At 65.5% G+C, this 115343-nt stretch carries 104 protein-coding genes (2 of these 104 cut by a window edge); 46 read left to right on the plus strand and 58 right to left on the minus strand.

All coding sequences use genetic code 11. From position 1 onward, the window contains the following. The 7 genes from QX051_RS02430 to QX051_RS02460 form a co-directional block, all read left to right on the plus strand. A protein-coding gene (locus QX051_RS02430) for a DUF4173 domain-containing protein (RefSeq protein WP_315774908.1) crosses the window boundary here: on the plus strand, nt 1-84 show its 3' portion. 1389 nt of this gene lie to the left of the window's left edge; only the last 84 of its 1473 coding nucleotides appear in the window; the start codon falls outside the window, past its left edge; the stop codon is at nt 82-84. Nucleotides 85-107: 23 nt separating this feature from the next. Continuing rightward, nucleotides 108-809 (plus strand): response regulator transcription factor, encoded by a 702-nt coding sequence (locus QX051_RS02435; protein ID WP_315738076.1) that lies wholly within the window; start codon nt 108-110, stop codon nt 807-809. After that, complete coding sequence (locus tag QX051_RS02440; RefSeq protein WP_315774909.1) at nt 806-2416, plus strand: sensor histidine kinase; 1611 nt, start codon at nt 806-808, stop codon at nt 2414-2416. Before QX051_RS02435 ends, QX051_RS02440 begins: the two co-directional genes overlap by 4 nt. A 276-nt stretch (nt 2417-2692) precedes the next feature. After that, on the plus strand, nt 2693-4309 hold the full coding sequence (locus tag QX051_RS02445; protein WP_315774910.1) for an ABC transporter substrate-binding protein: 1617 nt from the start codon (nt 2693-2695) through the stop codon (nt 4307-4309). A gap of 24 nt (nt 4310-4333) precedes the next feature. Then, a complete protein-coding gene (locus tag QX051_RS02450) occupies nt 4334-5311 on the plus strand; it encodes an ABC transporter permease (RefSeq protein WP_315774911.1) in 978 nt (325 codons plus the stop codon). Nucleotides 5312-5313: 2 nt separating this feature from the next. Continuing rightward, complete coding sequence (locus QX051_RS02455) at nt 5314-6144, plus strand: ABC transporter permease (RefSeq protein WP_315738080.1); 831 nt, start codon at nt 5314-5316, stop codon at nt 6142-6144. Further along, nucleotides 6141-7769 carry an ABC transporter ATP-binding protein gene (locus QX051_RS02460; protein ID WP_315774912.1) on the plus strand — a complete coding sequence of 543 codons (1629 nt, stop codon included), beginning with the start codon at nt 6141-6143 and terminating at the stop codon, nt 7767-7769. Before QX051_RS02455 ends, QX051_RS02460 begins: the two co-directional genes overlap by 4 nt. On the opposite strand, the gene QX051_RS02465 is transcribed toward QX051_RS02460, so the two are convergent. Continuing rightward, entirely contained in the window at nt 7766-9076 is a 1311-nt protein-coding gene (locus tag QX051_RS02465) for an NAD(P)/FAD-dependent oxidoreductase (RefSeq protein WP_315774913.1), read from the minus strand. The genes QX051_RS02460 and QX051_RS02465 overlap by 4 nt on opposite strands. 150 nt (nt 9077-9226) lie before the next feature. Here QX051_RS02465 and QX051_RS02470 point away from each other — a divergent pair, with 150 nt between their 5' ends. Beyond that, nucleotides 9227-10084: a VOC family protein gene (locus QX051_RS02470; RefSeq protein WP_315775302.1), complete on the plus strand. Its 858-nt coding sequence runs from the start codon at nt 9227-9229 to the stop codon at nt 10082-10084. 40 nt (nt 10085-10124) lie between these two features. On the opposite strand, the gene QX051_RS02475 is transcribed toward QX051_RS02470, so the two are convergent. Genes QX051_RS02475 through QX051_RS02485 form a run of 3 tightly spaced genes read right to left on the minus strand, consistent with a single transcriptional unit; the run spans nt 10125 to nt 13269 of the window. Further along, nucleotides 10125-11159 carry a 2Fe-2S iron-sulfur cluster-binding protein gene (locus tag QX051_RS02475; protein WP_315738084.1) on the minus strand — a complete coding sequence of 345 codons (1035 nt, stop codon included), beginning with the start codon at nt 11157-11159 and terminating at the stop codon, nt 10125-10127. Beyond that, nucleotides 11159-13090, minus strand: coding sequence for an ethylbenzene dehydrogenase-related protein (locus QX051_RS02480; RefSeq protein ID WP_315738085.1), 1932 nt, complete (start codon nt 13088-13090; stop codon nt 11159-11161). The genes QX051_RS02475 and QX051_RS02480 overlap by 1 nt, the downstream gene beginning before the upstream one ends. Further along, nucleotides 13087-13269 (minus strand): hypothetical protein, encoded by a 183-nt coding sequence (locus QX051_RS02485; protein WP_315738086.1) that lies wholly within the window; start codon nt 13267-13269, stop codon nt 13087-13089. The genes QX051_RS02480 and QX051_RS02485 overlap by 4 nt, the downstream gene beginning before the upstream one ends. A 777-nt stretch (nt 13270-14046) precedes the next feature. Between QX051_RS02485 and QX051_RS02490 the strand changes: the two genes are divergently transcribed. From QX051_RS02490 to QX051_RS02530, 9 genes are all read left to right on the plus strand, one after another. Continuing rightward, complete coding sequence (locus tag QX051_RS02490) at nt 14047-15909, plus strand: type I secretion system permease/ATPase (protein ID WP_315738087.1); 1863 nt, start codon at nt 14047-14049, stop codon at nt 15907-15909. A 3-nt stretch (nt 15910-15912) separates the two neighbouring features. Beyond that, nucleotides 15913-17868, plus strand: coding sequence for an HlyD family type I secretion periplasmic adaptor subunit (locus tag QX051_RS02495; protein ID WP_315774914.1), 1956 nt, complete (start codon nt 15913-15915; stop codon nt 17866-17868). Nucleotides 17869-17936: 68 nt separating this feature from the next. After that, nucleotides 17937-20069: an autotransporter strand-loop-strand O-heptosyltransferase gene (locus QX051_RS02500; protein WP_315774916.1), complete on the plus strand. Its 2133-nt coding sequence runs from the start codon at nt 17937-17939 to the stop codon at nt 20067-20069. 567 nt (nt 20070-20636) lie between these two features. Continuing rightward, nucleotides 20637-23903, plus strand: coding sequence for a hypothetical protein (locus tag QX051_RS02505; RefSeq protein WP_315774917.1), 3267 nt, complete (start codon nt 20637-20639; stop codon nt 23901-23903). 570 nt (nt 23904-24473) lie between these two features. Continuing rightward, entirely contained in the window at nt 24474-26288 is a 1815-nt protein-coding gene (locus QX051_RS02510; protein WP_315738091.1) for a hypothetical protein, read from the plus strand. A 252-nt stretch (nt 26289-26540) separates the two neighbouring features. Beyond that, nucleotides 26541-30767 (plus strand): sulfotransferase, encoded by a 4227-nt coding sequence (locus tag QX051_RS02515; protein ID WP_315774918.1) that lies wholly within the window; start codon nt 26541-26543, stop codon nt 30765-30767. Between the two features lie 708 nt (nt 30768-31475). Further along, entirely contained in the window at nt 31476-32069 is a 594-nt protein-coding gene (locus QX051_RS02520) for a formyltransferase family protein (RefSeq protein WP_315738093.1), read from the plus strand. A gap of 290 nt (nt 32070-32359) precedes the next feature. Beyond that, on the plus strand, nt 32360-32710 hold the full coding sequence (locus QX051_RS02525) for a hypothetical protein (protein ID WP_315774919.1): 351 nt from the start codon (nt 32360-32362) through the stop codon (nt 32708-32710). A gap of 25 nt (nt 32711-32735) precedes the next feature. After that, nucleotides 32736-33203, plus strand: coding sequence for a hypothetical protein (locus tag QX051_RS02530; RefSeq protein ID WP_315738095.1), 468 nt, complete (start codon nt 32736-32738; stop codon nt 33201-33203). A gap of 6 nt (nt 33204-33209) precedes the next feature. On the opposite strand, the gene QX051_RS02535 is transcribed toward QX051_RS02530, so the two are convergent. Then, on the minus strand, nt 33210-33440 hold the full coding sequence (locus QX051_RS02535) for a hypothetical protein (protein WP_315738096.1): 231 nt from the start codon (nt 33438-33440) through the stop codon (nt 33210-33212). A gap of 223 nt (nt 33441-33663) precedes the next feature. On the opposite strand from QX051_RS02535, the gene QX051_RS02540 reads away from it, so the two are divergent. Together QX051_RS02540 and QX051_RS02545 are read left to right on the plus strand one after the other, a co-directional pair. Continuing rightward, nucleotides 33664-34554, plus strand: a complete 891-nt coding sequence (locus QX051_RS02540) for a DMT family transporter (protein ID WP_315774921.1) — start codon at nt 33664-33666, stop codon at nt 34552-34554. 208 nt (nt 34555-34762) lie between these two features. Continuing rightward, nucleotides 34763-36223 (plus strand): caspase family protein, encoded by a 1461-nt coding sequence (locus tag QX051_RS02545; protein WP_315738098.1) that lies wholly within the window; start codon nt 34763-34765, stop codon nt 36221-36223. A gap of 75 nt (nt 36224-36298) precedes the next feature. Here the strand turns inward: QX051_RS02545 and QX051_RS02550 are convergent, their stop codons facing one another. Continuing rightward, nucleotides 36299-36538: a BrnA antitoxin family protein gene (locus QX051_RS02550; RefSeq protein WP_315711784.1), complete on the minus strand. Its 240-nt coding sequence runs from the start codon at nt 36536-36538 to the stop codon at nt 36299-36301. A 2-nt stretch (nt 36539-36540) separates the two neighbouring features. Continuing rightward, complete coding sequence (gene cysK, locus QX051_RS02555) at nt 36541-37503, minus strand: cysteine synthase A (RefSeq protein WP_315738099.1); 963 nt, start codon at nt 37501-37503, stop codon at nt 36541-36543. A gap of 488 nt (nt 37504-37991) precedes the next feature. On the opposite strand from cysK, the gene QX051_RS02560 reads away from it, so the two are divergent. Next, entirely contained in the window at nt 37992-38210 is a 219-nt protein-coding gene (locus tag QX051_RS02560) for a hypothetical protein (protein WP_315775303.1), read from the plus strand. Nucleotides 38211-38384: 174 nt separating this feature from the next. Here QX051_RS02560 and tgt read toward each other — a convergent pair whose 3' ends face one another. Further along, nucleotides 38385-39539, minus strand: a complete 1155-nt coding sequence (gene tgt / locus QX051_RS02565; RefSeq protein WP_315774922.1) for a tRNA guanosine(34) transglycosylase Tgt — start codon at nt 39537-39539, stop codon at nt 38385-38387. A gap of 272 nt (nt 39540-39811) precedes the next feature. Between tgt and QX051_RS02570 the strand changes: the two genes are divergently transcribed. Next, nucleotides 39812-40837, plus strand: a complete 1026-nt coding sequence (locus QX051_RS02570) for an aspartate-semialdehyde dehydrogenase (protein WP_315774923.1) — start codon at nt 39812-39814, stop codon at nt 40835-40837. Nucleotides 40838-40876: 39 nt separating this feature from the next. Here the strand turns inward: QX051_RS02570 and queA are convergent, their stop codons facing one another. The 4 genes from queA to coaD all read right to left on the minus strand — a co-directional run bounded on the left by queA (nt 40877) and on the right by coaD (nt 43993). Beyond that, a complete protein-coding gene (queA, locus tag QX051_RS02575; RefSeq protein WP_315774924.1) occupies nt 40877-41971 on the minus strand; it encodes a tRNA preQ1(34) S-adenosylmethionine ribosyltransferase-isomerase QueA in 1095 nt (364 codons plus the stop codon). A 139-nt stretch (nt 41972-42110) separates the two neighbouring features. Further along, complete coding sequence (locus QX051_RS02580) at nt 42111-42575, minus strand: peptidylprolyl isomerase (RefSeq protein WP_315770783.1); 465 nt, start codon at nt 42573-42575, stop codon at nt 42111-42113. Between the two features lie 291 nt (nt 42576-42866). Further along, a complete protein-coding gene (locus tag QX051_RS02585; protein WP_315711771.1) occupies nt 42867-43430 on the minus strand; it encodes a peptidylprolyl isomerase in 564 nt (187 codons plus the stop codon). A 68-nt stretch (nt 43431-43498) separates the two neighbouring features. Beyond that, nucleotides 43499-43993, minus strand: a complete 495-nt coding sequence (gene coaD / locus QX051_RS02590) for a pantetheine-phosphate adenylyltransferase (protein WP_315738104.1) — start codon at nt 43991-43993, stop codon at nt 43499-43501. Between the two features lie 290 nt (nt 43994-44283). Between coaD and QX051_RS02595 the strand changes: the two genes are divergently transcribed. After that, nucleotides 44284-44541 (plus strand): hypothetical protein, encoded by a 258-nt coding sequence (locus QX051_RS02595; protein WP_315738105.1) that lies wholly within the window; start codon nt 44284-44286, stop codon nt 44539-44541. Between the two features lie 91 nt (nt 44542-44632). Here the strand turns inward: QX051_RS02595 and gyrA are convergent, their stop codons facing one another. From gyrA to QX051_RS02610, 3 genes are all read right to left on the minus strand, one after another. Beyond that, nucleotides 44633-47383, minus strand: a complete 2751-nt coding sequence (gene gyrA / locus QX051_RS02600) for a DNA gyrase subunit A (protein ID WP_315774926.1) — start codon at nt 47381-47383, stop codon at nt 44633-44635. A 170-nt stretch (nt 47384-47553) separates the two neighbouring features. Then, on the minus strand, nt 47554-47952 hold the full coding sequence (locus QX051_RS02605) for a DUF2306 domain-containing protein (protein WP_315774927.1): 399 nt from the start codon (nt 47950-47952) through the stop codon (nt 47554-47556). A gap of 58 nt (nt 47953-48010) precedes the next feature. Next, on the minus strand, nt 48011-48511 hold the full coding sequence (locus tag QX051_RS02610) for a single-stranded DNA-binding protein (RefSeq protein WP_315738108.1): 501 nt from the start codon (nt 48509-48511) through the stop codon (nt 48011-48013). A 462-nt stretch (nt 48512-48973) separates the two neighbouring features. On the opposite strand from QX051_RS02610, the gene QX051_RS02615 reads away from it, so the two are divergent. The 6 genes from QX051_RS02615 to uvrA all read left to right on the plus strand — a co-directional run bounded on the left by QX051_RS02615 (nt 48974) and on the right by uvrA (nt 56876). After that, a complete protein-coding gene (locus QX051_RS02615) occupies nt 48974-49729 on the plus strand; it encodes an outer membrane protein (RefSeq protein WP_315774928.1) in 756 nt (251 codons plus the stop codon). Nucleotides 49730-49921: 192 nt separating this feature from the next. Then, complete coding sequence (locus tag QX051_RS02620) at nt 49922-50677, plus strand: outer membrane protein (protein WP_315774929.1); 756 nt, start codon at nt 49922-49924, stop codon at nt 50675-50677. A gap of 266 nt (nt 50678-50943) precedes the next feature. Then, entirely contained in the window at nt 50944-51729 is a 786-nt protein-coding gene (locus QX051_RS02625; protein WP_315774930.1) for an outer membrane protein, read from the plus strand. Nucleotides 51730-51941: 212 nt separating this feature from the next. Further along, nucleotides 51942-52670, plus strand: coding sequence for an outer membrane protein (locus QX051_RS02630; RefSeq protein WP_315774931.1), 729 nt, complete (start codon nt 51942-51944; stop codon nt 52668-52670). A 288-nt stretch (nt 52671-52958) separates the two neighbouring features. Continuing rightward, nucleotides 52959-53597 (plus strand): porin family protein, encoded by a 639-nt coding sequence (locus QX051_RS02635; RefSeq protein WP_315774932.1) that lies wholly within the window; start codon nt 52959-52961, stop codon nt 53595-53597. Between the two features lie 291 nt (nt 53598-53888). Beyond that, nucleotides 53889-56876, plus strand: a complete 2988-nt coding sequence (gene uvrA, locus QX051_RS02640; protein ID WP_315774933.1) for an excinuclease ABC subunit UvrA — start codon at nt 53889-53891, stop codon at nt 56874-56876. A 192-nt stretch (nt 56877-57068) separates the two neighbouring features. On the opposite strand, the gene QX051_RS02645 is transcribed toward uvrA, so the two are convergent. The 3 genes from QX051_RS02645 to QX051_RS02655 all read right to left on the minus strand — a co-directional run bounded on the left by QX051_RS02645 (nt 57069) and on the right by QX051_RS02655 (nt 59137). Beyond that, complete coding sequence (locus tag QX051_RS02645; RefSeq protein ID WP_315774934.1) at nt 57069-57398, minus strand: hypothetical protein; 330 nt, start codon at nt 57396-57398, stop codon at nt 57069-57071. A 236-nt stretch (nt 57399-57634) separates the two neighbouring features. Then, a complete protein-coding gene (locus tag QX051_RS02650) occupies nt 57635-57952 on the minus strand; it encodes a hypothetical protein (RefSeq protein ID WP_315774935.1) in 318 nt (105 codons plus the stop codon). A gap of 192 nt (nt 57953-58144) precedes the next feature. Further along, nucleotides 58145-59137: a lipase family protein gene (locus tag QX051_RS02655; protein ID WP_315756630.1), complete on the minus strand. Its 993-nt coding sequence runs from the start codon at nt 59135-59137 to the stop codon at nt 58145-58147. A 273-nt stretch (nt 59138-59410) separates the two neighbouring features. On the opposite strand from QX051_RS02655, the gene QX051_RS02660 reads away from it, so the two are divergent. Then, nucleotides 59411-60055, plus strand: coding sequence for an HAD hydrolase-like protein (locus QX051_RS02660; protein ID WP_315738118.1), 645 nt, complete (start codon nt 59411-59413; stop codon nt 60053-60055). Nucleotides 60056-60183: 128 nt separating this feature from the next. Here QX051_RS02660 and QX051_RS02665 read toward each other — a convergent pair whose 3' ends face one another. From QX051_RS02665 to QX051_RS02690, 6 genes are all read right to left on the minus strand, one after another. Then, nucleotides 60184-61116: a cytochrome D1 domain-containing protein gene (locus tag QX051_RS02665; protein ID WP_315738316.1), complete on the minus strand. Its 933-nt coding sequence runs from the start codon at nt 61114-61116 to the stop codon at nt 60184-60186. Between the two features lie 275 nt (nt 61117-61391). Continuing rightward, nucleotides 61392-61946 carry an SRPBCC family protein gene (locus QX051_RS02670; RefSeq protein ID WP_315774936.1) on the minus strand — a complete coding sequence of 185 codons (555 nt, stop codon included), beginning with the start codon at nt 61944-61946 and terminating at the stop codon, nt 61392-61394. A gap of 116 nt (nt 61947-62062) precedes the next feature. Beyond that, nucleotides 62063-62854 carry a UPF0149 family protein gene (locus tag QX051_RS02675; protein ID WP_315774937.1) on the minus strand — a complete coding sequence of 264 codons (792 nt, stop codon included), beginning with the start codon at nt 62852-62854 and terminating at the stop codon, nt 62063-62065. A gap of 693 nt (nt 62855-63547) precedes the next feature. Next, nucleotides 63548-64318, minus strand: coding sequence for an AAA family ATPase (locus QX051_RS02680; RefSeq protein WP_315738121.1), 771 nt, complete (start codon nt 64316-64318; stop codon nt 63548-63550). A 75-nt stretch (nt 64319-64393) separates the two neighbouring features. Further along, nucleotides 64394-65251 carry a PCC domain-containing protein gene (locus QX051_RS02685; protein ID WP_315774938.1) on the minus strand — a complete coding sequence of 286 codons (858 nt, stop codon included), beginning with the start codon at nt 65249-65251 and terminating at the stop codon, nt 64394-64396. Nucleotides 65252-65257: 6 nt separating this feature from the next. After that, nucleotides 65258-66859, minus strand: coding sequence for an acyl-CoA synthetase (locus QX051_RS02690; protein ID WP_315774939.1), 1602 nt, complete (start codon nt 66857-66859; stop codon nt 65258-65260). A gap of 255 nt (nt 66860-67114) precedes the next feature. Between QX051_RS02690 and QX051_RS02695 the strand changes: the two genes are divergently transcribed. The 3 genes from QX051_RS02695 (at nt 67115) to QX051_RS02705 (ending at nt 68216) form a co-directional block, all read left to right on the plus strand. Next, nucleotides 67115-67657, plus strand: coding sequence for a DUF3828 domain-containing protein (locus QX051_RS02695; RefSeq protein WP_315774941.1), 543 nt, complete (start codon nt 67115-67117; stop codon nt 67655-67657). Between the two features lie 6 nt (nt 67658-67663). Then, nucleotides 67664-67936: a GNAT family N-acetyltransferase gene (locus QX051_RS02700; protein ID WP_315774943.1), complete on the plus strand. Its 273-nt coding sequence runs from the start codon at nt 67664-67666 to the stop codon at nt 67934-67936. A gap of 115 nt (nt 67937-68051) precedes the next feature. Then, nucleotides 68052-68216: a DUF1127 domain-containing protein gene (locus tag QX051_RS02705; protein WP_315774944.1), complete on the plus strand. Its 165-nt coding sequence runs from the start codon at nt 68052-68054 to the stop codon at nt 68214-68216. Nucleotides 68217-68307: 91 nt separating this feature from the next. Here QX051_RS02705 and QX051_RS02710 read toward each other — a convergent pair whose 3' ends face one another. Continuing rightward, nucleotides 68308-68712: a DUF3597 domain-containing protein gene (locus tag QX051_RS02710; RefSeq protein ID WP_315738127.1), complete on the minus strand. Its 405-nt coding sequence runs from the start codon at nt 68710-68712 to the stop codon at nt 68308-68310. A 403-nt stretch (nt 68713-69115) separates the two neighbouring features. On the opposite strand from QX051_RS02710, the gene QX051_RS02715 reads away from it, so the two are divergent. Both QX051_RS02715 and QX051_RS02720 read left to right on the plus strand, forming a co-directional pair. Next, nucleotides 69116-70027 carry a DUF2189 domain-containing protein gene (locus tag QX051_RS02715; protein WP_315774945.1) on the plus strand — a complete coding sequence of 304 codons (912 nt, stop codon included), beginning with the start codon at nt 69116-69118 and terminating at the stop codon, nt 70025-70027. A gap of 193 nt (nt 70028-70220) precedes the next feature. Beyond that, nucleotides 70221-71042 carry a lytic murein transglycosylase gene (locus tag QX051_RS02720; RefSeq protein WP_315774948.1) on the plus strand — a complete coding sequence of 274 codons (822 nt, stop codon included), beginning with the start codon at nt 70221-70223 and terminating at the stop codon, nt 71040-71042. Nucleotides 71043-71114: 72 nt separating this feature from the next. Here the strand turns inward: QX051_RS02720 and QX051_RS02725 are convergent, their stop codons facing one another. Next, nucleotides 71115-71378 (minus strand): hypothetical protein, encoded by a 264-nt coding sequence (locus tag QX051_RS02725; RefSeq protein WP_315738130.1) that lies wholly within the window; start codon nt 71376-71378, stop codon nt 71115-71117. A 474-nt stretch (nt 71379-71852) separates the two neighbouring features. Between QX051_RS02725 and QX051_RS02730 the strand changes: the two genes are divergently transcribed. The 5 genes from QX051_RS02730 to QX051_RS02750 all read left to right on the plus strand — a co-directional run bounded on the left by QX051_RS02730 (nt 71853) and on the right by QX051_RS02750 (nt 76598). Continuing rightward, nucleotides 71853-72005, plus strand: a complete 153-nt coding sequence (locus QX051_RS02730) for a DUF1127 domain-containing protein (RefSeq protein WP_006614327.1) — start codon at nt 71853-71855, stop codon at nt 72003-72005. Nucleotides 72006-72161: 156 nt separating this feature from the next. Beyond that, entirely contained in the window at nt 72162-73595 is a 1434-nt protein-coding gene (gene trmFO, locus QX051_RS02735; RefSeq protein ID WP_315774949.1) for a methylenetetrahydrofolate--tRNA-(uracil(54)-C(5))-methyltransferase (FADH(2)-oxidizing) TrmFO, read from the plus strand. Nucleotides 73596-73602: 7 nt separating this feature from the next. Next, the gene (locus tag QX051_RS02740; protein WP_315756645.1) at nt 73603-74703 is read left to right on the plus strand and encodes a serine/threonine protein kinase; all 1101 of its coding nucleotides are present in this window, start codon (nt 73603-73605) and stop codon (nt 74701-74703) included. A 67-nt stretch (nt 74704-74770) separates the two neighbouring features. Beyond that, nucleotides 74771-75661: a TauD/TfdA family dioxygenase gene (locus QX051_RS02745; RefSeq protein ID WP_315774950.1), complete on the plus strand. Its 891-nt coding sequence runs from the start codon at nt 74771-74773 to the stop codon at nt 75659-75661. Nucleotides 75662-75905: 244 nt separating this feature from the next. Further along, complete coding sequence (locus QX051_RS02750) at nt 75906-76598, plus strand: TauD/TfdA family dioxygenase (RefSeq protein WP_315774952.1); 693 nt, start codon at nt 75906-75908, stop codon at nt 76596-76598. Nucleotides 76599-76611: 13 nt separating this feature from the next. On the opposite strand, the gene QX051_RS02755 is transcribed toward QX051_RS02750, so the two are convergent. The 5 genes from QX051_RS02755 to yajC all read right to left on the minus strand — a co-directional run bounded on the left by QX051_RS02755 (nt 76612) and on the right by yajC (nt 80975). Next, complete coding sequence (locus QX051_RS02755; RefSeq protein WP_315774953.1) at nt 76612-77475, minus strand: phytoene/squalene synthase family protein; 864 nt, start codon at nt 77473-77475, stop codon at nt 76612-76614. Further along, entirely contained in the window at nt 77472-77849 is a 378-nt protein-coding gene (locus tag QX051_RS02760; RefSeq protein ID WP_315738136.1) for an Mth938-like domain-containing protein, read from the minus strand. The genes QX051_RS02755 and QX051_RS02760 overlap by 4 nt, the downstream gene beginning before the upstream one ends. Before the next feature lie 50 nt (nt 77850-77899). Further along, a complete protein-coding gene (secF, locus tag QX051_RS02765; protein WP_315738137.1) occupies nt 77900-78907 on the minus strand; it encodes a protein translocase subunit SecF in 1008 nt (335 codons plus the stop codon). Between the two features lie 8 nt (nt 78908-78915). Further along, complete coding sequence (secD, locus tag QX051_RS02770; RefSeq protein ID WP_315738138.1) at nt 78916-80517, minus strand: protein translocase subunit SecD; 1602 nt, start codon at nt 80515-80517, stop codon at nt 78916-78918. 89 nt (nt 80518-80606) lie between these two features. Then, a complete protein-coding gene (gene yajC / locus QX051_RS02775; RefSeq protein WP_172108587.1) occupies nt 80607-80975 on the minus strand; it encodes a preprotein translocase subunit YajC in 369 nt (122 codons plus the stop codon). Between the two features lie 203 nt (nt 80976-81178). On the opposite strand from yajC, the gene QX051_RS02780 reads away from it, so the two are divergent. Beyond that, the gene (locus QX051_RS02780) at nt 81179-82195 is read left to right on the plus strand and encodes an ATP-binding protein (protein WP_315774955.1); all 1017 of its coding nucleotides are present in this window, start codon (nt 81179-81181) and stop codon (nt 82193-82195) included. A gap of 51 nt (nt 82196-82246) precedes the next feature. On the opposite strand, the gene QX051_RS02785 is transcribed toward QX051_RS02780, so the two are convergent. Beyond that, on the minus strand, nt 82247-83692 hold the full coding sequence (locus QX051_RS02785) for a LysM peptidoglycan-binding domain-containing M23 family metallopeptidase (protein WP_315774956.1): 1446 nt from the start codon (nt 83690-83692) through the stop codon (nt 82247-82249). A gap of 107 nt (nt 83693-83799) precedes the next feature. After that, a complete protein-coding gene (locus QX051_RS02790) occupies nt 83800-84447 on the minus strand; it encodes a protein-L-isoaspartate(D-aspartate) O-methyltransferase (RefSeq protein WP_315738317.1) in 648 nt (215 codons plus the stop codon). A 264-nt stretch (nt 84448-84711) separates the two neighbouring features. Between QX051_RS02790 and QX051_RS02795 the strand changes: the two genes are divergently transcribed. Continuing rightward, the gene (locus tag QX051_RS02795) at nt 84712-85095 is read left to right on the plus strand and encodes a response regulator (RefSeq protein ID WP_315738142.1); all 384 of its coding nucleotides are present in this window, start codon (nt 84712-84714) and stop codon (nt 85093-85095) included. Nucleotides 85096-85103: 8 nt separating this feature from the next. Here QX051_RS02795 and surE read toward each other — a convergent pair whose 3' ends face one another. The 12 genes from surE to QX051_RS02855 form a co-directional block, all read right to left on the minus strand. Then, nucleotides 85104-85871 carry a 5'/3'-nucleotidase SurE gene (gene surE, locus QX051_RS02800; RefSeq protein WP_315774957.1) on the minus strand — a complete coding sequence of 256 codons (768 nt, stop codon included), beginning with the start codon at nt 85869-85871 and terminating at the stop codon, nt 85104-85106. Between the two features lie 99 nt (nt 85872-85970). Beyond that, nucleotides 85971-86327, minus strand: coding sequence for a hypothetical protein (locus QX051_RS02805; RefSeq protein WP_315738144.1), 357 nt, complete (start codon nt 86325-86327; stop codon nt 85971-85973). Nucleotides 86328-86429: 102 nt separating this feature from the next. Further along, entirely contained in the window at nt 86430-87761 is a 1332-nt protein-coding gene (gene serS / locus QX051_RS02810; RefSeq protein ID WP_315774958.1) for a serine--tRNA ligase, read from the minus strand. Between the two features lie 118 nt (nt 87762-87879). Beyond that, nucleotides 87880-88698: a twin-arginine translocase subunit TatC gene (gene tatC / locus QX051_RS02815; protein ID WP_315738146.1), complete on the minus strand. Its 819-nt coding sequence runs from the start codon at nt 88696-88698 to the stop codon at nt 87880-87882. Beyond that, complete coding sequence (tatB, locus tag QX051_RS02820; RefSeq protein WP_315774959.1) at nt 88695-89222, minus strand: Sec-independent protein translocase protein TatB; 528 nt, start codon at nt 89220-89222, stop codon at nt 88695-88697. Before tatB ends, tatC begins: the two co-directional genes overlap by 4 nt. A gap of 112 nt (nt 89223-89334) precedes the next feature. Then, nucleotides 89335-89568, minus strand: coding sequence for a twin-arginine translocase TatA/TatE family subunit (locus QX051_RS02825; protein ID WP_006614346.1), 234 nt, complete (start codon nt 89566-89568; stop codon nt 89335-89337). A 284-nt stretch (nt 89569-89852) separates the two neighbouring features. After that, nucleotides 89853-90947 (minus strand): SMC-Scp complex subunit ScpB, encoded by a 1095-nt coding sequence (gene scpB, locus QX051_RS02830; protein WP_315774961.1) that lies wholly within the window; start codon nt 90945-90947, stop codon nt 89853-89855. Between the two features lie 19 nt (nt 90948-90966). After that, nucleotides 90967-91806, minus strand: a complete 840-nt coding sequence (locus QX051_RS02835) for a ScpA family protein (RefSeq protein ID WP_315738149.1) — start codon at nt 91804-91806, stop codon at nt 90967-90969. Continuing rightward, nucleotides 91803-92831, minus strand: a complete 1029-nt coding sequence (nagZ, locus tag QX051_RS02840; RefSeq protein ID WP_315774963.1) for a beta-N-acetylhexosaminidase — start codon at nt 92829-92831, stop codon at nt 91803-91805. The genes QX051_RS02835 and nagZ overlap by 4 nt, the downstream gene beginning before the upstream one ends. 42 nt (nt 92832-92873) lie before the next feature. After that, nucleotides 92874-94418, minus strand: a complete 1545-nt coding sequence (locus tag QX051_RS02845; RefSeq protein ID WP_315774964.1) for an SPOR domain-containing protein — start codon at nt 94416-94418, stop codon at nt 92874-92876. Between the two features lie 95 nt (nt 94419-94513). Continuing rightward, entirely contained in the window at nt 94514-96310 is a 1797-nt protein-coding gene (gene argS / locus QX051_RS02850; protein ID WP_315774965.1) for an arginine--tRNA ligase, read from the minus strand. Between the two features lie 8 nt (nt 96311-96318). Then, nucleotides 96319-97485 (minus strand): deoxyguanosinetriphosphate triphosphohydrolase, encoded by a 1167-nt coding sequence (locus QX051_RS02855; protein WP_315774966.1) that lies wholly within the window; start codon nt 97483-97485, stop codon nt 96319-96321. A 110-nt stretch (nt 97486-97595) separates the two neighbouring features. On the opposite strand from QX051_RS02855, the gene erpA reads away from it, so the two are divergent. Further along, complete coding sequence (erpA, locus tag QX051_RS02860; RefSeq protein ID WP_315711699.1) at nt 97596-97937, plus strand: iron-sulfur cluster insertion protein ErpA; 342 nt, start codon at nt 97596-97598, stop codon at nt 97935-97937. A gap of 15 nt (nt 97938-97952) precedes the next feature. On the opposite strand, the gene QX051_RS02865 is transcribed toward erpA, so the two are convergent. The 3 genes from QX051_RS02865 to QX051_RS02875 all read right to left on the minus strand — a co-directional run bounded on the left by QX051_RS02865 (nt 97953) and on the right by QX051_RS02875 (nt 102942). Then, entirely contained in the window at nt 97953-100268 is a 2316-nt protein-coding gene (locus tag QX051_RS02865; protein WP_315774967.1) for an ATP-binding protein, read from the minus strand. Nucleotides 100269-101029: 761 nt separating this feature from the next. Continuing rightward, nucleotides 101030-101770: a metallophosphoesterase family protein gene (locus tag QX051_RS02870; RefSeq protein ID WP_315774968.1), complete on the minus strand. Its 741-nt coding sequence runs from the start codon at nt 101768-101770 to the stop codon at nt 101030-101032. Between the two features lie 266 nt (nt 101771-102036). Continuing rightward, nucleotides 102037-102942, minus strand: a complete 906-nt coding sequence (locus QX051_RS02875; protein ID WP_315774969.1) for a LysR family transcriptional regulator — start codon at nt 102940-102942, stop codon at nt 102037-102039. 95 nt (nt 102943-103037) lie between these two features. Here QX051_RS02875 and styA point away from each other — a divergent pair, with 95 nt between their 5' ends. The 4 genes from styA to bla all read left to right on the plus strand — a co-directional run bounded on the left by styA (nt 103038) and on the right by bla (nt 107171). Further along, nucleotides 103038-104285 (plus strand): styrene monooxygenase subunit StyA, encoded by a 1248-nt coding sequence (gene styA / locus QX051_RS02880; RefSeq protein WP_315774970.1) that lies wholly within the window; start codon nt 103038-103040, stop codon nt 104283-104285. 16 nt (nt 104286-104301) lie between these two features. Then, nucleotides 104302-104829, plus strand: coding sequence for a flavin reductase family protein (locus QX051_RS02885; RefSeq protein WP_315774971.1), 528 nt, complete (start codon nt 104302-104304; stop codon nt 104827-104829). 666 nt (nt 104830-105495) lie between these two features. Continuing rightward, nucleotides 105496-106287 (plus strand): exodeoxyribonuclease III, encoded by a 792-nt coding sequence (gene xth, locus QX051_RS02890; RefSeq protein ID WP_315738159.1) that lies wholly within the window; start codon nt 105496-105498, stop codon nt 106285-106287. A gap of 20 nt (nt 106288-106307) precedes the next feature. Beyond that, on the plus strand, nt 106308-107171 hold the full coding sequence (gene bla, locus QX051_RS02895) for a class A beta-lactamase (protein ID WP_409998055.1): 864 nt from the start codon (nt 106308-106310) through the stop codon (nt 107169-107171). Here the strand turns inward: bla and QX051_RS02900 are convergent. The 10 genes from QX051_RS02900 to QX051_RS02945 all read right to left on the minus strand — a co-directional run. Next, nucleotides 107126-107971, minus strand: a complete 846-nt coding sequence (locus QX051_RS02900; protein ID WP_315774973.1) for an urease accessory protein UreD — start codon at nt 107969-107971, stop codon at nt 107126-107128. The two genes, bla and QX051_RS02900, sit on opposite strands and share 46 nt — an antisense overlap. Beyond that, a complete protein-coding gene (gene ureG / locus QX051_RS02905) occupies nt 107968-108612 on the minus strand; it encodes an urease accessory protein UreG (RefSeq protein ID WP_315738162.1) in 645 nt (214 codons plus the stop codon). The genes QX051_RS02900 and ureG overlap by 4 nt, the downstream gene beginning before the upstream one ends. Then, complete coding sequence (gene ureC / locus QX051_RS02910; protein WP_315774974.1) at nt 108609-110315, minus strand: urease subunit alpha; 1707 nt, start codon at nt 110313-110315, stop codon at nt 108609-108611. Before ureC ends, ureG begins: the two co-directional genes overlap by 4 nt. A 4-nt stretch (nt 110316-110319) precedes the next feature. Next, nucleotides 110320-111018 (minus strand): urease subunit beta, encoded by a 699-nt coding sequence (gene ureB / locus QX051_RS02915; protein ID WP_315774976.1) that lies wholly within the window; start codon nt 111016-111018, stop codon nt 110320-110322. 11 nt (nt 111019-111029) lie between these two features. Further along, entirely contained in the window at nt 111030-111698 is a 669-nt protein-coding gene (locus QX051_RS02920) for an urease accessory protein UreF (protein ID WP_315770815.1), read from the minus strand. Beyond that, entirely contained in the window at nt 111691-112140 is a 450-nt protein-coding gene (gene ureE, locus QX051_RS02925) for an urease accessory protein UreE (RefSeq protein ID WP_315770816.1), read from the minus strand. The genes QX051_RS02920 and ureE overlap by 8 nt, the downstream gene beginning before the upstream one ends. A 220-nt stretch (nt 112141-112360) precedes the next feature. Beyond that, nucleotides 112361-112663 (minus strand): putative quinol monooxygenase, encoded by a 303-nt coding sequence (locus QX051_RS02930; protein WP_315770817.1) that lies wholly within the window; start codon nt 112661-112663, stop codon nt 112361-112363. Further along, nucleotides 112663-114177, minus strand: coding sequence for an amidase (locus tag QX051_RS02935; RefSeq protein WP_315774977.1), 1515 nt, complete (start codon nt 114175-114177; stop codon nt 112663-112665). Before QX051_RS02935 ends, QX051_RS02930 begins: the two co-directional genes overlap by 1 nt. 83 nt (nt 114178-114260) lie before the next feature. Then, on the minus strand, nt 114261-114962 hold the full coding sequence (locus tag QX051_RS02940; protein WP_315774978.1) for an ABC transporter ATP-binding protein: 702 nt from the start codon (nt 114960-114962) through the stop codon (nt 114261-114263). Continuing rightward, nucleotides 114959-115343: the 3' portion of an ATP-binding cassette domain-containing protein gene (locus QX051_RS02945; RefSeq protein WP_315774979.1), read on the minus strand. The gene runs 344 nt beyond the window's last position; the window shows 385 of its 729 coding nt (coding positions 345-729); the start codon falls outside the window, past its right edge; the stop codon is at nt 114959-114961. The genes QX051_RS02940 and QX051_RS02945 overlap by 4 nt, the downstream gene beginning before the upstream one ends.

Consider the following 115343-nt stretch of genomic DNA (forward strand, 5'->3'; position numbering starts at 1 on the left):
GCGTCGTGGCGATCCTGGAGTTTTCGCGGCTGGCGCTTGCAGCGCTATCTCGATAGACATCCTCTAACGCAGAATCCCAGTTGATGCCTCGCCGCGGAGCCCTGGCCGTGTCCCCCCGAATCCTCATTGTCGACGATGACGCGCATATCCGCGAGGTCCTGCGTGTCGCCGTGAGCAAGGCCGGCATGGCGGTGACGGAGGCGGCCGACGGTCGGGCCGCGCTGGTCAGGTTCGCCGAGGACCGGCCCGACCTCATCGTGCTCGACGTCGGCATGCCGGAGTTCGACGGGCTCGAAGTCTGCCGGCGCATCCGCCGGACCTCGCAGGTGCCGATCCTGTTCCTGTCGGCGCGCGACGAGGAGATCGACCGCATTCTCGGGCTCGAGATCGGCGGCGACGACTACGTGACCAAGCCGTTCAGCCCGCGCGAGCTGGTTGCCCGCGTCAACGTCATTCTCCGTCGGGTCAACTCCGGTGCTGCGGATCGTACGCTCGAACCGGAGGAGCTGGCGCACGGCAGGCTTCGTCTCGACTCGCAGCAGCATCTGGCGCGCTTCGGCGATACGCCGCTGACGCTCACAGCGCTGGAGTTCAGCATCCTGCGCACGCTGATGACGCGTCCTGCAGTCGTTTTCAGTCGCGAGCAGATCATGACCGCCGCCTATCAGCTCAACATCCAGGTCTCCGACCGAACGATCGACAGCCACATCCGCAACATCAGAGCGAAGCTCGCAGCCGCGCATTGCGACGACGCGATCGAGACCGTCCATGGCGTGGGCTTCCGGCTCGGCCGCTGCGGCGCCTCATGATCGCGCCCAAGCCCAGGGCGAAATGGCGGCCGTCGCTGGGACAGATCGTCTTCGGCGTGCTGGCGCTGGTCGCCACCCTGCCCCTGGTCGGGCTGTTCTTCTTTCGCATCTACGACAACCAGCTGATCCGTCAGACACAGGCAGAGCTGATCGCGCAGAGCCGTGTGCTCGCGGCGGTCTTTGCCGAGGAGGTGTCCGCGCGCCTTGCCGCTGGCCTTCCGCTCGGCGCCGAAATCCCGCCCGAGGCACGCCCCGATTCCGCAGACGAGGTGACACCCATCCGTCCCCTGCTCGATCTGCTGGCCAACGATCTGTTCGTCCGCCGCCCGGACGCCCGCGACGCGATCCATCCTGCGGATCCCGCCTATGTCGCGATTGGCGCGCGGCTGCTTCCGATCGTCAGGGAGACGCAGAAGGTCACCTTGGCCGGATTCCGTGTGCTCGATCCGCAAGGCGTCGTGATCGCCGGCCGCGATGAAATGGGCAAGTCACTCGCCCATATCGACGAGGTGGCTGCCGCCCTGAAGGGACGCTACAGCGCCGCGCTCCGCATTCGCATTCCGGACAAGACGCCGCCACCGATCTATTCGATCAGCCGCGGCGTCGGTGTCCATGTGTTCTCGGCCATGCCGGTGGTCGTCAACGATCGCGTCGCCGGCGTCATCTACACCTCGCGGACGCCCCGCAACATCTTCGAGCATCTTTATCAAGAGCGCGGCAAGTTCGTTGCCGCAGGCTCCGCCATTGTCCTCACGACGCTGCTGGTCGGCCTCATCGTGGCACGGACGATCACACGGCCGATGCGCGAGCTGGTCGATCGCGCCGGCAGGATCGGACGCAACGATCCCGCCGGCTTCCGCCCGCTCGCCCGTTACGGCACCCGCGACTTCGCCGAGCTCGCCGAGCACTTCTTCGCCATGGCCGAGCAACTGGCCCAACGCTCCAACTACATCCGGAGCTTTTCCGCGCATCTGACGCACGAGCTCAAATCGCCGTTGACCTCGATCAAGGGCGCAGCCGAGCTGCTGCTCGACTCTCTGGCCAGTCCTTCCGAGACCTTGACACGCGCCGAGCAGGAGAAATTCCTCACCAACATCCTTGGCGACGCCGACCGCCTCGCGGCGCTGGCCCAACGCTTGCGCGAGCTGGCACGGGCGGAGACGGTGTCGACGGTCGAGGCCGGTAGCATAGCCGAGGCCGTCAGCACGCTGCGAGCGCGTTTCCCGTCGACCGTCATCGAGACGTCCGGCCCTGTCGAGCGCAGCACCATGCTCCCGAACGAGACCGCGCTGATCGTGCTCACGCATCTCGTCGACAACGCCGTCCGGCACGGCGCCCGGCGCATCCGCCTCGAGGCCGAGGAGAGCAAGGAGATGCTGATCGTCATCGCCAGCAATGACGGCGATCCGATCTCGCCGGAGAACCGCGACCGCATCTTCGATGCCTTCTTCACGACCCGGCGCGACAGCGGCGGTACCGGCATGGGGCTGGCGATCGTGCGCGCCATCATGGCAAGCCATGGCGGCGAGATCTCGCTGCGGCCGGGCGACAACGGTGTTGCGTTCGAACTGCGGCTGCCGATCGAAGGCCCCATGACGTCGACCTGAGATAGCGCAGTCTATTGGCGCCGCGTCAGAGTTGCCTCCGGTCGGTTCGTGGCAGCCGGCAATCCCCACCTCATTCAAGTCCCCGTCGGCGAAGATCTTCTCCCATTCGTTTGTATACGAGCAATGTATGCCACGGTGCCGCCGGCTGCATGGACCGGCCGAGAATGCCGCAGATCTGCATCGCAATTCGCAAATGACTTGGACCCGCGATCCGCGTAATCTTCGCCGCAATTGCACCATCGGCCAGCGTCCCCGCTTGGCCTTCGGGAGACCTTGATGAATTCGAGCCGTTTCGAGATCAGCCGCCGGACCGCCCTCCTGACCTCCGCCGCCATCGCCGCGAACGTGGTCAATCCATTCCGGGCCTTCGCCCAGGAGATCCCGCGCAAAGGCGGCGTATTCAACGTGCACTACGGCGCCGAGCAGCGCCAGCTCAACCCGAGCCTCCAGGCATCGACCGGCGTCTACATCATCGGAGGCAAGATCCAGGAGAACCTCGTCGACCTCGATGCCAACGGCCAGCCGGTCGGCGTGCTTGCCGAGAGCTGGGAGGCGACGCCGGATGGCAAGACCGTCACTTTCAAGCTGCGCAAGGGCATCACCTGGCATGACGGCAAGCCGTTCACGTCGGAGGACGTCGCCTTCACCGCGATGAACATGTGGAAGAAGATCCTCAACTACGGATCGACCTTGCAGCTGTTCCTGACAGCGGTCGACACCCCGGATCCGCAGACCGCGATCTTCCGCTACGAGCGGCCGATGCCGCTCAACCTGCTCCTGCGCGCGCTACCCGATCTCGGCTACGTCTCGGCCAAGCACATCTATGAGAGCGGCGACATCCGGCAGAACCCCGCCAACCTCGCCCCCGTCGGCACCGGTCCGTTCAAGTTCGTGAAGTACGAGCGCGGGCAATACATCATGGCCGAGCGCAACACCGATTATTGGCGGCCGAACGCGCCCTACCTCGATCGCATCGTGTGGAAAGTGATCACTGACCGCGCCGCCGCAGCCGCGCAGATGGAGGCCGGCGAGTTGCACTACAGCCCGTTCTCTGGCCTGACCATCTCCGACATGGCGCGGCTCGGCAAGGACAAGCGCTTCATCGTCTCGACGAAGGGCAACGAGGGCAACGCGCGCACCAACACGCTCGAGTTCAACGTCCGCCGCAAGGAGCTGGCGGATGTCAGGGTCCGCCGCGCTATCGCGCATGCGATCAACGTTCCCTTCTTCATCGAGAACTTCCTCGGCGATTTCGCCAAGCTGGGCACCGGCCCGATCCCGTCGACCTCGACCGACTTCTACCCCGGCGCCAATACGCCGCAATATCCCTACGACAAGGCCAAGGCGGCAGCGCTCTTGGACGAAGCCGGCTACAAGCCCGGCGCCGGCGGCACCCGCTTCTCGCTGCGGCTGCTGCCCGCGCCATGGGGCGAGGACATCTCGCTGTGGTCGACCTTCCTCCAGCAATCGCTGGGCGAGGTCGGCATCGCGATCGAGATCGTGCGCAACGATGGCGGCGGTTTCCTCAAGCAGGTCTATGACGAGCACGCCTTCGATCTCGCGACCGGCTGGCACCAGTATCGCAACGATCCGGCCGTCTCGACCACGGTCTGGTACCGCTCCGGGCAGCCCAAGGGTGCGCCGTGGACCAACCAGTGGGGGTGGGACGACGCCAAGATCGACAAGATCATCGATGACGCGGCGACCGAGGTCGATCCGGCCAAGCGCAAGGCGCTCTATGCCGATTTCGTGCGCGAGGCCAATACCGAGCTGCCGGTGTGGATGCCGATCGAGCAGATCTTCGTCACCGTGATCACGGCCAAGGCGCGCAACCACTCGAACACGCCGCGCTGGGGATCGTCGAGCTGGCACGATCTGTGGCTTTCCGCCTGAGCCGGAATCCGTCAGGATAAGGCCATGCGCATCTTGAGCCTTGCGGGGCGGCGGCTCGCCGCCTCGATCCCCACCCTGTTCCTGATCCTGATCGGCGTCTTCTTGCTGCTGCAACTCGCGCCGGGCGACACGGTCGACGCGATGATGGCCCAGATGGGCGGCGGCGATGCTGCGACTGCCCGCGAGTTGCGCCGCTTCTATGGGCTGGATCTGTCGGTCCCGATGCAGTTGGCCAATTACCTGTGGCGGCTGGTGCGCCTCGATCTCGGATTCTCCGCGATCTACGGCAAGCCCGTCGCCGCCGTGATCCTGGAGCGGCTGCCGCCGACCCTGCTGTTGATGACTTCGTCCCTGTCCTTTGCCTTTTTCTTCGGTCTTGTCTTCGGGGTGATCGCTGCGCGCGACGTCAACCGGTGGCCCGACACGCTGATCTCCACCGTGGGGTTGATCTTCTACGCGACCCCGTCGTTCTGGTTTGGTCTGATGGCCATCGTCGTGTTCTCGATCTACCTGCAGTGGCTGCCAGCCGGCGGCTTCGAGGATATCGGCGCGGTCACGAGCGGCCTCTGGCGCGTGCTCGACATCGCCCGCCACCTGGTGTTGCCGTCCTTGACGCTCGGCCTGATCTTCCTGGCCATCTATCTGCGCATCATGCGCGCATCCATGCTCGAGGTCCAGAACCTCGATTTCGTCCGCACCGCACGTGCCAAGGGCCTCGACGAGACCCGCATCATCACCCGCCACGTTCTGCGCAACGCGCTGCTGCCGATGGTCACGCTGATCGGGCTGCAGGCGGGGACGATGCTCGGCGGCTCCGTCGTCGTCGAGACCGTGTTCTCGCTGCCTGGCCTCGGACGCCTTGCCTATGAATCCGTGGTCCAGCGCGATCTCAACACCCTGCTCGGCATCGTGTTCGTCTCCGCGCTCCTGGTGATCGTGGTCAACTTCATCACCGATCTGCTCTATGCGCGGCTCGACCCGCGCATCACGGCGGAGAACTGAGCATGGACGCCGTGAAACGCTATTTCCGCAGTCCCTCCGCGGTGTTCGGCCTAATCCTGCTTCTTGTGGTGGTGGGCATGGCGATCAGCGCCGGCTATCTCTATCCGCGCGATCCGCTCGCGCTCGCCGGGCGTCCGCTGATCTGGCCGTTCGCCAATCCGCGCTTCCTGCTCGGCACCGACAATTCCGGCCGCGACATTGCCGCCCAGATCTTTCATGGCGCCCGCATCTCGCTCCTGATCGGCGGCGTCGCGACGCTGATTGCCGTGGCGATCGGCGTCATGGTCGGCGCGCTCGCGGGCTACTACGGCGGATGGGTCGACAACATCCTGATGCGCATCACCGAGGCCTTCCAGACGCTGCCGAACTTCGTGCTGCTGCTGGTACTGGTGGCGGTGTTCGGCTCGACCTTGACGACTGTCACGATCGCGGTTGGCATCGTGTCGTGGCCCGCGCCGGCGCGGCTGACCCGGGCGGAGTTCCTGTCGCTGCGCGGCCGCGAATTCGTCCAGGCCGGCCGCACGCTCGGCATGCGCGACACCCAGCTGATCTTGGGCGAGATCCTGCCCAACGCGCTGCCCCCGGTGATCGTCTATGCCGGCGTCGTGATGGCGGTCGCGATCCTCCTGGAGAGTGCACTCGCCTTCCTGCGGCTGTCCGACGCCAACGTCGCCTCCTGGGGCAACCTGATCGGTCTCGGGCGCGATGTGCTGCGCGTGCAGTGGTACGTGTCGGCGATCCCCGGCGTTGCCATCCTCATCACCGTGCTTGCGGTGTCGCTGGTCGGCCAGGGCCTCAACGATGCACTGAACCCGCGGCTGAAGCAGCGATGAGTCCAGCACAGCCCGTTCTGACCGTCGATCGCCTCAGCGTTCGTCTGCCGAAAGGCGCCGACCGCACGCATGCCATCTCCGAGGTCTCGCTTGCGATCGCCGAAAACGAGATCGTCTGCATCGTCGGCGAATCCGGCTCCGGCAAGTCGATGATGGCCAATGCCATCATGCGGCTGCTGCCGGAGGGAGTGGCTACGGACGGCGGACAGATCCTGTTTGCCGGACGCGATCTCTGCACCGCCCCAGCGGCCGAGATGCGCAGGATTCGTGGCGCCGAGATCGCGATGGTGTTCCAGGAGCCGATGACCGCGCTCAATCCGTTGCGCACGATCGGCGACCAGATCGGCGAGGTCTTCGACATCCATACCGATCTCTCCAAGGCCGAGATCAGGTCGCGCGTGCTGTCCCTGTTGTCCGACGTCCATATTCCCGATCCGCCGCGCGCGGCGAAGGCATATCCGCACGAGTTGTCCGGCGGCCAACGCCAGCGCGCGATGATCGCCATGGCCTTGGCGCTCGATCCGAAGCTGCTGATCGCCGACGAGCCGACCACGGCGCTCGATGTCACGACGCAGGCCCAGATCCTCAAGCTGATCCGCGAGTTGCAGCAGCGGCGCAAGACCGCGGTGCTGTTCATCACCCATGACTTCGGTGTCGTCGCCGAGATCGCCGACCGCGTCGTCGTGATGCAGCATGGGATCGTCGTCGAACAGGGCGCGGCGGCGGATATCCTGCAACGGCCGCAGCATGACTACACCAGGCAGTTGATCGCCGCGGTGCCGCCCGTGGCGGCGCCCCCGGCACGCGAGCTGTCGGACCGGATGATCCTCACCATCTCCGGCGTCTCGAAGACCTATCGCACCGGTGGCTTCCTCGGCCGCGGCGAGCGCGTCACCCATGCGGTCAGGGACGTCTCGCTCGCACTGCCAAAGGGCGCAACTCTCGGCATCGTCGGCGAGTCGGGCTCCGGCAAATCCACCCTCGCCCGCTGCATCATCCGCCTCATCGATCCCGACGCAGGAACGATCCTGCTCGACGGTCAGGACTGGGCTCGCCTCTCGCGCAGCGAGATCAGAAGCCGGACCCGGCAGATGCAGATGGTGTTTCAGGACCCGTTCGCCTCGCTGAATCCCCGGCGCAAGGCGGTCGAACTGGTGGCGCAGGGACCGATCGTGCATGGCGCCGCGCGAGACCAGGCGCTGACCGAGGCGCGCGAGCTGTTCAGCCTGGTGGGGCTCGACCCGTCCGCCGCCGATCGCTTCCCGCATGAGTTCTCCGGAGGTCAGCGTCAGCGCATCGGGCTGGCGCGCGCGCTGGCACTGAGGCCCAAGGTGCTGGTCGCGGACGAACCGGTGTCCGCGCTCGACGTCTCCGTCCAGGCGCAGGTGTTGAAGCTGCTGACCAGCCTGCGCGAGCGGCTCGACCTGTCGATCATCTTCATCACGCATGACTTGCGCGTTGCAGCCCAGATCTGCGATCTGGTCGCGGTGATGAAGGACGGCGTCGTCGTCGAGCATGGACCCACGCACGACGTGTTCGGCAACCCGCAGCATCCGTATACGCAGGCTCTGCTCGAGGCCATTCCGGGCGGCGACTTCGCCCGGACCGAACATCCCACCTCTTAGCTGATCTCGCGCGCGTCACGGTATCGGTACAAGAGCAGCATCAGCGGCGCAAACGGACGCAGCAGGGCGTGCGCCGGAATGGTGACCGGCTCCGTGAATGGCAGCGCCAGCTCGTTCGCCGACACGCCGCGCACCGCTTTCGCAAGCTCCGCACCGAGGGGGATCGTGAGCGCGACCGCCCGGCCGTTGCAGCCGGTCCAGCCATAGGCATCAGGACCGAGGCGATGAATCCGCGGCATGTAGTCCGTGGTCATGCCGACATAGCCGTTCCAGACGTAGTCGAACCTGACCTCGCCGATCTGCGGCCACAGGCGCTGCAGGCGTTCGGCGATCCGCGCCTTCAGCCGCTCGGCCTTATTGCCGGGGCCGATCACGGCGCCGCCGGTGACCAGTCGGTTGCGGGCGTCGTAACGCGCAAAATAGAGTTCGCCATGGGTATCGGACATCGCCTGCCGCGCCGGGATGACGGTCTTCCGCACATTGTCCGACAGCGGCTGCGTCGCCATCTGCCACGACAGCACCGGCATCACCTCGTGCGCGATATCCGGTGCGAGCGCCTTGGAGAACTCGCCGCTATAGGCATTGCTCGCCAGCACCAGCGCGCGCGCCGACAGCTCCCCTCGTGCGGTGCGCACGATCCAGCGATCCCCCCGCCGGGCGAAATCGATCACCGGCGAGCGCGCATAGATCCGGCCTCCCAGGTTCAGCACCGTCCGCGCCAAGCCACGCGCCAGCGCGAGCGGATTGATGTGGCCGCCGGTCTTGTTCCAGAAGCCGCCATGCCAGGCGTCCGAGCCGAGCATGTCTCGCGCCTGATCGCGCGACAGCAGCTCGACCGGCGCGCCGAACTTCGACCACTGCTTGAACCTGCGCTCGGCGATCTTGATGCGGCCGGGCGTATGCACCGGCTGGACCCAGCCGGCCTGCTCATGCTCGGCGTCGATGTTGTACCGTCTCACGGTGTCGAACAGACTGGACGCGCTGTCGCGTAACATCGCCACGAAGCGCTCGCCCGCGGCGCCATGACGCGCGACGAGATCGTCAGGATCGGGACGTGACAGCGTCGGAATGACCTGACCGTTGTTCCGGCCGGATGCGCCCCAGCCCGGCTCCATCGCCTCGACGATCGCGACATCGACGCCGGCCTCGCGCAGATGCAGCGCCGTCGACAAGCCGGTGAAGCCGCCGCCGATGATCACGACATCGGCCTGCAAGCTGCCCTGTAGCACGGGCAGATCAGGGCCAGGCGGGGTCTGTGCGGCCCACAAGGACGGCGGCCATTGAACGTTTTCTGCGGTCATGCTCATGGAGGACAGCTCATCCTTGCTGATCGACCAACATCCCGGAGGTCGATCTTGCCTTGCGCCCGGCGCCCGGCTGCGCCGGTTGCGGTGCATGGGTCGATTGGGCATAGTTCGGCCGCCAATATGCCAAGTTCGCTGCAAGGAGACAAACGCGTGGCCCTCAAGAATGTCATCGGTATCGATCACGCGGTCGTCGTGGTGAAGGATCTCGACGCGGCGGCGGATACCTGGAAGCGGTTGGGTTTTACGCTGTCTCCGCGCGGCACGCACAGCGCCAAGATGGGATCCGGCAATTACACCATCATGCTCGATCCGGACTACATCGAGCTGCTCGGCATCCTCGCCGAGACCGACCATAACGTTCCGACCCGCAACTTCCTCGCCCAGCGCGGCGAAGGCATCGAGCGCATCGCCTTCACGGCGATTGATTCCGCGGCCGGCGCAGAGGAAATTCGCGCGAAGGGCTTCGAGCCGATTGGTCCCATCGACTTCGAGCGTCCGGTGCCCCTGCCCGACGGCAGCATCTCGGCCGCGAAATTCCGCGTGTTTCAATGGCCGGTCGCGGAGGCTCCGGGCGGCCTGCGCATTTTCGCCTGCCAGCACAAGACGCGCGAGACGGTCTGGATCCCGGAACTGATGCGCCATGCCAACGCCGCCAAGCAACTGAAGCAGGCGCTGATCGTGACGCCGGACCCGGCCAAGGACGCGGCTCACCTGTCGCGCCTGATCGATCGCGACGGCCGAGACGAAGCCGACGGCGCCGTGACCGTCACCTCGGGCGGTGACCGCGCCGATTTCGTATTCCTGACCAGGGACCAGCTCGCAGCGCGCTATCCGGGTGTGTCGCTTGCCGGCCTGCCGGAGCGGGGCGGCGCAGGCCTGGTGCTGGCCTCACACGATCTGACCGCCACCGAAAAGGTTCTGGACGCGGCAGCCGTGCGCAGTGGCGCGAGCCTGATCGTTCCGCCCGCGTCGGCCACCGGCACTCTGCTCGCTTTCGTGGCCGGCTGAGCGCCGGACTGCGGCCGCGCGCGTCGCGGCCGCCACGATCTCATTCCGCCGGCTGGAACATGGCCGGCCGGCCGCGCTGGCTGTCGAGCCACCCGACCAGCCGATTCATGAGTCCGCCGCTCGACTCGGAGGGCTGCGCCGATGATACGAACGGATCGCAGTGACACTTCGCTCCGGCCCCGCGCGCCATCTTCGCAACCGCCTCCGTCATGGCCGGCGCGCCACAGGTGTAGACGACGTCGTTCGGTGTGAGCTCCGGCATGTGTTCGGTCGGCCGGCCGCTGCGAATCGCCGGCGAGACGTTCTGCGGCTCCGACACGATCGGGATGATCTTCACGTTCGGGAAGCGCGCGAGCCGGCACAGCGCCTGATGCATGTAGAACGACTGCAAGGTGCGCGACACAACGATGAAGACGATCTCGCGCTTCGGATTTTCGGTGATGGCGGCGACCGCGATCGCCCACATCGGGGCAAAGCCCGTGCCGCTCGCGACCAGGATGATTCGACCGCGATGCTTCTGCCGGAAGAACGCAGTGCCCAGCGGCGCCGTCAGCTTGACGCGATGGCCGACCTGGATGTCGCGGCCAAGCGCCGACGACACCAAGCCATCCTTCAGGATGCGGATGTGCAGATACAGCAGATGGCTGTCAGGCGCGCCGACCATCGGATAGGTCGGGCTGTAGCAACGCGTCGGAAAGCCGCGGTACTGGACCTTGGCGTATTGCCCGGGGAAGAATCGCAGCGGCTTCGGCATCTCGATGGTGACACCGACGACATCGGGCGCGAGCCGGACGAGATCACCCACCTCGCAATTCATCGTCACCGTGTCCGGCACGGGCTCCGTGATGATCTTCAGGTCGGACACCACACGCGCCTGGCAAGCATGCGCCATGTCGCCTTCCATGCCGCCGAACAGCTTGCCGTCGACGACCGTCACTTTGCAGGATCCGCAGATTCCGCTGCGGCAGTCATGGGGCAGATCCACGCCGCTGTTGATGGCGCCGTCGAGCAGGATATCGCCCACATTCGCGTAGAACGTTTCCCTGTTGTACTGGATTTTGCAAATCTTACCCATCACTGCACCTCAAGTCGCATAGGCCGGATCTGCCTCGTATGTCTGATCTGGGTATGGTCGAACGCTGCGACACGCATGAACACGCCATTCTTGATCGGAACGTCGTACTTGCTTTTCGTGTCCATTTTGCGGGCAATTTCGAGCGTCCAATGGCCCGCGGCCCAACGCGCTGCGCAACGGATGTCCGCGCGATCACCGGTGAACTCGCCGCTGACGAGAACACCGGGCACGACGGTCCCGATCGGCGTCTGCGCATCCGCCTCGGCCGAATACGGCACGGATTCGGCCTCCGTCATGAACCAGCGTGCGCCTTCACTCTCGCCGATGTTCGGATCGAGATTGATCTCGCCCATCGCCGCGGTCATCGCGGCGACGTCCTTCGGAAGACGCTTCGGTCTCACACCCCGATTCCCTAGTCTTGCGGCCTCCCTGTCGATCACGAAATTGTCCGAATAGTTCGCGGTGCCCGGATCCGACGCGAACCCGCCCTTGTAGGGCGTGAGTCCCTTGACCTGATCCGGTGTCGGCTCCGCAGGCGGACCGAAATGATCATCGTCCATCCATCCGGTCGGGCCGCCGCTCGTCGCCTTCCACAGCCAGGCGTCGGCATAGAGATTCGGCGCCGGCGTGTAGTGGATGCCGCGACCGGACAGGGTCGGCGGCTTGTCTGGCATCGGCTGCGAGCTCATGTGAAACGTTCGGTCCGCGGCCAAGGTGATCGGCAGCGTCGTGAACAACAGCGAGAACTTGTCCTCGTTGAAGTCGTTCTCGTCGCCCTTGTCGAATCCGTTCTGCAGGAGATGCCAGCCATCCGCCTTCTTGATCAGCGGCAGCTGCTTCAACGACCGCGTCGGATCCTCCCAGATGACGAGGAAGTAGACCCACGTGCCGTCATGCGCTGCCTTGATCCACACTCGCGATTCGCCGGTACCGTCGAAATTGTCGCCCTGGTTGGTCGTGACCATGTGCGGCTGGATGTTGCGCCAGACGCGATCCGACGAATCGCCGTCGAGGGTCGGCGCATCGGATGTGGCAATCCGGTACACCGTGACGGTGTCCTCGGCGTAGTAGTCGGCGGCGAACATCGCGGAACCGATCACGATGGCTGCGGCGATCGCGACCATGAACGGGTTGGATTGGAAGCTCGGATTGCGGCGGCGGGAATTGCCCTTGGCAGGTGCCGGCGGCGGACGCATGCGGCCTGGCGGCACACGCGGCTCGGAACGCGCCCGCATCGGCTCCTCCATGCGCCGCGGCGCCGGCATCGGCTCACGCGCTGCAGGCCGCGCAGCGGGCGCCGGCCTCTTCGGAGGCGCCTCCGCCTCCTCCAGCTTTTCCGACTGCTCAACCAACATCGTGAGGAGCTCGACGGGATCGAGCTTCGGCGGCGGGGGCGGCAACGGCGCCGGCCGGAACACGCGATAGAGCTGCATCTTTCCGCCGATGCTGAAGTGAACCAGGACGTGCAGCACCACGAAGGCCGGGATCACCCAGGTCGCGTACCAGTGGATCATCATGGTGACGTAGCCGGAGGCCACGCCGAAGAAGAGCATGCCTCCGGTGACAATCAGGATCGCCATGGAGATGAAAAGCACCCAGTGCAGCATCACACTGATCGATCCCAGCCGCGCCGGCCGGCGGCCGAGCAAGCCCTTGAAGCGCATCTTGTCGATGGTGACGCGGCGACCGAGCCCTGACTTCGAGATATAGATCATGTAGGCGAGGGCCACGCTCGCGAGCACGACCCCAGCCGGCATGTGCCAGGTCCAGGTCCGGTGCCGGGGCAGCAGCCAGTCGAGATTGTTGGCGATCCACGCGTGTCCAGGCGCTTCGGTCGCCATGCGAAGCCCTGTCATGAAGGCGATCACAGTGGCCCCAACCAGGGTCCAGTGCAGGATGATCGTTCCATAGTCGGTCTTGCGGATCTTCATGCGTGCGCCTCCAGAGCTGCGCGCACGCGATCGGCGCGATTCACCGCCGACCCGGCGACCGTATTTCGTCTCAGCGGATCGATCCGGCGCGGGATGATTAGGTATTCAACCCTGCAGGCCGCCCCTCGACCCGAATCCATTCCCGCATCACGCGTCTCGATGGTGATGTCGTCCAGCAACTTTGTCGTCCCCCGGATACGCTTTACTAAGTGAGCAACTTCGTCCGACTTCGGCGTCACAGCGCCGTTCTGCACCCAATCGTTGCCCCGCTACGCTTGAACGTGATCGGTTGGATCACGCCTATGGTCGATCAGCTGCCGCGGCCCGAGCCGGTGACGAGTTGCTCGGATCACCCGCGGACTGATCTGCTTCGTCCTCCCTCGAGTTGATGTTGATCTCGTGCGCCCGATGCTGGACGGGTCACTGGTTCCACAGCGGCCGCACGTTCGATGATAGAACACATCGTCGGCCACCATGGCCGGCTGAGCTGATTGCACGTCTTGGATTGGTGCGCGGAGCCGCACGCCCTCGTGTTGCCGCCGCCATCATGATCGTTCTCAGCACCATCATCGAATACCGCATGATCGAGATGACAACGCCTGTGCGTTGCACCGCAGGAAGATTTATTCGCCTTCGTGGCGTCATTCGGCCCGGACCGCGACCAATGAGTACGGAACCAAGGTGATAGACGGACGAATGTGTGACGCGCGTCGCATGCCGATGGCTGTTATCACGCTGCAACTATCGACGATCGCGGACAGATTTCGCGCAGACCCGATCGCGCTGAGCGACGCCACAACTTTTCAGAGCCGGCCCGGCGCATTGTACCTCGCACCGGTCGTGTACCCCCGTCGCTGCGACAGAATTGCCCACGTGTCCAATTGTTGCCGGAAAATCGTCGGTATCGACTGTCAATAGCGCGGAGTGAAGCACTGTGTTTTGGGAGACGCGCCTGGATGAGTCTGGCTCAAGACCGCCCGAGAACGAAAGCCGCGGCTGCCCTCAACGACCTTCTCTCGGGAAGCGACGATCCGGTGACGCGCGGGTTGCGCCAGGCTGTCAAACGCATGGCCGGCATCGGCGTGTTCAGCGGCGTCATCAACATCCTGATGCTCTCGGGCTCGGTTTATATGATGCAGGTCAATGATCGCGTCGTTCCGAGCAAAAATCTCGCCACGCTCGTCGGCCTGTCGGTGATGATTCTGGTCGTCTATCTGATTCAAGGCTATTTCGACGCATTGCGCACCCGCATGCTGTGCCGGGTGGCGACCGTGTTCGACGCGAGCTTGCAGGACGCGATTCATCACGCTCTGGCCACCCTGCCCCTGCGCGGCACCAAGCCGATGCTGATGCAGCAGCCACTGCGCGATCTCGACCAGCTCCGCGCCTTCATGTCGAGCATGGGACCGACCGCCTTTCTCGACATGCCATGGATACCGATCTTCCTGATCGGCATGTTTCTGTTTCATCCGCTGATCGGCATCACGGCCGTCATCGGCACGGTCGGAATCATCTCGATGACGCTGGTGACCGACCGGTTGTCGCGTCAGGCGAGCAAATCCGCCAGCGATACGAGCGCCGCACGGCAGGTTCTCGCCGATGCTACCCAGCGCAATGCAGAGGTGATTCGCGCGCTCGGAATGCTGGATCGCTTCTCGGCACGCTGGAACGCCGTCAACGAGCGCTATCTGAAGGACAACATTCGCGCGAGCGATGTCTACGCCAATCTCGGGGCCGCCGCGAAAGTGCTGCGCTTCATCCTGCAGTCGGGCATGCTCGGCATCGGCGCGGCGCTCGTCGTCTCCGAGCAGGCCTCCGGCGGCGTGATGATGGCCTCGTCGATCCTGATGGGCCGCGCGCTCGCCCCGATCGAGATCGCACTTGGCAGCTGGAAACAGCTGGTCGCCGCGCGCCAGGGCATCGCGCGTCTGCGCGATATCTGCAAGGCCACCGCCAGGCCGGAAGCGCCGCCGGTCGCGTTGCCCCGCCCGTTCCGCGAGCTGACCGTACAGGAGCTGACGGTCACCGCGCCGGGCACCGACCGGCCGATTGTTCAAAACGTGTCGTTCTCGATCAAGGCAGGCACGGGTCTGGCACTGCTCGGCGCGAGTGCCTCCGGCAAGACCTCACTCTCGAAGGCGCTGGTCGGCATCTGGCCTGCACAGCATGGTTCCGTCCGCCTCGACGGCGCAGCGCTCGACCAATGGAGCAACGAGGATCTCGGCCGCCACATCGGCTACCTGCCGCAGGACGTTGCCCTGTTCGATGGCAGCATCGCCGACAACATCTGCCGCTTCGACGAGAATGCGAGCTCGGATGCGATTCTGAAGGCGGCGCAGATCGCCGGCGTGCACGACATCATCCTGCGGCTGCCGGAAGGCTATTCGACGCGAATCGGCCAAGGCGGCATGTCGCTGTCGGCCGGTCAGCGGCAGCGCGTGGGTCTGGCCCGCGCGGTGTATGGCGATCCGTTTCTCATCGTCCTCGACGAGCCAAATGCCAATCTGGACACCGACGGCGAGAACGCGCTCAGCCGCGCCATTCAGATCATGCGGCAACAGAATCAGAGCATCGTGATCGTGATCTCACACCGTCCCAGCGCGCTGAATGCGCTCAACGTGGCGCTGGTGCTGTACGAGGGCAAGGCGATCGCATTCGGGCCCTGCCAGGAGATCTTTGCCCGCGTCGCCGGGGCCAACAAGGCCGCGGGACCTGCCGTCGCGCATGCTCCTGCTCCGCCCAGGGTTGCAGCTCCGGCAGCGGCGCCAAATCCGAACGCCCGCTCGCTTCGTCGCGCCGCCCCAGCAGAAAGCGCTTGATCAATGAAACACATCAACGACTTCAGGCCCTTCGACGACGACGACTATGTGCGACCGAAGACCCGCGCCGTCGGTCCGCAGGGCGATGCATTGATTCTCGAACTGCAGCGGCTGCAGGGCGCATTCGACGACGGCTCGGACGAGGACCCGCGGCAGCGCCGCGGCGCACGTGACGGCGGCAAGAAGCGCCGGCGTCCGCCGCCGTCGCAAGTCAGGCCAAAGCCGCGCTCGAAGAAGAAGGGCAGCACCATGGGCCGCGCCCTCGGTGCGTCGCTGTCGCTGTTCGGTCTCGGCGCCCAGGCGCCCCGGGCACGCCGGGGTGAAGGCATCCGCGAGATGGACTGGCAGCAGCCCGCACCGATGCGTGGCTACGAGCCGGAGCTGTCGCCACCCCAGCGCAATCCGCCTGCACGCATGGCGGGCGGCAATTCGGCATCCCTGCTCGACCTGCAGGATGCGCGACGCGACGGCAATTTCGGCGTCGGTGCGCCGCGGCCGATGGGACAGCAGAACCTCCCTGCCCGCCTGGCGCATGCGCCTGTCGTTCCGCAAACCCGAGTCGGCCGCCTGGTCGGCACCGCCGGCACGGCCTTGACCACCGGCATGACCTTCATTGCGACGCAAGGAACGGCGGCCGATCTCGACGACGGCTCGGACGAATCGCTGGTGCCGCGCGTCAGCCGCATGTTCGAGAACGAGCTGCGTCTCGGCATGCGGGTGCTGCTTGTCGCCGGCGTTCTCGGCGGCGGTTGGCTGACCCTCGTGCCGCTCGCCGGCGCGATCGTGGTCCCCGGCAATCTCGTGGTGCAATCCAACGTGAAGGCGATTCAGCATCCGACCGGCGGCATTGTCGCGGAAATCAAGGTCGACAACGGCAAGCGCGTCGCAGCGGGCGATCTGCTCGTGCGGCTCGACGCCACGCAGAGCCAGGCCCAGCTCCAGGCGATCACCAAGCAATTGAACGAACAGCGCGCCAAGATTGCGCGGCTCTCGGCCGAGCGTGACGGTCTCGATCAGCCGGACTATCCGTCCACGCTGACCTCACGTCAGGACGATCCAAATGTCCGCACCGTCATCGCGTCGGAGAACGCGCTGTTCAAGGCCCGTGCCACGACCCGCAAGAGCCAGAAGGAGCTGCTGCAAGGCCGCATCGTCCAGCTGAACAACGAGATCAGCGGTATGGAGTCTCAGCTCGAATCCAAGAACAAGCAGATCGAGTTGATCAAGGGCGAGTTGGCCGGCGTGCAGGAGCTCTATGACAAACGGCTCGTTCCGCTAACGCGACTGACGACGCTGCAGCGGGAAGCCGCTCGAATCGACGGCGAACGCGGCCAGTTGGTCTCCAGCGTGGCCGAGACGAGGTCCAAGATCAGCGAAGCCGAGCTCCAGACCGTCAAGATCGATCAGGATTTCCGCAGCGAGGTGGTCAAGGACCTCAGCGAGTCCCAGGCCAAGGAAGGCGATCTGGTCGAGAAGGGCGTCGCCGCGCGCGACCAACTCGATCGCATCGAGATGCGCGCGCCGAACTCCGGCACCATTCACCAGCTGGCGATCCACACCATCGGCGGCGTCATCAAGCCGGGTGAGACCGTCATGGAGCTGGTCCCCGATTCGGACGAACTGCAGGTCGAAGGGCACGTCCAGCCCAAGGATATCGATCACGTTCACACCGGGCAGGATGCGATGGTCCACTTCAACGCCTTCAACCAGCGCACCACGCCGAAATTGAGCGGCCAGGTCTCGTTCGTGTCGCCTGATATCACCAATGACCCGCGAACCGGCTCCACCTTCTACACGGTCAGGATCACGCTGTCCGACGAGGAGCGCAAGCGGCTTGGCAACGTCAACCTGATGCCCGGCATGCAGGCCGAAGTCTATGTTCAAACCGGCAGCCGGACGATGCTCAGCTATCTGATGAAGCCGGTTCTCGATCAGTGGCGCCGCGCCTTCGTGGAGTAACAAGGCCCGAACAGCCGCGGTCGGCGTCATCGCACACGAATGAACGCAGACCGCGTCAGCACCTCAACATGAACGTTGCAAATTTTCCCCGCACCTCGGACCCGGCGATGGTGCCGACACGTGCGTTACCCGCCGACGCCCAGCCCGGCGCCCGCACTGAGGCGTCTGATCACGCACGCAAGCCGCGGCTGCCGCCGCCAGCGGCCGTGCCGACCCAGGAGGGTCCCCAGGGGCTGCGCTTCGATTTCAACGACGGCTGCCGTGTGATGCTCCCCGACACCGGACACCCCTGGCGCGTCCGGCTGAGCGATCTCGAGACCACCAACGTCCTGTTCGACATCGACCTGCGTTCAGGGCACGTCAACAGTAGCAAGCGCTATTTCGTCCCGTTCAGGCTCGAAGTCTGGTCAGAGCCCGAGCTGCTGTTGTGCCACGACTATGATGCCACCGACCGAGACGTCCTGATCCAGTTCCCGGTCGGCACGATCGGCGACATCATCGGCTGGATGGGCTATGCGGTGAGGTTCAAGGACCTGCATCGGTGCCGCCTGAGCTGTGCTATGGGCGAGCCGCTGATCCCGCTGTTCCGCGCCGCCTACCCTGACATCACGTTCCTCAGCCACGAGATGGTCCAGGCGGAGCGATACTACGCCACCTACTCGGTCGCGCTGTTCTTCGACGATGCCGAGCTGGTCCATCAGCCCTGTGATTTCCGGCAGGTCGGCCTGCATCGGACGGCCGCTCATATCCTCGGCGTCGATCCGGCCGAGCAGCCGCCGCGCGTCGCACTGAGCGAAGACAGCCGTCCCATCGAGGAGCCCTATGTCTGCATCGCGGTGCAGGCGACGACCGCGTGCAAGCACTGGAACAATCCTGAGGGCTGGCAGAGCCTCGTCGATTTCCTGCGCGCGACCGGCTATCGCGTGATCTGCATCGATCAGACCGCGGCGCGCAGCCACGGCACTTTCCGAACGCAAATTCCCGCCGCAGCCGAGGATCAGACCGGTGACCGGCCGTTGCCCGAGCGCGCCCGCTGGCTCAAGCACGCCGCATTCTTCATCGGCCTTTCCTCGGGGCTGTCATGGCTGGCCTGGGCTGTCGGCACTCCGGTCGTGCTGATCAGCGGCTTCACTCATCCGACCAACGAGTTTGCGACCCCCTATCGGGTCATCAACCGTCACGCCTGCAACAGTTGCTGGAATGATGTCCGTCATCGCTTCGACCATGAGGACTTTCTGTGGTGCCCGCGATGGCAGGGCACGCCTCGACAGTTCGAATGCACGCGCCTGATCACGGCCGCGCAGGTCGAGGGCATGTTGCTTCGAATTCCCGGCTTCGGACAGGGATTGCCTCCGAAACCGCGCACCTCTCAGCAGCAGGCGCCGCCTGCGCCCTTTGATCGGCATCGAACCTCCAGGGCAGAGTCTGTGCAGGACTCCGTAGAGAGCGACGAGCCGGTCGCGCTCGCCGCATTGCTGGCGCAGCCGCGCGGCGACGTTCCCCACGGGGGCCTTGCGGTCGGCGTCACGGTCGCCGCCGGCAGACTGCTGGATCAGGCTGCCGCCGGGATCGCGGAAGGCGATCGCGCGGCCACCGCCAGCGATCTGATGGAGGCCTTGCAGAACTACAAGCAGAGCATCGCCATCGTCAGACACCTGACCGGAGCCAATCCGGACGACGCCGGGTTTCAACGCAACCTCTCGGTCGCCTTGAACCGCATCGGCGCCGTGCTGTTCGTTCAGCGAAACCTCGAGGCCGCGCATGCCGCCTATTCCGCCAGCCTCGCCATCGTTCAGAAGCTGACCGCAGCACACCGCGGCAATCTCAGCTTCCAGCGCGATCTCGCCTGGTGTCACGCTCTGCTGGCGGACGTGCTCGCCGCCCAGGGCCGGCATGCCGAAGCCTTCGATCAGCGTCGCGCCAACACCGCGCTGATTACCCACCTCGCCAACAGCGCCTCCAACGATCCGTTGCTGCAGCAGACGCTTGCAAACTCCTACCAGAATCTGGGCGATGCCTTCGTTCCGCTCGGCAACATCGACGGCGCCCTCGCCGTCTACCGGATCAGCCTCGGCCTCACCAAGCAAGGGCTGGACGCGAACGGGCAGAATGATCCGGCCTGGAATCAGCTCTATACGACGCTGCTGCAGAAGATCAGGACTGCGCTCCTGGCGCAGCGCCAGGCTGCGCCGCCGTCCTGAACAGCGTTCGGCGCGGTTGGCCGGCCGCCACGCCTTCACCTTAAAGCTCACCCGGACGGATGATCCATCGTGGCATTTTTCCAGCGATGGCCCTGCGGCAAGGCCGCGCGCAAGTGTCGCCAGGCAGCCTTGACAACGTCTGACAGACCCTACGGCTGACTTCTGGAGACCGGCCACTCACCGGCGAGATGCAGGCAGCATCTTGACGACAACATGCAGCTCGCGCCTGATCGCGCCCCCTCGCATTTGCCGCTTGCCACCAAGAATCAATCACTTGGCACGCGATCGCGGCGCATCCGTCACAGATCCGCGATGTCTCGAGAACAACATAATTGCGGACTCCCCCACGCCTTTTTTGGCCCGATTGCTCCGAGCATATAGCGAGGTGCGACAAAGTAACGCGCGTCAGAAAAGCGCGCGGCACAGAAGCGCACGGCACAGAAGCGCACGGGCGTGAGGCGCGGCGCGCAGCACGTCCGACGCAGGGCCGATGCGCTTCCGCATCGTCTGGCCAGTTTCGGTACGGGGCCCTGCCGGGCGTCGGATGAACTTGGGGAGAGATGATCTATGGCGAACAACACCTTCAACCCGACGGCGCTGGCCAACGGAACGTCGAACCTGCTGGTGCGCGCCTCAGCGCTCAACATGTCGACCGACCTCGTCCAGGCCGGCGTGGTGTTCAACGATGCAGTGCGCGCCTCGCTCGGCCTGTTCTCACAGGCCGGCAGCGGCAACTCGAACCCGTTCCTCGGCAGCTACACGACCGACCTCCACGCCGTACAGAACGACATCGCCGCGATGCTCGCCAATCCCGGCCAGGTGACCCTGGGCGGCCAGGCCTTCACGCTGAACGCGACCGACACCGCCGTTCTTACCAACGTGCAGGCGCAGATCTCGACGCTGCTCACGGCCGCACCGCAGATCACGAATGCTGGCACGATCACGGCCGCGGATCAGACGCTGCACGCGGTCCAGCAGGAGATCCTGCAGGAGATCAACGGCGACGCGCATCTGTCCGGCGCGCTCAACAAGGTCAACTTCCTCGCCAACACCGGCGGCCAGGACGTCGGCTTCCAGAATACGCCGGCCGGTGCCGATGATGCGGCGACCTTGGCCGCTGCGACCGCAGGCAACACGCTGAAGGACGTCGGCCTCGTCTTCAACAAGGTCGTCGACCTCGCCTCCGGCGGCATCCACACCGGCAACCTTCAGGAGGTTACCACCGACCTCACCGCGATCTCGCAAGGTCTCACCAACATTCTCAACAACAAGACCCAGCTCGCCCAAATCGAGAAAGGCGAGACGGCGAATGCAGCCGCGCTGACGACCATCCATCTGCAGACGGTGCTCGGACAGGTCAACCTCGAGCTCAACCAGTATGCCAAGGCGGAGACGACCGGCAATCAGGCCGCGTTGCGCGGCACCGCGGACAATCTGCTCGACAGCATCGACATCATCCAGAACGACGCCAATCTGAACATGGCGGCCGGCGGCAACGGAATGCCCGGCCATGCCGGCGGCTTCGCGGAGGATCCCGGCGGATTGACCGGCACGGTCACCAAGTTCCAGGACAACCAGGCGCAGACCAATTTCTGGGCCGCATTCCTGGCCGAAGCCAACACCATCAACGCAACCCTGCAGAAGATTTCGACCGGTGGCGCGCAAGCCAGCGCGGCATTGATCACGCAGATCCAGAACTACCAGCAGTTCGGCGCCAATTTCGACGCCGCCCAAGGCAACGTCTTCCGTGGCCGCTTCGACAACGAGCTGCTCAGCGGCACGCTGGAAGCCGACTCGGCGGCCGCCGTGAAAGGCTTGCAGGGCATTCTGAACGGCGACACCGGCGCGGCGCTGGCGGCCGACAAGGCGGCGCTCGCCGCTGCCGGCCAGGGCTTCGCGGCCGACGCCATGGACGTCTCCGGCAACAACATCGCCATCGGCGGCGCGACCTATGTCGGCTCGGCGACCACGGTCTCGACGGCCACGTCGGTGCACGGCCTGGCACAGGGCACGATCCCGGTGACGGCAACCCCGAACATTGCCAACGGCACCGGCGGCTCATCGTCGACGCCGCCGGCTGGCGGCGCCACGCCGGTGAATTTCAGCCCGACCGCGCTTGCCAACGGCACGTCGAACCTCTTGACCCGTGCCACGGCGATCCAGCATTCGACCGACCTGGTGCAGGCTGGCGTCGTCTTCAACGACGCGGTGCGCGCCTCGCTCGGTCTCTTCAGTCTCGCCAACAGCGGCAACTCGCCGGCCTTCCTCAGCAGCTACCAGGCCGACATCACCGCGGTGCAGACCGACATCGCGGCGATGCTCGCCAATCCGGGCCAGGTCACGCTCGGCGGGCATACCTTCGCGTTGAACGCCACCGATACGGCGGTTCTCACCAATGTCGAGGGCCAATTGGGCACGCTGCTGCAGGCCGCGGGACAATTTGCGAACGCCACCACACAGGCCGCGGCCAGCCAGACCATTCATGCGCTCCAGCAGGAGATCCTGGGCGAGATCCACAACGACGCGCATCTGGCGAACGCCCTGAACAACGTGCCCTTCCTCGCCAATACTGGCGGTCAGGACGTTGCCTTCCAGACGTCGCCCGCCGGCGCGGACGATCCGGCGAGTCTTGCCGCCGCTACCGCCGGCAACAGCCTGAAGGACGTTGGTCTGGTCTTCAACAAGGCCGTCGAGGTCGCCTCGGGCGGCATCAACACCGGTAACCTTGCCGAGGTGACCGCGGACTTCACCGCCGTCCAGCACGGACTGACGGCCATCCTCAACAACAAGACCCAGCTCGCGCAGATCGAGGCTGGCGAGACTGCCAACGCCGCGGCGCTGACGACGATCCATCTGCAGACAGCGCTCGGCCAGATCAACCTGCAGCTGGGCAAGTATGATCAGGCTGCGACCACCGGCAATCAGGCCGCTCTCCGCGGCACTGCCGACAACCTGCTCGACATCATCGACATCATCCAGGGCGACACCAACCTCAACATGGCGGCAGGTGGCAACGGCAACGCCGGCCATGCGGGCGGCTTTGCCGAGGATCCGGGCGGGCTCAAGGGGACGGTCACCAAGTTCCAGGACAACCAGGCACAGACGAATTTCTGGGCCGCATTCCTGGCCGAGGCCAACACCATCAACGCCACGCTGCAGAAAATCTCGACCGGCGGTGCGCAGGCGAGCGCGGCCCTGATCACGCAGATCCAGAACTACCAGCAGTTCGGCGCCAATTTCGACGCCGCCCAGGGGGCCGTGTTCCAGGGTCGGTTCGACAACGAACTGCTCAGCGGCACGCTCGAAGCCGACACCGCCGGTGCCGTGAAGGGCCTGCAGGGCATCCTCAACGGCGACACCGGCGCAGCACTCGCGGCCGACAAGGCGATGATCGCCGCTGCCGGCCAGGGCTTTGCGGCGGACGCGATGGACGTCTCCGGCAACAACATTCCCGTCAATGGCGGTACCTATGTCGGGACGGCCACGACGGTCTCGGCGGCGACCTCCATCAAGGGCACCGCGCACGGCACCATTCCGGTCACCGCGACACCGAACCTGGCCAACGGCACCGGCGGCACTGCTGCGGCAGGAACCACCGCCGCCGGCGGCGCTGCAGCCGGTGGCACCGCGGCGAACGGAGGCACGTCGACCGGCGGAACAACGACGGCCGGCGGCACGTCGGCGGGCACCACGGCCAACAACGGCAGCAACGCCACGCATCACAGCGATCATCACCATCATCACGATCACAGCCAGGGCGCGCATACGAGCCAGGCCGCGGCTGCCGGGCCCGACATGTCGCATCTCCACGCCATGCATCACATGTGGGGTTGACACGGCAGGACGAAGCAGCCCGCACCAACTGCGGCGGTATCAGATACCCGGGAGCAACCAGATCAGGTCAACGCTCCCGGGCGAACGAGAACGACGATTAGTTCAACGAGGAGAAGAGATGACGCGGCCTGAATGAAGGAGCTTCTCGAGATTCGCGAAGATGCATGTTCTGTTCCGCGCGGAGCGCGTCCGTCACGCTGGAACTTTTCTAAGGAGAGATCGATGATAGGCCCCAAGATCGGGGCAACTTCTTGTCTGCACCGTGCGTCGACGGGTCGCTGAGCGACGGTGTTACAGGGCTGCCACGACGGAAATCAAGGAGTTAGTTCGCTTTCTGGCGCGGCCGTAACCCGGCTGCGACAGTAGTCATTTGCCCGAACAACATCATATTTGAGGACTCGGCGGCGCTTCTTTTGGCCCCATTGGAGCAAATAATTCCCAGGTGCTCTGAGGCTGCGACATTTCGCCCGTTCCGCGAGGGGTGAACGAGACGTCGCAGCCCGATCAACGCCCGCGTGCTGCCGATACGCCAAGCAGCAGACGCCGGGTTGAAACTTGGGGAGATGATCAATGGCAGCCAATACCTTCAACCCGACGGCGCTGGCGAATGGCACGTCCAATCTGCTGGTTCGCGCCTCTGCGCTCAACCTGTCGACCGACCTCGTGCAGGCCGGCGTCGTGTTCAACGACGCTACTCGCATCTCGATCGGGCTGTTCTCGACGCCGCAGAACAGCGGCAACTCCAACCCGTTCCTCGGCAGCTACACCACCGATCTGCATGCCGTGCAGAACGACATCAACGCGATGCTGGCCAATCCCGGCCAGGTCACGGTCGGCGGTCAGGCCTTCACGCTCAACGCGACCGACACCGCGGTGCTCACCCAGGTTTCGAACGAGCTCACGACGCTGATCAACGCCGCCCCGCTGACGGCCAATCCGGCGACGCTCGCAGAAGCCGACCAGACCATCCACAACGTGCAGATGCAGATCCTGGCGCAGATCCAGGGTGACGCGCATCTTTCGGCCGCGCTCAACAACGTTCCCTTCCTGGCCAACACGGGTGCCATGGACGTGGCGTTCCAGAGCCTTCCCGCCGGTAACGACAGCGCCACCAATCTTGCTGCAGCGGCAGCGGGCGACCTGACCGCCATCGGAACGGTGTTCAATGCCGTCGCTGACCTTTCGCTGGGCGGCATGAGCGCCAACAACATCAACCAGATCCAGACTGATTTCACGGCCGTGACGCAGGGCCTTCAAGCGATCCTGAATGACCCGGCGAAGCTCGCCGCGATTGAAGCAGGTCAGACCTCCGTTGCTGCCCAAACGACGACACTTCATCTGATGACGCTGCTCAGCCAAGCAAACCTTCAGCTGAACAAATACGATGTCGCCGAGACGATGGCCAGTCCGACGGCGCTGCGCGGTTCCGCCGACAACATCGTCGACATGATCGACGTGTTTCAGAACGACGCGGCGCTCAACGCGGCGGCGGGCGGCACCGGGGCGCCCGGTCACATTGGCGGGTTCTCCGAAATGGCCGGCGGCCTGACCGGGACCGTCACGAAGTTCCAGGACAACCAGGCGCAGACCAATTTCTGGGCCTCGTTCCTCGCCGAGGGCAATACGCTGGGTGCGAAATTGGTTGCGGTCGCCAATGGAACAGGTGCGGCGTCGCAAGCCCTGATCGACCAGATCACGAACTACCAGAACTTTGGCGCGGCGTTCGATGCGGCGCAGGGGGCGGTGTTCAAGGGACGGTTCGACGACGAGCTCGCCGCCGGAGCTCTACAGTCTGACACCATCATGGCCACCAAGGCGCTGATGGGCATCATGAACGGCGACACGGGTGCCGCCCTGGCGACGGATCAGGCGATGTTGAAGGCTGCGGCCGCGAACTACATCGGCAATGCCGGAGACATTGCTGGCAACAACATCGCGATCGGCGGATCGGCCTACGTGACATCCGCGACGAGCTTCGTGACGGCGACCGCGGTCAATGGCATTGCCCAGGGCACCGGCATGCCGGCGGGCGCCAATCCGAACATCGCCAACGGCACGGGCGGCGCCCCGGCGAGCCCGACCACGCCCGGCGGCGGCATGGGCGGAGGTGGCACGACGGGAGGCGGCACCACCGGCGGAGGCACTACGGGCGGCGGCACCACGGGAGGCGGGACGACCGGTGGCGGCACGACGGGCGGTGGAACGGCCGGCGGAGGAACAACCGGCGGCAACAACAACACCACCACGACGCACCACTGCGGCGGCCACCACAGCCATCATGGCAGCCACCACACGGCGGCAGCGGCCACAGCCGCAACGGCGGCAGCAGCTTCGAGCGGTCCGGACATGTCGCACCACCACGCGATGCATCACATGTGGGGCTGACGCCTCCAACGACACGACCGATCAAAGCCGGTGCAGACCCCGCGGTCTGCGCCGGCTTCGTTGCATTCCGGCGAGAGCCGGCGATCGCGCGAAAGACATTGGCGAGACCGGGCAGCGAGATCGCGGAGCGCGCCGACCGCACCGGCTCGAAGGGTTCTAGACGATCAATCGGGATCGGCACCCGCCAAGCCTCCGTTTCGCTTCATTCCGCCACGACAACTGCTTCCGTCGAACAATCAGTCAGTTGTGATCATGAACGAGCCAGCACTCGCCTTCCGCCCCCGACTCGTGTCCGCATCGACCAACTCCAGCGCGCCACTCCCGTCCACGCTCGACGGTCGCGCTCTGCAGGTTGCCGAGGAGGCCTACCGGAAAGTGCTTGCTCTTCAGCCAAGGCATTTCCGGACCCTGTGCAGCCTTGCGACTGTCCGCCTGCAACTCGGCGACGCGCAGGAGGCACGAACTCTGCTCGACCGGGCCGCGGACGCGGCGGGCGACTCGGCAGACCTGCACTTGACAGTCGGAAAGGCGATCGCAAGCTTGGGCGACCTCGCCAAGGCGACATCGCATTTCGCGCGCGCCGCCGCACTCGACGAATCCTCGATCGAGCCCCGCCTGCTGCTCGGCGGCGCGCTGTACGGCCTGGGGGATCCCGCAGCGGCCGTCCGGCACCTCGAACTGGCGCTTGCCATCGATGGCACGAACCCGGACCTCCACCAGGCGCTCGGACTCGCCCTGCAGCGGCTCGGCCAGTCCGAGCGAGCGATGTCGCATCATGAGGCAGCGCTTGCGGCGAGGCCGCAATTTGCGGCAGCAGCCAGCAGTCTCGGTGATGCCTGCCGGCAGCTCGGCCGGCATCCGGAAGCCATCGCTCACTATACCCGAGCGCTCGCCATCGAGCCCAAGATGCCGACGGTCCTGCTCAATCTCGGGGGCTGTCATCAAGCGATGGGCGAACTGGATGCCGCCATTCGCACCTTGCAGCAGGCGCTCGCGTTGAGCCCTCATCTCGCCGAGGCGCACTACAATCTCGGCAATATCCACCTCGACATGAAGAGCTGGCCGGGGGCGATTTTCCACTACGAGCGAGCCGTCACTGAGCGGCCGGACTTCCCCGAAGCGCACAACAATTTCGCCAATGCGCTGCAGTCGGCGGGCCGGCACGAGGAGGCCCTGTCCCACTATGACGAGGCGCTGCGGCTGCGACCAGACTACGCCATTGCCCACCGCAATCGCGCCGACTCGCTGCGGAACGTGCAGCGCTACGACGAGGCCATCGCCGGATATCAGGCCGCTCTTGCGCACGATCCCCGCGACACCACGACCATGAACCATCTTGCGGGCGTCCTGACGATCGTGGGCCGGCTCGACGAGGCGGCGCGCGCTTACGAATCCGCACTGGCTGTCAACCCGCGCAGTATCGGCACGCACCTCAACTACGGCGTGGTCAAGCCGTTCGCGGTCGACGACGCGCGCTGGGCGCCCTTGCAGGATCTGGCCGCGAGATCGGAGACGCTCACCGAGGATGCGCGCATCGCCCTGCACTTCACCCTCGGGCGGGCTTATGCCGACATCAAGGACGGCGAACGGTCGCTGGTCCACCTCAACGCCGGCAATGCCCTCGAGCGCCGCCGCATCAACTATGACGAGAACCAGACGCTGCGCCAGATCGAGCGCATCCGTGCGGTGTTCTCCAGGGACATGCTACAGGCGCGCGCAGGCCATGGCGATCCATCGCACGCGCCGGTGTTCGTCATCGGCATGCCCAGGTCCGGCACCAGCCTGATCGAGCAGATCCTGGCCAGCCATCCCGCCGTGCATGGCGCCGGCGAGGTCAACTACTTCGCGGCAGCCGCGGGGCTCTTCACCGATCGCGCCCGCGGCGACTATCCGGAGATGCTCGCCCAACTGTCCGATGCCGATGTCACCGCCCTCGCGCGCGCCTATCTCCAGCGTTTCACGGAGCTTCCGGCGAGTACCCAGCGCATCGTCGACAAGATGCCGTCGAACTTCCTGTTCGCAGGGCTCATCCATCTCGCGCTGCCGAATGCGCGCATCATTCACGTCCGGCGCAATCCGATCGACACGTGCCTGTCCTGCTACACGCAACTGTTTGCCGAGCCGCAGCCATTCGCCTACGACCTAGCCGAGCTCGGTCGCTACTACCGGGCCTACGAGGCGCTGATGAGCCATTGGCGTTCGGTCCTGCCGCAGGGCGTCATGCTCGAGCTGTCCTACGAGGACGTCGTGCGCGATTTCGAGCCGAATGCCCGCAAGATCGTCGCGCATTGCGGGCTGGACTGGGATGAGGCCTGCCTTTCCTTCCACGAGAACGAACGCCCGGTGAACACCGCGAGCGTGGTGCAGGTGCGCAAGCCGCTGTTCTCCGGATCGGTCGGCCGCTGGCGCATGTATGGCGACCGGCTGAAGCCGCTGCTCGATGCGCTGGGCACCGAGGCCCTGCGACCGACGATCGCCGAGGCGATCGCGGGCATGACGCAGCCTCAGCCCGTCAACGTCGCCCCGCCGGTGGTCACGCCGACGACGGACTCGCGGCCATTTGACGCCACGCGGCTTGCGTCACTGCAGACGCTGGCAGACGGCGTGGTCGCCGTCGCCAAGAGGCTGCAGAGCCGCGGCGAAATCAGCGATGCCGAACAGATCTTCAAGCTGATCCTTGCCGGCCAGCCGGCCAATTTCGACGCCCTCATCGGCCTCGGGATGATCTCAACCACGGCCAACCGGCTCGACGAGGCCAAGGACTACTTCCAGCGCGCGGTGGCGGTAAACGACAAGTCCGCCGAAGCCCATGGCAGCATCGGCGCCGTCGAGGCCTCGGCGGGGCGCTACGACGTAGCGGTACAGCATTACGAGACCGCATTGTCGCTGTCGCCGAGCCATCCCGGCATTCTCTACGCCTTCGCCATGGTCCGGCAGAACCAGGGCCTGATCGACGAGGCGATGGCTCTGCTCCGGCGGGCGATCGACAACAAGCCGCAGCACCTGGACGCGCATTTCGCGCTCGGCAACCTGCTGTATACGGCGGGCAAGGACATCGAGGCGGCGAAACACTACCTCAAGGTCCTCGACTTCAGCCCGGAGCACGCCGAGACCCACAACAACATCGCCAACGTGCTGCTGCGCCAGGGCCATCGCGAACGTGCCATCGAGCACTACAAGCGGGCGATCGCGAGTCGGCCCGACTATGCCGACGCCTATGGCAACCTCGGCAACGCCTTCCTCGAGCTCAACCGGCTCGAGGAGTCGATCGAGCAGAACCTGCTGGCCATCAGGATCAAGCCGGAGCGCTTCGGCTCCTACAACAATCTCGGCGTCGCCTACCAGGCGCTCGGGCGCTTCGAGGAGGCGACGGCGGCGTTCCAGAAGGCCTTGGAGCTGGCCCCGGACGACGCGCCGATCCACCTCAATCTCGCGAACATGTCGAAGTTCAAGCCGGACGACAGCCGGCTACCGAGTCTGCGGCAGCTCCTCGAACGCGTCGACCAGCTCGATCAGGAGAAGCAGATCGCAGCCCATTTCGCGATGGGCAAGGCGTTGTCCGACCTGAAGGACTACGACCTGGCCTTCTCGCATCTGCACAAGGCCAACACCCTCAAGCGCAAGACCTTCGACTACGACTCCGAGCAGCGGCTCGGCATGATGAAAAATGTCGCGGCGCGCTTCACCCCCGAGTTCTTTCGCACGGTTACCGGGCACGGCGACAACTCCTGGGCCCCGATCTTCATCGTCGGCATGCCGCGCTCCGGCACCACCCTGATGGAGCAGGTGCTGGCCAGCCATTCCAAGGTCTTCGGCGCGGGCGAGCTCGAGACCTTCAAGGAGCTCGTCGGCGAATGCGCCAACCGCCAGAAGGTCGTGCCGGCGTATCCCGATCTGATCACGCTTCTGCCACCCGAGGAGATGACGAAGATCGGGCAGGAATACACAGCCCGCGTTCGGACGCTGGCGCCGGAGGCCGAGCGCATCGTCGACAAGATGCCGCTGAACTTCCTGTTCGTCGGGCTGATCCACGCAGCATTCCCGCGCGCCAGGATCATCAACACGCGGCGCGACCCGCTCGACAATTGCGTCTCCTGCTACTCGCTGCTGTTCACCGGAGCCCAGCCCTTCGCCTACGACCTGACCGAGCTCGGCCACTACTACCGGGGCTATGAGAGCGTGATGGACCACTGGCACCAGGTGCTGCCGCCCGGCATCCTGATGGACGTTCAATACGAGGATCTGGTCGACGACCTCGAGGGCGTGTCACGCCGCGTGCTCGCCCATTGCGGGCTCGACTGGGAGGATGCCTGCCTCGACTTCCATCGCACCGAGCGCATGGTGCGCACGGCGAGCTTGATGCAGGTGCGCGAGCCGATCTACCGCCGTTCGATCGGAAGCTGGCGCCGCTACGAGAAACATCTCAGACCACTGTGCGCCGCGCTCGGCATCGACCATCCGCCGTCGGAAGCCACATGACCGCCGGCAAATAACCGGGTGCTGTTGCCCAGGGATCGGTGACAGGCGCGGCACCCGGCTATCCGGCCGCGCGGCGGAGCGGCTTGAGCATTGTGCTGCAGGGCCTTTAAGAAATTATCTTCGTCATATGCAGAAGCGTCAATTTTACTACGCAGACGGCCAACTGATAATACAATCATAGGTTCATTGACCTCTTCAGCCATTGGCCGAGGGGAATTGCGTTCGCAGACCGACCAGATCGCGTCCATTGAGCCGTAAGGAGTAGCGTCTTCGGTTGTCCTCATCAGTTCGGCTGATAGTTCGACCCTTTTAGTTGAGGTGTGTCGACCGATTTGCCGTGACGCAGCAACCGGCCTTGACACAACCTTTCGGCGAGCTGCCGGTACCTATCCTGACTCCCGGTCCATCTGAAGCTGCAGCCGGCACCAAAGAGGGCGTGTCATCCGCCACGGTCATCTCGGCCTGCATCTTGATGGCGGCCATGGCAATCGGCGCGCCGATAGGCGCGAAGGGCCCTGCCCCAACTCTGGCTCGGAGCGGCTTTCCCGTTCCCGTTTGGGTCCCCCAACGCCGCGGCCGGTCGGACGAAGCCAGCCTGTGACGGCGGCACAGCAGGCGCTTGACCTGGAGGCCAAGGCTTGGTTTGACCCGTTTCATCCGGTCAGAGTCCGACCGGATCCAGCCCCCAACCGTGGAAGATCCCTGACCATGCGCATCACTCTCGTCGGCTCCCGCCATTTCGGTGTCGCCACACTGAACATGCTGCGCGAGAGAGGAATCGAGATCGCGCGGGTCGTCGTTCATGATGGCGAGGACCGGCTCGCAGCCGCGGCGCGGGCGGCCGGGATCGAGGTCGTAGTCCAGGCCAATCCGAAGGTCGTGCCGGCGGGCGAGATCGCCCCCGACACGGACCTGATCGTCACGGCGCATAGCCACGCCCGCGTCACCCATGAGGCGGTCGCAGCCGCCCGGCTCGGCGGCATCGGCTACCATCCGTCGCTGCTGCCGCGTCACCGGGGCATCGCTGCGGTGGAGTGGACCATCAATGAAGGCGATCCGATCGCCGGCGGCACCATCTATCACCTCGCGGACCGCATGGATGCGGGCGCCATCGCCGCTCAGGATTGGTGCTTCGTCAAGAAGGGCGAGACCGCCCGCGAGCTGTGGGAGCGCGCGCTGGCGCCGCTCGGCCTCAAGCTGCTCGGCGATGTCATCGAATCGGCCAAGGTGACCGGCACGATTCCGGCCAAGCCGCAGGACGAGCAGTTCGCGACCAACGCGCCCAGCCTCACCCCGCACTGAGCATCCGATCGCATCGCCCCGACAATTGCGTCGTCGCTCCAGCCGGCGCGCTGTGCCCTGCGACGGCAGCATCACCTGCCACTGCAGGGCTGTGACGCTGGTCCGCTCGTGTGGTGCGCGAAGGCGCAGTTTGCCCATAATGCCGCCCGAATGGTTCAAGGCGGAGTTCCGCATTAATCGTTAATGATCTGAAATTGCTAGATAAAATTCCGTTGCGGCGGTGCGGCAAATTTTCGTCACAATTCTTCCAAATAAGGTCCTGATCAAACGACATTGAGGGACAACGATTCATGCGTCTCGACCGCATTGGAATGGCTTTCGCCGCGTCGATCCTGGTGGCTATCTCGGCCGCCCCCGCATTCGCCCAGTCGCCCTATGACGGCCAGTGGCAGGTGACGATCGTGACCAACAGTGGCACCTGCGAGCCCACAGCCAGCTCGACCTTGATCGTCGCAGACGGTAAGATTTCTGCGGCTGGCGCCAATGTGTCGGGTTCAATTGGACGCGAAGGCCTCGTCAAGGTCTCCATCAATGGCGCATATGCGAATGGGCAGCTCAACGGCAATTCTGGCTCGGGCAAGTGGAACGGCGCCTCGGCAGGTATCCCCTGCAGCGGCCGCTGGCAGGCTTCGCGCCTGTAACGGCGCGCAGCACGCGCTCCTGAAGATGGTGCGGCGGCTCGCGGCCGCCGCCGTCGTTTTGACGGCGGGTGTGACCGCTTCGCCGGGGCGCGCCGATCCCGGTCCCTTCACCGCCTTGGCCGGAACATGGGGCGGCAGCGGCACGGTTGCCCTCGAGGACGGCTCAACCGAGCGCATCCGGTGCCGGGCCCGTTATGGCGTCTCGGGACCGCGGATGACGCTCGTCCTGACCTGCGCCAGCGATGCCTACAAGTTCGCTCTGCAGGCCGAGGTGATCGCCGAGGGCTCCGCCATCTCTGGAACCTGGAGTGAGTCCAGCCGCGGCATCAGTGGCGTGCTGCAGGGACGCGGCGGCGGCGGCAACTTCCAGCTGGTTGCAACCACCGCCGGCTTCAATGCCAACATCGCGCTCGCCACCCGCGGCAACAGGCAGTCGGTATCAATCCGGGCCGACAGCCAGTTCCGCGCAGCCAACATTTCAATGTCGCGGTGATCCCGATCAGCCGCTGCGCTTGGCGCCGGGGACCGCACCTGCGGATGGCGCCGGAGCCAGCTGCGCGGCGGTGCGCTTGATGGTCTTGGCGACCAGCAGCGCCTGCTCCCGCGTCATGGCAAAGTCCTGCACACCTTTATGGGTGGTCAGCGACAGCACCATGAGATGAGGCTCCCGCTCCGGCCAGCCAGTGGCAAAGGCGGTCACGAAGTCGGCTGAAGCGGCGCGTTCGGTCATGTCTTGTCTCTGGCTGCCTTGGGCTGTTTTACGGGCTGTTTCGCGGCGGTCGCTTTAGGACGAAACACAGCCACACTCCACGTTTTTCTCGATGACACGCGTCCGTCGCGAGCAAAGCCTGTAGCGGCGTTGATGCACTGCACCGTTGATTTCATTTGCATTGCCCTGCACGCGAGGTGATACAGCGCGCCTTCGCCGCCCTCCTCCCTGTCTCCACCACCTCATGCATCGTCCCGCTTCGAAACTGATCGCCGCATTGTGGATGACGGGCTGGCTCAGCCTGATGCTGGTGATGGCGGTGGCCGGACGCGAAGCCATGCGCGAGCTCAACGTGTTCGAGCTGATGGAGCTGCGCTGCCTGATCGGCCTGGTGATGCTGTCGCCGGTCATCGCACTGAGCGGCGGCTTTGCCAGGCTGCGCACCTCGCGGCTCAAGCAGCACGCGGCGCGCAACCTCGTCCATTACGGCGCGCAGCTCGGCTGGTTCTTCGCGCTCACCTTGATCCCGATCGGCCAGGTGGTGGCGATCGAGTTCACGATGCCGATCTGGACGGCGCTGCTGGCGGCAGCCTTCCTCGGCGAGCGCATCACCCTGTTCAAGCTGGCGGCGATCGGGCTCGGCCTCGTCGGCGTCGTCGTGATCGTCCGCCCGGATACCGGGGCGGTCAATTCGGGACAGCTCATCGCGCTGGCCGCCGCGGTCGGCTTCGGCATCTCGATCGCTCTGGTCAAGCTGCTGACGCGCACCGAGCCCACCGTGTCGATCATCTTCTGGATGCTGGTGGTGCAATCCATCGCCGGTCTCATCCCCTCGCTCGTATTCTGGATGCCACCATCGGCCACGACCTGTGGCTGGATCCTCCTCGTCGCCTTCTGTGGGACCTTCTCGCATTTCTGCATGGCGCGCGCGCTGCTCTATGCCGACGCCACCATCGTGGTACCCATGGATTTTCTCCGCGTTCCGCTGACCGCCACCGTCGGCTGGCTGGTCTATGCGGAGCGTCTCGACGGATTGACCGTGCTCGGCGCTGGGTTGATTCTCGCCGGCAACTTGCTGAACCTGCGTCCGCCGCAACCTCGGCCCGTGCCGATCGGCGGTTCGGCAGGAACCTGAGGCGCCGGGGAGCCCCTGCCTCCCCTCGAGCGACGTGATTCGGATCACGAAACGGGCGCGCTACACGCGACCGTCGTGGATCTGGCGCAACACCCGCGAACTGGTTTGTGGCGGAAGCGTGATTTTTTGCTCGGGAACAAGACTTTTCGCGCCGATCCGCGACAAATGCTGCAGTGAACGCTTCGCTTGATCGTTGGGGGATCTCCTGATGCGCTATCTCACCGTCGCTCTGTCCCTGCTCTGCATGGTGCTGACCGCTGAAGCCGCCAAGGCCGACCGCCGCGTCGCCTTTGTCGTCGGAAACGGTGCCTATAAGAGCGTGGCTCAATTGCCGAACCCGCCGGTCGATGCCAAGGCCATGGCGGCAACCCTGCGCAACGTCGGCTTCGACGTCGTCGAGGGCACCAATCTCACGCGCGACAAGATGACCGAGAAGCTGCTCGATTTCGGTCGCAAGGCGCAGGGCGCCGATATTGCGGTGTTCTATTACGCCGGGCACGGCATCGCCATTGCCGGCACCAACTACCTGCTGCCGGTCGACGCCGACCTGAAGTCGGAAATGGACGTCAAGCTGGGCTCGGCCATCAACATCGACGTGACCCTCGACCAGACGATGGGCGACGCCAAGGTCAAGCTCGTCTTCCTCGATGCCTGCCGCGACAATCCGTTCGCCGCCAAGATCAAGTCGAACTCGCCAACGCGCAGCGTGTCGGTGCAGACCGGCCTTGCCGAGATGAAGTCCGGCGAGGGCACGCTGATCGCCTTCGCCACCGGCCCGGGCCAGACAGCCCTCGACGGCGAGGCCGGCGCCAACAGCCCGTTCACCCGCGCGCTGATCTCGCACATCGCCCAGCCCGGCATCGAGATCCAACAGGCCATGACGGCGGTGCGCGCCCAGGTCAATGAGGAGACCAGCAAGGGCCAGTTGCCCTGGGGGCACACCAACCTGATCGGCGCGGTCTACCTCAATCCGGCGGCTGCCCCTGCTGCAACGGCGGCCACGGCCGGGACGACGCCGGCCGTCGCGACGGCCACCGTGACCGCGGGCGAGGCCGAGCTCGAATTCTGGCGCTCGGTGAAGGATTCCAACAAGCCAGAAGAGCTCAACGCCTATCTCGCGACCTACCCGAACGGGCAGTTCAAGTCGCTGGCGATGGCGCGCATCGCCGCGATCGAGAGCGGCGCCATCAACACCGCGACGCGCAATGTCGCCAAGGGCGTCGACCCCGCCACCTACACCGAGGAAGGCAGCCAGGTCAGCGAGGATCAGATCGGCCTCGACAAGACCAAGCGCCGCGACGTGCAGCGGCGGCTGACCGGCCTTGGCTTCGACACCAAGATGACAGGCGTGTTCGACGACCAGACCCGCGGCGTCATGAAGCGCTGGCAGGCGGCCCGCGGCTATCCGTCGACCGGATTCCTGACCAAGCTGCAGCACAAGGCGCTGCTGGCCGAGCCGCAGCCGGCGCCGGCCACCGCCGCAGTCGGTGACGAGGCCAAGCCGCGCCGCGCCAAGCCGGCCGGCAATGTCGCTGCGGGCGGCCCGCCGCCGCAGGGGGCTCCGGTCTATCGCAATCCGCCGCCGCAGGACAACGCGGGCAACGCCGCCGGCGCCGCCTTCATCGGTGGCATGATGGGCGGTGTGCTCGGCAGCGCGCTGCGCCGGTAAACGTCGTCGTCTCCCCCACGTCAAAAGCCCGGAGCACGAGCTCCGGGCTCTTTCGTTAGAATAATGCGGCCACCCTCAGAGCCCTGCCGCCTTGCGCAGCGCCGCGTTGATGCGGTCCTGCCAGCCCGGCCCTTCAGACTGAAAGTGCTCGAGCACGTCCTGGTCGATCCGCAACGTCACCTGCTCGCGCACGCCAGGGACCGCCGCCTTCTTCGGCGGCGCCTCCACCGGCTTGGTGGTCACCTTCTTGAACGCGGCCTCGGCCTCGGTACGGGCGTCAGCGAGGGTGCGGGGCCGCCGCGGCTGGTCGGCCATGATCAGATCCCCTCGAACAGCGCGGTGGACAGATAACGCTCGGAGAACGACGGCACGATCGCCAGGATCGTCTTGCCCGCGCTTTCCGGTCGCTTGCCGATCTCGATCGCGGCCGCAATCGCCGCGCCCGAGGAGATACCGCCGGGAATGCCCTCGTTGCGGGCCAGCGCACGCGATGTCTCGATCGCGGTCGTGCTGTTGATCTTGACGATCTCGTCGATCACGGACCGGTCGAGAATGTCGGGCACGAAGCCGGCACCGATGCCCTGGATCTTGTGCGGCGAGTGCTGGCCGCCAGACAGCACCGGGCTCTCCTCCGGCTCGACCGCGACGACCTTGAGGCCGGGCTTGCGCGACTTCAGCACCTGGCCGACGCCGGTGATGGTGCCGCCGGTGCCGACGCCAGCGACGAAGACATCGATATTGCCGGCCGTGTCGTTCCAGATCTCCTCGGCCGTGGTGCGACGATGAATGTCCGGATTGGCGAGGTTCTTGAACTGCTGCGGCATCACCGAGTTCGGCGTCGTCCGCAACAGCTCCTCGGCAGTGGCGATGGCGCCCTTCATCCCCTGCGACGCCGGCGTGAGCACGATCTCGGCGCCGAGGAAGGCGAGCATCTTGCGCCGCTCCACCGACATCGACTCCGGCATCACCAGCTTCAGCTTGTAGCCCCGCGCCGCCGCGACGAAGGCCAGCGCGATGCCGGTATTGCCCGAGGTCGGCTCGATCAGCACGGTGTCGGGCTTGATCACGCCGGCCTGCTCCATCGCCAGGATCATGCCGACGCCGATCCGATCCTTCACGCTCGCGGCGGGATTGAAGTATTCCAGCTTGGCGAGGATGGTCGCCTTGACGCCATGCTGCTCCGGCAGCTTTCGCAACCGCACAATCGGCGTATTGCCGAATGCGTCGACAATTGAATCAAATACGCGCCCGCGTCCGGGACGCTGTGCTGACGACTCCATGAAATCACTCCTCTGCGCGCCCCGCGCGACATCGACAACGCTTCTGACCATCTTCAGCGAGCCTGTTGCGCTGCGCAAGCACGTTTGCGCGATCTTAAGACGATCGCGGCGCACAACAAGTCGTGGCTAAATTGCGAAAAACCAACGCATTTGTGTTGCGACAAGGTCAATAAACCGGGTGTATGTTTGACTTCAGCCGGACGAAAATTCATGATGCAGGTCGACGGCAACCCGGGCGGACATCAGCAAGATGTCATCTTCGGAGTGATACAATCGGGGCGTTCGTGCCAAACGACACCGCCGTTGTAGAACAGACATAAGAACAGACCACCCAGACAAACTCTTTGTGTGACGGACTTGATATCCGCGAAAAGTTGGACTCGTCGGAAATAGACCCGTTCGAACGCGACTCGTTCGAAATCGACCCTTTCGAAATTGACGTCGTTCAAGCAGAGATCGCCCACAAAGAGATCGTACAGGAGGTCAATATGTCAGCACTCGCTGATCTCGTGTCGACCGCAACCGCCCGCCCGAATCCCCGCGGCTGCGATCTGCCGACATGCCCGGTCTGCGCCGACTCCATGATTGCCGCGGAGGCGTCGGCATACTTGGCCGACGATGCCATCAGCTATCTCTGGACCTGCGACACCTGCGGCTATGGCTTCGTCACCAAGCACTCCGTGAAAAGCCGTTTCGTCTGCAACTGAACGGCGCCAGGGCGAGAGAGTTCCGCGACGCGATATCACGGCCGTCCGTCGCTACGGATCGCACAACGGTCGGCCACCGGGCAGGTCGGCAATGCATCACCAGCACGATTTCATGTGGGCCGGCGCATAGGGGCGGGCTCACAACAAGCTGACGGCCTTCACCTGACGCGGCCGTCAGCCGGCGCGCGGGGCGATGTCGCCGCGGGCCCAATCCGCCTTGGTGCGCTCGTAGAATTCCGTGAAGCGCCCCTGTGCGATCGCCTCGCGCATCCCAGCCATCAATTGCTGGAAATAGGCAATGTTGATTTCCGACAGCAGCGTCGCGCCGAGCGCCTCGCCGGCCTTGATGAGATGATGCAGATAGGCGCGGGCATAGCTGCGCGCCGCCGGCCACGGGCTCTCTTCATCCAGCGGACGCGGGTCGTCGGCGTGACGCGCGTTGCGCAGGTTCACTGGCCCGAAGCGTGTGTAGGCGACGCCGTGGCGGCCGTTGCGGGTCGGCAGCACGCAGTCGAACATGTCGATGCCGCGCCTGACCGACTCCAGGAGATCGTCAGGCGTGCCGACGCCCATCAGGTAGCGTGGACGGTCGGCCGGCAGTGCCGGCGCGGTCGCCTCGATCATCTCGAGCATGACCGCCTGCGGCTCGCCGACGGCCAAGCCGCCGATCGCATAGCCGTGGAAGCCGATGTCGACCAGCGCCTGCGCGCTGGCGACGCGTAGCGCGGGCACGTCGCCGCCCTGCACGATGCCGAACAGCATGTAGCCTGCCGGCGCACTCTCGAAGGCGCGGCGGCAGCGTTCGGCCCAGCGCAGCGACAGCCGCATCGCGCGCTCGATGTCGTCGCGCTCGGCCGGCAGCCGCACGCATTCGTCGAGCTGCATCGCGATGTCGGAGTTGAGCAGGCGCTGCACCTCGATGGCGCGCTCCGGCGACAGCTCGATTCTAGCGCCGTCGATGTGCGAGCGGAACGTCACCGCCTGCTCCGTGACCTTGCGTAAGCCCGATAGCGACATCACCTGGAAGCCGCCGGAATCCGTCAGCATCGGACCGCCCCAGCCGGTGAAGCGCTGCAGGCCGCCGAGGGCGGCGATGCGCTCGGCCGTGGGCCGCAGCATCAGATGATAGGTGTTGCCGAGCACGATGTCGGCACCTGCCTCGCGCACGTCACGCCAGTGGATCCCCTTCATGGCGCCGGCGGTGCCGACAGGCATGAAGGCCGGCGTGCGGACCACGCCATGCGGCGTCGTCAGCCGGCCCGTGCGGGCCGCGCCGGAGGTCGCGAGCAATTCGAAGTGGTTGGGAAGGTCGCCAGCGGGAGAGCTCATGGCCGGCTTATTGCGTCAGGACGGCTCCCGATTCAACCGCGATGGCGCCGTTTTCGCCCCTTTCGGCCGTTGACGGCGGTTCCGACCGCCCCTATGGTCCTGCGCCATGTCGACCTCGACCAAACGCACGACGAAAACCACCAAGCCCACGAGGGCCTCGGGAGGCGTGCGCGCGTAGTCGAACTCGATTGCGACCATCTTCGAACCGAAGCCCCGCCTGATAAAGGTCCGGGGCTTTTTTATTGCCCGAATTTCAACCGGAGACCTGAGACGTGCCCCACGATCCCACCATTGCCATCGTCGGCGTGACCGGCGCCGTCGGCGCCGAGTTCATCGCCACCCTGGACCGCCGCAACGTCCGCGTCGGCAAGCTCAAGGCGCTGGCGAGCGCCCGCTCGGCCGGCCAGACCGTGAGCTTCCGCGGCCAGACCATCGTGATCGAGGAGCTGACCGAACGCTCCTTCGAGGGCGTCGACATCGCGCTGTTCTCGGCCGGCAGCGGCATTTCCAAGAAGTTCGCGCCGATCGCCGTGCGCTCCGGCGCCGTCGTGGTCGACAATTCCTCGGCCTTCCGCATGGACCCGAACGTGCCGCTGGTCATCCCCGAGATCAACGCCCGCCGAATCCGCGACCACAAGGGCATCATCGCCAATCCGAACTGCGCGGCCATCACGGCGCTGGTGCCGCTGTGGCCGATCCATCAGAAGAACCGCATCAAGCGCGTGATCATCTCGACCTATCAGGCCGCCAGCGGCGCCGGTGCGGCGGCGATGGACGAGCTGGTGCAGTCGACCCGCGCGAGCCTCAACGGCCAGGTCTACGCGCCCAAGGTGATGCCGCATCCGTTCGCCTTCAACCTGTTCAGCCACAACACCGCCATCGATCCCGAGACCGGCTACAACGACGAGGAGACCAAGGTCATCAACGAGACCCGCAAGATCTTCGAGGACGAGGGCATTGCGATCGGCGTCACCTGCGTCCGCGTACCGGTGCTGCGCGCCCATTGCGAGTCGATCACCTTCGAATGCGAGAAGCCGATCACGGAAGACGAGGTCCGCCGCATCCTCGCCACCGCGCCGGGTGTGCGCGTCGTCGACGACCGCGCCAAGAACCACTTCCCCATGCCTGTCGACGCGTCGGGACAGGACGACGTGCTGGTCGGGCGCATCAGGAAGGATCTGTCCGATCCGTCAGGCCACTCGATCGCGATGTTCGTGGCCGCCGATCAGCTGCTCAAGGGCGCCGCGCTCAATGCGGTGCAGATCGCGGAGCTCTTGCCGGAGCGCGCGATGGCGTAGCTCTCAGAGCGAACTTGCAGGGTGGGCCTTTTGCCCACCCTACGGCTCGACGATGCGCTCGTCTGGCTGACGAAACAACAGGCACGCATCGCCATACGAATAGAAGCGATAGCCGCTGCGGATCGCATGCGCATAGGCCGCGTGCATCGTCTCCAAGCCGGCGAAGGCCGAGACCAACATGAAGAGCGTCGAGCGTGGCAGATGGAAGTTGGTCATCAGGATATCGACCGCGCGGAAGCGATAGCCGGGCGTGATGAAGATCGACGTCTCCGCCTCGAACGGCGCGATCGTGCCGTCGGGCTGCGCCGCGCTCTCCACGAGCCGCAACGACGTCGTGCCGACCGCGACGATGCGGCCGCCCTTGGCGCGCGCCTCGTTCAATGCGGCCGCCGTGTCCGGCGTGAGACTGCCCCACTCCGCATGCATGCGGTGGCCCTCGGTATCCTCGACCTTGACCGGCAGGAAAGTGCCGGCCCCGACATGCAGGGTCACGCGCTGCAGCCCGACGCCGCGGTCGCGCAGCCGCTGCTCCAGCGCCGGCGTGAAATGCAGCCCAGCCGTCGGCGCAGCCACCGCGCCCTCTTTGGCCGCGAACATGGTCTGATAATCTGTCGCGTCCTGCTCGTCTGCGGGCCGCTTGCCGGCGATGTAGGGCGGCAGCGGCGGCCGGCCGAGATCGGCGATCGCTTGGTCGAGCGCGGGCCCATGGAACACAAAGGACAGCGTCAGCTCGCCGTCGGCGCCCTTGGCCTCGACGGTGGCGTCGAGATGGCCGAGCAGGCAGACCTTGCCCTCGTTGCCGAACCGGATCGTATCGCCTGGCGCGAGCTTCTTGGCGGGCCGCACCAGCGCCTGCCAGCGCGAGCCGTCGAGCCGCTTGATCAGGGTCGCCTCGATCTTCGCTTCGGTCTCGCGGCTGATGCGGCGACCGGACAGCTGCGCCGCGATCACCTTGGTGTCGTTGACGACGAGCTGATCACCGGGCTCCAGCCAGTCCGGCAGGTCGGCGACCGTGCGGTCGCGTAAGACACCGTCGCCCTGCACCACCAGCATGCGCGCGGACTCGCGCGGGCTCGCCGGGCGGAGCGCGATGTTTTCGGGGGGAAGATGGAAATCGAACAGGTCGGTGCGCATCGTCGTTCTGGGACGACCATCGGCCCTTCATTCCGGGGAGCGTGCGACAGCACGCGTCGCGAAGGATGAAGGCCCGACTGTCCGCCTCATGGTGCGAGACGCGTGCTGCGCACGCGCCTCACCGTGAGGATCGCAAAGTCTACGCAGCGTCGGCGGCCATGTAGGCCTTCACGATCTTGTCCGGGTTCTGCACCGGTTCGCCGCGCTTGATCTTGTCGACGTTCTCCATGCCCTCGGTGACCTTGCCCCAGACCGTGTACTGCTTGTCCAGGAAGCGGGCGTCGTCGAAGCAGATGAAGAACTGGCTGTCGCCTGAATCCGGATTGGCCGCACGCGCCATCGAGGCGGTGCCGCGCACATGCGGCTCGGCGTTGAACTCGGCCTTCAGCTTCTTGCCGGAGCCGCCCATGCCGCTGCCCTGCGGGCAGCCGGTCTGCGCCATGAAGCCGTCGATGACGCGGTGGAAGACGATGCCGTCGTAGAAGCCCTCGCGGACGAGCTCCTTGATGCGCGCGACATGGCCGGGCGCGAGATCGGGACGCATCTCGATGGTGACGGGGCCCTGGGTGGTTTCGAGGATCAAGGTATTTTCGGTCACAGCCATGCTGGTCTCTCGGTTTTTGTGGAATTGACGGGGGTCAGGACAAAGTAAATCCTGGGTCTGAAATGTCGCGGCGCCTTCCCATGTGCGGCCGTCACCCCTCCTGACGGCGATCCGAGCACGACGAGGCCCGCGATGCTGGTCGAGAATAGACCCAATGCGCTTAAAGCTGAAGCCACCGGCCCTGTCGATGTGACGGGGCGGCAGAATCGGCATGCCTCCGCGACGTGGCAAAAGGTTCCTTAATGCCTGAGGGAACCGGGCGCGAGACCCAGGTGCCCTGCTTTCTCGGACCTACTTGATGTCCGAGGCGACCTGCACCTTGACCATTTTGTCGGGATCGGTCACGGCGCCGCCCGACGAGCCCGGAGGCGCCTTCTTGAGCTTGTCGACGACGTCCATGCCCTGCACGACCTCGCCGATCACGGTGTATTGGCCGTTGAGGAAGGAGGCGTCGCCGAAGCAGATGAAGAACTGCGAGTTGGCAGAATCGACGCTATCGCCCCGGCGCGCCATGCCGACGGTGCCGCGCTTGAACGGCGTGCTCGAAAACTCCTGCTTCAGGTTCGGGTACTTCGAGCCGCCGGTGCCATTGAAGTTCTGGCCGTCGCCGGTCTGCGCCATGAAGCCGTCCATGACGCGGTGGAACGGCACGTTGTTGTAGAAGCCTTCGCGCGCCAGCGTCTTCAGCCGCTCGGCATGCTGCGGCGCCAGATCGGTGCGCAGCTTGATGATGATGCGGCCCTTGGTGGTGTCGATGACCAGGGCATTCTGCTTGTCGAGGCCGGCAGGCAGCGACTGGGCCAACGCCGGCAATGCGAACACGAGAGCAAAGACGAAAGCGAGAGCGCGGATCATGGCAACTCCGATGGCATGAGACGATGAGGAGAGGAAGGCACCGCCGGAAGCGGCCGGTGCCTGAAGGATCAGTTGAACTTGGCCTTGAGACTTTCGGCCACCGACGGCGGCACGAAATGCGAGATCTCGCCGCCCATGGCGGCGATCTGGCGAACCAGCGTGGCGGCGATCGGGCGGACACTCACCGAGGCTGGAACGAACACCGTCTGGACCTGCGGTGCCATGGTCTGGTTCATGCCGGCCAACTGCATCTCGTAGTCGAAATCGGTGCCGTCGCGCAGGCCCCGGATCATCATGATCGCGCCGGCTTTTTCCGCGGCCGTGACGGTCAGATTGTCGTAGGTCGAAGCCTCGAAGCCGCAGCCCGCAGCGGCTGCGACGGGGCCGAAGATCTCATGCGCCATCGCCAGCCGCTCCTCGGTCGAGAACAGCGGCTTCTTGCCATGATGCACGCCGACCGCAACGATCAGGCGATCGCAGAGATGAACGGCCTGCCGGACCACATCGAGATGGCCGTTGGTGACGGGATCGAACGAGCCCGGATAGAGCGCAATGCGTTGCATGCGCCCGTCCTATACCGCCGGGAACAGGCCGGCAAGCCACCGCCAGGCCCGCTGGCGTGGCTGTGATGGGCAAAGAGTGGCCGAGACTGCACCGCAATGAAATGAGGTGCGACGCCGGGGGGCCGGAACTGTGGTCGGCTACCGCGATTGTTTCATCGGAACTTGGGACATGAAACACGCCGGGCCGAGACGAAACCAATTCGCCCGTCCCGCGAAGACGTCTCGAAACCCGAGCTGATTATCAAATCCTTAACGAACAACGGGCCGAACGGCCCGGACAGGGGACCGTCATGATCAAAGCGCTATCTGCAGTCGCAGCTGCCGGCTTGGTGGCTGCCGGCATCACCGTCCTGCCCGGCTTCGCTCCTCAGGTTGAAGCCAGCGTGCCGCGTCCGCTCGCCAAGGCGGACCGCCTGGACATTCGCCCGATCGGCCGCGACTGCTCGCAGCAGGCTTGGCCGAACTTCGAAGCGGGCTGCCTGCGCAGCGCCGGCACCAGGGGAACGATCCGCGAGGCCAGGATGGTCTCCGTCGAGCGGACACAGTAAGGGCGAATAGCGAATAGCGAATAGCGAATAGCGAATAGCGGGAAGACTTGATTCCTCCTCTATTCGCTACTTCCTATTCGCCATTCGCAACTCACTCGCCATTCGCACCTTCAGTCCCGTTCCCACCGGTGCCGTTCTCGGTCTCCTCGCCGATATGCTCCACCGAAACGACGTGCTCATCATCGGCGGTGTCGAACACGATGACGCCCTGGGTCGAGCGTCCCGCGATGCGGATGCCGTCGACCGGGCAACGGATCAACTGCCCCTTGTCCGTCACCAGCATGATCTGATCGCCATCCTCGACCGGGAATGAGGCGACGAGCTTGCCGTTGCGGTTGTTGACGGACATCGCGACGATGCCTTTGCCGCCGCGGCCGGTGGTGCGGTACTCGTAGGACGAGGTGCGCTTGCCGTAGCCGTTGACCGAGACGGTCAGCACCACCTGCTCCTGCGCGGACATCTCGACGTAGCGTTCCTGCGACAGCTGGATCGCGCCAGCGGCCGCCTCCTCGCCCTCGGTCTCGACCGGCTCCTCGGTGGCAGCATCGCCCGACATCGCCCGGCGCATCTTCAAATAGGCCGTACGCTCGTCCGAGGTCGTCTCGACATGGCGCAGGATCGACAGCGAGATCACCTTGTCACCGCCGGCGAGCGCGATGCCGCGCACGCCCATCGAGGTCCGCCCGGTGAAGACGCGCACGTCGGTGACGGGGAATCGGATGCACTGCCCGCCCGACGCCGTGAGCAGCACGTCGTCACGCTCGGTGCAGATCTGCACGTTGACGATCTCCTCGCCCTCGTCGAGCTTCATCGCGATGATGCCGGAGCGGCGCACGTCGACGAAATCCGACAGCTTGTTGCGGCGGACGTTGCCGCCGGTGGTGGCGAACATCACGTCGAGATTGGCCCAGGAGGATTCATCCTCCGGCAGCGGCATGATCGTGGTGATGCGCTCGCCCTGCTCCAGCGGCAGGATGTTGATCAGCGCCTTGCCGCGCCCGTTGGGCGCCGCGATCGGCAGCCGCCAGACCTTCTCCTTGTAGACCTGGCCGCGCGACGAGAAGAACAGCACCGGCGTGTGCGTGGAGGCCACGAACAGCCGGCTGACGAAATCCTCCTCGCGGGTCTGCATGCCCGAGCGGCCCTTGCCGCCGCGACGCTGCGCCCGATAGGCCGACAGCGGCACGCGCTTGGTGTAGCCGGCATGCGACACGGTCACGACCATGTCCTCGCGCTGGATCAGGTCCTCGTCCTCGACCTCGCCTTCCTGCTCGGCGATCACGGTGCGGCGCGGCGTGCCGAACTCCGCCTTAACGGCGGCGAGCTCGTCCTTGATGATGCCCTGAACCCGCGCCCGCGAGCGCAGGATGTCGAGATAGTCGTTGATCTCGACCTTGAGCTTGTCGAGCTCGTCGGAAATCTCCTCGCGGCCGAGCGCGGTCAGGCGCTGCAGACGCAGGTCGAGAATGGCCTTGGCCTGCTCGAACGACAACCGGATGGTGCCGTCCTCGGCCAGGCGATGGCGCGGATCGTCGATCAGCGTGATGATGGCCTCGACGTCGCGCGCCGGCCAGTCGCGCGACATCAACGCCTCGCGCGCCGTCGCAGGATCTGGCGAGGTCCTGATGACCCTGATGACCTCGTCGATATTGGCCACGGCCACGGCAAGGCCGACCAGGATATGAGCGCGGTCGCGCGCCTTGTTGAGCAGGAACTTGGTCCTGCGCGTGACGACACGCTCGCGGAACGCGACGAAGATCGTCAGCAGGTCCTTCAACGTCATCGTCTGCGGGCGGCCGCCGTCGAGCGCCAGCATATTGGCGGCAAAGCTCGTCTGCAGCGGCGTGAACTTGTAGAGCTGGTTGAGCACGACGTCCGGCACGGCGTCGCGCTTCAGCTCGACGACGACGCGGTAGCCGTCGCGGTCGCTTTCGTCGCGCAGGTCGGCGACGCCTTCGATCTTCTTCTCGCGCACCAGCTCGGCGATGCGCTCGACCATCGTGGCCTTGTTCACCTGGTAGGGGATCTCGGAGATGATGATCGCCTCGCGATCCTTGCGGATCGTGTCGATCGTCACCTTGCCGCGCATCATGATCGAGCCGCGGCCCAGATGATAGGCCGAGCGGGCGCCCGCGCGGCCAAGTATGATGCCGCCGGTCGGGAAATCCGGCCCCGGAATGATGTTGATGAGGTCATCGATCGTGAGCGCGGGATTGTCGATCAGCGCGATGCAGGCATCGATCACCTCGCCGAGATTGTGCGGCGGGATGTTGGTGGCCATGCCGACCGCGATGCCGCCGGCGCCATTGACCAGCAGGTTCGGATATTTGGCCGGAAGAACCGACGGTTCCTTGTCCGAATTGTCGTAGTTCGGCTGGAAATCGACAGTGTCCTTGTCGATGTCGTCGAGCAGCGGAATTGCCGACTTGGCGAGCTTGGCTTCGGTGTATCGATAGGCGGCCGGCGGATCGCCGTCGACGGAGCCGAAATTGCCCTGGCCGTCGATCAGCGGCACGCGCATCGAGAAGTCCTGCGCCATGCGCACCATGGCGTCGTAGATCGACTGGTCGCCATGCGGATGATATTTACCGATGACGTCGCCGACCACGCGCGCGGACTTGACGTATTTCTTGTCGGGCGTGTGCCCCTGCTCGTACATCGAATACAGGATGCGCCGGTGCACGGGCTTGAGGCCGTCGCGCGCATCGGGCAGCGCTCGCGACACGATCACGCTCATCGCGTAATCGAGGTAGGAGCGTTTCATCTCGTCGAGGATGGAAACGGGACGAATGTCGGAAGGTCCGCCCGGATCGCCGGGCTTCTCATCTTCTTTATCGGACAAAGGGGATACCGGTCGGTTTTGACACGCGAAAATCGCTTGGAATCATATAGCGCAGGAGCGCGCCGCAGGCCACCCCCAAACCGAGGTGGGCCGCGCTTTTTCTGCTCGCCTTTCCAGGGACTTAACCACATGACACGGCTCCGCGAGGCTTGCTCGGGAACCGTCTCTGGCTAGGGCCCGAAGACCACCTTGTGCATGATCCGTCCGGGCAGCAGCGTGAACAGTCCGGCAATCACGAGGGCACCGGAAAACAGCGTGATCATGGCCCGGCGATGGGCCGCCACCCGATGGCGGTGCGCAGCCCACACCGCAAGCGGCAGCACGGCCAACGTGTAGAGCGACAGCAGGTGGATCGGGCTCCATGGCCCGACCAGCCGGATGGTGTGGATCCAGAACGAGCTGACCGCGACGGCCGCCATCAGCGCGCCCCAGATCCAGCCGATCGTTCGATGCAGCAAGGTCCCCTTCGGGGCCGCGAACTGGACGAGTCCCAGCGCAAACGCCGTCATCGCGGCGACGGCGTGCAGCAGGACGGCGGGTTCGGCGGCGAGCAGCGGTGCGAAGCTCATGCAACACCCCCGTGGTCAGATGGCAGCGGTCTGAACGTCGTGCCGCCGCCCATGCGCCTCAGAACGGAATGTCGTCGTCCATGTCGCTGTTGCGTCCGCCACCGCCGGCCGAAGCGACCGCGCGGCGCGGCGGCGCCATCGACGGACCGCTGCTGCCGAAATCGCCGCCACCCATGTCATCGGAGAAGCTGCCGCCACCGCCGCCGCCCCGGCCATCGAGCATCGTCAAGGTCGAGTTGAAGCCCTGCAGAACGACCTCGGTCGAGTACTTCTCGACACCGCTCTGGTCGGTCCATTTGCGGGTCTGCAGCGCGCCCTCGATGTAAACCTTGGCGCCCTTCTTCAGATACTGCTCGGCGACCTTGCAAAGGCCCTCGTTGAAGATCACCACCCGGTGCCACTCGGTCTTTTCCTTGCGCTCGCCGGTCGCCTTGTCGCGCCACGTTTCCGACGTCGCAATGCTCAGATTGGCGATCGGCCGCCCATCCTGCGTACGCCGGATCTCGGGGTCCTTGCCAAGATTGCCGACCAGAATCACCTTGTTCACACTACCCGCCATCACCACTCTCCCGCGGTTCTCGATCATCGGACCGGCCGTCCACACCGGCCTCACGGCGTCCGGTGGCTAACCCTTCCTCTCGCGGCGGACCCTATACGGTTGCCGCGCGGTCCACCCGCCCTGTCCATTGCTTATCCACATATAGCAGGCGGAAGGCCATTGTTCCAGTTTTGTTCGCGCGCATATGTCTACAACCGTGCGTCGAGTTCCGCGGAACTCGATGGAACCGCAACTTCTCGCAATGGAACCCGCAAAAAGTTCCCTTATTCACGGAAAAGGGATTAACTTTCATCAAGTTAGCTCGCCGCACTTCCTCCTCGGCTGTGGCTTTTGGGAGACGGTATCCAGGGTTGAATAGCGTATATTTCTGGACGGATTGGGGCCGCAAGCGTGGTCGCACCAACTTCACAGAAGTGCGTCTCCGGGGACCAATTTGGAGACGCCCAACGCGGGAGACTTGGGATGAAAAGAATTTTTCTCGGAGCTGTCAGCTTAATGGTTTTGGGGGCGCTGACGCCGGCGGGAGCCGCCGATCTCGCCGCCCGCCCGTACACGAAGGCCCCGGTGGTGGCGCCGGCGCCACTTCCGACCTGGGCCGGTTTCTATCTCGGTCTGCAGGGCGGCGGCGGCTGGGGCCGAAGCAACGAGACCTTCTTCGGAGCGCCCAATACGGCGATCTTTGCCGGCACTCAGAACTATAACACCAGCGGCGGCTTCATCGGCGGTGTGGTCGGCTACAACTGGCAGGTCGACAACATCGTGTTCGGTCTCGAGGGCGACTATCACTGGGCCGACATCAACGGCCGGTCGGGCGTCATCAACGCCGGTCTCGGCGATACTTACTTCACCAGGCTGCGCGGCTTTGGCGACATCAAGGGCCGCCTCGGCTGGGCTGCGGGTCCGGCGCTGTTCTTTGTCAGCGGCGGCGCTGCCGTCGGCGATCTCCAACACCGCTACGACGCAGCGCTCAATGGCGGCGCGGCGAATAGCTTCGCTCAGAACAACTGGCGCTGGGGTTGGACGATCGGTGCCGGCGCCGAGTACATGTTCGCGCCGAACTGGTCGGCCAAGGTCGAATACAACTATCTCGACTTCGGCAAGAGCTCGATTCAGTACAGCGCGGTTCCGGCCAATCGCTCCGAGTGGAGCGACACCGTGCACACCGTCAAGGCCGGCATCTCCTATCACTTCAGCGGCCCGATCGTGTCGCGCTACTGATTGCACGCGCAAATCGAATGTGTCGAAAGGCCGGCCTCGCGCCGGCCTTTTTTGTGTGCCAGAACCGGTACTTGCTGGGCCGTTGTGTCATTTGGGTGACGGCTTTTTACGACGGAAGGGGCTATCAAGGTCCGGCGGGTGGGCGTTGGTGAGAGTGTGCGTGCGGGCGTCGGACTTGGTTTGGGGAATGCGATGAGAAGGCTGTTGCTGGGGGCGACAACTTCGCTGGCGCTGGGGATTGCGCCGGCCATCGCTGCCGACTTGCCCGCGCGCACCTTCACCAAAGCGCCTGCGATGATCACGACGATCTATGATTGGAGTGGCTTCTATATCGGCCTGAATGCCGGTGGCGCATCGGCCCGCACCTGCTGGACCAACAAGGTCAGCTTCGCCGGCGTGGCCGCAACCAACGCGGAAGGCTGCCATGATGCGACCGGCGCGCTGGCTGGCGGCCAGATCGGCTATCGCTGGCAGGCCGGCGGCTGGGTGTTCGGCGTCGAAGGCCAGGGAAACTGGGCCAACCTCAAGGGCAGCAACACCAGCCAGTTCGTCCCGCCCGTGACCAACCAGACCAAGATCAATGGGATCGGCTTGCTCACCGGCCAGATCGGCTATTCCTGGAACAACGTGCTCTGGTACGTGAAGGGCGGCGCCGCGGTTGCGGGTGAGAAGTACAACGGCCTGTCCACGGCAACTGGCGGTGTGCTCGACCAGTCCAGCGCCACGCGCTGGGGTGCGGCTGTCGGCACCGGCGTCGAGGTCGGCTTCGCCAAGAACTGGTCGGTCGCAGCCGAATACGAGCACCTGTTCATGGGCAACCGCACCCTCGGCTTCTCGGGCGTTCCCGGCGGAGCCGCGGGCCGGACCGATGCGGTCGGCCAGGACGTCGACATGGCGACGGTCCGCGTGAACTATCGCTGGGGCGGTCCCGTCGTATCCAAGCACTGACTTTTCCAAGCGCTGACCCTCGAGGACTGGCAGTCGAGGGTCTGACGCGCCAAGCGCTCACTCGCGCCTCGGGACAGCTCTGCGATCTGCACGACCGGTCGCGATCTTTACCAGCGCTTAAGTACGTTCGGCACATCCCGCCACGCGCCTGCTCCCGATCACGAGTTTAGAAAGCAGTCTCTCCTACAACCAGCAACAGGCCACCTTCGCGTGGGCCCGGATCGGAGGGATCCGGAGCGTGGTGTATTGGGACTGGGGAGAGACGAATGCAGAAGACGACCTTGATCTTGACCGCAAGCGCCGCGGCGCTGGGGCTGGCGCCGGCCTCAGCGGCCGACTTCGCGACGCGCCCTTACAGCAAGGCGCCGCCGCCGGCCTATGTCACGCCGCTGCCGAACTGGGCCGGATTCTACCTCGGCGTCAATGGCGGCGCCGACTGGAGCCACAATTGCTGGACGCTCAATCGCGTCGGCGGCGTGCCGGTCGTGCCGACCCAGTCCGAAGGCTGCCACAACGCCTCGAGCGGCCTCATCGGCGGCCAGGTCGGCTATCGCTGGCAGGCGGCGAGCTGGGTGTTCGGCGTCGAGGCCCAGGGCAACTGGACCGACCTGAAGTCGTCCAATGCGAGCACGGCGGCGCTGGCTGCGGGCATCACCAACAACACCAAGACCGATGCGATCGGCCTGTTCACCGGCCAGGTCGGCTACGCCTGGGGCAACGTGCTCTGGTACGTGAAGGGCGGCGCCGCCGTCACCCACAACAAATACACTGGCACGGCGAATGCGGCTGCGCCCTTCCCGGTCGGCACGCTGCTGGATTCGGCCAGTGAGATCCGCTGGGGCGGCACCGTCGGCACGGGCGTCGAGTTCGGCTTCGCGCCGAACTGGTCGGTCGCCGTCGAGTACGACCACCTGTTCATGGGCTCGCGCGACATCAGCTTCCCGGCCACCGCAACCGTGCTGTCGCGCGTCGATACCATCAAGCAGGACATCGACATGGCGACCGTCCGGGTGAACTATCGATTCGGGGCGCCGATGGGCACGCGCTACTGAAAAAAGCCGCCGCTCGCACGCATTCGGAAAGGCCGGCCCTCGCGCCGGCCTTTTTCGTGTCAACAGCCCGGCAGCGTCGCGGCGTTTTTGTGCTAAATATATGATTTATAACGCTTTTTCGTTTCTGTGGCGGGCGCGTTACAGCCTCGCCGGGATGCCCTGTGTATGACTTGCCCATCGCTTGTCATTCCAACCTCCCGGGGGAGAATTTGATGAAGAAGTTGTTTGTGATCACGACGGCGCTCGTCGGCATCGCAACGGCCACGTCCGCTTCGGCGGCCGACATGGCGGCACGTCCCTATACGAAGGCGCCGCCGATGATGGTCGCCATCAACGACTGGGGCGGCTTCTACCTTGGCATCAACGGCGGCTATGGCACGAGCCGCAATTGCTGGACGCTCGTGAATGGCCCAGCCGAGGGCTGCCATAACGCCACCGGCGGCACGATCGGCGGTCAGTTCGGCTATCGCTGGCAGATGGGCTCGGTCGTGTTCGGCCTCGAGGCGCAGGGCAACTGGGCCGACCTCACCGGCAACAACGTCAGCCCGGTGTTCGCGCCCGATCGCAACCGCACCAAGCTCAACGCCTTCGGCCTGTTCACCGGCCAGATCGGCTATTCCTTCGACAATGTCCTGCTCTACGCCAAGGGCGGCGCGGCCGTCACCGACACCAAGTACGAGATCTTTTCCGGCGTGATCAACACCGTGCTGGCCACCACGACCGTGCACAAGTGGGGCGCGTCCGTCGGCGCTGGCGTCGAATACGCCTTCTCGCCGGGCTGGTCGGTCGGCTTCGAGTATGACCACCTGTTCATGGGCAACACGAACGTCCCGTTCCGTGGCGCGGTCTTCACCCAGACCGACACCATCAAGCAGGACGTCGACCTGTTCACGGCGCGCCTGAACTACCGCTTCGGCGGCCCGGTTGTCGCCAAATACTGATCGATCCGTTCGACAATCGAAAGTTCCAAAGGCCGGCGTAAGCCGGCCTTTTTGTTGCTCAGGAGCCGCCTTTGCCGCCCTGCAACACTCGGAACCAAGTAATTGAGTAACTTAGGCTTTCTGGAGCCGCCCGTAAAAACGCGGTTTGGCCGCGAGTGTGTCTTCGGGGTGACGGCAATCCGCACGGAACCGGGCTATAGGAACCGCGTCAACTTGAACGGGTGAGTCTGTTTCGTGCGTAAAGCTTTCGGTGCGATGCGGACTGCTAGGAATAAACTGGAGACTGGAATGAAGAAGATCCTGCTCGCGACCGTGGCTTTGGCCGCCCTGGCCGCTCCCGCTGCCGCCGCAGACCTCGCTGCGCGCCCGACCTACACCAAGGCGCCGGTTGCCGCGCCTGTGCTGACCTGGACCGGTTTCTACATCGGTGCCATGGGCGGCTACGCCACCGTTGAAGACAATGGTCCGGATGGCGGCCTCGCCGGCGGCACCATCGGCTACAACTGGCAGCAGGGCGCCATCGTGTTCGGTCTCGAAGCTGATGCGGCCTGGGCCAGCATCAAGAGCGGCGACGGCGTGATCCCCGGCTTCCTGGGCACGTTCAACACCAAGATCCAGGACACCGGCAGCGTTCGTGGCCGCATTGGTTATGCCTTCGGCCCGACCCTGGTGTACGCCACCGGCGGTTACGCTTGGGCTGAGAACAAGCTGACCAACACCTTCCTTGGCACTTCGGTCTCGGACACGAAGTTCCACAGCGGCTGGACGGTTGGCGCTGGCCTCGAATACATGTTCGCGCCGCAGTGGTCGCTGAAGGGCGAATACCTTTACAAGAGCCTCGGCAGCGAGAACTACTTCGCCAACAATATCGCTTCGGGCACTCTGAACCTGCACTCCGTCCAGGTCGGCGTGAACTACCACTTCTAAGAACGTCGCCCTCCGGGCCAACGCACAAGGCCTCCGCTCGACGAGAGCGGAGGTCTTTTCTTTCGGGCTCTCGACTCTTTGGGCTCTCGACGCGGCCGACGGAACCGGTCCGCCTCCTGCCATTCGCTGCCATTCCCTGAGCGCATTGTTGATGATTCGCTGACGGCACTGGAAATCCATTCCCGTTCTTCCTACGTTCCGACGATACCTTTTCCCTCTGGCGTCCGATGGCCGGCTTCCGGCGAACGCGCCTGCAACGATGGCGCGACTCTGCGCCGTGGGACGATCGTCATGGATGAAGTGCTCAAGGCCAAGCAGCGCGCGCAAGCCAACCAGTCGAGCCTGCGGGCGATCACGATCCGCGGCGCCCGCGAGCACAACCTCAAGAACATCGACGTCGAGATCCCGCGCGACAGGCTCGTGGTCTTCACCGGCCTGTCCGGTTCCGGCAAGTCCTCGCTCGCCTTCGATACGATCTATGCCGAGGGCCAGCGCCGCTACGTCGAATCGCTGTCGGCCTATGCCCGCCAGTTCCTGGAGATGATGCAGAAGCCTGATGTCGACCAGATCGACGGCCTGTCGCCGGCGATCTCGATCGAGCAGAAGACGACATCGAAGAACCCGCGCTCCACCGTCGGCACGGTCACCGAGATCTACGACTACATGCGGCTGCTCTGGGCGCGCGTCGGCGTGCCCTACTCCCCGGCCACGGGCCTGCCGATCGAAAGCCAGACCGTGTCGCAGATGGTCGACCGCGTGCTGGCGCTGCCCGAGGGCACCCGCCTCTATCTGCTGGCCCCGGTCGTGCGCGGACGCAAGGGCGAGTACAAGAAGGAGCTGGCAGAATATCTCAAGAAGGGCTTTCAGCGCGTCAAGATCGACGGCACCTTCCACGAGCTCGCCGAGGTGCCCACGCTCGACAAGAAGTTCCCGCACGACATCGACGTCGTCGTCGACCGCATCGTGGTGCGCCCCGACATCGGCCAGCGCCTCGCGGAGAGTTTCGAGACCGCGCTGAAGCTCGCCGAGGGCCTGGCCGTGATCGAGTTCGCCGACGCGCCCGCCTCCGCCGCCCCGGCCGAGGAGAAGAAGAAGACCGCCAAGATCCATGACAAGAGCGGGCCCGAGCGCATCCTGTTCTCGGAGAAGTTCGCCTGCCCAGTCTCCGGTTTCACCATTCCCGAGATCGAGCCGCGGCTGTTCTCGTTCAACAATCCCTACGGCGCCTGCCCGGAATGCGGCGGCCTCGGTGTCGAGCAGCACGTCGATGCTGATCTCGTCATTCCCGACAAGGACGTCACCCTGCGCAAGGGCGCGATCGCCCCCTGGGCCAAGTCGTCCTCGCCCTATTACCTGCAGACGCTGACAGCGCTCGGCAAGTTCTACAAGTTCACGCTCGACACCAAGTGGAAGGACCTGCCGAAGAAGACGCAGAACGCGCTGCTGCACGGCTCCGGCGACGACGAGATCAAGTTCACCTATGAGGACGGCGTCCGCGCCTACGACACCAAGAAGCCGTTCGAGGGCGTCATCACCAATATCGAGCGCCGCTTCCGCGAGACCGAGAGCGAATGGGCGCGCGAGGAACTCGGCAAGTACTTCAACGACGTGCCCTGCGCCGGCTGCAACGGCTTCCGGCTGAAGCCCGAGGCGCTGTGCGTCAAGGTCGCCGGCAAGCACATCGGCGAGATATCCGAGCTCAGCGTCAGGGCTGCCGGCGAATGGTTCGCCGAGGTGCCGAAGGCCCTGAACGCGCAGCAGACCGAGATCGCCACCCGCATCCTCAAGGAGATCCGCGACCGCCTGACCTTCCTGCTCGACGTCGGCTTGAACTATCTGACCCTGGCGCGCTCCTCCGGCACCTTGTCGGGCGGCGAGAGCCAGCGCATCCGCCTGGCGTCGCAGATCGGCTCGGGCCTGACCGGCGTGCTCTACGTGCTCGACGAGCCCTCGATCGGCCTGCACCAGCGCGACAACGCCCGCCTGCTCGACACGCTGAAGCGGCTGCGCGACCTCGGCAACACCGTGATCGTGGTCGAGCATGACGAGGATGCCATTCGCCTCGCCGACTACGTGCTCGACATCGGCCCCGGCGCCGGCACCCATGGCGGCAACATCGTCGCCGAGGGCACGCCGGCCGAGATCATGCGCAATCCGGCGTCGCTGACCGGCAAATATCTCACCGGCGAGCTCGAGGTCGAGGTGCCCGAGCGGCGGCCGCCGAACCATCGCCGCACCATCAAGGTCGTCAACGCCCGCGGCAATAACTTAAAGAACGTGTCGGCCGAGATCCCGCTCGGCCTGTTCACCGCCATCACCGGCGTCTCCGGCGGCGGCAAGTCGACGCTTCTCATCGACACGCTCTACAAGGCGATCGCGCGCAAGCTCAACGGCGCCAACGAGGCCGCCGCGCCGCACGATCGCATCGAGGGCCTGGAGCACATCGACAAGATCATCGATATCGACCAGTCGCCGATCGGCCGCACCCCGCGCTCCAATCCCGCGACCTATACCGGCGCATTCACCCCGATCCGCGAATGGTTCGCCGGCCTGCCGGAATCGAAGGCACGCGGCTACGAGCCGGGCCGCTTCTCCTTCAACGTCAAGGGCGGCCGCTGCGAGGCCTGCCAGGGCGACGGCGTCATCAAGATCGAGATGCACTTTTTGCCCGACGTCTACGTCACCTGCGACGTCTGCAAGGGCAAGCGTTACAACCGCGAGACGCTCGACGTGCTGTTCAAGGGCAAGTCGATCGCCGACGTGCTCGACATGACCGTCGAGGAAGCCGCCGAATTCTTCAAGGCGGTGCCGCGCGTGCGCGACACCTTCGAGACGCTGCGTCGCGTCGGCCTCGACTACATCCATGTCGGCCAGCAGGCCACCACGCTCTCCGGCGGCGAGGCGCAGCGCGTCAAGCTCGCCAAGGAGCTGTCCAAGCGCGCCACCGGCCGCACGCTCTACATCCTGGACGAGCCGACCACCGGCCTGCACTTCCACGACGTCAAGAAGCTGCTGGAGGTGCTGCACGAGCTGGTCGCGCAGGGCAATTCGGTGGTGGTGATCGAGCACAATCTCGAGGTCATCAAGACCGCTGACTGGGTGATCGATCTCGGCCCCGAAGGCGGCGACGGCGGCGGCGAGATCGTCGCCTGGGGCCCGCCGGAGGACATCGTCAAGGCGCCGCGCAGCTACACCGGACAATTCCTAAAGCCGGTGCTGGAGAAGTCAGCCAAGCCGAAGAAGCGCAGCCGCGGCGCAGCCAGCGAGGCTGCGGAGTAGTTGCCCTCAATTCCCTTGTATCGATCGTCATTGCGAGCGAAGTGAAGCAATCCAGGGCCGCGTACGCGACTCTGGATTGCTTCGTCGCATCGCTCTTCGCAATGACGCACGTGATTGACACCGGTTCATCACAGCAACGCCCGCCGCTCTCGGCAGAGCGGCGGGCTGGATGGTTTCTACAACGAACTCAGATTACCACTGGCGATAATATCCGGTGCGCGTGCCGTTGTTGTTGCCGCCCGGGCCGACGTCGCCCTGGGTCGAGCTCGGGGTCGGATGGTTTGTGCCGTTGTAGCCGGTGCCCCAGCCAGGGCCGTCATACGGGCCCGGCGCGACCGCGACGTAGCCTTCCTGATAGACCGGCCCCGGCGCCCAGGCGAAGGAATCGCGGTAGGTGTAGGTGCTGGTGACCTGGCCACCATAGCCGTAGCCGCCCGGGCCGTATTCGCCGGCCGAGGCCGCAGCGGTGCCAGCCACGAGCGTGACGGCGGTCAGCGCGGCGAATCCAAACGTGCGCGTCATGAACTTGCTCCTTCGTTCCTAATTCTCGGAGAACAAACGATATCGATCCATCCAAGGTTCCGCCGGTCCCCACAACAATCGTGCGACACAACGCGACGCTCACCTTCGCGCGACCTCGTGATCCAATGGCTTCGTGACATCGCCCGACACGCGCAGCGAACCCGTCCGACACGACAAACCCGCTGCTCTTGTCGAGCGGCGGGTTTGATCGCCTGACGTCTAACGCGAGATGGCGGCTACCACTGCCGGTAGACACCGGTCAGCGTACCGTTGTTGTTGCCGGACGGACCGACATCGCCCTGGGTCGAGCCAGGGGTCGGATGGTTGGTGCCGTTGTAGCCGTGGCCCCAGGCCGTTGTACCCCACGCCACCTCACCCGGCGCGTAGGCCGGCGCCGGCGCGGCGTCATACACCGGCTCGGAATCGTTGCCCTGTGTCGGCGGCACCCAGGCCATCGAGTCGCCGTAGCGGGCATAGCCCTGCGCGGATGCGGCGGCGGTGCCGAGCACCAGCGTGGCGGCGGCCAGCGCGGCCATCTTGAGCGTGCGTTGCATGTGTCTCTCCTTGCTTCTGTGCGGGGTCAATGATCGCACCGCGCAAGGTGTTCCTGCAGCGCACGCTCACAAAGGCCGTGAGAGATTGTTGTCGGATGCGCGTCAAAACCCTCTTGCAGACCTGCGGGAGCAGGCTCGCAAGAGGGCAACGCGAGACGCGCCCCGGACGGCGCCGTCCCCCTGATCAGCAGCTCACGCTGCGACGGCGACCGCGCGCGGCCGCGCCACGCCGGTCTTGGTGACCCCCGGCAGCGGCGGCGCCTTCGTGCCAGTCGCATGCGGAAAATACTGCAACTGCATGGAATGCATGTAGCCGGCTTCTGCGGTCCAGGAATCGTTCGTCTCCACGATCGGCGTGATCGTGAACAGGTCCGGATTGCTCGGCACGATCGACGTATAGGTCGGGATCGTTGCGCTGAGGATCTCAAGCGGCTTGTAGATCGAGTAGTAGTTGGTGTCCTTCAGGACCGGCGCCGGCGGCGCATAGGTGACGAGAATCCCTTTCAGATTGGCCCATCCCATCGGCACGATGTCGTTGCTGTTGACCGCCGCATAGTAGGTATAGGCCTTCGCGAAGGTGGTCGCGAAGCCCGCGTTCCACATGGTCGGAGCCGCGAAGGTGTGCGGCCACAGCGTGAACTTCAGCGACGAGTTCAGCTTCGGCAGTTGATCCTGCAGCCACGCCGTCGCCACCACGGCGAGCGCGCCACCCAGGCTGTGCCCGGTCACCATCAGTTGCAGATTCTGCTTGGCCGCAAGGCCGCGCAGATAGTCGAGCAGCGACAGGTCCGTCGCGGGATCGGTGAGCGCGATGACCAGCGCCAGCGCATCGTTGATCCCGGCACTGATCTGCAGCGGCGAGCCGGCCTGCTGCGGATACAGCCACGGCACCTGGAAGACTGCATCGACGTCGGCGAGCACGTTCTCGAAGGCACCGCCGACCGAGCCGTCGACATCGGTGCCGCGGAACGCCAGCGCGTAGCTGCCGTCGCTGCCTTGCGCGACATAGGCGAGCACGCCGTTGTTGACCGCCGGGCCCCAGACGAGCGACCACGGACCGTTCGCCGCGCCCGACGGGACGGACTTCAACATCGTCACGAAATCGCTCGGCTGAACCACATCGAGCGCGTCGTCGATATAGGCGAAGTAGGACAGATACGCTGCAGCAACCTTGTTGAGGGCCATGTGAAATCTCTCTGGCTTGAATGATGAAAACAAATTCGATCAAATCGGGCAGGCAGACCCTGATCCGCCGGCGCATCGGGATCATAGACCGCGTTATTTCCAGGTGCACATCACAACATGTTCAACCCCTGATCGTCGAACGTCACCATGGAGCTGCGACACGCAAGGGTCGCATCTCATTGCGCGCCGCCCCTCCCATTGCTATGGCCCAGGGCTGTCGCAGGACGACACGCCTCGACGATCATCAGCCCCTCGCCACGCTCACCCCGCGCGATGCCATATTCCCTCGTCATCTTCGATCTCGACGGCACGCTCGCCGACAGCTTCCCGTGGTTTCGCACCCACGTGAATGCCGTCGCCGTGCGGTACCGCTTTCGTCAGGTCGAGGAGCAGGACATCGACGGGCTGCGCCATGCCTCGACCCGTGAGATCCTCGATTTCCTTCAGGTGCCGCGCTGGAAGCTGCCCTTGATCGCGCGCCACGTGCGCCGGCTGAAGACGGCGCATGCAGCAAGCATCCCGCTGTTTGCAGGCGTCGACATCATGCTCGACACCCTTGCCGCGAACGGCACCATGCTCGCATTGGTCTCGTCGGACAGCGAGGCCAACGCGCGGCAGAAGCTCGGATCGCGCGCCGGTCTGTTCGCCGATTTCGATTGCTCAGCCTCGGTGTTCGGCAAGGCACGGAAGTTTCGCCGGGTGCTGAAGCGGCTGCGCGTCGACCCGGCCCAGGTCATCGCGATCGGCGACGAGACCCGCGACATCGAGGCTGCGCGCGCCGCCGGCATCGCCTTCGGTGCGGTGACATGGGGCTATGCCGCGGAGCAGGCGCTGCGCGACCACCAGCCGGAGATGCTGTTCACCCGGATGGACGAGATCGTGGAACGGTTGGTGGTGCCCGCCAGACGAGATTCGTAGCCTGCATCAGCGCCGGCGACATGCAGGGATAACGACGAGCCTCGATACCTCCCCGCGTCATTGCGAGCTACGCTCGCAATGACGGAGGCTGCAGATGCAACTCCATTCCCGCCACTGGCCGGCCTGCCTCACCGCCGCAGGAACGCGCCGAACGCGCGCGGGCCGTTGCCGACCTTGATCTCCCCTGTGACCTTCAGTGCGGCCACGTCGATGACGCTCAGGATGTTGCTCTCCCAATTGGCGACGATGACGCGTCGGCCGTCGGCCGTCGCCTCGATGCCCTCGGGATAGTCACCGACATTGATGCGCTGGAGCGGCTGGAGGCTCGCCAGGTCGAACACGCTGACCGTGCCGTCATACTGGTCGGTTACGAAGCCCCTGCCCTGCGCCAGCGCCACTGCATAGGGCCGCAAGCCGGTCTTGACCCGGCCGATCTCGCGACGCTCGGCGAGGTCGATCACCGAGACGTCGTTGGAGGCGACATTTGCCGTGTAGGCGCGCTTGCCCTCGGCGTCGATGGTGACACCGAACGGCCGCGTGCCAACCTTGATGGTCGCAAGGCGCTGGCGCGTCGCCGTGTCGATCACCGAGACCATGTCGTCGTCGCGGTCGGCGGAGAGCAGCAGCTTGCCGTCTTGTGTCACCGCAAGCCCCGACGGCGAGGCGCCGACCGCGATGCTGCCGGTCACGGTCCGGGTCTTCGCATCGATCACGCGAATTGCGGCGTTGTACCAGTCTGCGACGTAGACCGTCGAACCGTCCGGCGTCACGGCAATGCCGAGCGGGCCGCCACCGACCTCGATCCGTCCAACAACCTTTCGCGCGACAGCGTCGACGACGCTGATGCTCTTGTCGTCCGGACTCGCCACATAGGCGAAGCGTCCGTCGGCAGCCACCGCAACGCCGGCCGGCTTGCCGCCGATCGGGATCGTCGCCACCGGCTTCGAGGTCGCGAGGTCGACGATGGTCAGATCATCGCTGAGCTGATTGGTGACGAAGGCTTCTTCAGCATGGGCACTGGCGCAGCAGACGAGCAAGGCTGCGAGCAGAAAAGCTCGAATAGGATCTGAGAGACGAGGAGTGGTACAGCGCCCTGCCTTGTACCCACCTCGCCCCGCTCTTGTCCGCCGTAGCTCGCAGAGCAAAGGCGAATGCGGGGCCGCGACGAGCTTCGCTCGCGCTGAGAGGTCGGATTGCATCGCCAGATGCAATCCGGGTGAGGGGGCACAGGTCTCACCGCCCACACCACCCGTTCGGCTGCCCCTCACCCCACCCCTCTCCCGTAAGAACGGGGAGAGGGAGCGCAGCGCTGACTTGGCGACATGGTCGTATCCAATCAGCTCCCGCTCTCCACCTTCTTCTTCAGTCCCTCGAGCCCGCCCTTGTAGAGCCCGGTCACCGCATTGACCGCGGCCTCGTCGCTCAGCTCCGGCGGCGGATCGTTGTTGGGGAAGCCGCGGTAGAACGCGCCGGTCCATTCGACCACGCTGCCTTTGCCGTCCGCACTCGGCGTCACTGCGATGGTCGACGAGTAGTTTGTCACCGGCAGCACCTTCACATCGACCGCCGTGATCCGGTACGAATAGCTCATCTTCTCGGCGTCGTATTTGTAGAGCTCCTCGTCGACCGTGGCGCCGCCCTTCAAGGTCAGCTTGCGGGTGGCGCCGATCTCGTTGCCCTTGTCGCCCGCGGTCTTGTCGACGACGCCGAGCCAGCTCATGTCCTGGAAGTTGCCGATCACGGCCCACACCTTGGCGGGTGCGGCGTTGATCTCGACGTGCTCCTGCACCTTGCGCCGGGTGGGACCATGCGCATCCGCCGTGCTCAAAGCCGTCGTTGCGATCGCGAGCGCCGCCGTTACGGCCAGCGCCTTGCCGAACACCATCCTCATCTCGTTTCCTCAACCATTCTCATTTGGCCCGCGCATCTGGCACGCGGCGGGCCCATCTTTGCACCGCTCCCGATTGTTGCAACAAAAAAGACCGTGTCGTGGCGCTCTAAAGCGGGTCAATTGGCGCCACAGCAGCGCTTGTATTTCTGGCCGGAACCGCACGGACAGGGATCGTTGCGGCCGACCTTGCCGAAGGAGGCGAACGGATTGGGTTGCTCAATGAAGGCGGGCGCGCCGGGCACGGGCGCCCCGCTCCGCCGATGACGGTTGAGGGTCAGCACCGCATGACGGATGTCAGCAGCCGCCTCTCGGTCGAACCCGGTATTCTCGACGCGATCGGCACTCTCGTCGCGCGCCAGCTCGATCGCCACCATCAGGCTCAGCGCCGCCTCGCCCACGTCGCCGTCGACGTTCCGGTAGGCCTTGAACCGCTCTTGACGCAGGTCCACCGCCGCAGCAAAGCCGTCGATCCACAACTCCCAGATCACACTGCCGTCGATCGGATCGACCGGATAGCGCGGCTGATACAGCTCCGGCGTTTGCGTGAGCGTCCGGGCGATCTCGTCATGATACGCCATCACCAGGTCGAGCACCGCGTTGGCATGGGCGATGCTCGCAAACACCGAGTGGCGGCCTTTGCCGAACCCGAACGCCGCGGCGAACCATTCGCCGGGCGGGACCTGCTCCGGCAGGACCAGCAGGCCGGCGATGAAGCCGTCGAGCTCCTCCAGCACCATGGCGCGGTCGTCGAGGGCGAGCAGCGCCTGGTCGAGCTCGTCGTGACGGTTGGCCTGCTCCGACATCTGAAACCCTGCTTCCCTCACCCGCGTCGCGACCTGATTTGCCCGACGCGCACGCCGCGAAGGCGTGACGCGACCGTTTTGACACCAAAACGGCCATGCGCGCAAAATCTATATTTCGACGCGGGATCAGCGCCATCACACCTGTCCAGTCGTGTCGCGAAAAATATTCTTCTTTCGTTTTTTCGGAATTTGCGTTCTTCTGGGTGCGTCCTGCACTCACGAGAGGGGCGCTTCGCGGTCGTCACGGGCGTTGAGTGCGGGATGCGATGGACGTCACGGGCCCGGCGCAAATGCGCAGACGACGGGTCCGGCGGCGGACGGCGAAATCGTGTGGTCCTGACCTCCCGACGCTGAGGTCAAGCTGGTGGTGATGCTCACGCATCGCGCCGGTGACGGTGGCCAGAAAGCCCGGTGCACCGAGGAGATCACGTATAAGCCGTAACACCATCGCGCAGGGAAGGCCGGGTCATCTCGGCTGAGCCTGTGGTTCCTGCCCCGTGCATTTTTCCCGCACGGGGGCCGCGGGCATCAGCGGATGCCCGGCCTTCCCTGCGCCCTCTCACTTCGAGGAGGGCAGAATATGATGCAAAGCCCGGACGCCATTCGCACGCGGGAACGAGGACTCATGTCTCTCCGTCATCGCGAGGAGCAAAGCGACGAAGCGATCCAGAGTCTTTGCGCAGCCCTGGATTGCTTCCGCCTGCGCCCGATGGGCTTCGGCGGACACGTCGCTTCGCTCGCAATGACGGCGGAGCAAGTTGGTCGACCTCGCCAACTCTCATGCACCACGCCCCGCCCTCACTCCGCAAGCACCGCCTGCACGAAGCCGTCGGGATCGGCGCAGAACTCGCGCAGGGCCTTGAAGTGATCGGTGTCCTGCACAACGACCTTCTCGAGACCGTATTTGGTCAGGCGCAGCAGGGTCGCGCCGGGATAGGCCATCAGCACCGGCGCATGCGTCGCCATCAGCACCTGGCAATGACCGGACTCGTCCATCCGCCGCATCAGCTTGAGAAACTCGATCTGGCGCGCCGGCGACAGCGCCGATTCCGGCTCGTCGAAGATGTAGATGCCCTGGCGCTGGCAGCGCTCCTCGAAGAAGCGCAGGAAGCCCTCGCCGTGGGAATGCGACAGGAAGTCGGGCGGCGGCCCTCCGAATGGATCGTCCAACGCGGCCTCGTCGAGATAGCGCGCCACCGAGAAGAAGCTCTCGGCGCGGAAGAACCAGCCCTGCGTGATCTTCGGCAGCCAGCTCGCACGGAACGCGGCACCGAGCGTACCCCCCATGCGCTCGATTGCACGACCATGATCCACCGGCCTATAGCCCTTGCCGCCGCCGGCCTCGTCATAGCCGGCCAGCGCCGCGATGCCTTCGAGCAGGGTCGATTTGCCGGTGCCGTTCTCGCCGACGATGATGGTGATGGCGCTCGTGAAGCTCAGCTCGAACTCGTCCTGCAGGAACGGCAGGCAGAACGGATATTCGGCGCGGTCGGCGATCTTGGCCGGATCGAGCCACAGCCGCTTCAGATAGGGTGCGCGCAGCCGGATCTCACGTTGCTTCCTCGCCATGACGCCTTCACGAATTCGGTGACATCGCGGGCAATCTCGCACAAGGCGGCGGGATCGACCACCGTCCCACGCGGGCTACGCCGCGACCTCCAGCACCAGCTCCATCGTCATCAGCACCGGGTTGTCGCCGCGGACGAGACGTCCCTGGGCCAACGCGCCAGTGTAGTCGACCAGCGCGACGTCGAGCGTGGCTTCAAGGCCGTCAGCACCGGGTGCGATCACTCCGGCGGTGATGGTCAGCTCGGTCGCGAACGGCTCGACGACGACGCCGTCTTCGAAGCGCGCACCGATGGTCGAGCCCACGCCGCCGCGGATCCGCGCGCTCCTGATGCCCTGCCCTCGGCAGAACGCTTCGAGGCAGAAAGCGAAATCCTGGTTCGGCCGCAGCCGCAGCGCGAAGGCACGGCGATCCGTTGGGGCGCTGCTCGGTGCGGCCGCCACCGGGCCGAACAGCTTGAAGCCGGTTTCGGGATCAGGCGCGGCGCTGAAGATCGCGCCATCGAGCCCGAACGCCTCGACCTCGAACGGCTCGGCGACCACAGTCTCCTCGGGCAGGATGTGGCCACCACCGGCCCGGCCGCCCTCTTCGGTCCACAGCGCGTGACAATGGAAGAACGGCGCGCCGTCGCGCACACCCAGCGTCATGGTCGCGGTCGAGAGCTGGGTGACACCGGCGGGCCGATAGGTCTCGCTGTAGAACGCGGCATGATCCGGCGCCTTCGACAGCGCCGGCATGACATAGGCGAACGGTCCGAGCGCACCACCTTTGATGTCGAGCACGCCGCCGGCAAAGCCTTCACGCGCAAAGCCGCGATGGGCCGCTTCCAGCAGCGGCAACCCCTGCTCCATGGTGAAGGTGAAGGCGCGGCCGCGCGCCTCGACCCACTGGACGCGGTCGGCCACCGGCGCGCCGGGCTGTTTGATGAATCGCATCAGTGCTCAGCCCTGCCTGGTGAGATCGAGCAAGCCGCGCGCCTCGAGCTCGTCGCGCACGAGACGCTTGGGGATCTTGCCGTAGCCAGACTTCGGCAGCGCGTCCCAGAAGAAGAAGCGCTTCGGCATCTTGTAGCGCGGCAGCTTGGTGGCGAGATAGCCGGCGATCGCGCTCTCGCTCGGCACGGCCGCGCCCTCGCGCGCCACGCAGACGGCGACGCCGACTTCGCCCCACACGGGATCAGGCACGCCGAGCACGGCGACCTCGCCGATGTCGGGATGGGTCAGGATCTTCTCCTCCACCTCGCGCGGATAGATGTTGGAGCCGCCGGAGATGTACATGTCCGACGCGCGGCCGGTGATGTAGACGAAGCCTTGCGCATCCATGTGGCCGAGATCGCCGGTGCGAAACCAGCCGTCGCGAAACGCCTTCGCATTGGCGTCGGGATTGTCGTAGTAGCCCGCGAACACGGCCGGCCCGATGACGCAGATCTCGCCGGTCTCGCCCGGCTTCAGCTCGCGCCCCTGATCGTCCTGGATCGAGACCTGCATGCCCGTGCGCTCATAGCCGCAGGTGCCGATCCGCGCCTCCGGTCCATCCTCGTCCTCGTGCGCCGCGGCCGGCAGCACCGTGATGTTGCCGGTGACCTCGCCGAGGCCGAAATACTGCACGATCACCTTGCCGAGCCGCGCCAGCGCGCGCTTCTGGTCCTCGCGATACATCGGCGCGCCCGCATAGATCACGTGGCGCAGCGAGGAATGATCGAATTGGTCGACGGCGGGATGCTCGACCATCATCTTCAGGATGGTCGGCACCGTGAACAGGTTGCTGATGCGATGCGCCTCAATGAGACGGAACGCCTCGGTGATGTCGAACTTCTCGCTCGGCAGCAGCACGGTCGTGGCACCGCGCGCGCTCTGCATCAGCTGGTGCACGCCGGCGCCGTGCGACAGCGGCGCCACGACGAGCGACGCGTCGTGCTCGGTCGTGCCCGGCGTCAGGTCCGCCAGATGGTTCGTGATGACGAACGCCATCTGGCCATGCGTCAGCACCGCCGCCTTGGAGCGGCCGGTCGTGCCCGAGGTGAAGAAGAACCAGCAGGGATCGTCGTGCTCGACGGCAGCGTTCGCGACGTGTGCGCCGACATGCGCCTTCATTGCGTCGGCCACGGCCCCCGTGCCGAAGCTGCCGCCTTCACCGATGCGCCAGGTGAAGTCAGCAGTCGTCACTGCGGCAGCGTGCTCCGGAAAGTCGCCGTGGCAGAGAAACGCCTTCGCGCCCGAGGCGGTCGCGAGGTAGGCGACCTCGTCCGGCATCAGGCGGAAATTGGTGGGCACCCAGACCGCGCCGAGCCGGAACGCGGCAAACATCGAGACGAACATCTCCTCGCAGTTCTTGGAGTGCACCAGGATGCGATCGCCCTTGGCGATGCCCTGCTCGGCCAGCGCCGCCGCGAGCGCCGAGACCATCGCGTCGATCTCGCGCCAGGTCCACGACCTCTCGCCCCAGACGAAGCCGACGCGGTCGCCGAGCCGGCGGCCGTTCTGCGTCACGATATGCGCGAGATTCATCACCCGCCGCGACATCCGCAGCTGTGTGCCACTCATCGACGAGCCCTCGCATCCCGGCAGCAAATGAACAGACCCATGACAGCGTCCCCTCGATCGATTCTCGGGCGGTCTCGGCCACCCGTTACCTTCCCGCTTGTTTATCGCGGTCCCGCGCGACCTCGCAAGCGCGGCCTGCCCATCGCTCCCATGCGACGGTGTCATTCGAACGAATGCAGATGCCGTGCGACAAACCCGAGGCCGGCCGCGCATTCCTTCGTTTCACCACGCACCGAATCTGATTTGAGGACACCCATGATCAATCGTCGTTTCCTGCTTCTCGGCCTCGCTGGCGTGCTCGCCGTATCCCCGCTTCGCGCGCAGGCCCCCGCCGCCAATGAGCCTACCGGCATCATGACCGCGATCTACACCCGCGTCGCCAAGGGCAAGGGCGAGGATGGCGGCAACTTCGTCATCGAGAACAAGGCGGCACGCGCGAACTATCTGTCGAAGTCGCTGGCCGCCCAATGGGCCAAGATGGACGCCCGCACGCCGAAGGGCGAGGTCGGCGCGGTCGATTTCGATCCCGTCACCAATTCGCAGGATCCGGATGTCGCCTCGTTCAAGGTGAGTCCAGAGAAGCAGGAGGCCGACAAGGCGACGGTCGCCGTCACCATCGCCGGCCATCGCAACGATCGCACGGAACAGGCCGACAACGTCATCCGTTACGACTTCGTGCGCGATGCCGGCCAATGGAAGATCGACGACATCCGCGGCGCCGTCGACGGCAAGCCCTGGTCGATCCGCGAAATGCTGGCCGAGTTCATCAAGCAGACCGACAAACCGAAACGAAGGTAGAGAAGCATGACCGCCGTCCGCGACAACAAGGCCCAGAGCCGCTTCGAGCTCGACGTCGAAGGCAGCATCGCTTTTGCAAACTACCGAGCGACGCCGCAGGCGGTCGTCATCACCCACACCGAGACCCCGGCAGCCCTGCGCGGCCGGGGCATCGGGTCCGAGCTCGTCAAGGGCGCACTGGAGTTGATCCGCGCCGAGGGCCGCAGGGTGATCGCGGGCTGCAGCTTCGTCGCCGACTACCTCCGTGACCACCCGGAGAACCGGGACATCATGGCGTGACGTTCCGTAGAATTACCGAGCAAGACGATTGGACCGTGTGCTTTAACGCAATGGCTACCCGGATGGACCAGCAATCCCCCGCCGAACAAGCAACCAGACCGATGGGGAGAGGCTCATGTTCATCACTGCCATTTTCGACGTTCTCAAGCGCTACGTCCGCTACCGCACCCAGCTCGCTTATCTCGACCAGCTCGACGAGCGCACGCTGCGCGACATCGGCTTCAACCGCGACCAGTTGCACGCCGAGGCCTGGCAACGCGCCGGCTTCGTGCACGTCTGAGCCGTTCGAGCAGCCTCTCGCGACACGATATCGACGACAAAGGCCCGCGCGATGGCGGGCCTTTCGCTTTTGGGCCGTCGGCGGCCGACGCTCAGTGCTTGATCTCCGGCGGAAGCTTGCCGCCATTGGCGGCGAGCTTGCTCATCACCTGCTTGTGCAGCCACACATTCATGCTGGCCGAGTCGTTGGTGTCGCCGCTGTAGCCGAGCTCCTTGGCAAGCTCCTTGCGCGCGGCGAGGCTCGAATCGATGTCGAGCGCCTTCATCAGGTCGACGATCGAGGTCCGCCACTCCAGCTTCTCGTGTTTGGCAGCCGCGGCCTTGTCGACGATCGCCGCCACATCGACGTTTTGCGCCGCGGCAGCCGGGCCCCCGGTCGGAGCTGCCGTGCCGCCTGCCGGCGCGGTGCCGCCCGCGGCGGGCGTGCTGCCGCCGGCCGGGGCAGCCTCGGCATGATGGCCGAAAATAGCGCCCATGATCTTTCCGAAAATGCTCATCAATGGCTCCCAATGGATGGTGATCGTAAGAAGAACTCGGCCGGCGTTGTTCCGTTGCAAAGACGGCCGTAGAGCCGCTCCGCCACCCGCCGAGGCCTGCCAAGGCGACCACGGCGACGAATGTGAAGCTTACCCAAGGCGGAATGACGGCGGAATGACTTTGTCCGTGGATGGCTCGGCTTCTTCGGTCGCGGGCACCGTTCTAATGCACCGCGACATTCACAGCACTCACCGAGGCGTGAGTAGGCGCGGCCTGTTTTGCCACTATCCTGATGACTTCCGTTCGCGAATGGCCGCCCCGAGGTTCGTCGCGTCTGGCCATCCGCGAATTTGTTCCAACGAGAAGCGCAGCCCGCCTGCGTGGTTGGGTAGCGCCCTACGCAAGTTGAGGGAGCACACGACGATGGCCACCTACCACAGCAATGCCGCCTCCCACGTTCGGGCGGCAGACGAGGTCGCGGCTGAGCTGACGATTCGCACGATCGACATGTCGAGCCTGATGCGCGCGCTGCGGCTCGGCTGGGACGATTTCAAGGCCGTCCCGAGTCACGCCGTGATGCTATGTGCGATCTATCCCGTTCTCGGCCTGGTGATCGCGCGCGCGGTGTTCGGCTATGCGGTGCTGCCGCTGTTGTTTCCACTGGCGGCGGGCTTCGCCCTGCTCGGCCCATTCGCCGCGCTCGGTCTCTATGAGCTCAGCAGCCGCCGGGACCGCGGCGAGGACACCAGTGCCTGGGATGCTCTGGAGGTGCTGCGGTCGCCGTCGTTCGGCTCGATGCTCGGACTAGGCACGCTGCTGCTCGCGCTGTTCGTCACCTGGGTCGCGACCGCGCAGGCGATCTACGTCACAGTGTTCGGCTATGGCGGCGCGACGGGCGCGGGCGATTTCCTGCAGCGGGTGTTCACGACGCCGCAGGGCTGGTGGCTGATCGCGGTCGGCTGCGGCGCCGGCTTCCTGTTCGCGCTGCTGGCGCTGTGCCTGAGCGTCGTGTCCTTCCCGCTGATGCTCGACCGACACGCCGGCGCGCTCGAAGCAGTCGTCACCTCGCTGCGCGTGGTGGCCAAGAATCCCGTTCCGGTTGCGGCCTGGGGCCTCATCGTCGCGGTGCTTCTGGTCGCCGGCACGATTCCGTTCTTCCTGGGGCTCGCCGTTGTGATCCCGGTGCTCGGCCACGCCACTTGGCATCTCTACCGCGAAGCCATCGCGATCAATCCCGACGCAGCCCGGATCGTGCCGCCGGCCCCGCGCGGATCCAAACCCGCGGCCGACTTCCCGGCGAACCTGTTCCCATGGCGCTCGCGCGACGGGATGTGAGGACGCAGCGACGAGTTTGTCACGGCCGCCGGCCTCCCGGGCCGGCGGCCGTCTCGAGAAGCCGCCAGCGTGTTGCAGCGCTCACGAAATCCGACGCCAATGTGATCGAAAAGCCTTGTTGCTGCCGCGGTTACGCCCGACATGGAGCGCGCCCAGCAACGCTTTTTGAATCCATTGCCGTCCAGGTGTTTCGATGATTGCTCGCGTTCTCGCCGTTTCCGCTCTTGCCTGCCTCGCTGCCCTCACCACCCTGTCAGCGCCAGCGCGCGCCGCGGTGCCTTGCGGCAGCGGCAATTTCGACGGCTGGCTCGCCGAGTTCAAGACCGAAGCTGCGGCCAAGGGCATCTCACAAAACACGATCAATGCGGCGCTGACCGGCGTGACGCCCGACCAAAGCGTGCTGAACCGCGACCGCGGTCAGAAGGTGTTCAGCCAGACCTTCGAGGAATTCTCCGGGCGTATGGTCCCGCCGCGCATGACCCGCGGCTCCAACATGCTGAAGCAATACGGCTCGGTGCTGTCACGGATCGAGCAGAGCTACGGCGTGCCGGGCGAGGTGCTGGTCGCGATCTGGGGGCTCGAGACCGATTTCGGCGTCAATGTCGGAAAATTTCCGACCATCCGTGCGCTCGCGACCTTGGCCTATGACTGCCGCCGCGCCGAGCAGTTTCGCGGCGAGTTGCTGGATGCGCTGCGGATCGTCGACCGCGGCGACCTTCAGCCGGCCGACATGCGCGGCGCCTGGGCCGGCGAGATCGGTCAGACGCAGTTCATGCCGTCGTCCTGGATCAAATACGCCGTCGATTTCGACGGCAATGGCCGGCGCGATCTGATCCGCAGCGCGCCCGACGTTCTCGCCTCCACCGCGAACTATTTGAAGGGCTATGGCTGGCAGAAGGGCAAGGATTGGGAGCCCGGCGGCCCGAATTTTGCGGTCATCCAGCAGTGGAACAAGAGCGAGGTCTACGCGCGGACGGTCGCGACCTTCGCGACCCAGCTGGCGCGGGCGCCGTAGCCCGGGTCAGGAATGAGGCCGATCGCGGCATCGCGACCGGCCGTTCGTTCGATGATGCGAAAGATGCGCCTGCTACTTGATCATCCCGGCCTGCATCGCCTTGGTCAGGTGCACGCTGCAGGCGCCCATCTTGCCGCTCAGCAGCGCGTCCTGCGCTGCCGCAATCTCCTTCTGCGCAGTATATCTGGCGTCGCCGTCGGCCATCGCCTCGATCGCCGTCTCGGTCTTTTCCAGATTGGCCCCGCTACAGCCGGCGCCATGCATCCGCGCCGCCTGAGCCGGACCGACCGCCACAATTGCCGCAGTGATGAGCGCGGCCCCAAAAAGTTTGTTCATTGTTTTTCCTCGCTGGTGCGACGGCGCCGGCATCATTGCCCAGCACCGCGACACTTTGTCGCACCTTTCGTTATATGCCGCGAAGTGAAATCCGCGCGAGCGGTCCGTGATGGCGATCATCGATTTGAGAGGCGCAGCGTACATAATGAATTTATGTTCATTATATGAACCCATGCGTTTCGTGGGGTGTATGTCGGGCAATAGCTTCGTGCCTGGACCGGCCTTTAAGCCGGCATTGCTCGATCCGGCAATTCGAACGGGCGATCGAAAATCCGCATGAATACGGAGCCTTGCGCGGGTCGCTGAGCTGCCGGGCGCCTGCCCGATTCTTACTTGAGGGTTACGCAAGCTATGCGCCCGGGGTTTAGCTGCATCGCAACATTCACGCTTCCGCATCGCAACAAGCTCTTCTATGTTCATTTCAACGATGAGGTTCCGATGAAGAACTGAATCGCGAACTAAAGGAGATTTCTCATGTTGCTCTCGCTCATCCGCATGGTGCAGGCGTTCCGTGAGTATCAGCGCAACGTTGCCGAGCTGTCGCAGCTCAGCGATCGCGAGCTCGCCGACATCGGTCTCGATCGTTCGGACATCCCGCGCGTTGCTGCCGGTCACTACAACGGCTGATCAGCCTTCTTCCGATATCTACCGGACATCGCCCGCCTCGCTGCGGGCGTTGCCGCGTCTAGGCCCTGGCGCAACGACACACACGCGCCCGGTTTCTCACGCTGAACCCCACTGGCGCATTTGCAGCGCTCGGGAAAAGCGCTACCTGTCCCGCGCATGACAGGGACCAAATCACCTTCGAATACCGTCCACGTGATCGGTGCCGGCCTCGCCGGATCCGAAGCCGCCTGGCAGCTGGCCGAGGCCGGCGTCGACGTGGTGCTGCATGAGATGCGGCCGGACCGCATGACCGAGGCGCACCGGACCGCCACGCCTGCCGAGTTGGTCTGCTCGAATTCGTTCCGCTCCGACGATGCCGCCAACAACGCCGTCGGCCTCCTGCATGCCGAGATGCGCCGGCTGGGCTCGCTGATCATGCGGGCCGCTGACGCCAACCAGGTCCCGGCCGGTGGCGCATTGGCCGTCGACCGCGACGGCTTCTCGGCGGCCGTCGCAAGCGCGTTGGAAGGCCATCCACGCATCGCGCTGCGCCGCGGCGAGATCGCGGGCCTGCCGCCCGCGGAGTGGGAGAAGGTGATCATCGCCACCGGTCCCCTCACCTCACAGCTGCTCGCCGAGGCCATCCGTGACCTGACCGACGAGACGGCGCTCGCATTCTTCGACGCCATCGCGCCCATCGTGCACAAGGACACGATCGACATGTCGGTCGCTTGGTTCCAGTCGCGTTACGACAAGGTCGGTCCGGGCGGCACCGGTGCCGACTACATCAACTGTCCGATGACGAAAGAGCAGTACGACGCCTTCGTCGCGGCGTTGCTCGCCGGCGAGAAGATCGACTTCAAGGAGTGGGAGACCAACACGCCCTATTTCGACGGCTGCCTGCCGGTCGAAGTGATGGCGGAGCGCGGCCACGAGACGCTGCGTCACGGCCCGATGAAGCCGGTCGGCCTGACCAATCCGCACAATCCGACGGTCAAGCCCTACGCGATCGTGCAACTGCGCCAGGACAACAAGCTCGGCACGCTCTACAACATGGTCGGGTTCCAGACGAAGCTGAAATACGGCCCGCAGCAGCAAATCTTCCGCACGATCCCAGGCCTCGAGAACGCGGAATTCGCGCGGCTCGGCGGCCTGCATCGCAACACCTTCCTCAACTCGCCGAAACTGCTGGATTCGCAGCTCCGCCTGCGGGCCCAGCCGCGGCTGCGCTTTGCCGGCCAGATGACGGGATGCGAGGGCTATGTGGAGTCGGCGAGCATCGGCCTGATCGCCGGCCTCTACGCCGCCGCGGAGACACGTGGCGCAAATCTGCTGCCGCCGCCTCCGACCACTGCGCTCGGTGCCCTGCTCAGCCACATCACTGGCGGCCATATCGAAACGATCGATGGAGCGACGCGCTCGTTCCAGCCCATGAACATCAATTTCGGCCTGTTCCCGCCGCTGGCGACGGCCCCGACCCGCAAGCCGGACGGCACGCGGCTGAAGGGCAATGAGAAGACGGTGGCGAAGAAGCAGGCGATGAGCGCCCGCGCGCTGGCCGATCTCGACCGCTGGATCGCCGAGCACCTGCCCGTCGCGGCCGCTGCGTGAGAGTACGATGAGCCTGCCGAAGACCGATTCTGCCTTGCTGGCGGCCCGCTGGAGCGAAGGTGTGCTGCTCAAGCGCGACGTGTTCTCGACCGTCGAGCGCGGCCGCTTCAAGAGCGAGGCCGGCGATGTCGACGCCGTGCTGCGCCGGCTCGACGAGGTGCCGTGGTGGTCGTTCATGCTGGCGCGGCATTTGTTCGCGCGCGAGCGCAAGGCGCTGATGCGCGCCAAGGGGCTCAACGCCGGCCCTGATCTGCTATGGGCTGGGGATCGCGCGCTGGTCCGCGGCTTCATCAATGGCGTGGCGCTGCATCTGGCCAAGCCGCACGGCAACGTCGCCTATTTCCGCTCGGCCAAACAGATGATGCGCCGGCTGCATCGCGCCGGGATCACGCACAACGATCTCGCCAAGGAGCAGAACTGGCTCGTCGGTCACGACGGCCATTGCTACGTGACCGATTTCCAGTTGGCCGCCTGCTTCGAGAGCCGCAGCCGGCTGTTCCGGATCGCGGCCTATGAGGACCTGCGTCATCTGCTCAAGCATAAGCGGAGTTACGCGCCCGAGGCGCTGACGCCGAAGGAGCGCAAAATCCTGGCGCGCAAATCGCTGTTCGCGCGCATCTGGCTGATGACCGGCAAAAAGGTGTATCGCGCCATCACGCGCGGCATCTTCAATTTCACCGACCGCGAGGGTGGCGGACGACGCCTGGTCAACGATGCGCCGGTGCTGATGGACATGATCCGGAAGAACCCGGCCGTGCGCGACGCCGCGATCGTTGCCTTCGCCGATCGCCGGACCGGCGTCGGGCTCTATGCGTTCGTCGAGGGAGAGCAGCCGACGCTTGAAACTCAGCTGCAAAACGAGCTTGCTTCAGCCAAGGGCCCGAAGCCGCCGGAGCATATCCAGGTCGTGCATGCCCTGCCGCGCGACGCCAGCGGCAGGCCACGCACTGAACTGTTGCAGCTGGTCGCGATGAACCAGATCGACCTGATCGAGCCGATGCTCACGAGCGACAGCGATCGCGCTTTCCTCAAGGACATCCTGGACTCGCGCAAGAACCTGCGCGACCGGTTCAATTTCGAGGCGGACCTGAAACTGCCTTCGGCCTGAGCGGACGAGACTTCGCGGTCCGACCATTGTATCCTGCGAATGCAATGTCCTTTGGGAGGATCTGGCAATGAACGTCGAGAGCCGCGCAGCCACCACGTCTCGGTCGTCGAACATCGAGATCATCCCGACCGGCCGGCAACTGGGTGCCGAGATTCGACATGTCGATCTCAAGCATCTGGACAACGCGGGCTTCAGCGCCCTGCTCCGTGCCTTTCACACGCACTCCGTTTTGCTGGTGCGCGGCCAGGGTCTGACGGACCAGTATCTGATCGCCTTCAGCCGCCGCTTCGGCGATCTCGACTGGGCGCCGGTGCAGGAGAACGGCCGGCGCTTTGTCGACGGTCTGCCGGAGATCTACATCGTGTCGAACGTGAAGGTGAACGGCGAGGCGATCGGCAGCCTCGGCGCCGGCGAAGCGGTGTGGCACACGGACATGTCATATCTCGACACGCCGCCGATCGCGAGCGCGCTCTACGCGCTGGAAATTCCCCCCGTCGGCGGCAACACGTCGTTCTGCAGCATGTATGCCGTGTACGACGCGCTTCCTCCTGAACTGAAGCGCCGCGTCGCGGATCTGAAGATCAAGCATGACGGCACCTACAACAGCGGCGGCTTCGTCCGGCAGGGCGTGACGCCGACCGATGATCCGCGCACGTCGCCGGGCGCGATCCATCCGCTGGTCTGCACGCATCCCGATTCCGGCCGGCAGATGCTCTATCTCGGCCGCCGGCGCAACGCCTATCTGGTCGGCCTCGGGCTCGCCGAGTCGGAAGCATTGCTCGACGAGTTGTGGACCTATGTTGCTCGTCCGGAATTCGCCTGGGAGCACGTCTGGAAGGTCGGCGACCTCGTCATCTGGGACAATCGCTGCACCATGCATCGGCGCGATCCGTTCGATGATCATGCGCGGCGAATCATGCATCGAACCCAGATCAAGGGAACAGATCGCCCGCACTGATTCGCTTGCGCGCGGGCATCCGCACGATCAAGCGCCAGAATGCCTGCGAATGAGTTGCAGGTTGCTGGATATTTCCTCGCGCGTCGCCTTGAAGCGTCCAATTTCCGACTCAGAGCGGCAGAGTGTGCCGACAATCGCCAGATCGTGCCGCGATCCTTCCGCGAATTGCCTCCGAGCCGAAACACCCCCGACAAATTACGATGGTTGATTTGCAGGCGCTGGTGAAACTTGGGAGATGACGCAAGTGAGTCTCAGAAGCAACGTTGCTCGAAGCGCCGAAAGCAGCCTCATCCAGGTCATCCCGACGGGAAAGACACTCGGTGCCGAGGTCTGCAATGTCGATCTCAGATCCTTCGACGATTGGGCGTTCGCCTCGTTCATGCGCGCGCTGCTCAAGCACCAGGTCCTGCTCGTGCGCGGCCAGCGTCTTGGTGAGTGTGACATCGCGGCCTTCAGTCGTCGCTTCGGTCACGCGGATCTATTTTACACCTCCCCCGGCAGCTTGCTGGGCGGCAGACTGTCGTTCTGCAGCCTCTACGCCGCTTATGACGCGCTCTCGCCAGCGCTGCGCAGCCGCGTCGCTCATCTGAAGGTCCGTCATGTCGCGAGCGACACCGCCGATGATGGCCGTCGCACCATCGTCGCAGGCCCCGTGCATCCGCTGGTCGGCAATCACTCCGATACGGGCCGAGCGATGCTCGCGCTTGGGCAGCGCCGCCATTCCTGTGTCGTCGGACTCGAGCAGGACGAATCGGATGCGCTGCTCGACGATCTCTGGCAGCTTGCCGAGCGGCCCGAGTTCAGCTGGGCCCACACCTGCCGGCCCGGTGATCTCGTCGTCTGGGACACCCGCTGCACGATCCACCGGCACGAGCCGACGGACATGCCGAGACTCCTTCACAGCCCGCCACTCTGGAATACGATGCCCTCGGCTTGAGCCCGCGAGAGCGTCAGCGCGCGCCAAAACTCGCCGTCCTCGCAGCGCGCCACAGCGTCCACAACGTCGCAAGGCGCGAGCGGGGTTGCAGCTGAAACGGATCGTCGGTGCGGCGATCGGCCCGCGCGAGGTCGCGCCGGACTAGCGCCAGCGGCAACAGAACCGGCCGCACCGCCGGCTGCGCCTGACGCGCCAGCTCGAGGGTGTGATCGAGATGCTGCCGGGCCTGCCCGCGCAGGTCCATGATCACATCCTGGATCGCCGATGACGCCTTGCCTGCGAACATCTCCTCCTGGCTGACGCCATGGCGCGCGAGGAGATCGAGCGGAACATAGAGCTGCCGGTGGGCGGCATCGCGCGGCAGCGATGCGATCACCTGGAGCAACCCTTGCGCGATGCCGGCATGGTGCGCGAGGTGATCCGCCTCCGCAAACGGCGGCGCAATGATCTGTGCCGCCAGCGCGAACAGCGCGCCGCGCGTGTCGCCGAGATAGCCGTCCAGCGCCGCCATCGTCGGCATCGGATCGTTGTAGAGATCGAACTGATGCTCATCGATCAGGCGCGTCAGCCGCTCGACCGGAAGCGCGAAGCGCTGCACGGTGAGCAGCAATTCGGCTGCAACGGGATTTCCCTCCGCGCCGCCATGTTCATGCCCCGTCAGCGTGTCGTGCCACCACTGCAGGCGGACCTCGCCCGGCAGCGGCTGCGACACGAGATCTCGAATACGGCTCACCTCGACGTTGAATGCGTATAGCGACAACAGCGCACGCCGGAGTTCCGGCGCCATGAACAGCGTCGAAGCGTAGCGGTCGAAATCATGCTCGCGGACGAGGCTCGCACAGAACGCGGCGTCGCTGTTGGCGCTGGCCTCGCTCATGGGACGGCGATGAGCGCTGCCGCCACCCGCCGCCGCTCGCCGATCATGACGTTGTAGGTGCGAATCGCGGGACCGGTCTGCATCGCATCGAGCACGACGTTCACGCCCCGCAAGGCCGCGCGCAGCGGTGCCGGCGGGATCCAGACATCGTTTCCGGTCCCCACGATCAGTGTGTCGATCTTGTTGGCTGCGTCGAAAACGCGCTGCAACGCGTAGCGGTCGATCTGGCTCGGCTGGGTGACGTCCCAGGCCCAGATCGAATCCGGCAGGCACAGCAGCGAGCCGCGATGCGACATGCCGGCAAAGGCGAAGCCGCCTTTGCCATAGCCGTCGATCGGCGCGGACCGCGGGAAATGCGGAGCGTCAGTTGCCATGCGAGACCAACCTCTCAGCCCCGGTTCGGGTCCAACGGCTCAAGTCCCGATCAAGGCCTCTTCTTCGGCTCGTCGGCCTGATCACCCCGAACGGCTCCGACGCCGAGATAGATCAGGATCGGCGCGGCGATGAAGATCGAGGTGTAGGTGCCGACCAGCACCACGCCGAACATCATCACCGCGGTGAAGCTGTGGATCGCCGGGCCGCCGAACAAGAGCAGCGCCAGCAGCGCCAGGGTCACCGTGACGTGCGTGATGATCGAGCGCGACAAGGTCGAGTTGATCGATTCGTTGAGCAGCTGCGGCATCGGCATCTTCTTATAGCGCCGCAACATCTCGCGGATACGGTCGTAGATGACGACGGTGTCGTTGAGCGAATAGCCGAGAATGGTCAGCAGCGCCGCGATGCTGGTGAGGTCGAAATCGACCTGGCTGATCGACATGAAGCCGATCGTCAGCACGATGTCGTGGACGTTGGCGATCATGGCACCGAGCGCGAACTGCCACTCGAACCGGAACCAGAGATAGATCAGAATCGAGACGATCGCGAGCATCAGGCCGAGCATGCCGACGGCTAGGAACTCGCCGGAAACGCGCGGACCCACCACCTCGACCCGGCGATACTCGACGGAATCGCCGATCGCCGCCTTGACCTTGTTGGCCGCCTCCTGCTGGGCGGCGTCGCCACCCGGCTGCTCGGCAACACGGATCAGAACCCCCGCCGGCCCGCCGAACTGCTGCAGCTGCACCTCGCCCAGACCGAGGGTCGCCAGCGTCGCGCGCATCGCCGCGATGTCGGCGGTGCCGGACTTGGCGCGCACCTCAAGCAAGGTGCCGCCGCGGAAATCGATGCCAAGGTTCAAGCCATGGGTGAAGAACAGCACGATCGCGAGGATCGACAGCGCCGCCGAGATCGGGAAGCTGATGCGGCGGAACTGCGTGAAATCGAAATGCGTGTCGTCGGGAACGATGCGCAGCGACGGCAGCAGGCCGAGCGCGCTGACCACCGTCAGCACCGCGATCAGGATGCCAAGCCCGATGAGAACCCAGTATGTCACAGTAGCTCCTAGATTGGCACGCTTTGCGGCCGCTTCCACCGCACCCAGGCCGCCACAATCAGGCGGGTGAGCGTGAAGGCGGTGAAGACCGTGGTGAGAATGCCGATGCCCAGCGTCACGGCAAAGCCGCGCACCGGGCCGGTGCCGATGTAGAACAGCACGGCTGCGGCGATGAATGTGGTGATATTGGAGTCCAGGATCGTCGCCAATGCGCGCTTGAAGCCCGCGTCGATTGCCGAAATGGCATTGCGGCCGCCGCGCAGCTCCTCGCGGATGCGCTCATAGATCAGCACGTTGGAGTCCACCGCGATGCCGACCGTCAGCACGATGCCGGCGATGCCCGGGAGCGTCAGCGTCGCATTCAACAGCGACAGCACGCCGAAGATCATCGCGACGTTCACCACCACGGCGATGTTGGCGAACACGCCGAACAGCCGGTAGGTCACCAGCATGAACACGATGACGAGGATCGAGCCGACATAGGATGCGAGCTCGCCCTTGGCGATCGAATCGGCGCCGAGGCCCGGACCGACGGTACGCTCCTCGATGACCGTGAGCGGCGCCGGCAGCGCGCCGGCGCGCAGCAGGATCGCGAGCTCGTTGGCGGACTGCACGGTGAAATTGCCGGAGATCTGGCCGGAGCCGCCGGTGATCGGCTCGCGGATGACCGGCGCCGAGATCACCTTGTTGTCGAGGACGATGGCGAACGGCTGCCCGACATTTTCGGTCGTGGCCTGCGCGAACTTGCGCGAGCCGGCCGAGTTGAAGCGGAAGGTGACGATCGGCTCGTTGGTGCGCTGGTCGAAGCCGGTCTGCGCATCGGAGAGATCACCGCCGGAGACAAGCACCTGCTTCTTCACGACATAGGGCTGGTTGGGTGGCGATGCGCTCTGGAGCACCTCGGAATCCGGCGGCACCCTTCCCTGCACCGCCTGATCCGCCGGCACGGACGTATCGACCATCCGGAATTCCATCTTGGCCGTGCGCCCGAGCAGGTTCTTGAGCTGCGTCGGATCCTGCAAGCCCGGCACCTGCACCAGGATGCGGTCGTTGCCCTGGCGCTGGATCACCGGCTCCACGGTGCCGAGCTCGTTGACGCGGCGCTCGACGATCTGCATCGACTGCTCGATGGTCTGGCGGATGCGTTCGGTGATGGCCGCCGGCGGGATCGTCAGCCGGACCAGTCCGCCACCGGCATCGCTGACTTCGAGGCTGCGCTGGCCGCTGGAGCCGAGCAGCCCGCCGAGCGGCTGCGAGAGATCGCGCAGCTTGGAAATCGCAGTTCCCGTGTCGCTTTCCTTGGTGATCCGGACCTCGACCCCATCACCCCGGCTCACCAATCCGGTGTATCCGATCTTGGCATCGCGCAGCGTGCGGCGAACGTCGTCGCGCACGGCATCGAGCCGCTCCTTCTTGATGTAGTTGGAATCGACCTCGAGCAGCAGATAGGAGCCGCCCTGCAGGTCGAGGCCGAGCACCAGCCGGCGCTGCGCCCAGGACGGCCAGGTCTTGACCGTCGCTTCGGAGAAGAAGTTGGGCACCGCGCACAGGCACACGACGAGCGCCGTGAGAATGATGCCCAGCGCCTTCCACCGCGTGAAATACAACATGGAGGTTGTCCGTAAGGGCCGTATCCGGCCCGAAAAAATCAGAACATCACAAAGAGCGACGGCCGGCGTTCGACTGGCCAGGCCGGCGATCAGCTCGCGGCCTTCTCGTCCTTCTTGTCGTCCTTTGCGTCTGCCTTCGCGGGCTCGCCCTTGGTGCGGACGCCCGTGATCATCTGGCGCATCTGGCGCACGCGAATGCCGTCGGCGATCTCGAACTCGACCTGGTCGTCATCGACGACCTTGGTGACCTTGCCGACCAGACCGCCCTGGGTCACGATCGTGTCGCCGCGGCGGACGTTCTTGACGAGGTCGGCGTGCTCTTTGACCTTCTTCTGCTGCGGCCGCAGGATCAGGAAATACATGATCACGAAGATCAGCGCGAACGGCAGCAGCGACATCAGCATGCTGTTGGTGTCGCCAGCGCCGGCGGCCTGGGCATAGGCAGGGGTGATCAGCATGTGGTCGATCCTCGTGGGCAGCGCCCGGTGAGACGGGAATAGCCGGCGAACCACGCTTGTCTCGGCGCGGGCCGGCCTCTTGCGAATTTCGCGCGGAATATAGCGGCAGCAGTCCCAATAGCAAGGCGCCCCGCCCCTTCATTTCGCCCCGCTTGCGGCAGCGGGCGAGGCCCGATATGGCTGCCCCATCAGGAACTTGCAGCATGTCGAAAAAGCCAGCCAAAGCCCCGTCCCGCAGTCCCGCCCAAACCGTCGTCAGACGTTTCCAAAAAAGCTCCAAGCCCGCAGCGCAAAAGCCGGCGAAGGTCGCGGCAAAACGTCCCGCCGGCCCTGCTCCCGACCACATCGCCGAGCGCATCGCCCGTGCGCTGGAAGCCATTGCGACGCATCTGGCAACAACCCACGCGGGTGCCGCGTCGGCATTGGACCTCAACGCGGCCGACGCCTTCGTCTGGCATCCGGACGGCCGGCTCTCGACGGTGCCGCGCGTCAGCCGTGTCGAGATCGACCTGCTCAAGGGCATCGACCGGATGCGCGACATCCTGATCGAGAACACCGAGCGCTTCGCCAACGGCCTGCCGGCCAACAACGCGTTGTTGTGGGGCGCGCGCGGCATGGGCAAGTCATCGCTGGTCAAGGCCGCCCATGCCAGCATCAATGTCGCCCGCAAGCCGGCGGACCGGCTCAAGCTGATCGAGATTCATCGCGAGGACATCGAGAGCCTGCCCGCGCTGATGGACATCCTGCGTGCCGCGCCGTTCCACTTCATCGTGTTCTGCGACGACCTGTCGTTCGACGGCAATGACGCGTCCTACAAGTCGCTGAAGGCCGTGCTCGAAGGCGGCATCGAGGGCCGCCCCGAGAACGTCATTCTCTACGCCACCTCGAACCGGCGCCACCTGCTCGCGCGCGACATGATCGAGAACGAGCGCTCGACCGCGATCAATCCGGGCGAAGCGGTCGAGGAAAAGGTCTCGCTGTCCGACCGCTTCGGACTGTGGCTCGGCTTCCACCGCTGCAGCCAGGACGAGTACCTCGCGATGGTCAAAGGCTATTGCAGCCATTTCGACATCGCGGTCGCCGAGGATCAGTTGGAGCGCGAGGCGCTGGAATGGGCCACGACGCGCGGCTCGCGCTCGGGCCGCGTCGCGTGGCAGTTCACGCAAGATCTGGCGGGCCGCCTCGGCGTGCGGCTGACAACGCAAAAAGCCGCACAGTAATCTGCGCGGCCCCGTGTCGTCCACGATTGCGTGAGGTCAAACGACCGGACCTCACGCCCCGTTGAGGAATTGCAGCGGGTCAACCGGCGACGATCCCTTGCGGATCTCGAAGTGGAGCTGCGGCGATCCGACTTCTCCCGATTGACCCGACTTGGCAATGACCTGGCCGCGCTTGATCGGATCACCGCGCTTCACCATCAGCTCACTCGCATGGGCATATGCGGTGACGTAGCCGTTGGAATGCCGCACCAGGACCAGATTGCCATAGCCCTTCAATTCATTGCCGGCGTAGGCGACGACGCCATCTTCGGCCGCCTTTACCGGGGTGCCCTCGGGAACGGCGATGTTGATGCCATCATTGGACTTGCCGTTGGTCTTGGCGCCATAGCTCGTGATCACCTTGCCGCGCGCCGGCCAGCGGAATGTCGGCAGCGAGCTGGTGGTCTCGGCCGGCCGCGCCGGCTCCTCCTCCTTCTCGGGTGCCGGATTGGCCTGGGCCAGGCGGGCGGTCTGGACCGGACCTGCGGCCGTCGCGACCCGTGTGGTCGGCGCTGGCGCCGGCACGGTCGCAACCGCCTGGGGAACGGTTGCGACCGGAGCCACCGGCGCAGCTGCCGCCACGGCCCTGCCAGGGACGGTCAGCCTGGTCCCGAGCTTGAGCGGCGAAGCCTGATCGAGATTGTTGGCGCGGGCGAGCTCAGCCGCCGTCAGATGATTCTGGCGGGCGATGCTAGCGAGTGTCTCGCCGCGGTTGACGAAGTGGACGGTGGCCGGAGCTGCGGGCGCTGCGGCCGCCACCGGCTTCGGCGCAACCATTGGCGCCGCAGCAACGGGCTGGGCCGCGGGCGCAGCCGCGACCGTGCCGGGATGCGGAATGATCAGCTGCTGGCCCGGCGACAACGCGCGCGGGCCCTTGTAGCCGTTCGCAGCCAGGATCTCAGCCGGTGTCACGCGATAGCGCTTGGCGAGGATGTCGAGCGTATCGCTGGTGCCGACGATGATCTTGGTGCCGCTGGCGGGACGCGCGGCGGCGACCGAACGCGGCGGCACGGTGCCGGTGGTCTCGAGGCGCGGCTGGGCCGGCGGAGCATAGGAATGCGCCGGCTGTGCATAGGATTGGGGTGCAGCGACCGGGGGTGCAGCCACGGGGACCGCAGCAGGTGGCGCATAGGATGCGACGCCGCGCCCGCCCGAGGATACGCCTCCCGCACCGCCGCCGGCCGGATAGGATTGCGGAGCCCCGACCGCCGGGGGCGGCAGCGCCGAGGACGAGTAGGCCGGCGCCGGAGCGGGCGTGTAGGGCTGGTGCTGCCGGGGCGGCTGCGCCTGCACCGACCCCGTGGAATCGGATGCAAAGGGGTTTGAAAACGGGTTTTGCGTCTGCGACAGCCGCGTCGACATGTCGGCGCTGCAGCCGGCGACGCCGAACGACATCAGCGCCAATGCCGCAACCTGCGGCAGGCGGCGCGAGCGAAGCAACTCGACGGTAGTGGGCATGGTTACTCACTCGTACGCAACAAACAACGAATTCGAGTAAACACAGCCGCGGTAAATAAGCGCTTAAGCCGCGAATAAAGCGTTGTGCGGCCTGCTGATCCGCACGTTTAAAGTTCGCGCGCAATCCCCGGAATTGCCGGCACAAATCGCACGTCGACGAGCTCTTTTCGGTCGAAACGATCGCCCGTTCGCGTGATCCTGACGAGCGTCTGCACCCCGTGTTGCGGCCCGACCGGCGCGATCAGGATACCGTCCGGCTCCAGCCGGTCGAGCAGGCTCTGGGGAATCTCGTCCATCGCCGCGGTCACGATGATGCGACCGAATTGGCCGCCCCCCGGCGGCAGCGCGTAGCCATCGCCGAGCATGACCTCGACATTGAAGCAGGCGAGCTTCTCCAGCCGCTCCCTGGCCTTGTCGGCCAATGTCCGGAAGCGCTCCACCGTCAGGACATGAGCCGCAAGCCGGGACAGGATCGCGGCCTGATATCCGGACCCGGTGCCGATTTCGAGCACGCGGTGGGTCTTTTGCAGCTTGAGCTGTTCGGTCATGTAGGCCACGACGAACGGCTGGCTGATGGTCTGCCCGCAAGCGATCGCCATTGCGCTGTCGCGATAGGCGTCCGGGCGGTCGGCCGGCAGAACGAACTCCTCCCGCGGCACCTCCTCCATCGCTCGCAACACCGCCTGATCGCTGATCCCCCGCCGACGCAGGGTCAGCTGAAACATCATTTTCTCGGGAGGAGCGGCTGGGGGCATCGGGATGTCGGTTGGTGGGCTCGTGGGCAATTTACCTGCGGGGCGAGGGTTGCGCACCGAATTTCCGCGCACACGTCGCAACTACGCACCGACATGGTCCCAACGACGACCGCGTTCCGCACGAGGAACCAAGTCGGGTCCGGTTCGTTCACCTTATGGGCGAGCCTGCCCACGCCGCACGGCGGTGAAAGATGACATTGTTGACGTTGCGCCATAAGCCGTTATTTGCGAGCGTTAAATCGGGTATGGGCAAGGACTGACATCATGACTGCACCGCGGCCGCCGCGCGGCTCTGTGTTTCTGGTTGAAGACGAAGTCATGATCCGGATGATGGTGGCCGACATGCTCGAGGAGCTCGGCTATACCGTCGCGGCCGAGGCCGGCGAAATCGGCGAAGCGATGCGGCTGGCCGAGAGCACCTTTTTCGACGTCGCCATTCTCGACGTCAACGTCAACGGCAAGGTCATCTCGCCGGTGGCCGATCTCATCAAGGCGCGCAACCGGCCCTTCATCTTCGCAACCGGCTACGGCTCGTCGGGATTGCCGGAAGAATATCGCGACCGGCCGGCCCTGCAGAAGCCGTTCCAGCTCGAGACGCTCGGAAAGGCGATCGACCATGCGCTGCGTGGCGCTGAGCCACAGGGGTAGACGGCGCTTCAGCCCAGAATGTCGCTGAGCTTGCCGGAGAACGCCTCGTCCGTGCGATCCAGGCGAAGCGGAGTCACTGACACGTAGTGCGCCGCGAGGGCCGCGAGGTCCGTCCCCTCGTCGGGCACGTCGAGCGAGGCAGCGCGGTCGAAGCCGATCCAGAAATAGGGATTGCCGCGGCCGTCGCGACGCTCGTCGACCTTCAAGAAGCCGAGATTGCGCTTGCCCTGGCGGGTGACCACGACGCCCCTGACCTCTTCCGGCGCACAGGCCGGGAAGTTGACGTTGATCACCGTATTCCTCGGCACGCCGGCTTCGAGCACCTTGCGCACGATCTGCGGGCCGAATTTGAGCGCGGTGTCCCAGGACGGCTTGTCACGGGTTGCGACGCTGAATTCCTGCGACAGGGCGAACGACGGCAAGCCGAGAATGGTGCCTTCGAGCGCGCCGGCGATGGTGCCCGAATAGACGACGTCCTCGGCAACGTTACGGCCCTTGTTGACGCCCGACAGCACCACGTCGGGCAGCTTCGCCCCCAGGATATGACGGGCCCCCATGATGACGCAGTCGGTCGGCGTGCCGCGCACCGCGAAATGCCGCGGGCCGACCTCGCGCAGCCGCAGGGGGTCATTGAGCGAGAGCGAATGGGACACGCCGCTCTGGTCCAGTTCGGGAGCCACGATCCAGATGTCGTCGGACAGGGCGCGTGCGACCTCCTCGATCACCTTGAGACCCGGCGCATGGATTCCGTCGTCATTGGTGCAGAGAATCCGCATGGCCACCTTTCCATCCCGTTCAAGACGATTGCCGCGGTGTCTTATCTGCTGCGCGACATCGAGGCAAACCCGCCGCCTCGAGCCGGGTTCGGCAGTGGTTCAGGGCCGAATCCGCCACTGCGGCAGGAACCTGGCGAGCTTCCCTCGCGTACCCAGCCGGAGCAACGCGGCGGGGGTGACGGACACATGGGACGCTGGCGGAGGGACCGGCGAAGGCACAGCGGACTCGGCCAGCGGCGGCGCCGGAAACCGGGCCCGCGCAACACCCAGCGCCTTGTCGAAATCAGCAGCGTTGAACCAGGCCTGATGGCGCAGGGCCTCCGGCGGGCCATCATGCCACACCGCTGCACGATCGATATCGAATGCTCCCTTCAGGCGCTGGTCGACCGCCTGGATGCCGGAGCCGGTGACGGCCCATTGCCGTCCGATCCAGAAAATATCCCGATGCAGAGCCATGATGCCGGTATCTGAAAAGCAATTGCTGAACAGAACCGAGGATACGACCCGTCGGCGCCCACGCAATGGCGGCGACCTGGGCGGATGCAATTTGCCGCGGCGCTATGGCTCCGCGGCCACCACCTTGAGGCCGCCCATATAGGGCTGCAGCACATCGGGGACGGCGATCGAGCCGTCGGCCTGCTGATAGGTCTCCATCACTGCGATCAGCGCGCGGCCGACTGCCGTGCCCGAGCCGTTCAATGTGTGGACGAAGCGCGGCTTGCCGTCGCTTCCGCGATAGCGTGCATCCATGCGGCGTGCCTGGAAGTCGCCGCACACCGAACAGCTGGAGATCTCGCGGAAGGCGCCGCCATCGCCCTGCCCGGGCATCCAGACCTCGATGTCGTAGGTCTTCTGCGAGGAGAAGCCCATGTCGCCGGTGCACAGCGTGATGACGCGATAGTGCAGATCGAGCCGGCGCAGCACTTCCTCGGCGCAGGCCAGCATGCGCTCGTGCTCGTCCTTGCTGGTCTCCGGCGTCGTGATCGACACCAGCTCGACCTTGGTGAACTGATGCTGACGGATCATGCCGCGGGTGTCGCGGCCGGCCGCGCCCGCCTCGGCGCGAAAGCACGGCGTCAGCGCCGTGAGCCGCATCGGCAACTCCTTCTCGTCAACGATGGACTCGCGCACCAGATTGGTCAGGGCCACCTCGGCAGTTGGAATGAGACCCAGCCGCTCGGTCTTGAGGCGATCATCCGGCGCTGCAATCAGCTCGCCCTTCACGGCCCAGAACTGGTCGTCCTCGAATTTCGGCAATTGGCCCGTACCGAACATGACGTCGTTGCGCACCAGCAGCGGCGGATTGATCTCGGTGTAGCCGTGCTCGGTCGTATGAAGATCGAGCATGAACTGCCCGAGCGCGCGCTCGAGCCGCGCCAGGCCCCTCTTCAGCACGACGAAGCGCGCGCCCGACAGCTTCGCAGCCGATTCGAAGTCCATGGTGCCAAGAGCCGCACCGAGATCATCATGCGGCTTCGGCGCGAAGGCGTAGTTGCGCCGGGCGCCGAACATGTGGCGCTCGACATTGTCGTGCTCGTCCTTGCCGTCCGGCACCTCGTCGAGCGGCAAATTGGGAATCGCCGAAAGCTCGCGCGCCAGCTCCTCATCTGCCTGCTTCGCGGCCGCCTCGAGCTCCGGCATGGTGGTCTTGAGCTTGGCGACCTCCTCCATCAGCGCCGATGCGCGCGCGTCGTCCTTGGCCTTCTTGGCCTCGCCGATTTCCTTGGAGGCGGCGTTGCGCCGCGCCTGCGCCTGCTCGGACGCCAGGATCGCAGCGCGACGCCGCTCGTCGATGGCGAGCAGCTGCGACGACTGGGGCGACAGACCCCGGCGCGTCAGCGCCGCATCGAAACCTTGCGGATTGTCGCGGATCGATTTGATGTCGTGCATGGTCGTTCGGTCCTGGAGACGAAAAGATCTCGGCGAGTCGCCCGGGGTCACGGGCCGGCTTGCACTACCGCGAATGGCAGCGGATGGGAACAGGCCAGGCCGGGCGGGAAGCCCGGCCCTACTCGGCCGGATTGCTGGGCAGATTGCCGGAGCCGGACGACGTGCCGGAGCCCGACTTCGCAGCCGCTTGCTTCTCGACGATCCCCACCGCGATGATGGCGCCTTCGTAGAGGGCCAGCAGCGGGATCGCCAAGGACGCTTGGCTCAGCACGTCCGGCGGCGTCAGCACGGCGGCGATGATGAAGGCGATGACGATGAAATAGCGCCGCTTCTCTTTCAGCATCTGCGAGGTCACGATGCCGATGCGACCAAGCAGGGTCAGGATCACCGGCAGCTGGAACGCGATGCCGAAGGCGAAGATCAGCGACATCATCAGCGACAGATATTCGCCGACCTTGGGCATCAGCGCGATTTGCGCCGTCTCGGGGCCGCCGAGCTGCTGCATGCCGAGTGAGAAGCGCACGATCATCGGCCACACCGCAAAATAGACCAGCATGGCGCCGAGGACGAAGAAGACGGGGGTCGCTATCAAGTAGGGTAGGAAAGCATTGCGTTCGTGGCGATACAGCCCCGGCGCCACGAACTTGTAGATCTGCGTCGCGATGATCGGGAACGAGATGAAACCGGCGCCGAACATCGCGAGCTTGAGCTGCGTGATGAAATATTCGAGCAGCTGGGTGTAGATGAACTTGCTGTTCTCGGCCCCTGCCACCCAGACGAACGGCAGCACCAGGATGTTGTAGATCTGTTTGGCGAAAAAGAAGCAGAAGATGAAGGCCACGCCGAAGCCGAGCAGTGCCTTGATCAGCCGCGACCGCAGCTCGATCAGGTGATCCATCAACGGGGCCTTGCTGGCCTCGATATCTTCGACGGTCATGACGCTTTGGCGTCCTTCAGACGTTCAGCTTCTGCTGACGCAGACATTTCAGGCTGCGGCTCGGGCTTGATTTCACGCACGATCGCCAGCGGCTCGCCCACGGCTTGATGGACTTCAGCCTCCACGAAGGTCTCGGCCACTGGAGGTTCGGGGGTGGTCGGGGTCATCACGGCAGGCTCAGGCGAAGCAGCAGCCACGTCCGATGCTGGTGCCGGCTCGGCGGACTTGTCGATCCCCTCGATATCGAGAGCCTTGTCGACGTCGCGCTGCAACGAGGAGATCACGCCGGTCGGGGTGAAACCGCTGGCCGCCTCGCGGACCTCATCGAAACTCTTCTTGAGGTCGGCCATCTCCGCTTCGCGCATCGCCTCCTGGAACTGGCCCTGGAACTCCGAGGCCATCCGGCGCGCCTTGCCGATCCATTGCCCGACCATGCGCAGGACGCCCGGAAGCTCCTTGGGGCCGATCGCGATCAACGCGACGACCCCAATGACGAGCAGCTCACTCCAGCCGATATCGAACATGAAACAATCCGCCTACGCGACGACGCCTCTGATCCCGCCTGCCCGGGTCTGTCCGAACAGGTCCCGGTGCCGTCTCTGCGGGAGCGCGCCGCCCGCGCCTTTCACGCGCAGATCAAACGGCTTTGCTGCCGACATCCGTGCGGGTGGCCGAAGGTGTCGCGCCGTGGTCGATCGACTTGACTGGCTCGGTCTTCTCCGGCGCCTTGTCGTCGTCCTGCATGCCCTTCTTGAAGGCCTTGATGCCCTGCGCGACGTCGCCCATCAGATCGGAAATCTTGCCGCGCCCGAACAACAGCAGGACGACCGCGATCACGACGATCCAGTGCCAAATGCTAAGCGAACCCATCCTGCAACCCTCCAAACACCGGCGAAGCCTTCACCCGACTGCCCGTCGACGCTACCGCCGAAACCGCGCCATATCCATGGACTTGACCGCGACACTTCGCTTCTAGCATTCGATTGCGAAACAGCAACACGAACGCGGCCTGTCACTGGCCAAAATAGCGCGCGGACAGCCCGATCTGGCCGGAAGGTAGGCGCCAATGCCTCCAAAAACAAGCACTTAAGGTCCGACAAATCGCGGCCGGACCTACGCAATAACGCGAGTGTTAACAGCCCCGGCCGCTAGTTTTAGTGCGGCGAGCCGTTGTCGTCGGTATCGCGGTCGTGCGCGTCATCGGCCGCGTCGATCTCCTCATCCGCCGCGTCGACCTCTGCCTCTGCCTCTGCCTCGTCGTCTACCTGAGCGTCAGCGTCGGCAGACAGCTCGACGAGCTCGATAACGGCCCCGTCGTCCGGCCCGACCTCGATCTCCTCGACGGCCAAGTCCACCTCGGTGATCTCGGTTTCCGCATCGGCGCCCGGCAGTTCCAGATCGCCAATAGCGACCTGCGACGAGGTGTCGTCCCGAACAGCGGCCTCGGCGGTCGCAATCTGGCCTTCGGCGACCTCGGCCGCAGCCGTGTCGGCTGCGACCGTTTCCATCTCGGCCGTTTCGTCTTCCGCAGCTTCGGCTTCGCCAGGTTCGGCCTCGACCGCCGGCGCAAGCGCCAGATCGAGATCGCCCGGATCCAGCGGCTCCTCGTCCTCCCGGAGCGTCGGATCGTCCGATGGCGTCGGGACGGTGAAGCCGGTCGGCAGGCGGGAATCCAGCAGGCCCGTGCCCTTCAGCTCTTCCAGGCCTGGCAGATCGCCCAGGGTCTCCAGGCTGAACTGGGCCAGGAACGCATCGGTGGTGCCGAAGGTCAGCGGACGGCCAGGGGTCTTGCGGCGCCCGCGTGGCTTGATCCAGCCGGTCTCCAACAGAACGTCCAACGTTCCCTTGGAGGTGACGACGCCGCGGATCTCTTCGATCTCGGCACGCGTCACCGGCTGGTGATAGGCAACGATGGCCAGAACTTCGATCGCCGCGCGTGACAGCTTGCGCGTTTCGGTGCTCTCGCGCGTCATCAGCCAGGCGAGATCACCGGCGGTACGGAAGGTCCACTTGTTGGCGACGCGCACGAGGTTGACGCCGCGATTGGCGTATTCCGCCTGCAGTTGCGCCAACGCAGCCTTGATATCGACACCTTCAGGCATACGCTTGGCAAGCGTGGCCTGCTCGAGCGGCTCGGCCGAGGCGAACAAGAGTGCCTCGAGGATGCGCAACTCTTCGGGGCGCACCTCGGGCTCGCTCGCCGCGATCTCGTCGGGCTCTTCCATGCGCAGTTCCGCCAAGCTTGCCATGGCAGGGTCTCCTTCTTCGTTACTCAACCGTCAAGTCCGGCGCAGCCATGGCGCCGGGCTGGATCGGTGGACGCTTACGAAAATACAGCGGCGCGAACGCCTGCTTCTGGTTCAGCTCGAGCTGCCCTTCGCGGACCAGCTCCAGCACGGCCGCAAAGCTCGATGCGAAGACGGTAGCCTTTTGGGCCGGCTCGGCGACGTAGCTCAGGAGATAGTCGTCGAGACATCCCCAGTCGTCCGACACCTCGGTCATACCGACGAGCCGTTCGAGCGACGCGCGCGCCTCAGCGAGCGACCAGACGGTGCGCTTGGCCATATGAACGGATGTCACGACACGTGCCTGCCGTTGAATGGCGTAGGCCGACAGCAGGTCGAACAGGGTGGCTGTGAACTTCGGGCGGCGGACTTCCGCGATCTCTTCCGGATTGCCGCGGGGAAACACGTCGCGCTGGAACTGCGGACGATTCATCAGACGATTGGCGGCCTCGCGGATCGCCTCCAGGCGGCGCAGCCGGTTGGCGAGCGCGGTCGCCATCTCCTCGGCGCTCGGCCCTTCCTGCGCTGGCGGCTCGGGCAACAGGAGACGCGACTTCAGGAATGCCAGCCACGCCGCCATCACGAGGTAGTCGGCGGCGAGCTCGAGCCGGATCTTGCGCGCGGCCTCGATGAACTGGAGATACTGGTCGGCCAACGCAAGGATCGAGATCTTGGCGAGGTCGACCTTCTGCTGCCGCGCCAGCGCGAGCAGCAGATCGAGCGGGCCCTCGTAGCCCTCGACGTCGACGACCAACGCCGGTTCGGCCTCGGCCAGCTCCGTGGTGGGCCGGCCGGTTTCAAACGACAGAATTTCAGCGGTCATGCGCTCGCGGATCCCAGCCGGTTGATCAAGGCGTCGAGCTCGCCGCGCGCGGCGTCACGATCGAAGCCTGTAGGTGCCTTGCGCGCCGCAAGCGCGCGATCGGCGCGAACCAGAGCCTGGCCGGCCAGCTCCGGCGTCTCGGCCGCGACCGCCTGCATCTCGTCCAGTCGGCCGTTGCAGTGAAGAACCATGTCGCAGCCGGCCGCCACGATCGCACGCGTGCGCTCGGCGATCGATCCGGCCAATGCGTTCATGGAAACGTCATCACTCATCAACAAACCCTGGAACCCGATCCGTTTGCGAATCACCCGTTCGATCATTGTCGCAGAAGTCGTGGCCGGATGGGCGGCGTCGATCGCGCTAAACACAACATGTGCAGTCATCGCCATCGGGAGGTCGGCCAGCGGCCGGAAGGCGGCGAAATCGGTTGCGTCGAGTTCCGCTTCTGGCGTGTCCACGGTCGGCAGCCGGAAATGGGTGTCGGCGGCGGCCCGGCCATGCCCCGGAATGTGCTTCAGCACCGGCAGCACGCCGCCCTGCTCCAGCCCCTCCGTCACCGCCCGGGCGATCGCCGCCACCTTTTCTGGCGTCGTGCCATAAGCCCGATCCCCGATCACGGCATCAGCGCCGGCGACGGGGACGTCGGCGAGCGGCAGGCAATCCACGGTGATGCCGAGCTTGAGCAGGTCGTCGGCGATCAGGCGGGCGCTGAGCCAAGCGGCACGGAGGCCTGCGGCCGAATCAAGATCGTAGAGACGGTCGAACACCACGCCGGCGGGATAGGCCGGCCAATGCGGCGGCCCCAGCCGCTGCACCCGGCCCCCCTCTTGGTCGATCAGGACTGGAGCGTCGGCGCGGCCGACGCAGGCCCTTAATTCCTCAACCAGTGCAGTCACTTGGGTGGGTGACTGGACGTTGCGTTTGAACAGGATGAAACCCCAGGGGCTGAACTCGCGGATGAACGCGCGCTCGGCGTCGGTGAGATCAGGCCCGGAGATGCCGGTAATGAAAGCCCGCATGGTCATGCGGGCCGCATAGACCCCGCCTCGGGGGCGGTCAAGCAGGCCTTAATTGTTGCTAAACGGGAAACACTGTCCGCCGGCGGTTTTCAACGATCCGCACATCTTGTTGGCCTCTTCCTTCGTCGCGAAGGGCCCGACGGCTGCGCGGTACCTGACACCGCCCTTCTCACCCAGATCCATCCGCCTGATGATCGGCTCATATTTGCCCAGCACGGCGCCGTATTTGTCCTGCACCGCCTTGTAGGACGACATCGCCTCCGCCTCGCTGGCCTGCGACGAGATCGAGACCAGATAGCCGCCGGTGCGATCATTCTGGGTCTGCTCGGTGACCGGCACGGCCGCGGCGATGCGCGCCGGTGCGGCGGCCTGCGGTGTCAGCGGCATCGGGCTGTCATTGGCGGCCGACGCGTTGGCGTTGGCCGGCGATTTGCGGCCCTTCGGCGTCGCCGCCGGCTTGGTTGCAGGCGTCGCCGGCATCGGCGGATCGGCCGCTGCGGCCTGATTGCCCCCCGTCACGGACAGCGTCTTGATCGGACGCGGATCACTGTTGGGCAAAATGCCATTGGCGTTGGCCATTTGCGACATCGGGGCCGCCCCGGCGCTGACCGGCGGCGGAGCCGCATTCTGGTTCATTTGCGGGAACACCACGCGCGGATTGCCGCCGCGGGCGTTCAGATCCATCGGCGTCTCCTCGCGTGACACCAGCTTCTCGCCGCCGTCATTGCCGAGCAGGCGATCCGGCACCTTCGGCGTCGGATCCTGCTGGGCCATGATCTTGGTCGGACTGTTGTCGGCGCGAATGATCGGCGGCTCGCCAGTGCGGCCGGACGAGATGTAGGTCTTGTAGCCGTAGGCGCCGCCGGTGCCGACCACTGCAAGGGTCAACACCGCGAGCACGGTGCTCATGCCGCTGCGCCGCCGCGGCCGCTCCTCTTCCTCGCCCTCGTCGTAGCCGTCCTGATAGCCGTATTGGCCGTCCTGGAAATCGTTGTCGCCCTGAAACCCCTGCTGTCCCGAGCCCATCTGCCCGAACAGCGCATCGTCATAGCGCGAGGAGTCCGGCTCGTTGTCATCGAAGCCGTTGTCGCGGTTGTAGTCGCGGTCGTTCTCGGCGAACCCGTGGCGCGACTCCCCGACGCTGTAGTCGAGCTTGGACAGCTGGTCGGCGAACTCCGCGTTCGGATAACCCTGCTGCTGCCGGGGCGCGGGCGCGAAATCCTGGTCCGGGAAGCCCGGCTGGCCGCGCGGATCCTGATAGCCCGCCGGAAAGGCCGGCGGTGCCGGCGCCGGCTGCGGCGGCTCGCGGCCGATGTCGGCGAAGGGATTGGCGGCGGCAGGCTGGGCACGTTGCATCCAGGCCGGAGCGCCGGCAGGAGGCATGCCGGGAACCGGCTGTTCTGGCGCGGGCGCGGCGGGGCGCACCATCGGACGCGACTGAGGTTGCGGAGTTGCCCGACCCGACGCGGCAAAAGGATCGTTCTGCCCGATCAGGCGAGCGAGTTCGGCGAGCGGATCGGCATCGGCCTGCTGGTTTCCACCACGGCCAAAACCATCAGCGGGAAAGGGTCTGTCCTGGTAACGATCAGCCATCGTGATGAAGCGTCCCTGCGGGTGAGCCGCATATGCGTCCTAAGGCGGACCCTGCCAGATTGAGGCCCCCAACTGAAGTCGTGTGTTTCCCCCAATCAGCGCATTGCATCAGGAGCATTAACGCCCAAGATCGCAAGTCCCGACGCCAGAACCGAGACGACGCCCTGAACCATGGCCAAACGTGCCTTGGTCAATTCTGCATCATCATCGATAATGAAGCGTAAATAGGGCAAATCCCGCCCCCGCGTCCAGAGGGCGTGAAATTCGCTTGCAAGTTCATATAGGTAGAAGGCGATCCGGTGCGGCTCATGCGCTACGGCCGCGCTCTCAACCGTACGTGGGTACAGCGCCAGCCGTTTCAAGAGGTCGTGTTCAGCCGGGTCGGATAGTTTTTCGAGATTCGCCTGCGCCAGGAACGCGAGTCGCGCGCCCTCCGCCTCCGGCAATTCGGGCAGGCCTTCCCGGGCATTGCGGAAGATCGAATGCCCTCGCGCGTGGCCGTACTGGACGTAGAACACGGGATTGTCGCGCGACTGCTCGATCACCTTGGCAAGGTCGAAATCGAGCACGGCGTCGTTCTTGCGGTAGAGCATCATGAAACGGACCGCATCGCGCCCCACTTCATCAACAACTTCCCGCAAGGTGACGAAGTCGCCGGAGCGCTTCGACATCTTCACCGGCTCGCCATTGCGCAACAGCTTGACGAGCTGCACGACCTTGACGTCGAGCACTGCCTGCGCAGCCGTGACGGCCTTCACCGCCGCCTGCATGCGCTTGATGTAGCCGCCGTGATCAGCGCCGAATACGTCGATCAGGTCGGCGAAGCCGCGCTCGAACTTGTGCCGGTGGTTGGCAATGTCGGAGGCGAAATAGGTGTAGCTGCCGTCCGACTTGATCAGTGGACGATCGACGTCGTCGCCATAGGCGGTGGCGCGGAACAGGAGCTGCTCGCGATCCTCCCAATCCTCCACCGGCGCGCCCTTTGGCGGCGGCAGACGGCCTTCATACACGTCGCCCCGCTCGCGCAGGAACTCGATCGTGTCGGCAACCTTGTTGGTGCTACCTGCAATCAGCGAGCGCTCCGAAAAGAACACGTCATGACGGATGTTCAACGCGGCGAGATCGTCCTTGATCTCGGCCATCATCATCGCGATCGCCTTGTCGCGTACGATCGGCAGCCACTCGGTCTCAGCGAGCGCCTTGAGCTTGTCGCCGTACTCGCTCGCGAGCGCCTGCCCGACCGGCTTGAGATAGTCGCCGGGATAGAGCCCATCCGGAATCGCGCCGATATCCTCGCCGAGCGCCTCGCGATATCGGAGGAAGGCGGAGCGCGCGAGCACGTCGACCTGCGCGCCGGCGTCGTTGATGTAGTACTCGCGCGTGACGTCGCGCCCGGCGAACTGCAGCAGGCTGCATAGCGCATCGCCGAACACGGCGCCGCGGCAGTGTCCGACATGCATCGGCCCGGTCGGATTGGCCGACACGTACTCGACGTTCACCTTCGGCGCGCCGGGCACCGGCGCGACGCAGCCGTAGGCAGCGCCTTCGCGCAGGATCGTGCCGAGCGCTTGCGCCCAGACCACCGGCTGAAGCGTCAGATTGATAAAGCCGGGACCGGCGACGTCGACCTTGGCGACGAGTTCGTCGGCCCGCAGCCGCTCGGCGATCTGCTCGGCGAGATCGCGCGGCTTGGCCTTCGCCTCCTTGGCGAGCACCATCGCCGCATTGGTGGCCATGTCGCCGTGACTCGGATCGCGCGGCGGCTCGACCACCACGCGCGAAAAATCGATGCCCTCGGGCCAGCCGCCATCCTTGGCGAGCGCGGCGCAGATGGCGTGGACACGCGCGAGCATGTCGGCAAAAAGGTAAGGGGTGGAAGCTTGTTCGACCATGCCGCCGCCTAACGCAAATCCGGAGTCGAGTCAAAAAGCCGGTGGTGCTCCGTTAAGGCGAAACGGTCCGTCATTCCGGCGATAAAGTGGCCGATGCGGCGAGCCCGATCGCCCTCGCCCTCGCAACCGTCCAGCCAGCCTGCGGGCAGCGTCGAACCGTCCTCATGGTAGCGGCCATACAGGTCGGCGACGATGCGCTCTGCGTCGCGCATCACCCGCATCACCCGCTCATGGCGGTACATCCGCTGCCAGAGAAACCCCTTGATGGTCGCCTCATGCTCGGCCACATCGGCCGGAAATGCCACCAGCGGCCCGCTGTGCCGCCTGATGTCGTGAGGCGACATCGGCTGTGCCCGCGCGATCCGGCGCTCGGCCTCGGCCGCCACGGCTGCGATCAGGTAGGAGATCAGCTCGCGCACCAGCTCGGCGCCGCGCCGGATCGGATCGAGCGCCGGATATTGGCGGTCGATCTCGGCGATCATCGCGGCCAGCAGCGGAATCTCCTTGAGGTCGTCGACCGTGAACAGGCCGGCCCGCAGCCCGTCGTCGATGTCGTGGGCATCATAGGCGATGTCGTCCGCCAGCGCCGCGACCTGGGCCTCGAGCGAGGCGTAGCTCCACAGCTCCAGGTCGAACCGGGCGTTGAACTCGGTAATTCCCGGCGGGATCGGCGCCTGCAACGGCCCGTTGTGCTTGACGATGCCCTCGAGCGATTCCCAGGTCAGGTTGAGACCGTCGAAATCCGGGTAGCGCTGCTCGAACGACGTGACGATGCGCAATGTCTGGGCATTGTGGTCGAAGCCGCCATGGTCCGCCATGCAGCGGTTCAGCGCGCGCTCGCCGGCATGGCCGAACGGCGGATGGCCGAGATCATGCGCCAGGGCCAGCGTCTCCGTCAGGTCCTCGTCGAGGCCGAACTGGCGGGCGAGCGCGCGGGCGATCTGGGCGACTTCCAAAGAATGGGTCAGACGGGTGCGGTAGTGGTCGCCTTCGTGGAAGACGAACACCTGGGTCTTGTGCTTGAGCCGTCGGAAGGCGGTCGAATGGATCACCCGGTCGCAATCGCGGCGAAAGGGGCTGCGGGTGCGGGACGGCGGCTCGGCGAACAGGCGGCCCCGGCTGCGATCGGGATCGCAGGAATAGGGAGCGCGGGGGGCAGCCATTCCGACCGACACGGGCGATTGTTCCTTTTGCGGTTTGATTCCTCGACGGAGCCCACTTAACTATGGGGCGTGCCCGGCACCAAATGAATAGGGCATGACGCGCCTCCCGGAGACCCATTGCCATGACTGATGCCTCGACCGGCCCCGTCACCATCAGCGAACGCGCCGCCCGCCGCATCGGAGAGATCCTCGGCAAGGAGAGCGCCGGCGCGATGCTGCGCATCTCGGTCGAAGGCGGTGGCTGCTCCGGCTTCCAGTACAAGTTCGACATCGACCGCGCCAAGGCGGACGACGATCTCGTCATCGAGCGCGATCGCGCGGTGGTGCTGGTCGATCCGGCCTCGGTGCCGTTCCTCGCCGGCTCGGAGGTCGATTTCGTCGACGACCTGATGGGCGCCTCGTTCCGGGTCAATAATCCCAACGCCACCGCCTCCTGCGGCTGCGGCACCAGCTTCTCGGTCTAGCCTCCGTCGTATCGGTCAGACCTCCGCGATGACGGCAGGGCCGTCGGACGGCGCAAGCGTTGGCCCTTCAACGCTCGGTGCGGGCGTTCCGATTGCCTTCAGCATCGCCGACACCATGGCCGGCTTGCGCAACGGCTTGGCCAAAAAGTCGGTCATGCCGGCCTCGCGGCACTGCTTGATGTCGTCCGGGAAGGCATTCGCGGTCAGCGCGATGATCGGCAGCCCGGCGAGCCGCCCGCCCCTCGCCCGGATGGTCCGGGTCGCGGTGATGCCGTCCATCTCCGGCATGCGGACATCCATCAGCACCAGATCGAACTCCTGTTCGTCGGCCGCCTTCACCGCCTGCAAGCCATCCGGAACGATGCATTTCTCGACCGCGAACTCCTGCAGCATCTTCGACACCACCATGCGGTTGGTGGCGTCGTCCTCGGCGATCAGGACGCGCAACGGACGGCCGAGCGCCCCGATCCGCGCCTTGAGGTCGCCGGCGCCGACACGGTCGGCGCGCTGACCCGACACCTGCTTGTCGCTCCACGGCAAGGTCAGGCTGAAGCGGAAGGTCGAGCCTTCGCCCTGTACCGACGACACCGCGATGACCCCGCCCATCTGCTCGATGATGCGCCGGGAGATCGCAAGCCCCAGCCCGGTGCCGCCGAAGCGGCGGTTGATCGAGGCATCGGCCTGGGCGAAATCCGTGAACAGCTTGCCGACCCGATCGGCGGGAATGCCGATGCCGGTGTCGGAGACCCGCCATTCGATCGTCGCCTTGTGGTCGTCGCGCGTGCGGCAGGCCACGGCGATGGTGATGCCGCCGCGCTCGGTGAACTTCACCGCGTTCGATGCAAGATTGATCAGGACCTGGCGAATGCGCGCCACGTCGCCCTTCAGAGCCGGCGGCAGCTTCGGATCGATGTCCGCGTTGACCAGCAGGCTCTTCGATTTCGCATTGACCCCCATGATGGCGGTGACCGCCTCGACCAGGGCTGCCGGCGAAAAATCCACCGTCTCGAATTCGAGCTTGCCGGCATTGAGCTTGGACAGATCGAGGATGTCGTTGAGGATGCGCTGCAGATTGTCGCCGGACTCGCGGATCGTCATGACCGCGTGGCGCTGCTCATCGTCGAGCTTTGTCTCCAGCAGGGTCGAGGCGAGCCCGAGCACGCCGTTCATGGGCGTGCGGATCTCGTGGCTCATCATCGCCAGGAAGTCCGACTTGGCACGGCTCTCGGCCTCCGCCTGCTCGGCCCGCCAGCGCTCGGTGACGTCGCGGCCGAAGCCGCGATAGCCCGCGAACTTGCCCTCATGGTCGCGCGCCGGCCGCGCCGTCAGCGCCCAGCGGCGGCGCTCGCCGCCCGCGACCACGACATGGATCAGGATCTCCGGGATCGACAGCCGCTTTGCCATGCGGTCGGCGAGAGTCGAAAGCGTCGCCGTATCCGTCGGGCAGAGATATTTCAGCGTATCGATCAGCCGCTCGCCCTTGAGCTGATCGAGCGGAAGCTGCGCCACGTCGGCGAAGCGCTGCGGCGCGTCGATCAGACGGCCCTCGGCATCGGTCTGCCACAGCCAGCTCGCGGCGTTCTCCTGGAATTCCTTCAGCAGCAGCGAGATCGTCTCGTTCTGGCGCTCATGCCGGATCTGCGCCTTCAGGTTCTCCAGGAACACGTTGCCGTGCGACACCAGGTGACGCACCATGAACGAGGTGTAGAGCAGCAGGAACACGACGAGCACGAGATAGGTCGCGCCGCCGCACAGAAACAGCGACCCCACCGAGGCGAGCATCAGGGTCCAGGTGTAGGCGAGGCCGGCCCGCGGCACGCTCGACATCGCGAACGCGCCACCGGAGATCATCCCGGTCATCAGCGAGCCCACGATGATCTGCAGATGCGGATCGACCTGCGGCATCACGATCAGCGGCAGCGATCCCCAGATGGTCGCCAAGAAAAACGCCTGGAGCGTCATCCGGGAGATGGCGCGTTCGGACGCCTCCTGCGGCCGCGACTTGCGCGCGCGCCACCAGCCGCGCAGCGCCATGCCGCCGGCCACGGCGATCGCGGCGCCCCACGCGATGAGGAAGAGATTGGAGACGGTGTTCCAGAACACGCCGAGAATGATCGCCGCGTTGGCGAAATTGATGCCGATGGTCACGGGGACGAGGCGCGCGACGGCATCGACCTGCTGCGCCCGGATGCGCCGGCGATCGCGCTCGGTCAGCGCTTCATCGTCGAGACCTTCGATGGCGCCGAAGCCGCCGATCCAAAGGAAGAAGGCACCCAGCGGGCTGCCACCGGCCGTTCGCTTCGAGCGCGTGGGATCCCCAGGCCAATTCATGAGCGCGCAGAACCTTCCTTGTGATCCCTTGCCATGCCTGACCGGCTGCTTCAGCCGCGTTAATTGTCCCGCCCGTAGAATTACGGAAGCTCCGAACGCGCGCGCTGACAGGGCTGGATGCAACTCGTCGTTCTCGCGGCACGATATGCCCGAGTCATGATCGTCGATTTCACCCTCGTTGAGGTCGAGGGCGCAGGGAATGCCGGGTGCTGGCCGCAACCCATGGCCCGCCTGCAGAAAAAAAGCAGGCGGCAGTCACCACAGGTCCAGCCGGTCAACCGGCATTCCCTGCGCGACGGCTCTACGCCTTATACGCACTCTCCCCGGGGACCGGCTTGATTGCCCCCGTGACCGGCGGATCATCGTCCCCACCGGCTTGGCCTCAGCATCGGGAGACCAGGACCATGCGATTTCGGCGTGCGCCAGGACTGTTCGTCCGCACGGCATCATCCGTGCTGCAGTCCACAGCGCCCGTCGCATCCCACCCCGCGTGTCGTGACGATCGCGATACGCCCCTCGTGCCGGGGCGGGACGACCTGAACGAAGCATGATTTCTGATAAAAAGAAACAACGAAATTTTTCGACGCGGGACTGGACAGGGCAAATCAGCTTGAAGCGACTGACGAAAATCCTTTCGGCGCGCAGACGGATTCGACGCCGGCCGCACCGGCTGACGCTCGAAGAATACACAAGGCCGCGCCACCGATTTGCCCGACGGGCACGCGCGAGGGCCAGTGTCGCGCCGCGCTCGGACCGATCCCTCAGATCACCGCGCCGGATGCGTAGGCGCTGGCCCAACGCGGAAACCCGTTCTCCATGGCGCGCGCCGCGGCGCGATCCCAGTCGTAGGTGAGCGCGAACAACTCCGCCTGCCAATGTCCGCGCCGCTCCGTCAGAACGGCATAGCGCGCGTGCGGCGAGCGATATTCGAGCTGGGCAGCGACGGGGATGTCGCCGAATACGGGGCAGCCGACGCTGCCGGGATTGACCACCAGGGGACCGCGCGGCACCTGCACCATCGCCTGCCGATGGCTGTGGCCACACAGCACCAGCGTGGCGCCGCCGAGATTGACGAGACGCGCGGCCAGCACGTCGCGACGCGCCGAGACGTAGCGGCCGTCGTCGAGCATCTCTTCGAGGAGGCAGGTGCTGTCGTCATCCGGCGTGCCGTGGACGGCAAGAATGCCCTGCTCCAACGCGATCCGCGCCGGCAAGGCATGCAACTGGCGTCGCTGCTCAGGCGTGAGCGCCGCACGCGCGAAGCGGCCGGCCGGCGACAGCTTCTCCTCCGGCCATTCCTCGATCCAGCGGTCATGATTGCCGCGCACCGTCGGCAGCGCCAGCGACTGCAGCAGCTCGAAGGTTTCCTGCGGCCATAGCGGGCTGGTGACGCAGTCGCCGAGATTGACGGTGGCATCGACGCTGCGGGTCGCGATGTCGGCGAGCACAGCCTCCAGTGCCGGAAGATTGCCATGCACATCGGAAATCACGGCCAGTCGCATTGTCGTTTCCTCGCGTCGCAATTCGTAGTGATCACTTGAGACAGAGCCATAGCATGATCGTCATTGCGAGCGAAGCGAAGCAACCCAGGGCGACCCAGGAACTATGGATTACTTCGCTTCGCTCGCAATGACGGCGCAAACGTAGGGTGGGCAAAGCGGCGCCGAAGGCGGCGCGTGCCCACCATCGCGATCATGTTGTGGAACGGTGGGCACGGTGCTCGCGACGCTGGCGCGTCGCTGTGCGCCTTTGCCACCCTACGATTCTCTCATTGCGGCGCATTGATCGCGAACACATCGGCGCGCTCGATGATCAGGTCGCGAAACAGACGCGCCCTATGCGACATCCATTGCGGATCGGGATAGACGACGTGCAGCGGCAGCGACGGGACGTCGTAGTCGGGCAGCAAGTGGATCAGCTTGCCCGACGCGATATGCTCCACCGCGCACCAGTCCGGCAGCACGGCAGCGCCGAGCCCTTCCAGCGCGGCCAGGGTCATGATGTCGGCGTCGTCGCACGTGAGCGATGGCGTGATGCCGACGACGTGGCGGCCGGTCTCGGACTCGAAGCTCCATTCGTTCTTTGGCGACAGCCGCGAATAGGTCACGCAGGGGAGCTCGCGCAGATCGTTCGGCAGCCGCGGCTGACGGTGCCGGGCGAGCAGCGTGGGCGCCGCGACCAGCAGCCGCTTCACGGTGCCGACGCGCCGCGCGACCAGCGAGCTCGAGCTGAGCACGCCAATGCGGATGGCGAGCTCGGTGCCGGTCTCGACGAGATCGACGAACTGCTCGGTGAAGCGGATGTCGAGCCGCACCTCGGGATAGCGTCGGCCGTACTCGGCGAAGATGTCGGCGAAGAAGAAGCGGCCGAACGAGGTCGGCACCGTCATCCGCAAGGTGCCCGAGGGCGCGCCGACGCGCTTCGGCGACGGCATGCCCGCGCTCTCGAACAAGGTGACGATGTCCTTGGCGAGCTTGAGGACGCGATCGGCCTCGGTGGTCGGACGCAGCTTGCGCGTGGTGCGGACGAACAGGCGGCAGCCGAACTGCTCCTCCAAGAGCGCGATGCGCTTGGTGATCGCCGGTTGTCCCAAGCCGAGATCGGCCGCGGCCTGGGTGAAGCTGCCGGCCTCCATGACGCGGATGAAGGTCTGCAGCGCGTCGATCCGGTCCATCCATTCCTCCCCGGAATGAGTTTTATTCTCCTCATTCCGTATACGTCAGGAGGCGGCCTGGTCTAGCCTCTCAAAAAATCAAACGGAGGGAGACCATGGAGAAGTCGATTGGCATTGTCGGAGCCGGCATCGGCGGGCTGCATCTCGCGCTCTATCTGCAAAAGCATGGCGTCCGGGTGACGGTCCTGACCGACCGCGAGCCCGAGCAGTATGCTGCAACGCGGCTGATGAACACGGTAGCGCACCACGGCGTCACGGTCGCACGCGAGAACGAGCTCGGCGTGAATCATTGGGACGATCCTGATGTCGTCTATCACCACCACGATCACTTCTTCAATTTTCCGGGCAGCCCCCTGCTCTTCCGCGGCGCGTTCAAGCAGCCGAGCCGGGCCGTCGACTATCGGATCTATTTGCCGGCGCTGATGAAGGATTTCGAGGATCGCGGCGGCGCGATCGAATATGCCAGCATTCAGGACGACGACATTCCGGCGCTGGTGGCGCGCTTCGACCTGCTCGTGGTGTCGACCGGCAAGGGCGCGCTGGGGCGGATGTTCAGCCACCGGCCGGAGCTGTCGCCCTACAACCAGCCGCAGCGCCTGCTCTGCGTCGGCCTCTATGACGGCGTCGACCACGGCAGCCCCGACGGCGACGATCCGCGCGGCGTGACGCTGTCGGTCTCGCCGGGGCATGGCGAGATGATCGTGATCCCGACGCTCACCTTCGGCGGCATGAAGACGGCGCTGCTGATGGAGAACATTCCCGGCGGCGACATGGCCGAGCTGGTGTCGCTCAACTACGACGCCGATCCCTCGGGCTTCCGGCGGACGCTGCTCGACAAGCTGGAGAAGCACCATCCGCACACCTACAACCGGATCGACACGCACCGCTTCGATCTGCAGCCGCTGGACCTCTTGCAGGGCGCCGTGGTGCCGACCGTGCGGCGCTCCTCGGTCAGCTTCGACGACGGCAAGATCGCGATCGCGCTCGGCGACGTGCATTCCGTGGTCGATCCGATGATGGGCCAGGGTGCCAACATGGCCTCCTATGCCGCGTTCGAGCTTGGCAAGGCGATCACCGAGGCGGTGGCGTTCGACGACCGCTTCGTCGAGACGGTCGATCGCGCGCGCGAGAACCGCGTGCTCGCCGCCGCGCGCTGGACCAATCTGATGCTGCAGCCGCCGTCGGAGGCGATGGGCCGGCTGATCTTCACCATGGCGCAGGATCGCGGGCTCTGCGACGAGTTCACCGACAATTTCAACTATCCGGAGCGGCAGTGGGACCGGCTGGCGAGCGAGCGGCGGATTCATGCCTGGATCGATGACAGGACCAGGCTCGCAGCGTGACCGCGCGGAGCAGCCGATGAGCCAGCATCCCGATCCGGCCGGCTTCCGCGCGGCGGCGTCGCGCTTCTCCACTGGCGTCACCGTGGTCACCAGCAGCGGTGACGACGGCGTGCCGGCCGGGATGACCGCCAACAGCTTCACGACGGTCTCGATGCAGCCACCCACGGTTCTGGTCTCGCTGAAGCGCGGCCGGACCTGGCAGGCGGTGAGCGAGTCCGGCCGCTATGCCGTCAACGTGCTCGGCGCTGATGACGTTGCGATCTGCCGGCATTTTGCGGGAGCTCCGCTGGCGCAAGGCGCGCCGTCGATGGACGAGCGCAACGGGTTCTTCCTGCTGCCGCAGGCGATCGCGCAGTTCGGCTGCGAGGTGGTGAACGCAGTCGAGATCGCCGACCACACCCTGTTCATCGGCGAGGTCCGCTGGTGTCAGCACCAGGACGGCCTGCCGCTGGCGTTCTATGCGAGCCGGTTTCGCAATGGGGTGGGCGCGGAGATCTCGCCAAATGATGCGCTGGCGTATCCGGCGGAGGGATGGACGGTCTGATCGAGCAACATGGTGGGCACGGCCCGACGCGCCCTCCGCTCCCCTCGCGCCGCCAGCGTGTTGTGCAATACAGTGCCCTCTCCCCTTGCGGGAGAGGGCAGCTCCGGCCCATCCGCGAACGCGGTTGGGTGAGGGGTATGTCTCTGCGAGCGACGCTCGTGGAAAGATACCCCTCACCCAACCGAGCCCGCCGCGCTGTCCTACTTGCCCTCTCCCGCAAGGGGAGAGGGCTCAATCATTGGCATCGCGCTCATCTTCCGCACTAGCGGGTGCGATGGTTGCTACACGCCAAAAAAATTTGAAGCGGTCCGCCGGGACGACTTAGTGAGCCAAACATCGTCACATTGAAGACTGCGGGTCCGGCACAGTCGTGAGGCTCAACCGCCGATCGGTCCGGGGTCGATGCCCCCCGTTGTGGCGGCTCCAGGATGACCGGAGCGCGGCCACGTGACGATCGAACCTAAATTTTACCGCCCACCCCGCCTCGCCGTCAAATGGATCGGCACCGCAGGCGCCAGCCCTGCGGCCGGTGGTCCACAGGAGTTGCGCGCGTCGTCGGCTAGCGGCGCTCGTTCAGCCTGTGATTCCACGCCATTCGCCTTGACCGGGGTGGTCGCGGCTTGATCTAACCGGGGCCGTTTCTCCTTCCCCCGGGAACCTCAGGCCATGCGCATCGCCACCTGGAACGTCAATTCGGTCCGGCAGCGGATCGATCACCTCCTCACCTGGCTGAAGGAGTGCGCGCCGGACATCGTCTGCCTGCAGGAGATCAAGTGCACCGATGACGCATTCCCGCGGCTGGAGATCGAGGCGCTCGGCTACAACGTGGTGACGCACGGCCAGAAGACCTTCAACGGCGTGGCGCTGTTGTCGAAGCTGCCGTTCGACGAGACGAAGTCAGGGCTCGACGGCGATGCCGAGGATGTGCATGCGCGCTTCCTGGAAGGCGTGGTCAGCCTGAAGCACGGCGTCGTCCGCATCGCCTGCCTCTATCTGCCCAACGGCAATCCGCCGAACACGGAAAAATATCCCTACAAGCTCAAATGGATGTCGCGGCTTCGTGACTATGCGCGTGAACGGCTGAAGACCGAGGAGCCGCTGATCCTCGCCGGCGACTTCAACGTCATCCCCACGGCGGCCGACGTCTCCAATCCGGAAGCCTGGGTCGAGGACGCGCTGTTCCGCCCGCAGACGCGCGAGAGCTTCCAGGCGCTGCTCGGCCTCGGGCTCACCGACGCGCTGCGCGCGGTGACCGATGCGCCCGGGCAATACACGTTCTGGGACTATCAGGCCGGCGCCTGGCAGAAGAACATGGGGATCCGAATCGATCATCTGCTGCTGTCGCCGCAGGCCAGCGACAGGCTGGTCGAGGTCGGCATCGACAGTTATGTCCGCGCCTGGGAGAAGCCGTCCGACCACGTGCCGGTGTGGGCCGATTTCGATCTCGAGACGGCGTAGACTCGAGGACGGTTCCCGTGATGCGTTACTCACGGCGGCAATTGTTTCCGCTCGCGCTCGTGCCCCTGCTGATGAAGCCCGCGCTCGCAGCCGACCTCCAAGAGACAATTGCGGGCATCGAGGCCGACAGCGGCGGGCGGCTCGGCGTCGCGCTGCTGGACACCGCGAGCGGCGCCCTCAACGGTCATCGGCTCGACGAGCGGTTCCCGATGTGCAGCACCTTCAAGGCGGTGTTGGCGGCCGCGATCCTGACCAAGGTCGATGCCGGCGCCGAGCAGCTCTCGCGGCGGCTTCCGATCACGCAAGCCGACATCCTGTCCTATGCGCCGGTGACCAAGGCCTATGTGGGGACGTCGGGCCTCTCGGTCGGTGAATTGTGCGAGGCCACCGTGACGCTCAGCGACAACACCGCGGCGAACCTGCTGCTGGCGTCGCTCGGCGGTCCGACCGGACTGACCCGCGCCATCCGCGGCTTCGGCGACGCCATCACCCGGCTCGACCGCATCGAGCCCGAGCTCAATGAAAGCGTGCCGGGCGATCCCAGGGACACCACGACGCCGGCGGCGATGGCGCAGACCTTGGCGAAGCTGACGACCGGCAACGCGTTGTCGGCCGCGTCGCGCGATGTCCTGAACGGCTGGCTGATCGGCTGCAAGACGGGCGCCGCCAAGCTGCGCGCCGGCCTGCCCGGCGAATGGCGCATCGGCGACAAGACCGGCGCGGGTGAGCGCGGCAGCAGCAACGACGTTGCGGTGATCTGGCCGACGGGACGCGCTCCGGTGATCGTGACGAGCTATCTCACGGAGACCAAGGCCAGCGACGACAAGCGCAACGCGGTTCACGCGGCGGTCGGCCGAGCCGTCGCCAGCACGCTCGGGGCCTGAGCCGCCGCCTCGCGATAGATCGCGGCGATCGCGTCGAATCCGGTGCGCAGCTGGCGCATCTCGCGGCCGGCGAGGCGCACGCCGAGACCGGCGCTATCCGGCAGCAGGCTCGCCGCAGCGTAGAGGGCGCCGATGCAGGACAGCGCGTCGGCGAGACGCTGGCGGAGCGCGGTGAGATCGTGCGTCGGGGGCAGCATCAGCACGGCCGAGCCGAACGCGCGACGGCCCTTGAAGACGGCGACATCAGGATCGCGCAGCTGCATGCGGTCGATCAGGAGCGGCTCCTCGCCCGTCCGGCGCACGACGAGCGTGGAGTCGAGCTCGCGGAACAAGCGCCCCTGCCCGTCCGGGTCATGCATCGTGAAGGCGTCGGTCACGAGCGCCGATGCATCGGCGGCGCAGTCCAGGTCGAGCACTTGGCACAAGGCCGCCTCGGGAAACAGGATGCGCGGCTCGGGTCGGTAGTCGAGCGACGCGCCGGCCGCGACGCGCAGCAGCACCTGCTCCACCGCCCGCGCGCCCGGCTCGGCGCGATGCACTGACGTTGCGCCCTGCGTCGTCAAGCAGGCCGCCGCACCCGGGCCAAGCGTGAAGCGTTGCGTCAGCCGGTCCTCGCCATGCACCGCGCCACTGCCGGTCTGCAGGATCACGCTGAGGAGATCAGGCCGCTCGGCATCGGTATGGAAGCTGCGCGTCAACACGAACGGCCAGGCGAACAACCGGCGATCGATCACCGTACGGCCGCCGCGGCGAACGAAGGAGAGATCGAGCCGCGGCGGCTCTGGGGCTGAAGCGCTCACGTGCGGAACAGCACCTCGCGCTCGAGCAGGTCGACGATCGCCTCGATGCCCTCGCCGCGCCGGCAGTTGGTCAGCAGCACCGGCCGGCCGCCGCGGACTTCCGTTGCCTCGCGCTGCATGCGGGCGAGATCGACGCCGACATGCGGGGCGAGATCGACCTTGTTGATGACGAGCAGATCGGCGCGGATCACGCCGGGACCGCGCTTGCGCGGGATGTCGTCGCCGCCGGCGACGTCGATCACGAACATCCAGAAATCGGTGAGGTCGCGCGAGAACGTCGAAGCGAGGTTGTCGCCGCCGCTCTCCAGCAGGATCAGCTCGACGCCGGGAAAGCGCCGCTCCAATTCGTCGGCGGCCTCGATGTTGAGCGTCGGGTCCTCGCGGATCACGGTGTGCGGACAGGCGCCGGCCTCGACCGCCGAGACTCGTTCGGGATCGATCAGGCCGGAGCGGCGGACGCGCTCGGCATCCTCGGCGGTGACGAGATCGTTGGTGATGACCGCGATGTCGATGCCGCGCGCCTGCAGCGCCGGGATCAGGCGCTCGACCAGCGCCGTCTTGCCGGAGCCGACGGGGCCGCCGATGCCGACGCGCGCCGCGGTCATGGGCTGATCGACGCGGGTGAGAGCGAGCCGGCTCATCGCAGCATGAACCTCCTTGCGAGCGGCACCGTGGTGGCCGGCGGGCACATCAGCAGCTTGCCGTCGGCGCGCACCTCGAACGTCTGCGGATCGACCTCGACATGCGGCATCGCCGCGTTTCTGATCATGTCGGTCTTGCGCAAACGGCGGACGTTCTTGATCTGCACGGTCTCACGTCCAAGCCCGAGCTTGCGGCGAATGTCGGCCTCGACCGCGAGCTTTGACATGAAGTTGACGCCGAGCCGCTGGGGCGCCGCGCCGAGCGCGCCCCACATCCGCTTCTGGATCATCGGCTCCGACAGCCCGAGGCTGCCATTGCCATCGCCCATCGCCGCCCACACCGGAAAGCCGTTCTTGATCACCATATAGGGCTTGAGGCCGAACGAGGCGCGCGGCCACAGCACGAGATCCGCCATCTTGCCGACCTCGATCGAGCCGACGACGTGATCGATGCCAACGGCGATCGCCGGGTTGATCGTGAGCTTGGCGATGTAGCGCTTGATGCGCTCATTGTCGGCGCGATCAGTCGCCTCCTCCGGCAGCCGGCCGATGCGGTCCTTCATGACGCTGGCGAGCTGCCAGCATTTGGCGACGTTCTCGGCGAGCCGGCCCATCCCCTGCGTGTCCGTGCCGAAGATCGAGATCGCGCCCATGTCGTGGAGGAAATCCTCCGCCGCCATCGACTGCGCCCGCACCCGCGCCTCGCCGAACATGACGTCCTCGGGCGCATTGTAGTTGAGCTGATGACAGATCATCGTCATCGGCACGCCCTCCTCCATGCCATAGGAGGTGTAGGGATTGGTCGGGTTGGTCGAGGACGGGATGACGTTCGGCCACGACACGACCTTGAGCAGGTCGGGCGCATGGCCGCCACCGGCGCCCTCGACGTGGTACATGTGGATGGTGCGGCCATCGACCGCGGCCATCGTGTCCTCGCAGAAGCCGTATTCATTGATCGAGTCGGTATGCAGATGGACGGCGAAATCGTTGCGGTCGGCGGCGATCAGGCTCTTGTCGATCACGTCGGGCGCGGCGCCGAAATCCTCGTGGATCTTGACGGACATGCCGCCGGCCGCGACCGCCTCCTCGACCGCTTCGGGGTTCGAGCCGCCGCGGCCGAACAGCGCGTAGTTCAGCGGCGAGAACTCGATCGATTTGAGGAAATGGCCGAAGTTCGGCCCCGAGCCGCTGCCGACGTCGAAGACAGGCCCCGAGCCGTTGCCAACCAGGGTCGTGGTGCCGCCGGCCAGGGCATGATCGGATTGTTCTGGCGAGATCAGATGCGCGTGGGATTCGATCGCGCCCGCCGTGACGATGAACGGGCCGCCGGCGATCGGCGCGGTGGTGTGTCCCACCACCATGTCCGGATGCACGTCCGGCATCACGTCGGGATTGCCGGCCTTGCCGATGCCGACGATGCGACCGTCGCGAATGCCGATGTCGGCCTTCACGATCCCGGCGACAGCATCGATGATGGTGGCGTTCTTGATGACGACGTCGAGCACCGTGTGCTGACAGGTGCGATGGCCGGCGATGGCTTCGCCGTCGCGCAAATTCTTGCCGGCGCCGACCAAAAGCTCATGACCGTAGGTGGTGTAGTCGTGCTCGATCTCGGCGAGCAGGCTGGTGTCGGCGAGCCTGACGAGATCGCCCTTGGTCGGGCCGTAGAGCTCGGCATAGGCGCGGCGGGTCAGTGTGGCCATGATCTCAGGCTCCCAGGTAGCCGCGCGACTGCGCGAGCTTCAACGCGGCTTCGCGCGCGCCGGCTGCATCGAGTGGGCCGTTGACGAGGCCGGCCTGGCCGCGCACGATCCGGTCGCCGGTGATCGGCACCAGCCGCACCGACTTGGTGACACCCGGCTCGAAGCGGACGCCGAGTCCCGCAGGACGATCGATCTTCATGCCCCAGGCCGCGGCGCGGTCGAACAACAGCGCGCGATTGACCTCGAAGAAATGGGTGTGGCTGCGCACCTGGATGTCGCGGTCGCCGGTGTTGACGACGTCGAGCGTGACCGCCGGCAGCGTGGTGAACATTTCGATGTCGCCGGAGCCTTCGATGATCTCGCCTGGCACGATGTCATCGGCGACGGCGCCCTCCGCCGGCTGGATCGGCTCGAACAGCGCCATCACCTTGGTGCCCTCGGCGAACATCAGCTCGACATACAGCATCGGAATCATCTGGGCGACGCCGGGCTCGACGTCGTCGGTCGTGAGCAGCCGCCCCGCCATGTCACGGATCTCGGCATAGGGCAGATTGCGGCGCGCCGCGGTCATCACTTCGTCGGTGATGTAGGCCACCGCCTCGGGATGGCTAAGCCTGATGCCGAGCAAGCGATTGCGCCGTGCCATCTGCGCGGCGTTGAAGATCTCGAGACGATCCATCTCGGTCGGCGACAGGTTCATCATGGCGCAACCTCTCAGGTCGTGAACATGCGCACGTGCCGCAGCGGACCGCGCGACACGGCGATGTCGATGAAGGGCGTGAAGCTCGATGGCATGGCGTCGTCGTCGGGTGTATCAGCCAGCAAATCGGAGAGCAGCGCGCGGGCGCGCGCGAGGCTGCGTTGAGATTCGATGTGGCCGATCAGGCCGAGCCGCACGGCGGCGCTGACGAGACCGGTGATGAGCGTCCAGCCGGAGACGAGCTCGGCGGCGGCAAGGCCGAGACCGGCATCGCGGCCGGTGATGGCCTGCACGACAGGCAGATGGCCGAGACGCACATCGGTCGAGACCTGGGCGCGATAGGCGACCGACAAGGGACCGGCGAGCTTGACCCAGACGCCGAGCAGCGCCCTGCCCGCGCGCCGCGAGCCGTCGCGCATCTCGGCCGACGGTGTGGTCGCCTCCGCGAGGCGATCCACGGCGGCGATGTCGTTCGCATGCCATGCTCTTCGCAGCAGGATGCGATCCATGCTTGCCCAGCGCTGCGCAAGGTGATCGGCAATGACGTCGTCGAGATCATCGCGATCGGACAACAGGCCGTCGGCGGCGAGGCCTTCGATGCCCCAGGAGAACGCAAAGCCGCCGGCAGGAAAAGCGCTGTCGCCGAGCTGCAGCAGCACGAGCGCCTCGCCGCGGTCAAACATGATCGCGCTCCACGACCTCGCCGGCATCGAGCAGCGGCTGTACGCGGGCGCGATAGGTGTCGAGCGGGGCATCGAGCAGCACGATCAGATGATCGTCTTCGAAGCGAACCCGCCAATGCAGGTTGCCGGCGTGCCAGCCGAGCTTGAGCGCGCTGGCCGGATCGCGCGGCGTGAGGTGCCAGACCCTCTGCTCGCCGAAACGGGCGATGATGGCGCGATCGGATTCGAGATAGAGCAGCGCGCCGTCGACCAGTTCCTCGTCACGATCGAGGCTGACGGCACAGTCGGTTCCGCGATCGGTCGTCAGCCGGAAGCGCTTGCGGCCGGCATCGGCCGGCGGCACGAACAACAGCTCGATGCCGCCGCGGTGCTCCAGCGCGTGCAGCCGGCCGGCATAGGCCTTGTCTTCGGCGCGTCCTAGGATGCCGTGAAGACGCAGCATCGGCGTAGGTCCTCCTTATTCGTCAGTTCTCGGCATTGGGGCCTCATGGTTCGAGACGCCCGCCAAGTGGCGGGCTCCTCACCATGAGGGTTGAGAGTTTCGCGGTGGGTTAGCTTCGCTGTGAGTTTTCTCCCGCCACAGCCACCGTCCTCGTCCTGAGGAGCCCGCCGCAAGGCGGGCGTCTCGAAGGACGATTGGTTTGCTCAAGTACCTCCGCGCCCTACCGCAGCGTCGCCGAGACCTCCTGCGAGGTCACGAGAATGACCTCGCCGTCGAGGATCGGCTTGGCGATGCCGAAGAAGGTCGCCACCGCGGCGGAGCCGTTGTGGCGGTCCATCGCGGCCTTGTCGGCGAAGCGCTCGTAGGTCGTGAACAGACCGGGCTCGGTCTCGCTCTGCGAGATGAAGAACCCGATCGTCTCCGGCTCGCTCTCCGCGACATGGGCCGCGACGGCGACGAGAGCGTCGCGCATCGTGGCCTCGTGTCCCGCCTTGGCCCTGATGACCGCGGTGATGGTGATCATCAGAAGGTCTTCCAGTCGCCGTCGGCCTCGAACGCGCTCGCCGCCTGGTAGATCGTGGACTCGCCATAGTCCTTGCCGATCAGCATCAGGCCGACCGGCAGGCCGTCCGACAAGCCGCACGGCAAGGTCATCGCCGGATGACCTGTGACGTCGAACGGGCTCGTCGTCGCGGTCATCTCGAAGGCGCGCTGCACGACCTCGGCGAGCGGCGCATCCTTGGCCGGGATCGGCGTCGCGACGCAGGGCAAGGTCGGCATCAGCAACAGGTCATAGGAGCCGAACATGGCATCATAGGCCGCCTTGGCCTGGATCGCGATGTTGCGCGACTTCGCGTAGTAGCGGCCGCGATAGTGCTCGAGGCCCCACTGCCCGACCAGCATGGTCAACTTCAAAGTCACCGACAGATCGTCGGCGCGCGTGCGCCAGCCGGAATGCGCGTCGAGCAGACCGACGTCGTAGAGCCCCTTCCAGTTGAAGCCCATGCCATTGCCGAGCATCATCTGCACCAGGAAGCCTTCGAGCGTGATCGGATTCCACGCCGCCAGCGCATGCATGTGTTCGGGGATCGAGACCTCGGACACCGAGGCGCCGAGCTTGGCGAAGCGCTCCGCGCCGGCCTTGACCTTGGAGATCACGCCCTCTTCCATGTTCGGCGCGCTGAAACCTTCCTTGAGCACGCCGATCTTGAGCCCCTTGACGCCCTTGCCGAGCGACTCGGTGTAGGCTGAAACCTTGGGCGCATATTGCCGGGGATCGAGCCCGTCGGCACCGGCCAGCACTTCGAGCAGCAGCGCATTGTCGGCCACCGACTTGGTCATCGGCCCGGTATGGTCGATCGTCGACTCGATCGGCATCACGCCGGTGTAGGGCACGAGGCCGTGGGTCGCCTTCATGCCGTAGATGCCGCAATACGACGCGGGGATACGGATCGAGCCGCCCTGGTCGCCGCCGATCGACATATCGACCTCGCCCGCCGCCACCAGCGCCGCGCTGCCCGACGACGAGCCGCCGGCCGAATAGCCCATCTTCCAGGGATTGTGCACCGGCGCGGGATTGGAAGTGTGGCTGCCGCCGGACAGGCAGAAGTGCTCGCACACGGCCTTGCCGACGATGGTGCCGCCGGCATCGAGGATGCGGGCGACGATGGTGGCATCGGCGGCGGGAATGAACCCCTCAAGCGTGGTCGAGCCGTTCATCATGGGAACGCCGGCGAGCGCGACGTTGTCCTTGAGCACAACGGTGCGGCCTGCGAGCTTGCCGCCCGATGCGCCCTTGACCTCGGTCTTGATCGCCCAGGCGTTGTACTTGTTCTCCTTCGCCGGCGGCTTGGCGCCGGGCGTGCGCGGATATTTCACCGGCGGCAGCGGGTTCGGCAGCTCATCGATGATGTCGTACTGATCGAACATGCCGCCCATCAGCGACAGATATTCGGCGGCCTCCTCGACCGTCATGTTCATGTGCAGGCTGGCGGCGAGATCGGCGACTTCCTCGGCATTCGGGCGTTTGATGGACATGAGTCATCCTTTCTTGTGAGGACAAGCTGGGCAGAGACAGCAAATTGTCAGTTCAATGGGCCGGCGCAGCGCGCCGGTAGATTCTAGCTCGGGACCATCTGAGCTTCCCGGGCCAGCAGAGTCTCACGGTCGAGCTCCTCGGTGATGCGCCCCTTCTGGATGTGCAGGATGCGATCCGACAACGACGTGATGAATTCGAGGTTCTGCTCGACCACGATCAAAGACATCTTCCAGCGCATCTTCAGCGCCAGCAGGGTCTCGATGATCTCCTCGATGATCGACGGCTGGATACCCTCGGTCGGTTCGTCCAGCAGGATCAGCCTCGGCTTGGTGCAGAGGCAGCGCGCCAGCGCCAGCAATTGCTGCTCCCCGCCGGACAGCGCGCCGCCGCGACGATCGAGCAGCCGGACCAGCCGCGGGAAATCCTGGAGCACGGCATCAATGACGCTGCGATCTTCCTTGGGCGCGGATGCGAGGCCCATGCGCAGATTTTCCATGACCGACAGGTCCGGGAAGATCTCGCGGCCCTGGGGCACAAGGCCGATGCCGAGCCGCGAGCGCTCATGCGGCTTCAGATGCGTGATGGTCTTGCCGGCGAACACGACCGAGCCGTCGGTGGTCGGCAGATGCCCCATCAGCGTGCGCAGCGCGGTGGTCTTGCCCATGCCGTTGTGACCGAGAATGCCGAGATACTCGCCATCGGCCACCGTCATGTCGATGCCGAATAGGATCGGGATCCGGCCGTAGCCGGATTTGAGCCCCTTGACCTCGAGGAGCGTGCTCATGCGGCCACCTTCTTGCCGAGATAGACGTCGCGCACGCGCTGGTCGGCGAGCACCTTGTCGACGGTGTCCTCGACCAGCACGCGGCCCTGGTGGAACACGGTCACGCGCTTGGCGATCTGCTTGATGAACTCCATGTCGTGCTCGACCACGACAATGGCGCGGGTCTGGTTGATCTCGCGGATGATCGCCGCGGTGTGGAAGGTCTCTTCGTCGGTCATGCCCGCCGCGGGCTCGTCGAGCAGGATCAGCTCAGGCTCGGCGGCGAGCACCATGCCGATCTCGACCCATTGCCGCTGGCCGTGCGACAGGGTGGCGACGATGTTGTCGGCGTAGTCCGTCAGCCGGATCATCTCGAGCACGGCATTGACCGCCGGACCCTGC

The organism is Bradyrhizobium sp. SZCCHNR1053 (assembly GCF_032381235.1).
Lineage (GTDB): Bacteria > Pseudomonadota > Alphaproteobacteria > Rhizobiales > Xanthobacteraceae > Bradyrhizobium.

Excerpts from the sequence above, each read along its gene's own strand:
- QX051_RS02440 (WP_315774909.1), top strand. The coding sequence starts at position 806 with ATGATCGCGCCCAAGCCCAGGGCGAAATGGCGGCCGTCGCTGGGACAG.
- QX051_RS02445 (WP_315774910.1), top strand. The coding sequence starts at position 2,693 with ATGAATTCGAGCCGTTTCGAGATCAGCCGCCGGACCGCCCTCCTGACC.
- QX051_RS02450 (WP_315774911.1), top strand. The coding sequence starts at position 4,334 with ATGCGCATCTTGAGCCTTGCGGGGCGGCGGCTCGCCGCCTCGATCCCC.
- QX051_RS02455 (WP_315738080.1), top strand. The coding sequence starts at position 5,314 with ATGGACGCCGTGAAACGCTATTTCCGCAGTCCCTCCGCGGTGTTCGGC.
- QX051_RS02460 (WP_315774912.1), top strand. The coding sequence starts at position 6,141 with ATGAGTCCAGCACAGCCCGTTCTGACCGTCGATCGCCTCAGCGTTCGT.
- QX051_RS02465 (WP_315774913.1), bottom strand. The coding sequence starts at position 9,076 with ATGAGCATGACCGCAGAAAACGTTCAATGGCCGCCGTCCTTGTGGGCC.
- QX051_RS02475 (WP_315738084.1), bottom strand. The coding sequence starts at position 11,159 with ATGGGTAAGATTTGCAAAATCCAGTACAACAGGGAAACGTTCTACGCG.
- QX051_RS02480 (WP_315738085.1), bottom strand. The coding sequence starts at position 13,090 with ATGAAGATCCGCAAGACCGACTATGGAACGATCATCCTGCACTGGACC.
- QX051_RS02490 (WP_315738087.1), top strand. The coding sequence starts at position 14,047 with ATGAGTCTGGCTCAAGACCGCCCGAGAACGAAAGCCGCGGCTGCCCTC.
- QX051_RS02495 (WP_315774914.1), top strand. The coding sequence starts at position 15,913 with ATGAAACACATCAACGACTTCAGGCCCTTCGACGACGACGACTATGTG.
- QX051_RS02500 (WP_315774916.1), top strand. The coding sequence starts at position 17,937 with ATGAACGTTGCAAATTTTCCCCGCACCTCGGACCCGGCGATGGTGCCG.
- QX051_RS02505 (WP_315774917.1), top strand. The coding sequence starts at position 20,637 with ATGGCGAACAACACCTTCAACCCGACGGCGCTGGCCAACGGAACGTCG.
- QX051_RS02510 (WP_315738091.1), top strand. The coding sequence starts at position 24,474 with ATGGCAGCCAATACCTTCAACCCGACGGCGCTGGCGAATGGCACGTCC.
- QX051_RS02515 (WP_315774918.1), top strand. The coding sequence starts at position 26,541 with ATGAACGAGCCAGCACTCGCCTTCCGCCCCCGACTCGTGTCCGCATCG.
- QX051_RS02520 (WP_315738093.1), top strand. The coding sequence starts at position 31,476 with ATGCGCATCACTCTCGTCGGCTCCCGCCATTTCGGTGTCGCCACACTG.
- QX051_RS02525 (WP_315774919.1), top strand. The coding sequence starts at position 32,360 with ATGCGTCTCGACCGCATTGGAATGGCTTTCGCCGCGTCGATCCTGGTG.
- QX051_RS02530 (WP_315738095.1), top strand. The coding sequence starts at position 32,736 with ATGGTGCGGCGGCTCGCGGCCGCCGCCGTCGTTTTGACGGCGGGTGTG.
- QX051_RS02535 (WP_315738096.1), bottom strand. The coding sequence starts at position 33,440 with ATGACCGAACGCGCCGCTTCAGCCGACTTCGTGACCGCCTTTGCCACT.
- QX051_RS02540 (WP_315774921.1), top strand. The coding sequence starts at position 33,664 with ATGCATCGTCCCGCTTCGAAACTGATCGCCGCATTGTGGATGACGGGC.
- QX051_RS02545 (WP_315738098.1), top strand. The coding sequence starts at position 34,763 with ATGCGCTATCTCACCGTCGCTCTGTCCCTGCTCTGCATGGTGCTGACC.
- QX051_RS02550 (WP_315711784.1), bottom strand. The coding sequence starts at position 36,538 with ATGGCCGACCAGCCGCGGCGGCCCCGCACCCTCGCTGACGCCCGTACC.
- cysK (WP_315738099.1), bottom strand. The coding sequence starts at position 37,503 with ATGGAGTCGTCAGCACAGCGTCCCGGACGCGGGCGCGTATTTGATTCA.
- QX051_RS02560 (WP_315775303.1), top strand. The coding sequence starts at position 37,992 with ATGTCAGCACTCGCTGATCTCGTGTCGACCGCAACCGCCCGCCCGAAT.
- tgt (WP_315774922.1), bottom strand. The coding sequence starts at position 39,539 with ATGAGCTCTCCCGCTGGCGACCTTCCCAACCACTTCGAATTGCTCGCG.
- queA (WP_315774924.1), bottom strand. The coding sequence starts at position 41,971 with ATGCGCACCGACCTGTTCGATTTCCATCTTCCCCCCGAAAACATCGCG.
- QX051_RS02580 (WP_315770783.1), bottom strand. The coding sequence starts at position 42,575 with ATGGCTGTGACCGAAAATACCTTGATCCTCGAAACCACCCAGGGCCCC.
- QX051_RS02585 (WP_315711771.1), bottom strand. The coding sequence starts at position 43,430 with ATGATCCGCGCTCTCGCTTTCGTCTTTGCTCTCGTGTTCGCATTGCCG.
- coaD (WP_315738104.1), bottom strand. The coding sequence starts at position 43,993 with ATGCAACGCATTGCGCTCTATCCGGGCTCGTTCGATCCCGTCACCAAC.
- QX051_RS02595 (WP_315738105.1), top strand. The coding sequence starts at position 44,284 with ATGATCAAAGCGCTATCTGCAGTCGCAGCTGCCGGCTTGGTGGCTGCC.
- QX051_RS02605 (WP_315774927.1), bottom strand. The coding sequence starts at position 47,952 with ATGAGCTTCGCACCGCTGCTCGCCGCCGAACCCGCCGTCCTGCTGCAC.
- QX051_RS02610 (WP_315738108.1), bottom strand. The coding sequence starts at position 48,511 with ATGGCGGGTAGTGTGAACAAGGTGATTCTGGTCGGCAATCTTGGCAAG.
- QX051_RS02615 (WP_315774928.1), top strand. The coding sequence starts at position 48,974 with ATGAAAAGAATTTTTCTCGGAGCTGTCAGCTTAATGGTTTTGGGGGCG.
- QX051_RS02620 (WP_315774929.1), top strand. The coding sequence starts at position 49,922 with ATGAGAAGGCTGTTGCTGGGGGCGACAACTTCGCTGGCGCTGGGGATT.
- QX051_RS02625 (WP_315774930.1), top strand. The coding sequence starts at position 50,944 with ATGCAGAAGACGACCTTGATCTTGACCGCAAGCGCCGCGGCGCTGGGG.
- QX051_RS02630 (WP_315774931.1), top strand. The coding sequence starts at position 51,942 with ATGAAGAAGTTGTTTGTGATCACGACGGCGCTCGTCGGCATCGCAACG.
- QX051_RS02635 (WP_315774932.1), top strand. The coding sequence starts at position 52,959 with ATGAAGAAGATCCTGCTCGCGACCGTGGCTTTGGCCGCCCTGGCCGCT.
- uvrA (WP_315774933.1), top strand. The coding sequence starts at position 53,889 with ATGGATGAAGTGCTCAAGGCCAAGCAGCGCGCGCAAGCCAACCAGTCG.
- QX051_RS02645 (WP_315774934.1), bottom strand. The coding sequence starts at position 57,398 with ATGACGCGCACGTTTGGATTCGCCGCGCTGACCGCCGTCACGCTCGTG.
- QX051_RS02650 (WP_315774935.1), bottom strand. The coding sequence starts at position 57,952 with ATGCAACGCACGCTCAAGATGGCCGCGCTGGCCGCCGCCACGCTGGTG.
- QX051_RS02655 (WP_315756630.1), bottom strand. The coding sequence starts at position 59,137 with ATGGCCCTCAACAAGGTTGCTGCAGCGTATCTGTCCTACTTCGCCTAT.
- QX051_RS02660 (WP_315738118.1), top strand. The coding sequence starts at position 59,411 with ATGCCATATTCCCTCGTCATCTTCGATCTCGACGGCACGCTCGCCGAC.
- QX051_RS02670 (WP_315774936.1), bottom strand. The coding sequence starts at position 61,946 with ATGAGGATGGTGTTCGGCAAGGCGCTGGCCGTAACGGCGGCGCTCGCG.
- QX051_RS02680 (WP_315738121.1), bottom strand. The coding sequence starts at position 64,318 with ATGGCGAGGAAGCAACGTGAGATCCGGCTGCGCGCACCCTATCTGAAG.
- QX051_RS02685 (WP_315774938.1), bottom strand. The coding sequence starts at position 65,251 with ATGCGATTCATCAAACAGCCCGGCGCGCCGGTGGCCGACCGCGTCCAG.
- QX051_RS02690 (WP_315774939.1), bottom strand. The coding sequence starts at position 66,859 with ATGAGTGGCACACAGCTGCGGATGTCGCGGCGGGTGATGAATCTCGCG.
- QX051_RS02695 (WP_315774941.1), top strand. The coding sequence starts at position 67,115 with ATGATCAATCGTCGTTTCCTGCTTCTCGGCCTCGCTGGCGTGCTCGCC.
- QX051_RS02700 (WP_315774943.1), top strand. The coding sequence starts at position 67,664 with ATGACCGCCGTCCGCGACAACAAGGCCCAGAGCCGCTTCGAGCTCGAC.
- QX051_RS02705 (WP_315774944.1), top strand. The coding sequence starts at position 68,052 with ATGTTCATCACTGCCATTTTCGACGTTCTCAAGCGCTACGTCCGCTAC.
- QX051_RS02710 (WP_315738127.1), bottom strand. The coding sequence starts at position 68,712 with ATGAGCATTTTCGGAAAGATCATGGGCGCTATTTTCGGCCATCATGCC.
- QX051_RS02715 (WP_315774945.1), top strand. The coding sequence starts at position 69,116 with ATGGCCACCTACCACAGCAATGCCGCCTCCCACGTTCGGGCGGCAGAC.
- QX051_RS02720 (WP_315774948.1), top strand. The coding sequence starts at position 70,221 with ATGATTGCTCGCGTTCTCGCCGTTTCCGCTCTTGCCTGCCTCGCTGCC.
- QX051_RS02725 (WP_315738130.1), bottom strand. The coding sequence starts at position 71,378 with ATGAACAAACTTTTTGGGGCCGCGCTCATCACTGCGGCAATTGTGGCG.
- QX051_RS02730 (WP_006614327.1), top strand. The coding sequence starts at position 71,853 with ATGTTGCTCTCGCTCATCCGCATGGTGCAGGCGTTCCGTGAGTATCAG.
- trmFO (WP_315774949.1), top strand. The coding sequence starts at position 72,162 with ATGACAGGGACCAAATCACCTTCGAATACCGTCCACGTGATCGGTGCC.
- QX051_RS02740 (WP_315756645.1), top strand. The coding sequence starts at position 73,603 with ATGAGCCTGCCGAAGACCGATTCTGCCTTGCTGGCGGCCCGCTGGAGC.
- QX051_RS02745 (WP_315774950.1), top strand. The coding sequence starts at position 74,771 with ATGAACGTCGAGAGCCGCGCAGCCACCACGTCTCGGTCGTCGAACATC.
- QX051_RS02755 (WP_315774953.1), bottom strand. The coding sequence starts at position 77,475 with ATGAGCGAGGCCAGCGCCAACAGCGACGCCGCGTTCTGTGCGAGCCTC.
- QX051_RS02760 (WP_315738136.1), bottom strand. The coding sequence starts at position 77,849 with ATGGCAACTGACGCTCCGCATTTCCCGCGGTCCGCGCCGATCGACGGC.
- secD (WP_315738138.1), bottom strand. The coding sequence starts at position 80,517 with ATGTTGTATTTCACGCGGTGGAAGGCGCTGGGCATCATTCTCACGGCG.
- yajC (WP_172108587.1), bottom strand. The coding sequence starts at position 80,975 with ATGCTGATCACCCCTGCCTATGCCCAGGCCGCCGGCGCTGGCGACACC.
- QX051_RS02780 (WP_315774955.1), top strand. The coding sequence starts at position 81,179 with ATGTCGAAAAAGCCAGCCAAAGCCCCGTCCCGCAGTCCCGCCCAAACC.
- QX051_RS02785 (WP_315774956.1), bottom strand. The coding sequence starts at position 83,692 with ATGCCCACTACCGTCGAGTTGCTTCGCTCGCGCCGCCTGCCGCAGGTT.
- QX051_RS02790 (WP_315738317.1), bottom strand. The coding sequence starts at position 84,447 with ATGCCCCCAGCCGCTCCTCCCGAGAAAATGATGTTTCAGCTGACCCTG.
- QX051_RS02795 (WP_315738142.1), top strand. The coding sequence starts at position 84,712 with ATGACTGCACCGCGGCCGCCGCGCGGCTCTGTGTTTCTGGTTGAAGAC.
- surE (WP_315774957.1), bottom strand. The coding sequence starts at position 85,871 with ATGCGGATTCTCTGCACCAATGACGACGGAATCCATGCGCCGGGTCTC.
- QX051_RS02805 (WP_315738144.1), bottom strand. The coding sequence starts at position 86,327 with ATGGCTCTGCATCGGGATATTTTCTGGATCGGACGGCAATGGGCCGTC.
- serS (WP_315774958.1), bottom strand. The coding sequence starts at position 87,761 with ATGCACGACATCAAATCGATCCGCGACAATCCGCAAGGTTTCGATGCG.
- tatC (WP_315738146.1), bottom strand. The coding sequence starts at position 88,698 with ATGACCGTCGAAGATATCGAGGCCAGCAAGGCCCCGTTGATGGATCAC.
- tatB (WP_315774959.1), bottom strand. The coding sequence starts at position 89,222 with ATGTTCGATATCGGCTGGAGTGAGCTGCTCGTCATTGGGGTCGTCGCG.
- QX051_RS02825 (WP_006614346.1), bottom strand. The coding sequence starts at position 89,568 with ATGGGTTCGCTTAGCATTTGGCACTGGATCGTCGTGATCGCGGTCGTC.
- scpB (WP_315774961.1), bottom strand. The coding sequence starts at position 90,947 with ATGGCAAGCTTGGCGGAACTGCGCATGGAAGAGCCCGACGAGATCGCG.
- QX051_RS02835 (WP_315738149.1), bottom strand. The coding sequence starts at position 91,806 with ATGACCGCTGAAATTCTGTCGTTTGAAACCGGCCGGCCCACCACGGAG.
- nagZ (WP_315774963.1), bottom strand. The coding sequence starts at position 92,831 with ATGACCATGCGGGCTTTCATTACCGGCATCTCCGGGCCTGATCTCACC.
- QX051_RS02845 (WP_315774964.1), bottom strand. The coding sequence starts at position 94,418 with ATGGCTGATCGTTACCAGGACAGACCCTTTCCCGCTGATGGTTTTGGC.
- argS (WP_315774965.1), bottom strand. The coding sequence starts at position 96,310 with ATGGTCGAACAAGCTTCCACCCCTTACCTTTTTGCCGACATGCTCGCG.
- erpA (WP_315711699.1), top strand. The coding sequence starts at position 97,596 with ATGACTGATGCCTCGACCGGCCCCGTCACCATCAGCGAACGCGCCGCC.
- QX051_RS02865 (WP_315774967.1), bottom strand. The coding sequence starts at position 100,268 with ATGAATTGGCCTGGGGATCCCACGCGCTCGAAGCGAACGGCCGGTGGC.
- QX051_RS02870 (WP_315774968.1), bottom strand. The coding sequence starts at position 101,770 with ATGCGACTGGCCGTGATTTCCGATGTGCATGGCAATCTTCCGGCACTG.
- QX051_RS02875 (WP_315774969.1), bottom strand. The coding sequence starts at position 102,942 with ATGGACCGGATCGACGCGCTGCAGACCTTCATCCGCGTCATGGAGGCC.
- styA (WP_315774970.1), top strand. The coding sequence starts at position 103,038 with ATGGAGAAGTCGATTGGCATTGTCGGAGCCGGCATCGGCGGGCTGCAT.
- QX051_RS02885 (WP_315774971.1), top strand. The coding sequence starts at position 104,302 with ATGAGCCAGCATCCCGATCCGGCCGGCTTCCGCGCGGCGGCGTCGCGC.
- xth (WP_315738159.1), top strand. The coding sequence starts at position 105,496 with ATGCGCATCGCCACCTGGAACGTCAATTCGGTCCGGCAGCGGATCGAT.
- bla (WP_409998055.1), top strand. The coding sequence starts at position 106,308 with ATGCGTTACTCACGGCGGCAATTGTTTCCGCTCGCGCTCGTGCCCCTG.
- ureG (WP_315738162.1), bottom strand. The coding sequence starts at position 108,612 with ATGAGCCGGCTCGCTCTCACCCGCGTCGATCAGCCCATGACCGCGGCG.
- ureC (WP_315774974.1), bottom strand. The coding sequence starts at position 110,315 with ATGGCCACACTGACCCGCCGCGCCTATGCCGAGCTCTACGGCCCGACC.
- ureB (WP_315774976.1), bottom strand. The coding sequence starts at position 111,018 with ATGATGAACCTGTCGCCGACCGAGATGGATCGTCTCGAGATCTTCAAC.
- QX051_RS02920 (WP_315770815.1), bottom strand. The coding sequence starts at position 111,698 with ATGTTTGACCGCGGCGAGGCGCTCGTGCTGCTGCAGCTCGGCGACAGC.
- ureE (WP_315770816.1), bottom strand. The coding sequence starts at position 112,140 with ATGCTGCGTCTTCACGGCATCCTAGGACGCGCCGAAGACAAGGCCTAT.
- QX051_RS02930 (WP_315770817.1), bottom strand. The coding sequence starts at position 112,663 with ATGATCACCATCACCGCGGTCATCAGGGCCAAGGCGGGACACGAGGCC.
- QX051_RS02935 (WP_315774977.1), bottom strand. The coding sequence starts at position 114,177 with ATGTCCATCAAACGCCCGAATGCCGAGGAAGTCGCCGATCTCGCCGCC.
- QX051_RS02940 (WP_315774978.1), bottom strand. The coding sequence starts at position 114,962 with ATGAGCACGCTCCTCGAGGTCAAGGGGCTCAAATCCGGCTACGGCCGG.